Here is a 110165-nt window from a genome sequence, read left to right on the forward strand (position 1 = left end):
ACCGGCAGCGACATCGCGCGCGCTCGCGCTCGGCGCCACGGCCGTGCAGATCGGGCGGCCCACGCTCTACGCGGTCGCCTCGGGCGGCGAGCCGGCCGTTTCCAGGGCGCTGGCCCTGCTCAAGGAGGAATTCGAGGTCTGCCAGTGCCTGATGGGCGCCGGCAGCGTGGCGTCGATCGGCGCCCACATGGTGCGCGGGGCCGCGTCCGCGGCACCGCAAAAGGAGACGGCATGAACATCGAACGACTGCACACCGACGAACGCATGAGCCAGGCCGTGGTGCATGGCGGTATCGTCTACCTCGCCGGCCAGGTGGACCTGGTACAGCCCGCGGCAACCGTGGGCGAACAGATGGCGCGCATCCTGCGGCGCATCGACGCGCTCTTGGCGCAGGCAGGTTCGGGCAAGTCGAGGCTGCTGAGCGCGACCATCTGGCTCGCCGACACCGACGACTTCGCCGAGATGAACCGCGTGTGGACCGACTGGCTGCCGCCCGGATGCGCACCGGCGCGCGCGACCGTGGGTGCGCGGCTCGCGCTGCCCGCGCTGCTGGTCGAGGTGGCCGTGATCGCCGCCACCGGCACCGACTGACTTTCCTTCCCTCCCTCGACGCCCATGAGCACAAACCCCGCGCACACCGCCGTCAGCCGGCGCCAGACCATCGTCGCCACCACCATCGGCAACGGCCTCGAGATCTTCGACTTCACCGTCTACGGTTTCCTCGCACTGGTGATCGGCAAGCTGTTCTTTCCCACCTTCAGCGGCTACGGCCAGCTGCTGCTCACGGTCGCGACCTTCGGCGTCGGCTTCATCATGCGGCCGCTCGGCGGCATCGTGATCGGCGCCTATGCCGACCGCGCGGGCCGCAAGAAGGCGATGACGCTCACCATCTTCCTGATGGCACTCGGCTGCGCGGTGATCGCCTTCACGCCCACCTACGCGAGCATCGGCGTCGCGGCGCCGGTGCTGATCGTGCTGGCGCGGCTGATCCAGGGCTTCTCGGCCGGCGGCGAGGTCGGTGCTTCCACCACGCTGCTGGTGGAACATGCCACGCCGCAGAACCGCGGCTACATGGCGAGTTGGCAGTTCGCGAGCCAGGGCCTGGGCGTGATGCTCGGCGCGGTGGTGGTGGGCACGCTGACCTTCACGCTGTCGCCGCAGTCCATGGAAAGCTGGGGCTGGCGCGTGCCCTTCTTCATCGGCATGCTGATCGCGCCGGTGGGCATGTACATCCGCCGTCACCTTCACGAGTCGCTCGAGATCGCGCCCGACGCGAGCGCGAAGCCGCGCGAGAGCAGCCTCAAGATCGTCTGCACGCAGCATGGCGGCACGGTGCTCGCGGCCATCCTCACCATGGTGGGCGGCACCACCGCCGCCTACGTGATCACCTTCTACATGCCGACCTACGCGGTGCGCGAACTGGGGCTCGCGCCTTCGGTGGCGCTGTTCGGCGCGGCGATCACGGGCCTGATCCTGTTCGTGGTGTCGCCGCTGGTCGGTGCACTGTCGGACCGCGTGGGGCGCAAGCCGCTGATTCTCTGGAGCCGTGTCCTCCTCGTACTGCTGATCTACCCGGGCTTCCTCTGGCTCAACGCCTCGCCCACGCCCGCCGTGCTGTTCACCGTGCTCGGCGTGCTGAGCCTGGGCCTCGTGGGCCAGACCGCGCCGAGCATCACGATGCTGCCCGAGATGTTCCCGAAGGCGGTGCGTGCCAGCGGCATGTCGCTGGTCTATAGCGTGGGCGTGGCGCTGTTCGGCGGCTTCGCGCCCTTCATCAGCACCTGGCTGCTCAACGCCACCGGCAGCAAGCTCGCGCCGGCCTGGTACCTGGTCGCGATGACCGCCGTCTCCTTGCTGGGGCTGATCTGGCTGCGCGACCATACGGGCCGCGACATCGACGCGGCCGGTGCGCACGCCTGAAACGCTCGCCTCTTCGAAGCTTTCCATGACCATCTCCAATCACAGCAGCGCCGCCACGCGGCATTTCTCGGGCACCTATGTCGAGGCCCGCGCCAAGTTCCTCGAGGCCGCGCGCGCCCGCGGCGCGTCGATCGAATCCTTCGTCAATGAAGCCCACCGCGGCGCGCTCGGCGAGGAACTCGCGACCGACGTCGCGCTGCTCGGCGCCATCGATGCGAAGAAGCTGCTGCTCGTGACCTCGGGCACGCACGGCCCCGAAGGCTTCTGCGGCTCGGGCACGCAGGTCGCGACCCTGCACGACGACGACCTGCTCGCGCGGCTTGAGCAGGCCGGCGTCGCGCTGCTGCTGGTGCATGCCGTCAATCCGCACGGCTTCTCGCACCTGCACCGCACCAACGAGGACAACATCGACCTCAACCGCAACCACATCGACTTCGGCGCGCCGCTGCCGGTGAACGCCGAGTACACCGATGTCGAACCGCTGGTGCTGCCCGCGAGCTGGCCGCCCACGCCGGCCGATGAAGCGGCCGTGGCCGCCTACGTCGACAAGCACGGCATGCGCGCTTTCCGCGCCGCCGTCACCAAGGGCCAGTACGTCTCTCCCGACGGCCTGTTCTACGGCGGCACCGCGCCTTCGTGGAGCAACAAGACCATCCGGTCGATCCTGCGCAAGTACGCGGCCTCGGCCACGCACATCGGCTGGATCGACGTGCACACGGGCCTCGGCCCCTACGGCCATGGCGAGAAGGTCTACCCGGGCCGCAACGCGCCCGAGGACCTCGCGCTCGCACGCGCCTGGTGGGGTGCCGACGTCTTCGCGCTGTCCGGCGAGGACTCCGTGTCCGCGCATGTGTCGGGGCCGGTGGTTTGCGCGGCCTACGACGAATGCCCACGGGCGCGCATCGCACCCATGGGCCTCGAGTTCGGCACCATTCCCATCGACGACATGCTGCCGCGGCTGAGCGCCGACACCTGGCTGCGCGGCCACCCGGAAGCGCCCGAGTCGCAGCGGCGAGAGATCCGCCAGCAGCTGCGCGATGCCTTCTACTGCGACAACGACGAGTGGAAGGGCATGGTGCTGGGGCAGACGCGCGTGGTGCTGCTGCAGACGCTGCAGGGCTTGCGCGAGGCCTGATCGTTCAGGCCGTCTGCAGCCGCTCCAGGTCGGCGATCAACGCCGGCCCCGTCGGTTTCCATCCCAGGGTCTCGCGCGTCCACGCGCTCGACGCGGGTAGGTCCAGCCCCGCGAACATCGCGAGCCAGCCGAAGAAGCCCGGTGCTTCCTCGGGCGCGAGCGAGCGGACCGGCAGTTGCAGCCGACGCCCGAGCGCCTCGGCGATCTCGCGCATCGCCACGCCTTCCTCGGCCACCGCGTGGTACTTCGCGCCCGCGCAGCCTTCTCGAGAGCGAGCCTGTAGAGCCGTGCCACGTCGAGCACATGCGCCGCAGGCCAGCGGTTGAGGCCGTCGTCGACATAGGCGCAGGCGCCCTTGTCGCGGTACATCTCGATCAGCGGGCTGATCAGGCCCTGGCGCGCCGTATCGTGCACCTGCGGCAGCCGCACGATCGACACGTTCACGCCATGCGTCTCGGCGGCGGCGTTCGCCGCCTCTTCCGAGGCCGCGCGCGGATGCGTGTCGGCGCCCACGGTCGGATGGTCTTCCTTCGCCGGCTGGCCCGCCACCGTGTTGGCGATGCCGGTGCCGGAGGTGACGACCAGCGGGCGATCGGAGCCCGCGAGCGCCCCCGCCAGCGCATCGATGACCCGGCGGTCGTCCTCGCAGTTCTGCACGAAGCGCGAGAAGTCGTGGTTGAAGGCCAGGTGGATCACGCCATCGGCGCGCTCGACGCCGGCGCGCAGGCTGCAGGCGCCCTCCAGGGTACCGTGCAGCAAGCCCCGAGTTCGCCGCGATGTGCGCGACAACGACGTGGTCGGCGTGCACGGCGAAACGGTCAAGCACATCCGCCATCCAGTGCTCGGACCGCTGGCCTTCGAGTACTCGTCGTTCGCGGTCGATGGGCGGCCGGACCTCAGCCTGGTGGTCTACAACCCGACGACGCCGGGGGATGCGCAGAGGATCGGGGCGTTGGTCTGAAGGGGCGGCGCGGGCCGCCTTGCGTCAGCGGATCGCGTCCGGGCGCGAGAGCGGCGCATGGGCGTTCTTCAACGGCCAAGGAGCCGGCCCGCCAGTTCCTCTGCATCGGCTTTCGATGCGGCGACTTCCATCGGCACGCCGAATGCCTTGGCCGCCATCGCGGTCTGAGCCTTGAAGGTCTCACGCTGGACTGCGTCGGGCTCGATGATGACGACTGCCTTGCAGAAGGAAGCCAGCGCGGTCTTGTTGCGCTTGAGCCATAGTCCGCGTGCCTTGCGGTCATCATGCGACTCTTGCGGTTGGCCTTCTTCCATCAGGAGAACGAAGGGGCTGGCGTGTTCCAGCAAGGCATTCATCTCGCGCTCCCATTGCACGGCATAGCCGGGATGGATGGCGGTGGCGCGGGATCGCACGACTGGGAATTCGCTCACGTCGTGCACGGTGAAGTGGTCTGTAGATTCCATGACCCGAGCGTAGGGCGCCAGTTCGCGCATTCGGTAATGAGACGGGGACAGCGAGCAATGAGAACCGGCCAATTTCAGCCGAGGGAAGAATGCAGATGGCGCAATTGAGCGAGCGCGCCGATGGTCCGCTGCTGGTTGCCTTCCAGGGCAACGATGCACCCGGCAACGAGTTTCGACTCGGAACGCGCGAGTACGACTGGCACCGCCATGTGAGAGGACAACTCTTCTGCATCGAGCAGGGCCTGGTCCAGGTGCGGACTCCCCATGGTGCCTGGCTGATGCCGCCTCACCGCGCGGGATGGATTCCTCCTGGCGTGCAGCACAAGGTGAGCGTCAGCGGTGCGCTGAGCGGCTGGGGGCTCATGCTGAGGCCTGATGCTGCGGCGGTGCTTCCGTCGCAGCCGTGCGTGCTGGGCGTGAACGAGTTGCTGAGGGCGCTCGTTCGAAGGGCCGCAGGCTGGAGCCGGAAGGACGCACTGCAACACGAGCAGGAGCGCCTGTGCATGGTGCTGCTGGACGAAGTCCGACTCGCGCAACACGAGCCGCTCCATCTGCCGCTGCCGACCGAGCGACGCCTGCTGCAGATCGCGCATCGCCTGATCGATCATCCCGAGGATCCGCGAACCTTCGCGGAGCTTGCGTCATGGGCAGGCTTGTCCGCGCGAACGGCACGCCGGCATTTCGTCGTTCAGACCGGCATGAGCCTGGCACGGTGGCGGCAGCACGCCCGGCTTGCGAATGCGGTCGAACGGCTTGCGAACGGCCACACGGTGGCTGACGTCGCGGACGCCCTCGGCTATGCGACGCCGAGCAACTTCATCGCGATGTTTCGCAGGGAGTTCGGCCAATCGCCAGGAAAGTACTTCGCCGATCGGCACAGCTGACCGGTGCATGCCTGCGCGGTGCGGGCTTTGGGGCTCAGAGGGCTCGCTCCGCGAGCCTCGATGGGACCGACAGCCGGCTGCTCAGCTGCCGTGCGCCTTCAAGTGAACCCAGACCTTGCCGAGAATGGCTTGCAGGGTCTCGCATTCCTTGGCCGTCAGCGCAGAGGCAATCGTCTCGCAAGCGTGCCAGAAATGCGGTAGCGCCTCGTTGAGAAGCTTGCGCCCGCTTGGCGTGAGTTCAAGCAGCAGGCTGCGGCGATCTTCGGTGTGCGAACGCCGGGCCAGGAGCTTTCGGTCTTCCAGCCAATCGAGCAGGCCGGTCACGCTGGAGCGGGTCACGTCAAAGTATTCGGAGATATAGCTCGGTGTCAGCGCCTTGACCTCCAGGAGGCCTCGCTCGGCCAGTCCGAAGAGCATCAGGATGTCGAACTTCTTTTCCGTCACACCGAACGCCGCGAGCCGCGCGTTGACGGAAGCCGTGACGTCGTCGCTGAGCCAGAGCATCAGCAGACCGGCCGCGGCGAACTTGGGGTTGAGCTCCCTGGAACTCGTCTGCTTGAGCAATTCGAGGTGCGGCGCCGCGGCCTGCGCCGCGCTGCGCTCGATGGGGTCCGCCTTGGCGGCTCGGTTCTGCGCTTTCATGTGAATCCGATCCTAGCAGAGCACTCGGGAAATCCCTGAGGCAAACAAATAGTACGGCACACGTATCATTCGTCTACCGTACTAAATGGCCGAGGCATCCCGCCTCGACCGCTTCGGCTCTTCACAACCTCAAGGATCGCCATGCCCATCAAAGTTCTGGAACTGCACCACGTCGGATTCGGTGTCAGCAATGCTGTCGCCGACGAGATGCGCGACTTCTATCAAGACCTGCTTCAGTTGCCGCAGGACGAGACGCGTTGGAACATCCCCGGCATTCACGGGTACTGGATCAATCTGCCCAACGGCACCCAGGTCCACATCCTCGGCAGCGATGGTCCTTCTCCTTATGCCAAGGGTCCGGGGCAGGACCCCGTGAAGAACCACATCGCCGTCGGCGTGGAGGATGTGCTGGCGGCCGAAGAGGAGTTGATCCGTCGGGGTGTCGGCTACTTCACGCTCGACAACGTGGCTTCGCCGAGCCTCAAGCAGCTGTTCATCCACGACCCGGCGGGGAACATGGTGGAGATCCACCAGAAGAACGCCCGCCGTCCCGGCGTGCCGCAAGGCCAGGCTCAAGCCGATGCCGGCAGCAAGGCCTGAGCCCACGGTTCGAAGCGAGTCGGCATGTACTTCTCACTCCCGGAACTCAGCGCGGAGCAGCGCAACAAGCTGCTGCATTCGACGATCGTTCCGCGTCCGATCGCGTGGATCGTCACACGCAATCCGTCGGGCGCGGTGAACGTCGCACCCTTTTCCTTCTTCAACGTGCTGGCTGGCGATCCTCCGATCCTTTGCGTATGCATCGGTTCGCGCCAGGGCCGACTCAAGGACACGGCACTGAACATCGCCGCCACGGGGGAGTTCGTCGTCAACCTGGTGTCGGCGTCACAGGCGCGGCGCATGAACGTGACCGCGATCGAATTCCCCCAAGAGGTGGATGAAGCGGCCGAGGCAGGGCTGCAACTGGTCGATTGCCGCAGCGTCGGCGTGCCCCGCATCGAGGACAGTCCTGCGTCCTACGAATGCCGCACCCGGCAGAGCATCGACATCGACGGCCGCCGCAGCCTGGTCATCGCGGACATCGTGGGGGCCTACATCACCGACAAGGCCATCGTCGATCGGGAGGCCATGCACTTCGATCCGGTACCGATGGATCTCATTGCACGGCTTCACAACCCCGGCTGGTATTGCCAGGTCAAGGACCCGTTCCAACTGGTGACGCCGTCCGTCGATCGTTGGGAAGCGATCAAGCGGGCCGACCCTGCGCTGGCATCGCTGCGCGCGCCCGTGGGCGACGGCGATCGAGCCTGAGGAGACGCGCATGCTTTCAGCAGAACTGATCCGCAGCCTGGCGTTGGAGCTCCACGGCAGCGAGAAGTCCCGCGTGCAGGTCGAGCATTTCTCCAAGCGCTTCGCGGACATGGGCATCGAGGACGGGTATGCCATTGCACGCGAATGGATGAAGCTCAAGCGCGGCGAAGGACGCACGGTGAAGGGCCACAAGATCGGATTGACCTCGCGTGCCATGCAGCAGGCAAGCCAGATCACCGAGCCCGACTACGGCACCTTGCTCGACGACATGTTCTTCGAGCAGGGCGGCGACATTCCCTTCGAGCGCTTCATCGCGCCGCGCATCGAGGTCGAACTGGCCTTCGTGCTCGGCCGGAGGCTGCAGGGACCGGGAGTCACGCTCGTCGACGTGCTCGCCGCGACGGACTACGTCGTGCCGGCGATCGAGATCATCGATGCGCGCATCGAGCAGTTCGACCGCGATTCCCGGGCGATGCGCAAGGTGTTCGACACCATTGCCGACAACGCGGCGAACGCGGGCATCGTGCTCGGTGGCCGGCCGGTCAAACCCGATGCCGTTGATCTGCGCTGGGTCTGCGCGCTGCTGCACCGGAACGGCGTGATCGAGGAGTCGGGCGTGGCCGCGGCGGTGCTCAACCACCCGGCCACCGGCGTGGCCTGGCTGGCGAACAAGCTCGCGCAATGGGACGAGCACCTCGCGGCCGGCGAGGTGGTGCTTTCCGGCTCCTTCACCCGACCTGTCGCCGGCCTCAAGGGCGACAGCTTCCACGCGGACTATGGACCGCTCGGCTCGGTGAGCTTTCGGCTGGCTTAGGCACAGCGCCTCTTTTCAAGCTATTCGCGACCTGGAACTGCAGGAGCCCGCGCTCCTGCAGCGGGAGTGGTGCGTCCATCGAGGACGCGCCAGGCGATTTCGATTCGTGTGGCAGATAGTAAGTCACACGAAACATGTTGGGGACCGATGAACTTTCACAAGGAGAACGCAATGAACCGATCGATGAACGCAGAGGCCTTCCAGGGCAAGGACCTGTCCGGATTTCTCAAGGGCGAAGGCCACGAGGGGATCTACACGGGCGACGAGTACCTGCGCAGCCTGAACGACGGACGCGAAGTCTGGATCAATGGAGAGCGCGTCGCCGACGTGGTGAGTCACCCGGCGTTTCGCAATGCCGCCCGCATGACGGCGCGCCTGTACGACGCCATGCACGATCCGCAGCGCCGTGCGCTGATGACCGTGCCGATCGAGGGCAGGGAGGGCTATGTGACGCATCGCTTCTTCCAGGCGCCGCGCAGCGTGCAGGAGCAGGTGGCCAGCCGCGATGCCATTGCCGAATGGTCGCGCATGACCTTCGGCTGGATGGGCCGCACGCCCGACTACAAGGCAGCGTGGATCGGCACGCTGGGCGCCAACGAGGGCGCCTATGCCGAGTACCAGCCGAACGCCGACCGGTGGTACGACTTCTCGAGGCGCCGCGTGCCCTACATCAACCATGCCATCGTGAACCCGCCCGTCGATCGCTCGCTGCCGGTCGAGCAGTCCGACGTCTTCATCCGCGTGGAGCAGGAGACCGACGCCGGCCTGATCGTGAGCGGTGCCAAGGTCGTTGCCACGGGCGCGGCGCTCACGCAATGGACGTTCGTGGGCCACTACGGCGTGGTGCACAAGGACAAGCGGTTCTCGCCGATCTTCATCGTGCCCACGGGCGCGCCCGGCGTGAAGCTGATCTGCCGCAACTCCTACGAACAGGCCGCGGCCGTGATGGGCAGTCCGTACGACGCGCCGCTGTCGAGCCGGCTGGACGAGAACGACTCGATCCTGATCCTGGACAAGGTCTTCGTTCCGTGGGAGGACGTGCTGATGTACGGCGTGGACCTCTCGAACACCTTCATCAAGCAGTCAGGCTTCCTCGGGCGCACCCTGATGCACGGGTGCACCCGGCTGGCCGTGAAGCTCGACTTCATCGTCGGCCTGTTCCTCAAGGCGGTCGAGATCACGGGATCGAAGGAGTTCCGCGGCGTGCAGGCGGCCGTGGGCGAGGCCATCGGGCTGCGCAACGTGATGTGGGGCCTGTCCGATGCCATGGCGAATTCGGCGCAGCCCTGGGGCGACGGCTACTGCGCGCCGAACGTGCACACGGCGCTCGGCTACAGGACCATCCAGTCCGATGCCTATTCCCGCGTTCGCGACCTCATCCAGAAGACCGTCGCCAGCGGCCTGATCTATCTGCCGTCGCATGGCGCCGACTTCAAGAATCCCGCCATCCGCGGCTACCTGGACCGCTATGTGCGCGGTTCCAACGGGATCGACGCGCAAGAGCGGGTGAAGGTGCTGAAGCTGCTCTGGGACGCGGTCGGCTCCGAGTTTGCGTCGCGGCACGAACTCTACGAGATGAACTATTCCGGCAGCTACGAGCAGAGCCGGCTCGACCCGCTCACGGTCGCCGAACACAGCGGCTTGACGGACCGGATGAAGGGCTTTGTCGACCAATGCATGTCGGAATACGGGCTCGACGGCTGGCTGGCGCCGGACCTTCGCGCCGCCGGCGAGGCGGTGCGGGGAGGCCTCTGAGATGAGCAGCCAGATCGCTCCCGCCGACTTCCGGCGAGCCATGGCAAGCTTCGCGACCGGCATCACGGTGATCGCCGTGGACGGGAGCGACGGGGTGCACGCCATGACCGCGAGCGCCTTCATGTCGGGGTCGCTCGCCCCCGCCCTTGGTGGTGCTGTGCGTCGATCGCAAGAGCCGCATGCACGACCTCCTGCTCGGCGCGGATCGCTTCGGCGTGAGCGTGCTGAATGCCGCGCAGCAGGAGGTCAGCAGCCACTTCGCGAACCAGGCCAGGGCGCCCGAGGCACCGCGCTTCAGCCATCAATGGGGCGCACCCGTCCTGCAGCAGGCGCTCACGCGGATCGTGGCCGCGCACGAGTCGCATCATGACTGCGGGGACCACACGCTGTTCGTCGGACGCGTGGAGCAGGTCGGCCACGAAGGCGGGCCGCCGCTGCTGCACTTCGGGGGGCGGTATCACCGGTTGGCCGGCCTCGAGCCGGCGACGGCGTAGGCGCGCTGCCGTGGCGGCCAGGCGAAAGCGCCAGCCGTGGCATCGATCCGTGGTTCCGAGGTCCTCTGGCGAGATCACGCGGGCGTGAGCGGGATAGGCTGATCCTGCGCACGCCGCGGCGATCCATCGCGCTGTTCCAGAAGCCAGTCCCGAAACGCCATGATGGGCCGCAAGGAGAGCTTCTCCGGGGGAATGAACAAGTGGTATGCGGCGCCGGTCCTCAGGGGAAGGTCGAAGGCCGTCTCCAGCACGCCGTTTCGAAGCTCGTCCTCGACGAGGAAGGCCGGAAGCAGCCCCACGCCGATGCCCGAGGCCACCGCCTGGATCAGGTGCGAGGTCAGTTCGAACTGCGGACCCAGCCGCATCCGGTTGACGGGCAATCCCTGCGACACGAACCAGTCCTTCCAGACATAGGGGCGAGCAGCAACGAGCAGCAGCAGGTGCTGCGAGATGTCCGCGGGCGACTTCATGGGAAGTGCCTTGCGCAATGCGGGACTGATCACGGGGACGACGACTTCGTCGATCAGCGGATAGGACACCAGCCCGGGCCGGACGCCGTCGCCCACGCCGATGGCGGCATCCATGCCCGCGAGTGCCAGATCGAACTCTTTCACGCGCGAGTGCATGTGCACGAGGATGCCCGGGTGGGCGCCATAGAACGAGTTCATCCGCGGCATGAGCCACTTTGCCGCGAAGGTCGGTAGCGACGCCAGGTGCAGCGAGCCTCCGCCCGTGCGGTACGCGATGGCCTGCAGCGAGGCACTGCTGATGCGCTGCAGTGCGCCACTAACTTCTCGCTGGTACATCGCACCGGTGTCGGTCAAGGCGATCTTGCGGCCTTCACGACGGAAGAGGGGAACCTCCAGCAGCTCTTCGAGTGCCTGCACCTGCCTGCTCACGGCACTTTGCGTCAACGACAACTCGGCTGCCGCCCTCGTGAAGCTGAGGTGGCGCGCGGCGGCCTCGAAAGCCACCAGCAAGGACATGGACGGTGTCAGGCGTCGAGGATTCATTCATAAAGCTCATGCATTAACTGCAGAACATACGTTTTTCCTCGGCGGAGGTAAAGGGGAGACTTGGTGGCTGGTCGATACCGTAATTCCGGCTCATTCGAATAGCGAATGCAAAGCAAGAGATAGATCCATGAACCCCAACCCCTGCGAACCCATTTTTCTCGCCTCCAGCGATGCTGGCCTGGGCGCGTCTTGCGTGCGGCGCACCACGCCCGAAGCATGACGATGATCTCCTCGCCCCAGCAATGGGCCGCGCTCGAAAGGGAGCTTCGCGCCGCGCTCGGTGCCTCGGTACGTTTCGACGACGGCCATCGGGCGGTGTATGCCTCCGATGCATCCAACTACCGCCAGGTGCCCATCGGCGTGGTGGTGCCCCGATCCATCGACGAGTTCGCCGAGGGCGTCGGGATCTGCCATCGGCACCAGGCACCGGTTCTCCTGCGCGGTGGCGGCACTTCGATGGGAGGACAAACAGTCAACGTCGCGGTCGTGTTCGATCTGTCGGCCTTCTGCGACGACATCCTGGCACTCGACCCGGTCGCCGGGACTGCGCTGGTGGAGCCGGGTGTCGTCTGCGACAAGCTCATCGCCGCCGCGGAGATGCACGGCCTGACATTCGCACCCGACCCGTCGACCCACAGCCGCTGCACGCTGGGCGGGATGATCGCCAACAACTCATGTGGGCCGCATTCCGTGATGGCTGGCAAGACGCTCGAGAACGTCGAGGCGCTGGAGGTCATGACCTACGACGGGGCGCGCTTCTGGGTCGGTCCGACCTCGGAAGAAGAACTCTCGCGGATCATCGCGGCCGGTGGACGCCAGGGCGAGATCTACGCGAAGTTGCGCGACTTGCGTGATCGCTATGCAGCGCTGATACGCGGCAAGTTTCCGGACATCAAGCGCCGCGTCTCCGGCTACAACCTCGACCAGCTGTTGCCCGAGAACGGCTTCAACGTAGCGCGGGCACTCGTCGGCACCGAAGGAACCTGCGCGCTGACCTTGCGTGCCAGGGTGCGGCTGGTGAGGAGCCCACCCCGGCGCGTCGTGTTGGTTCTCGGATTCCCGGACATCTACGTCGCGGCCGATGCGGTGCCCGAATACCAGCGTTTCTCGCCCATCGCCATCGAAGGACTGGACCGCGCCATCATCCGCGGGCTGCAGGCGCGGAACCTGGCGCAGGCCGAGATCGACCTGCTGCCCGAAGGCGATGCCTGGGTCATGATCGAGTTCGGTGCCGATTCGCTCGAAGACGCGACGGCGCAAGCGCAACGAGCGGCCGCCTATTTCAGCGAGCGCCCGACGGGTCCTCGTCCCCTCCAGCTGGGTCGTATCCGATCCCGCCATGCAGCGGCGCATGTGGTCGATTCGCGAGAACGGCGCCTCGGCCACGCAGCTGTCTATCGACCCCTCCATCCCCGACCCGCAAGTCGGGTGGGAAGACGCGGCGGTCGACCCGCTTCGGCTGGGGGACTATCTGCGCGCCTTTCAGGCCCTGGTCGACCGCTACGGCTACCGCACATCCCTATTCGGTCACTTTGGCGATGGCTGCGTGCATGCGCGCATCACGTTCAACCTTCGCACGGTCGAAGGGGTGGCGCAGTTCCGCGCCTTCATCCGCGAAGCCGCGCAGCTCGTCGTCGATTGCGGCGGGTCGCTCACGGGCGAGCACGGCGACGGCCAGGCGAGGGCCGAGTTCCTGCCGATCATGTTCGGCGAGGAGCTCATGGATGCTCTGCGCGAATTCAAGCGCATCTGGGATCCGTCGAATCGTCTCAACCCTGGCAAGGTCGTCGATGCCTATCGTGTCGACGACAACCTTCGCATGGGGCCGCGCTACAAGGTCGTGAAGCTGCAGACGCGCATGGACTTCCGCGGTGCCGAAGGCGACGGGTTCCAGCGGGCCGTGGAGCATTGCGTGGGCATGGGGCGCTGCCGCAGCACGCAGGCCAACACGATGTGCCCGAGCTACCGGGCGACCAAGGAAGAGCGATTTTCCACACGGGGACGTTCGCGGCTGTTCTGGGAAATGCTACAAGGCGATCTCGTGAAGGAGGGCTGGAACAGCGAGCCGCTGAAGGAGGCGCTCGACACCTGCCTGGCCTGCAAGGGCTGCAGGAGCGACTGCCCGACACACACGGACATGGCGTCGTTCAAGGCGGAGTTCCTGTCCCATTACTACGAGCAGCACATGCGTCCGCGCCAGGCGATGACCATGGGGCGCATCGGCGACTGGGCGCCGCTGGCCGGCAAGTTGCCGTGGTTGGCGAACCTGCTGACCCAGACGCCGGGCCTGTCCTCCATCGCCAAGCGGATGGCTGGCGTGGCCGCGGATCGCGACATGCCCAGATTCGCCGCGAAGACGTTCCGCCGCCTGAGCAGGGCGAGGAAGCCCGCCGATTTGACGCGTCAGCGCAAGGTCATCCTGTGGGTGGATACCTTCTGCGAGCACTTCCATCCCGAAGTGGCGAGCGCCGCGGTCGAAGTGCTGGCGGATGCCGGCTTCGAGGCGACGCTTCCAGCGACACCGCTGTGCTGTGGCCGACCGCTCTACGACTTCGGCTATCTGGACCTGGCGCGCGAGAAGCTGCGCAAGACGCTCGCGGTGATCGACCGGCAGCTGAACGAAGCCGGCGACGGCCCGGTGGCCGTGGTCGGCCTCGAGCCGGGCTGCATGTCGGTCTTCAAGGACGAACTGCTCAAGATGTTTCCCGACGACGCGCGCGCCAGGCGCCTGGCCGACAGCGTCTGCCTGCTGGGCGACTTCCTTCACGACCATGGCTATCAGCCCGCGCGCATGGAGGTCGATGTGCTGGTGCACGCGCACTGCCATCAGAAATCCCTTTTCGGCACGAAGGGGGAGGTGGCGCTTCTGCAAGCCATGGGGGCGCGGGCGGTCCATCTGGACAGCGGATGCTGCGGCATGGCCGGCTCCTTCGGGTTCAACCCGGAGCACATCGAGATATCGAAGGCGGTCGGCGAACTCGTGCTGCTGCCTGCGGTGCGAGCGGTCGGCGCCGACACCGTGATCCTCACGAATGGCTTCAGCTGCCGCGAGCAGATCCGGCAGGGGACGGGCCGCGAAGTGCTGCACCTCGCCGAGTTCCTCCTCGCGGCGCTGCATCGCAGAGCCCAGAGCACGTCCACCGTTTGAAGCAAAGGCCGACACGACCATGACCGACAGAATCCGAGGCGTTCTCGCGCCGGTGCTGACGCCTTTCAACGCGAAGCTCGAACCCGATGTCCAGCGCTTCATCGCGCACTGCCGCTGGCTGCTCGGCCACAACGCCGGCCTTGCGGTCTTCGGCACCAATTCGGAGGCTGCGTCGATCACGGCCGCCGAGCGAATGGCGTTGACCGACGCGTTGCTCGAAGCGGGCCTGCCGGCCGGCCGAATGATGCCCGGCACGGGGGCGTGCGCGTTGCCCGAGGCGGTCGCGCTCTCGCGACATGCCAGCAAGGCCGGTGCCGCGGGGTTGCTGGTGCTGCCGCCGTTCTTCTTCAAGGGCGTCTCCGAAGATGGCGTGTTCGCCTATTACGCGGAGATCATCGAACGCGTGGGGAGCGGCTGTGCGCGGATCTACCTCTATCACATACCCCAGCTCACCTGCGTGCCCATCACGCTCACGTTGATCGAGCGGCTGCTCGGGCGCTACCCGGAGGTGATTGCCGGCGCGAAGGATTCATCGGGCGACTGGGCCAATACCAAGGCAATGATCGACAACTTCGCGGGCGCCGGCTTCGACGTGTTCCCGGCCAGCGAATCGTTTTTGTCGGCGGCCCTGCCCATCGGTGGCGCCGGCTGCATCAGCGCCACGGTCAACGTGAATCCTGCGGGTATTCATCGCGTGTTCGAAGGTTGGCGCGGCGCCGAAGCCCCGCGGCTTCAGTCGAGTGCCGATCGTGTTCGCAAGGTGTTCCAGGGCCCCCACATGATCCCGGCGATGAAGCAGGTCCTGGCCAGCTGGTCGGGGGATCCGCAATGGGCGACGGTGCGCCCCCCGCTCGTTGAACTCGACAAGGCAACCGGTGACAGGGTCATTGCCGAGTTGAACGCCATGGCCTTCGACATGCAGGGCTACCCGGGCGCTCGATAGCAAGGCACGGCTTGGCTACGGTCCCACCGCGAGCGCGCTGCCGCTGCTGAAAAAGTCCTTGGTGTAGGCACTGGGCGTTTTGCCCGTGAACGAGGTGAACGCGAGCGTGAACGCCGCCACGCTGTTGAAGCCGACCTCGAGCGCCGTCTGCGTCACGGACAACCGTCTGAGCGTCAGCAGCTCGATGGCGCGGGCCATTCTCAACTCCTTGAGAAAGCGTCGCCAGCTCATGCCGAGTTCGTCCTGGAAGTGGCGACGCAACGTGCGCACCGAAGTGCCGGCGGCCTCCGCCGCGAGCTCGATCGTTACCGACTCGAGCCGCGTCCGGCTGTAGGCAATGGCCCGTTTCAGTTCGACCGATTCGCCGAATGGAATCCACATCATGCGGGAGCACTGGAACCATTCCTTGCAAAGAAGGCTCAGCGCGTTGAAGTACGCGTTGGCGACCGGATCGTCCGCGGCGCGGTCGCGTCCCCAGCGCAGCGCATAGCCGAGCATTTCCTTGGCGAGGCTGTTCGTGGGTGCCGCCCAGCAGCCTTCGTGTTCCCACACGGTGTGCTGCGCGCTCAGGTGCACCACGCCGACCACCGCATCCGCGCTCGTGTAGATGCGATACGGCCTGCCGTGCGGCACGAAGATCATGTGCGCTGGCAGCAGCGTCCATTGGCCGTGCGGCCCTTCGATCTTCACGCTGCCCTGCTCGATGCACAGGATCTTGTTCTTGGGGTCGCCCAGCGAGCCGATGCGCAGCTTCCCGGGTTTGACCTTCTCCACGCACTCCGCGAATTCATCGGTGCACTTGAACGGATTGCCGGGGTCGTCCTGCGGCATTTCCCAGTCGGCGCGGGCGCAGTCGGTGCTCATTGCGGATGTCTCCAGGTGCGTCTGGGTCGCGCGATGTCTGGCCGTATTTCGATGATCGCGTGGCCGTTTTTAGATTGAAGCCTTTTGGGGCGTCACCGAATAATACTAAAAACAAAAATAGAACCGCTAAAGAACTGAATTCGGCCAAAAAGCCAGCCACGGAGCGAGACATGACAGCAACCCATCCCCGCGAGAAGGAGCCCACCCTCTCGCAACCTGCCCCGATCCTCGCGGTAAAGCACATCGGCAAGCGCTTCAACGGCGTGCCGGTCCTCAAGGACATCAGCTTCGACGTCCACCCGGGCGAGATCGTCGCGCTGCTCGGCGAGAACGGCGCGGGCAAGTCGACCTTGATCAAGATCCTCGCGGGCGTGCACGAGCCGTCTTCTGGGGGCCTGCTGTTCCGAGGCAAGCCGGTCGATGCGCGGGTCATGCACGGCCAGCTTGCCTTCGTGCATCAGGATCTCGGGCTCGTCGACTGGATGACGGTCGCGGAGAACATCGCGCTCGCGACCACGTACGCCAGCCGCCATGGACTGATCGCGTGGAAGCAGGTCCGCGAACGGGCACGCGAAGCGCTGGCGCTGGTGGGTGGCGACATCGACCCCGACCAGCGCGTGGCATCGTTGTCGCGTGCCGAGCGATCGCTGGTCGCCGTTGCGCGCGGCCTGTCCAGCCGCGCCGACCTGTTGGTGCTCGATGAGCCGACAGCCAGCCTGCCCGAGAGCGAGGTGCAGCAACTGCACCAGGTGCTGCGCAAGCTGCGTGCTCAGGGCGTCGCGATGATCTACGTGTCGCATCGGCTCGACGAAGTGTTCGCGCTGTCCGACCGGATCGTGGTGCTACGCGACGGCAGCCGGGTGGCGGATCAACCCACGCATGCGACGCAGCCCGCCGAGCTGATCCGCCACATCGTCGGCAGGGAACCCGACTCGGTCTTCGTGCGCCCGCCGGTGACCGCGGTCGCGCCCGTTGCCTTGTCGGTACGCCGGATGTGCACTGAAGATGCCGGTCCGCTGAGCTTCGATGTGCGGCGCGGCGAGATCCTGGGCCTCGTGGGCCTGCGTGGCGCGGGGCATGACAACGTGGGCAAGGCGTTGTTCGGCGCCGAGCCGATTTGTCGGGCACGGTGCTGCTCGACGGGCAACAGGCCGACCTGTCGACGCCGAGCGCCGCATTGCGCAGTGGTCTGTGCCTCGTGGCGGGAGACCGCTACGGCGAGTCGATCGCGCCGGGGCTCAATATTCGCGAGAACCTGTTCCTCAATCCGAAGGCCACGGGGCGTACGCCGTTCGCGCTGCGCTCGGCGGCGAGCGAAGCCGACGAGGCGCTGGAGCTCGGGCGGCGCGTGGCGCTCAGGCCCAACGATCCCAACGCGCTGATCGAAACCCTGTCGGGCGGCAACCAGCAGAAGGTGGTGATTGCGCGCTGGCTGCGCATCGGCGCGCAGGTGCTCGTTCTCGAGGACCCGACGGCCGGCGTCGACATCGGAGCGAAGGCCGAGATCTACCGGCTCCTGGGCGACGCGGTGCGAACCGGCATGGCCGTGATCCTGATCTCATCGGACTTCGAGGAAACCGCACAGATCTGCCATCGCGCACTGGTCTTTCGCAACGGCGCCATCGCGCGCGAACTGCCGCTCGAGCAACTGAGCGTTTCCGAGCTGCTGCATTGCGCATCGCTCGACTACGGCGTCGCGCCGTCCTGCCCCCTTCATTGAACGCCCGAGGTCTTCACCATGCAATCACTCAAGTCCAATGCGCTCGAACCCACACAGCGCGAACTGGCTGCCCTGCCGCCGCTGTCTCGTTTCACGCGGCTGCTGCCCGTCTTCGGGCTGCCGATCCTTACCTTCCTGCTGGTCGCGCTTTTCACTGTCACGCTGCCGGACACCTTTCCCACGCTGCTCAATGCGCGATCCATCACCGGAGACAAATCGATCATCGCGATCCTTGCGCTCGCAGCCATGATCCCGATGGCCACCGGACGCATCGATCTGACCGTGGGCTACGGCATCGTGATGTGGCACATCCTGGCCATCAGCCTGCAGACGGTGTACGGCTTCGACTGGCCGGTGGCGGTGCTGGTCGTGCTCGCGCTCGGTGCACTGCTGGGGCTCGTGAACGGCATGCTCGTGGAGATCGCGCAGATCGACTCGTTCATCGCGACGCTCGGGACCGGCACGGTGCTGTATGCCCTGGCCATGTGGCACACGGGCGGCAGGCAGGTGATCGGTACGCTGCCCGTTGCGTTCACTTCGATCTTCTCGACCTCGCTGTTCGGACTGCCCATCGCGACCACCTATGTGATCGTGCTCGCCATCGTGTTGTGGATCGCGGCGGACTACCTGCCGATCGGCCGTTACTTCTACGCCATCGGTGCCAACCCGCGTGCCGCCGCGCTCAATGGCATACCGACGCGACGCTACGTGATGCTGGCGTTCGTGGGTTCGGGCGTGCTGACCGCGTTCGCCGGCGTGGTGCTCGCAGCCAAGCTGCGCATCGGCCAGGCCAGTGTCGGTCTCGACTACCTGTTGCCTGCGCTGGTCGGTGCCTTCCTGGGGTCGACCACCATCAAGCCGGGCCGCGTGAATGTCTGGGGCACGGTGTTCGGCGTGGCGATCCTCGCTGTGGGCATCGCGGGCATTCAGCAGATGGGCGGTGATTTCTATGTCGAGCCGCTCTTCAACGGCGCCACGCTGCTGGTCGCCATCGGCATTGCGGGCTACGCCCAGCGCCGCCGCCGGAGCCCGCGCCGCGGCCCCGCCGGCAACACGCCCGTCGCGGCGCAGGCAGCAGAGGGCGGTGGATCCCGCCGCCGCTGAAGCACATCGAGCCCCCCAACCACCGCGCCATTCCCCAACCAAGAGCCAAACCGGAGACATCATGAAACGAGCACGCATTCTTTCTGCCACGGCGATCCTGCTGGCCAGCCTGTCGGCCCATCTTCATGCCGCGGACGACATCGTCGCGCAGGCAAAGGCGTACACCGCGGAGGCGACGAAGTCCAGCCTGCCGTGGTCAGGCCCGACCACCGGACCGGTGGCCCAAAGAACAAGACGATCGTGTTCGTCTCGGCAGACCAGCGCGACAGTGGTCCGCGCGGCGTTGCGCAGGCCGTGCAGCAGGCGGCAAAGGCGATCGGATGGACCTATCGGGTCATTGATGGCCAAGGCTCCATCTCCGGTCGCTCCGCGGCGCTGAACCAGGCCATCGCGCTCAAGCCCGACGGCCTCGTGCTGGGCAGTGTCGATGCCAAGGAGCAATCGGCGCTGATCCAGCAGGCCGCCTCCAGCGGGATCAAGATCGTGGGCTGGCATTCGTCGGCGAAGCCCGGTCCCGCCCCTCAACAGGGAATCTTCACCAACCTGACCACCGATCCCCTGGACGTCGCGAAGGCCGCCGTGATGTACGTGATCGCGCAGTCCAACGGCAAGGCCGGCGTCGTCATCATGACCGACTCGACCTATGAGGTCGCCACCGCCAAGGCGGATGCAATGGCCGCCTTGGTGAAGCAGTGTTCGGGGTGCCAGCTTCTGAAGATCGAGGACACGCCGCTGTCGGATACGGCGGCCCGGATTCCGCAGCTCTCCGCGACGCTGCTTCAGCGCTATGGCGCGAAATGGACCTGGGCCCTGACCATCAATGACATGCCGTTCGATTTCATGTCGCCGACGTTGCAGCAAGCCGGTTACAAGGGAACGGGTCCGCTGCTCGGTGTGTCCGCGGGCAACGGCAGCGAGTCCGCGTTCCAGCGCATCCGCAACAACGACTACCAGGCGGCCACCGTTGCCGAACCGGTTTCGCAGCAGGGCTGGCAGGCCGTCGACGAGTTGAATCGCGCATTCGCCGGTGCTCCCGCGACCGGCTACACCTCACCGGTGCACCTCGTCACGCACGCCAACATCGGGCTCGAAGGCGGCAAGGACAACGTCTACGACCCCGACAACCGTTACCGCGACATCTATCGCCAGATCTGGAAGACGAAGTAGGCGTTCCTTCCCGAGCATCGCCGCGAATCGCGTTGGCTTTCGTTGGCCTTCGTCGGCTCTCGGCGGTGCGTCGCAAACAACCCGCACCCATATTCAGCAGATGACAAAGACATCCACCATGACTCCAGACTTCGCGCGCAATCTTCGCCTGGTCGGGCACAGCGACCAAGGCGGCCGGGCAGACGGCGTGCAACTGATGGTTCATCGCGGCTACGCGTACATCGGGCACATGTTTTCCAAGGGCTTCAGCGTGGTCGACGTGCGCGACCCTCGAAACCCTCGGAACGTTGCCTACCAGCCGGCACCACCGAACACCTGGAACATCCATCTGCAGACCCATGATGATCTCCTGCTGGTGATCAATGCGAAGGACATGTTCGCGGCCGACGAGTTTCAGGACGAGCGCGAATACTATCAAGGCGAATTGGGTCGCAAGGTGGGCACCGCACAGCCCAGCCGCAACGCGAGAAACTGGCGCGCCGGTCTTGCCGTCTACGACATTTCAAAGGGAGACAGCCCTCGCGAGATCGGGTTCATGCCCATCGAGGGTGGGGGTGTGCATCGCGTCTGGTACACGGGGGGACGCTGGGCCTACGCGTCGGCGCTGATCGACGGCTTTTCCGATTACATGTTCATCACGATCGACATGTCGGATCCGACGCAGCCTCGAGAAGCGGGTCGATTCTGGCTTCCGGGGATGAACATCGCGAGCGGCGAAGCGCCTTCATGGGATGCGTCTCGACGCTGCGGATTGCATCATCCCATCGTGCACGGTGACACCGCGTACTGTGCATGGCGCGATGCGGGCCTTGTCGTGCTCGACGTGAGCGATCGATCGAAGCCGAGCTTGCTCGCACATCGAAACTGGTCGCCCCCGTTCGGAGGCGGAACGCACAACTGCCTGCCGTTGCCGGACCGCGATCTGCTGGTCGTGCTGGATGAAGCGGTGCTCGACCACCAGGAGGATGGCGAGAAGCCGATCTGGATCTTCGATGTGCGCGAACCGTCGAATCCCGTCAGCATCTCCACCTTTCCCAGCCCTCGCGAGGCCGACTACAAGCGCAAGCCGGGCCATTTCGGCCCGCACAACCTGCACGAGAACCGGCCCGGAAGCTTCGTGAGCTCGGAGCTGATTTTTGCGACATACCAGAACGCCGGGGTTCGGGTGTTCGATATTCGCGACCCCTTTCAACCGCTCGAGGTCGGCGCCTTCGTTCCGCCGCAACCGGAGCAACTGATGGATCGTCGACCGAACAGGGCGAAGGTGATTCAGTCCTGCGATGTGTTCGTCGATGCTGGCGGGCTGGTCTATTCGACGGATTACAACGGCGGGCTCTACATCCTGGAGTTCGACGGGCTTCGCTAGGAAGATCGGCGCCGCCCGTGACCGTTGGCTCACGCCGCTTATGTCTGCACGTACCCCACGCCCTTCGCGCTCGGCGCCGGCAGCGTCTCGCCCATCATCTCGCGCACGCTCGCCTCGATGGTGTCCGACATCGCATCGAGCGCGAGGTCGTTGGGCTCCATGCCGAAGGGCTCCTCGATCTCCGCGCCGAGCGCCTCGAGCGCGAAGAAGGTGTAGGCGATGAAGGCCACCACCACCGGCGTCATCGCGCCGATCGCATCGACCAGCCCGAAGGGCAGCAGCACGCAATAGAGGTAGATGGTGCGGTGGATGATGACCGCATAGGTGAACGGGATCGGCGTGCCCGCGATGCGCTCGCAGCCACCCAGGGCCTCGGTGAGCCGGCCCAGCGGCAGCTCGATGGCCGGCGCGAGCTCGGGCGCGAGCCGGCCCTGCAGGCGCTGCGCCTGCAGCCATTCGCCGACCATCAGCAGCAGCACGGCGGGCTTGAAGCGCACGGACCGCAGCCGCGCGCAGTCTGCTTCCGGCAGCAGGCGCGCGAGGTCGGCCGCGGCATCGGTGCCGCGCAGTTGATGCCGCAGCGCATGCACAAAGGCGATGAGCCGCGCGACCGGCAGTTCGGTGCCTTCGCGCGAGGGCAGCAGCGTGATCAGCTGGCGCACCAGCGTGCGCGTTTCGTTGAGCAGCGTGCCCCAGAGCGTGCGCGCCTCCCAGTAGCGCGCGTAGCTCGTGCTGTTGCGAAAGCCCAGGAAGATCGCGAGCGTGAGCCCGATCAGCGAGAAGGGCACGAAGTTCAGCGGCACCTTCCAGTGGAACAGCCGGCCGTGCAGCACGGTCACGAGGATCGCGAAACCGGTGGTCCACAACAGCTGCGGCACGATCGACGACAGCACCGAGCCATGCCAGACGAACAGCATGCGCAGCCAGTGGGGACGGGGGCGGACGATCATGGGGCGGCCATTATCGCCACCGCCGCGGCCGGTGCGTCGTCGGCCTACAGGCGGCCCGCGCGGTGTTTGCAAGAATGCATCCGGCGATCTGTTCGTCGACCGATGAATGAACCAGGAGGAAGATTCGCATGCCACACCGTCTCTCATGGCCGGTTTCCGGCCTCGCCCTGCTCGGCGCCCTCGTCGCCTTCCAGGCGCGCGCACAGAGCGATGCCCAGGTCTACGACAACGCGATCGAGCAGGCGGCGCGCGTGTGCCCGGGCCACTCCGCCGAGCACACGCGGCCCGGCATCCGCGCCGTGGGCGTCGGTGCCCTGCGCGTGCTCGCGCAGCGCCGCATCACCATGTGCCCCGATCGCCGCCTCGACGCCGCCACGCCGGTGGTCTGGTATGGCCGCGCGGACGTCTTCGCGTGGAACCCCGAGGTCAAGGAGGCCGTGGCGCTGGTCGCGTCCAGGGTCGATGCGATGACCCGCAAGGACGAGTTCCCGGCCGACACGCTGGTATGGAGGGCCGACGGCAGCGAGGCCAGGGGCGTGACGGTGCCGATGTTCGAGCGCAGGGCGCGGCCCGCTGGCGGCTGAGGCACGCGGCCAGAGGCCGCGACCGCGCTCAGCGCATCAGACCGTTGCGCTTCATCCAGTCCTGGATCAACGCGGCGATCTGGTCGGAGTTGGTGTCCATCATCGTCATGTGGCTGTTGCCGCGGATGCCGATCTTCGGCAGGTCGATCCATTCGACCTTGCCGCCGCGCGCGTTGAGGTCGTCCGCGAAGGCACGCGAGGCCGGCTGCTGGCGGATCCAGATCTCCTGCTTGTCGACGTTGTCGCCCCAGATGATGAGCATCGGGATGTTCTTGAGGCTGTCGAGCGCGGGGCCGGGTGGCGGCGCGCCCGCGGGCTCGATGGCGATCACGGCGCGCAGCTTGTCCGGCGCGGCGAGCGCGGCCTGGAAGCCGAAGTTGCCGGCCTGGCTGTGCACCATGACCACCGCGGGTCCGACCTTCTGGATCTCGGCGTTGTAGGCCGCCAGCGTGGGACCGTCGTTCACGGTCCAGCGCGGCACGAACTGCTTGGCGAACTGGTCGAGGTAGGCGCCGGGGAACTTGCCCTCGGGATAGGCGGTGCGCTTGGCGGGATCGAGGCTGTACGAGCCCTCGGGTCCCATGCGGAAGGTCTCCCAGGCTTCCTTCTTGGTGCGGAAGAAGGGCGGGCCCTTGAAGATTTCGGGATAGCGCGCCCACGAGGCGCGGCCGCGCTCGACCGCGTCCGACACGTACACCGGATGGCCCTGGCGGAAGAAGTACTGCATCCAGCCGGGCTGCCCGTCGGGCTTGGTGTCCCAGGTCACGCCGGTGAGGCCGCCGCCGTGCCACATCAGCAGCGGGTACTTCGCGCGCGTGGGTTCGGGCACGAGGTACTGCACGTACATCTGCTCGACCTCGAAGTCGCCGTTGGGATCGACGCGCGTGGGCTTCGCGCCCTGCGTGAACACGCTCTCGGTGACGGGGTAGCCGTCGAGCGTGACCTGCCGGCCGCCGACGTGGAAGCTGCCGAACTCCTTGAGCACTTGCGCCTGTGCCGGCAGCGCCGCCGCGATGCACACGGCCGCGGCGGTGGCCGCGACTTTCCTGATTCGCTTCATGGTGTCTCCGTTGTCTGTGTCGGAAAAACGGGCGCGGTGAACGCCCGGTGCCGGTCACGCCGAGGCGGGACCGTTCACTTCGTGCGGCGGCGGTCGAGGAAGGCCTGCCGCCAGGGCATGACGCGCACCGAGGCGAACAGGCCGCCTTGCGCGAAGGGGTCGTCGCCGATGAAGCGTTCCGCGTCCGCGCGGTCGTCGGCGTCCACGATGATCAGCGCGCCGATCGCGCGGCCGTGCTCGTCGAGCACCGCGCCGCCGGCCAGCATGCGTTCCTGCCGCTCGCTCAGGTAGTCGAGGTGCGCCGGCTTGAGCGTTTCGCGCAACGCCTGTGCGTCGGGCTGGTCGAGCGCGAGGATGACGTAGGGCATGCGGCGCTCCGGCTCAGCTCGGCGTGATGCCGGCCTTGGCGATGATCTCGCCCCAGGTCTTCATCTCGCGCGCGATGAAGGCCTGGAACTCCACGGGCGTGCTGCCCACCGGCTCGGCACCGTTCACCGTCAGCGCCTCGCGCGTGGCGCGCGTCTGCAGGGCCTTGCGCACCTCGGTGCTCAGGCGCTCCACGATGGCCGCGTCGGTGCCCGCGGGCGCGAGCACGCCGGTCCAGGCGCTGACGTCGAAGGGCTTGCCCGTGGCCTCGGCGACGGTGCGCACCTCGGGCAGCGAGGGCGAGCGCCGCGCGGTCGATGCGGCCAGCGCGCGCAGCTTGCCCGACTTCACGAGCGGCGCCGCCGCGACCACGTTCGCGAACATCAGGTCGACGTGGCCGCCCATCAGGTCGGCCAGCGCGGGACCGGTGCCCTTGTAGGGCACGTGCGTCATCGTCACGCCCGACTGCAGCGCCAGCAGTTCCATCGAGAGGTGGTCGGCCGTGCCGCTGCCGGTGGAGGCGAAGGACAAACGCTTGGAACGCGCCGCCGCGAGCGCATCGTCGAAGGACTGGATCGACGAGGTGGACGAGGCCACCATGATGAATGGCGACTGCACCGCGAGGCCGATCGGCGCGAAGGCCTTCGCGGTGTCGAAGGGCATGCTCTTCATCATCCACGGGTTGGTGGCATGCGGCACGCTCGCGACCAGCAGCGTGTAGCCGTCGGGTGCCGCCTTGGCCACCAGCTCCGAGCCGATCAAGGTGCTGGCACCGGGCTTGTTGTCGACGAAGAAGGACTGGCCCATCGACTCCGACAGGCCCATCGCGATCGCGCGCGCCACCACGTCGGTGCCGCCACCCGCGGTGAAGGGCACGACCACGCGCACCTGCCGGCTCGGATAGGGTGTCGCGGCGCGCGCCGGCGGCAGGGCGGCGGCGGCGCAGGCGCCGGCCAGGGTGACGATGAATTCGCGGCGGATCATGGGAGTCTCCAGGGATGTTCTGGTGCGCGTGCCTCGGGGCTACGCGTTGAAATGCAGCCGCAGGCCCGGCGCGGGCCAGGGCAGCGAGGCGAGCTGTCCGGTGCCCGACAGCGTGACGTAGGCGGTCTGCATGTCGGGCCCGCCGAAGCAGAGGTTGGTGACGTAGCTGTCGGGGAAGATCACCTGCCGCAGCAGCGCGCCGTCGGGCGCGATGACCGAGACCGCGCCGGTGATCAGCGTGGCGACGCAGATGTTGCCGCCGGCCTCGAGCGCGAGGCTGTCGAAGCGCTGGAAGCCCGGCAAGCCGCAGACGATGCGCCCGCCATGCGGCGAGGGAAAGGGATGCTTGCGCACCACGCCGGGCTCGACGATGTCGAAGGCCCACAGCCGCGCCGTCTCGGTCTCGGCCACGTAGAGCTCGCGCGCATCGGGCGAGAGGCCGATGCCGTTCGGCGACAGCAGCGGATAGGCCACCTCGACGATGCGCGAGCCGTCGGGCAGCGCGTAGTAGACGCCGCCGGAGTCGCGCAGCCGCGCATGCTTCTTGCCGAAGTCGGTGAAGTAGAAGCCGCCGTGCGCATCGAACACGAGGTCGTTGGGCGACGACAGCCGATGGCCATCGCAGTGCGTGTAGAGCAGCGTGTGCTCGCCCGTGCGCAGGTCGAAGCGGCGGATGCTGCCGCCTTCGTAGTCGGCCGCGGGCCCGGTCGAGGTGAAGCGGCCCGGCGCATAGGCGCTGCCGCCGTTGTCGCAGACGTAGAGCGCGCCGTCGGGCCCGATCGCCGCGCCGTTCGGACCGCCGCCGCAGTCGGCGACGACGTGGCGCTCGCCATCGGGCGAGATCCGCACGACGTGGCCCGCGCGCATCTCGACCAGCAGCACCGAGCCGTCGACCAGCGCCACCGGCCCTTCAGGAAATTGCAGACCCTCGGCCAGAATTCTCATGCGTTCCTTCGTGCCGCCTTCGATGCCATGCGGCTCGAAAAGGGCTTGTCTCTCAATGATTCGAGCGCTGAAGATACGTGAGGGGCCGTGGCGGCTCAATCACAATTAACTCATGCGAGAAATGATCAAAAGTCATTGCTCGCGGACGCGAGCCGGGGCGATCGGACGGCGCGTTCAGACGGCGCGGATCCAGCGACCCGACGCGGGGTCCGGCGTCGCCGCTTCGCCGTTCACCAGCACCTGCTCTTGCGTCAGCCGCGATGCGGTCGAGGGATCGACGTCGAAGCGGATCCCCATCGCGCGGACCAGCGCCTCGTCCTCGATCGGCAGCTCCCAGGTCAGGAACACCTGCAGGGTGTCGCGCTCCGCGCCGAAGTCCGCGGCATCGAATCCCTTGCCATCGCGCCGGATCACGGCATGCGGCTGGCAGGTGTCGAACAGCATGACCGTGCCGCGCGCGAGCGGAAGGCGCACGCCGGCCGAGGGGAAGTGCACGTCGAGGCCGAGGTCCTCGCCGAGGAAGAGGTTGCAGAAGAGCGCGCCACCGTACTGCGCGCCGTCGTGGTGATAGCGCGCGCCGCGGCAGGCCATCAGTGCCACGTCGGCGTCGCCCGGCAGGCCGGGCAGTCCTCGTGATCGGGCCCAGTCGGCCACCGCCTGCACGCAGCGGCCGTAGTCGGGCCAGCGCGTTCTCGCGCGCGCCAGCGACAGGGGCTCGACGTCGCCGGGCTCGAGCATCAGCTGCGTGCTCGCGTCGCGCCGCCAGTCGGCGAGCAGGCGTGCCGGCGGCTCGGGAATCTCCAGCCGCGACGCGAGCACGACCTCGCTCACGCTGCGGCTGCGCAAGGCATCGCCGTGCCAGAAGCAGGAGGTCAGGCGCTCAGGCATGGCGAGGTGGGAAGGGGACGGGAACCATCGGCCGGCAGTGTAGGGCGCGATGGATTGCGGGGCCGTCCCTTCAGGTTCGCTCGGCGCGCCACCACGCCAGCACGGCGCCGAGCAGCACCCCCACGGCCAGCACCGCGGGCACGGACGCGATCGCACCGCGAAAGGCCTCGGCCGCCGCCGCGCCGCCCGAGGCCAGCGCGCCGAACTGCCCGGCCGCCACGGCGTTGAGCATCTCGCGCGTCACGGGCTCGTCGATGGCGGCCGCGAGCCGCGGCGCCAGCGCCTGCACCAGCACCGCGCCCGGCACGATGGCGCCGAGCGCATCGCCGAGCAGCCGCAGCACGTTGAAGGCGGCCGAGCCGGTGCCGGCCAGCGCGTTCGGCAGGCTGGCCATCGCGAGATAGTCGAGCAGGCCGTAGAGGCAGCCGGCGCCGCTGCCGCAGAGAGCCAGCGCCAGCCATTCGAGCGCGGCGGGACGCGAGAGATCGGTCCACGCCAGATACAACAAGCCCAGGCCGATCGCCATCGCAAGGCAACCGCCGACCAGCACGGGACGCGTGCCGATGCGCACGGCCAGGCGCGAGGCGAGGGCCGGCATCACCATCGCGGGCATCAGCAGCGCGAGCAGGGTGCGGCCCGCATGGTCCGCGTCGTGGCCGCGCGCGGCCTGCTGGTGCAGCGGCACGTAGATGAACATCGCGACCCACACCGTGGTGAACAGCAACGTGAGTAGGCAGGCGAACACGAAGCCGCGGTTGCGCAGCAGGGCGGGTGGCAGCAGCGGCGCCGGATGCCGGCGTTGCGAGCGCGCGAACAGCGACCCCGCGACCAGCGCGAGCGCCAGGCAGGCGAGCACGGCGCTCGCGCCCCACCCACGCTCGGCACCGAGGATGCCGAAGGCCATCGCGGCCGCGATGGTCGTGAAGCCCAGGACCGCGCCCACGAGATCGAAGCGCGTGTGCACCACCCGGCCCGCATGGCCGCGGAAATTCCACAGCGCCAGCACAAGCGCGGCCAGCACCAGCGGCAGATGGATCGCGAGCGCGGCGCGCCAGCCGCCCTGCGCGGTCGCGGCGCCCGACAGCAATGCGCCGAGCGTGAGCCCGACGCCACCACAGCTGCCGAGCCAGCCGAAGGCGCGCTTGCGTTCGGCCTCGCCATGGAACACGGCCGTGAGCGCGGCCGGTCCGCTGGCCGCGAGCAGCGCGCCACCGGCACCCTGGAGGAAGCGCGCGGCCAGCAGCCATTCGGTGCGCGTGGCCAGCACGGCCATCAGCGTGAAGGCGCCGAAGATCGCGCCGCCAGCGATGAAGCTGCGGCGTTGGCCGATGCGGTCGGCGAGCGCGCCGGCCGGCAGCAGGAAGGCGGCGAAGCTCAGCACGAAGAGGTTGAGCACCCATTGCAGCGCGCCGAAGCCGATGCCGAAGGCCGCGCCGATCGGCACCAGCGCCACGCCCGCGGCCGTGATCGACATCGCGATCGCGGCCATCGAGAGGCAGGCGGCGGCCAGGGTGGCGCCACGCGTGGCGGCATCGGCCGGGGCCGGCGTCGGGGTGGTGAGAATGGAGGTCGGCATCGGCGGGCGCATCGTCAAACCGCGCAGGCTACGCATTCGCGGCGGCGGCCGCGATACCGGCGCTGGCACGCCGCGTTGCAGCCGTGGAACGCCGCTCTGCGCCACGCTCGAGGCAAACGCAAGAAAGGCATCGACAGCATGTTGGAAGACCTCAACGACCTGCTCCTGTTCGCCCGCGTGGTCGAGGCGGGCGGCTTCTCGGCGGCCGAGCGCGAGACCGGCACGCCCAAGTCGCGCCTGAGCCGGCGCGTGGGCGCGCTCGAGAAGCAACTCGGCGTGCGGCTGATCCAGCGTTCGGCGCACCGCTTCCAGGTCACCGACGTGGGCGAGCGCGTCTACCGCCACGCGCGCAGCATGGCCGACGAGGCGCAGGCGGTGCGCGCCACCGTCGACGAGACGCTGGGCGAGCCAGCGGGGCCGGTGCGCATCAGCGCCTCGCCGGTGTCGGGCGAGCTGCTGCTCGGCGGCTGGCTCGGCGAGTTCAGCCTGCGGCATCCGAAGGTGCGCATCACGCTCGACCTGTCGAACCGCTTCGTCGACCTGCTGGGCGAGCGCATCGACCTCGCGATCCGCTATGCGAGCCAGCCGCTGGCCTCGGCCGACATCGTCGCCCGGCCGATCGGCGTGGGGCGCATGGAGCTGGTGGGCGCGCCCTCGCTGCTGGCGGCGCATGGCGAGCCCACCGAGCCGGCCGACCTGCATCGCTTTCCCGCGCTGGGCCAGGGCGGCGGGCCCGACAGCGTGCGGCCCTGGGCGCTGGTCGATGCCGACGGCCGGACGCTGCTGCACCATCCGCAGCCGCTCCTGATCAGCGACGACTACCAGGCCCTGCGCGAGGCCGCGCTGCGCGGCGCGGGCCTGGTGCAGCTGCCGATCGAGGCCTGCCGCGATGCGCTGGCCGACGGCCGGCTGCGCCGCGTGCTGCCCGGCCTGGCCTTCGCTGGCCACGCAGGCCTACGTGCTGTACCCGACCGCAAGGGCATGAGTTCCGCGGTGCGCGCCGTGCTGGCCTTGCTCGAGACCAAGTACCGCGAACTCGAGCCGCCCAGCGCGGGTTGACGAGAGCGCGCGCCGCGGCTGCTGGCGTTGCAGCGGCGGCAACGCCCCGTTGCGCCCGCATGGCTCGTGCAACGCGCCGCGCGGCCCTACCTTCGAAGCTTCCTTGTCATCCCTCTCCGCGGAGAAAGAAGCTTCCTCATGAACACACAGAACCAGAAGATCGCCGTCGTCTCCGGCGGCTGCGCGCCGGCTAGTCGGCACCGCCGTGGCGCGCCGCCTCGCGCGCGACGGCATCACCGTCGCGCTGCTGCACCGGAGCAATGCCGCCGCGGCCGAGGCCGTGGTGCGTGGCATCGTCGCCGAGGGCGGCCGCGCATCCGCGTTCCAGGCCGACGTCGCCGACGAGGCCGCGGCGAACGCCGCCGTGGCCGCCATCGCCGAGGCCTACGGCCACATCGACATCCTCGTGCATGCGGCCGGCACCTTCGTCGCGGCGCCGGTGGGGCGAGCTCACGCGCGCCATGTTCGTCGAGCAGATGGACACCCATGCGTGAGCACCATCGTGCTGACGCAGGCCGTGCTGCCGCACATCCCGAAGGCGGGCGGCGCCATCGTCAACGTGTCGACCGACCTGGTCCACATCCCCCGGCGGCGGCACCGCGCTGTATTCGGCTGCCAAGGGCGCGGTCGAGGTGCTGACCAAGGGCTTCGCGATGGAGCTCGGCGCGCGCAACATCCGCGTCAACGCGGTGGCGCCCGCCATCACGCGCACCGACATGACCTCGGGCATCCCCGCCGATCACCTGCGCGAGGAGACCGCGCTCACGCCGCTGGGCCGGCTGGCCGAGCCCGAGGACATCGCCGACGTGGTGGCGTTCCTCGCGTCGAACGATGCGCGCTGGGTGACGGGGCGCACGGTGCTGACGGACGGCGGGCGGATCTAGGTCAGCCCGGGGAGGTTGCGAGCGTCAGCGCCGATACCGCGCGCTACCTGCGCCGGTCAAAGCGATTCGCCGTTGACGCTGTGCGCTTCGATCACCCACCCGCTGTCCGTGGCGAGCGGAGAGGCCGCGCCTTGCGCTTGCACCTGATCGCCGGGCTTCAGCTGCAAGCGCTCCATTCCTTGCGGACGGAGGTGAACGAAATCGCCGCTGTCCAGGACGACGCCATTGGCGGCGCCATGCCTGGCGAAGTTCAGGCGCACGACCTTGCCGCGCACCTGCGTCGGTCGTGCCGCCGCTTCGGTCGCGCGACCGTCGACGGCCGCCAGTCGCTCGAAGTGGTAGACCACGTGTTCGCCGTCGCCCTTCGGCGATGGTTTGATCGCGGCCTTCGACGACCAGCGCCTGGTCGCGACGAAGGCCCAGCAACAGGGCGACGCTGGCGCAGTCGTGGGGATCGACCACGAACTGCGTGGCGATGCCTTCGGTGTCGATCAACAGCCCTTCGATGCCGCCTTCGGGGCTGTAAAGCAGGTGCTGGAAGCGGCCCTCCACGGACCAGATGTCGTCGTGCTCGGCGGGATGATGGTGTGGCATTTGGAGGTTCTCGGAAGCTTTGCGGTGGTGGGAAGTTGCGGCATGCGCTGCCGCCTTTTCGTCGTAGCGCGCAACATGCCAGCACCGGAATCCTTTGAAATCAACGACTTGCGATCGCCGCCGCGGCGACGTCCGGATGATTCGGGGACAGCGGGCGTCTGCTTCCCGGACACCTCGTCGTTCGAGACTGTGGATTGGCCACCGCGTGACGCCACCGGACACATCAGCTGACGGCGAAACTCGTTTTCAATCTAAGTTGGTGCAGATTCGAACCTTATCCCTACAAGTTTCATTACTTTGGTGCATAACCTTGAGCCATTCGTGCATGACAATGCACGATTTTGGTCAGAACGCACCTTTTTGGAGATAGAGGAATGAAGCACGCCAGCGCCCAAGACTTCCTGGCCCATGTGGCTCAGCGCAATCCCGGGCAGCCCGAATACCTGCAGGCCGTGACCGAGGTCATCCAGAGCCTGTGGCCCTTCATCGCACAGCATCCGCGCTACCAGGCGCAGGCGCTGCTGGAACGGCTGGTGGAGCCCGAGCGCGTGATCACCTTCCGTGTCTGCTGGACCGACGACCACGGCGACGTGCAGGTCAACCGCGGTTATCGCATCCAGCACAGTCTGGCCATCGGCCCGTACAAGGGCGGCCTGCGTTTCCATCCGTCGGTGAACCTGTCGATCCTGAAGTTCCTGGCCTTCGAGCAGACCTTCAAGAACGCGCTGACCACGCTGCCGATGGGCGGCGGCAAGGGCGGCTCCGACTTCGACCCCAAGGGCCGCAGCCAGGGCGAGGTCATGCGCTTCTGCCAGGCCTTCGCCACCGAGCTGTTCCGCCACGTGGGCGCCTACACCGACGTGCCCGCGGGCGACATCGGCGTGGGCGGCCGCGAGGTGGGCTACCTCACCGGCATGGTCAAGAAGCTCACCAACCGCGCCGACTGCGTGTTCACCGGCAAGGGCCTCTCGTTCGGCGGCTCGCTGATCCGACCCGAGGCCACGGGCTACGGCAACGTCTATTTCGCGCAGGAGATGCTGCAGACGCGCGGGCGCAGCTTCGAGGGCCTGCGCGTGTCGGTCTCGGGCGCGGGCAACGTCGCCCAGTACACGATCGAGAAGGCCACGGCGCTCGGGGCGAAGGTGGTTACGGTGTCCGACTCCAGCGGCACGGTGGTCGACGAGTCGGGCTTCACCGCCGAGAAGCTCGCGGTGCTGATGGACGTGAAGAACCATCACTACGGCCGCGTGAGCGACTACGCCGAGCGCGTCGGCGCGAAGTTCGTCGCCGATGCCACGCCGTGGCACGTGCCGGTGGATGTGGCGCTGCCCAGTGCGACCCAGAACGAGCTCGACGTCGAGGATGCGAAGACGCTGGTGAAGAACGGCGTGGTCTGCGTGGCCGAGGGCGCGAACATGCCGTCCACCATCGAGGCGGTCAAGGTGTTCGAGGCGGCCGACGTGCTGTATGCGCCGGGCAAGGCCAGCAATGCCGGCGGCGTCGCCACCTCGGGCCTGGAGATGAGCCAGAACGCCGCGCGCCTGTCATGGCCGCGCGAGGAGGTCGACGCGCGCCTGCTGCAGATCATGCGCAGCATCCACGAGGCCTGCCTGGCCCACGGGCGTCGCGAGGCTGGCCGCGTGAGCTATGTCGACGGGGCGAACGTGGCGGCTTCGTCAAGGTGGCGGATGCGATGCTGGCGCAGGGTGTGGTTTGAGTTGAAGGGTTGAGGGACTTCATCCAGTTCAGAATCGATCCTTCATGTTCACGGAAGGACCACTCCGATGAAGTTCTCGACCCGAGTCAAACCCATCAGCTATCTCAAGGACCACGCGACGGATCTCGTCAAGGAGATCTTGGAGAGCCGCGAAGCGCTGCTGATCACTCAAGACGGAGAAGGGAAGCTCGTGGTGATGGATGTCCGCAGCCATGAGGAACGCGAAAAGACGATCGCGTTGCTGAAGCTCCTGGCATTGGGACATCGCGAGATCGAGCAAGGGCGGTTTCGCGATGCCGACGAAGTGTTCGCTGATCTGGCTGGAGACAACCAAGGACAAGGCCTCCTTTCGTGAGCCCTCGAAGTTTGGCCGTGCTTGTCGATCGGAACGCCGCGCCGTTGGACTATCAAGTCTTCAAAGCACCAGCGAACCTGTAGCTGCCGAGCACCAGCCCCGACGGCGTCGTCTTGCTGCCCACCAGCTCGAAGGCGCGCGCCGGCAAACCCTGCGCGAAAAGGCGCTTGCCGGTGCCCAGCAGCACCGGATAGACGATCAGCATCATCTAGTCGACCAGCCCGTGCTCGAGCAGCGCCGATGTCAGCGTCGAGCTGCCCCAGAGCACGAGGTCCGGGCCGGCGCTCGACTTGAGGCGGCCGACGCTCTCGGCGATGTCCGGCCCGAGGCCTTCGGACGGGCCCCAGGCCAGGCTGTCGGGGCGATGCGTCACGACGTACTGGTCGCCGCATTCAGGCCGTCCGCCATCGGCCCGCCCGGTGCCTTGGGCCAGTAGTCCGACCACAGGTCGTAGGTGCGGCGGCCCAGCAGCAGGTCGAAGCGTTCGCCGTGCGCGGCGAGGACCTCGTCGCGGCCTTCGGGCGTGCGGTAAGGCGCGGTCCAGTCGCCGTGCGGGAAGCCGTCCTCGCTGGAGGACTGGATCACGCCGTCGAGCGATACGTGTTCCATGATCTTGAGCTTTCTCATGCGGGTCTCCGTTCTGTGTGTTGGAGGTTCGGATCTGCCGTGTCGCCTTGGATTCGCGCGTGTTGTGGATGGTAGGTCACTCCGGCGGGCTGGTACCGATGCCTCCCGTGGCGCCGCGAGCGCGCATCGTTGGGGGCTGTACCTGCGAGACGAAAACAGGGGAAGTCGTCCTCACCATGGCGAGTGCGAGGGAGCTCGGCGGCCAAATCGATCCGGTATCGACGCCGTCGCATCCGTCACTGCGAGGCAGTGACGCCGGTGTCCTTGACGATCTGCTCGTACTTCTTCATCTCGGTGTCGATGAATGAACGAAACGCGCCGCCCTGCATGGGTGTCGGGGTCAGCCCCTGGTCTTCGAGGCCTTTCACCATGGCCGGGTCCGCCAACTCCTGCATCACATCCGCTGCGATGGAGTTCGCGATTGCGGAGGGCATCGCCTTCGGGCCGAACACGCCGAACCAGTTGGTGAGCTGAAGATTCGGCATGCCCAGTTCGGTGGTGGTCGGTACATCCGGCAGCAGCTTTCTCTTGCCGGCCCCGCGACCGCCAAGGGCTTGAGCCTGCCTGCACGGATTTGCTGCAGCAACGGTGGCGTCGTCGCCCAGAACAGATCGATCTGCCCGCCGATCAGGTCGGCGACGGCAAGCCCCGTTCCTCGATAGGGCACGTGGGTGAGCTGCATGCCGGTCTGGCGTGCAAGCAGTTCGCCGGCGATGTGCTGTTGGCCACCGGTCCCCGGCGATCCGTACGAGATCGACTGGCCGCTCCCCTTGCGCGCAATCAGTTCCTTCATGCTGCCGATCGGCGATTTGGGGCCGGCGGCGAGCACGAGGGGAGCCGAGGCGATCAGCGCGATGGGCGTAAGGTCCGTGATGGGGTCGTAGCGCATGTTCTTGAACACGAGCTTGTTCATTGAGACCTCGGGCGTGTAGCCCAGCAGCAAGGTGTAGCCATCGGGCTTCGCGCGCGAGACGGCCTCCGCGCCGATCATGCCGCTCGCACCGGTCCTGTTTTCCACCACCACCTGCTGACCCCATCTGGCGCTCAGCCGGGCGCCCAGCAGCCGCGCGATGATGTCTGTCGAACCCCCTGGCGCGTAGGCCACAACCAACTTGACAGGGTTGTCGGGGAATGCAGCCGTGGAAGCCGCAGAAAGCGTTGCGACGAACACGCCGCAGACAAGAGACTTGATGGACATGGCAGCGCTCCGGGCAGGATGGACGAACTAGGACAGGCGGATCAGGAGGACTTGCGTTTCCTTCGGCAGGTCGCGGTCCGATAGGCGGGCGCGCAACGCGGCGACGGGTTCCTGGCCGGTAAAGGTGGTGCCTTCGACCAGGTCGTATGCCACCTTCGGCGCATGGGCATCGAGGTACTCTGCCGCGGCCCGCGCGTCTTCGCACAGCAGGACGTAGCGGTCAGGGCCGGCGCTGAACTGCAGCGAGCCCGGGCGGGCTGTTGCCGCATCCGTCAGCGCGAAGGATTCGAAATCCGAGAACAATGCCGCGAGCATCGCGAAGGCCTGCGCGGCAGGGCGCGGATTGAAGCGCCTGTCGATGAACGCGTGGCGCGGAAAGTAGCCTCGGTCCACGTCCATGAAGGTGTCGAAGACATAGCGGATGGACGGCGAAAGCTTCGAGAGAATCATCGATTGCGCCACCTTTGCCACATTGCCACGGTCGTCGGTGCGCGCGATCGCCAAGCTCGTTCCAGACAGCTTGAGCGATACCAGCACCTGACATCGCGTGCGCTCGACGAACCGGTTCAAGGCACGGACGTTCGCGGCAAGATCCTGCTCGGCCTCGAGCCGCACGGTGATGCCGTCGAACTCCCCGGCCGAGCGACCCGCTGCCAGCCGCTCGGCATGCGCGTCGAGTTCGTCGAGCGAAAAGCCGGCGTGGACGAAATGACTGAAGTGCTTGCCGTCGTAGTGCGAGCCGTCGTAGGTCAGGATCTTGGACAGATAGAGCTTTCGTCCGGTGGCCTCGCGAAATGCGCGCCACTCGTCCTTGCGGCGCGAGAAGTTGTCGAGCGTGATGTTGACTTCGAATGCGTCGACGCCGCAGCCTTCGACGTCGGCTTCGGCCAGCGCATCGGTTTTCGGGAGCTTCAACGTGGAAACGATGTAGCGGTGGCCCAGCTTCGCCATGAGCCGCATGCGTTCCCGCGATTCCGGCTCCGCCAGGTCGAGATCCGGCACCTTTGCCAGGCGTGCGCCCATCTCCCAAAGCGCGAGCAGGGGATAGTCATTGCGCGCCCATTTGCGGCCGAACTCCTGCACCCCGCCGGTGGCCGTGATCTGCATCGACTCGGCCCATGGATGTCGCAGCTCGACGCCCACGCCATCGAAGGTCGAAGTCTTTGGATGTGCCAGGTAGCGCATGGGCATCCGTGCGGCGGGTGCGCCGAGGGCCGACTGCCGGCCCATGGTGCGGACCGAGTAAGCCACGTGGCCCGTCTCGAAGACATCGACGACAAAGTAGCCGAACTTTTCCACATCGCCCCGGCCGAACTCGTAACCCGGCGACACCTTGTAGAACTCGGTGAAATCGTGCCGCAGGAATGCGGTCGAGGGCAGCATGTAGAACTCGGCGTTACCGGTCCTGTCGTACCAGAAGTTGTGGACGTGCCCGGCGAACACGCCTTCGACATGCGGCCGCTTCATCTGCGCCAACAGCCAGCTCCGGGCCGGTTCGTCCACGTTGTCGTAGTTGCCGCGTTCGTCCTCCTTGTAGATGAACGGGGGGTAGTGCATGAACAGGAACACCCGCTTGTCGTCCGCACCATCCATCTGCGCCTCGAACCACTGCTTCTGCGCCTGCTCCTGAGGCAGGCCCGAATTGAGCAACAGCGAGTTCAAGAAGACGAAGCGAAGGTTCTCGCGGTCGAAGGCGTGGTAGTCGGCTCCGAAGGCGCCACGGTAGATGTCGAGGTAGTCGCCGCACACCTGGTCAGCGGGCATCCAGTCGACGCGCTTGTCGCCAACGTCGTGATTGCCCGGTACCAGATGCAAGGGCACCTTGAGGGGGGAGGCGATGGCCTTGAATTGCGCGACCGCATCGCCGAACGTCGGCAGCGAGGGCACGGGATGGACGATGTCGCCCAAGTGAACGACGAAGGCTGGTGCCGGCGACATGGCAGCGATGTCCTGAAACACGTGGCGCGCGCGCTCGTTGGCCAGCTGATTCGTGTGATACGGAGAGCTGGAAGCGTCGTCGCGTTCGTTCACATGGGTATCCGCAACGACGGCGAAGGAGAACAGCAGCGAGCCGTGGTCCTTGAGCGCTGGCCGTGTGATCATTTTTCCTGCCTTTCGTTTGAATTCCACATAGTTGAACGATATGTGTTATAAGACCATTTAATGGAACGAAATTATGAAAACGTGTCGATAAAATGTCAACATGGCATCTCAACAACCCGCCAAGCGGGATCTCCCTGGTCCGGAATTCCTCGGCGACGAAGCGTCGGCCAACCATCCGCAGTTCGCGTCTACGCTGGCTTCGGGGTTGGCGGTGCTTGGCTGCTTTGCGGGTGGGGCGCTGACCCTCGGCAACAAGGACATCGCTGACAAGTTGGGACTGACGCGCCCCACCGTCTCGCGGCTCGCCTTCACGCTCATGGGGTTGGGGTATCTGCGAAAGGACTTGCAGACAGGCAAGTACTCGCTCGGGCCTGCGGTGCTGTCGCTGGGCTATCCGCTGCTGTCGCAGTTGATGATCCGGCGGGTGGCCGCGCCCGAGATGCTGGAGCTCGCGCGCTATGTGCGGGGTCCTGTGTCTGTGGGGACACGGGATCGACTACAGGTCGTCTACGTCGAAACGGTTCAAGGGTTGGACACCAACTCGACCCGTCCCGATATCGGCTCCACGCGTCCGATCTTGCGCACGGCGATGGGCAGGGCGCTGCTCTTCGCGCTTGATCCGCAAGAACGCGCCTTGGTTCTGAAGCGGCTCGAGGAATCGCAGCCTGAAGACTGGACTGCGTTCTCGCAAGCAGCGGCGCAGGCCCAGGAGCAAATCGCCGCGCGAGACTTCTGCGTGGTGTCGGGCGACTGGCAACCCACGCTCGCTGCGGTGGGAGTCCCGATGCGCATGCCCGTCAATGGAATGGCACTGGCCTTCAACCTGACCGTGCCGTCCTACTCCACGGATATCGACCAGCTCGAAAGGAGCTTGGGCCCCCGCCTGGTGGATCTGGTCCGCAGCGTCGAGTTCAAGCTCGGATCGCTCGAGGCGCGGTAGCCCGCTTGTCCGGTTGCGAGCCGTCAGAAACGCTACGAACTCCGAAGAGGAATTCCCGGAGCCATGCTCCCATGGCGATGGGTCCGGTGAATGTCAGGGTCGAGCGTGGCGATGCGCCGCCTTCCAGAACGCCTCGACCGCCTTGCCCATCAGCTCGCGCCCGCGGTACAGCCGCACCTGCAGCGGCACGACCCATTCCTCGCCACCGGCCGGCACCAGCGTGCCCGCCGCGATGTCCTCGTCGACCAAGGTCCTCGGCAGCCACGCAATCCCCCGCCCATCGAGCGCCATGGTCCGCAGCACCGAGGCCAGGTGCGCGGTGAACACCACCTTCGGTGCCAGCGCATCGAGCCTGCGACCCAGCACGGCCTGCGCGATCCGTCCCAGTCCCGATTCCTGGCTGTAGGCGAGCAGCGGCACGGGCGTGGCGGGGCTCTTGCCCAGCACGTGCCGCGCGCGGCCCCTGGCACCGGGCGCGCTGACCGGCACCAGCGCATCGGCACCGACCTGCGTCGACAGCGCTCCCGAGTGATCGAGCGAGTTCGCGGCCTCGGGATGCGCATGGCTCAACACGAACTGCACCTTGCCTTGCGACAGCAGCAGCTCGCAGCGCGGCAGCAGGTCCGACATGAGCTGCACCGGGCCCAGCGCCACGCGCGACTCGAGCGTGCGCAGCCAGCGCGGCAGGAAGGTGAACGAGAGCGCATGCGTGGCGGCGAGCCGCAGGGTCGCGGCATCGGCTTCGTTGACGGCGCGCGCATCGGCCGGAATGCGGTCGACGCGCGCGCGCAGTTCGCGCGCGACCGTGCCGAACCATTCGCCCGCGGGCGTGAGCGTGGCGGGCTGGCCGCTGCGGTCGAACAGCTCGGTGCCCAGCCATTCCTCGAGCGCGCGCACGCGGCGGCTGAAGGCCGGCTGGGTCAGGTGGCGCTCCTCGGCCGCGCGCGAGAAGTTGCCCGTTTCGGCCAGCACCAGGAAGTCGTCGAGCCAGAGGAAATTCATGGCGGTGCTTTCAAGGCATCGAAGTCTAGAAAAAGGGCATTGGCCGGATCGGCGCCGCGCGGCCACCATCGGGTCTTCCTCAGCTCCTGGAGACCTCCCGTGAAGATCGTCGAGATCCGCGAACAGACCCTTCCGATCAGTTCGCCCATCCGCAATGCGTACATCGACTTTAGCAAGATGACCCTGAGCCTCGTGGCGGTGATCACCGACGTGGTCCGCGACGGCAAGCCGGTGGTCGGCTACGGCTTCAATTCGAACGGCCGCTACGGCCAGGGCACGCTGATGCGCGAGCGCTTCATTCCGCGCATCCTCGAAGCCGAGCCCGACACGCTGCTCGACGCGAGCGGCCGCAACCTCGATCCGCACAAGGTGTGGGACACGATGTTCAAGAACGAGAAGCCCGGCGGCCACGGCGAGCGTTCGGTGGCCATCGGCACCATCGACATGGCGGTGTGGGACGCGGTGGCGAAGATCGAGGGCAAGCCCCTGTTCCAGCTGCTGGCCGAGCGCTACGGCAACGGCACGCCGAAGCCGAAGGTCTTCGTCTACGCGGCCGGCGGCTACTACTACCCGGGCCAGGACCACGGCAAGCTCAAGGACGAGATGCGCAGCTACATCGACCGCGGCTACACGGTGGTCAAGAAGAAGATCGGCGGCGACTCGCTCGACGAGGACCTGCGCCGCATCGACTCGATCTTGAGCGTGCTGCAGGACGGCCAGAAGCTCTGCGTGGATGCGAACGGCCGCTTCGACCTCGACACGGCGATCGCCTATGCCAAGGCGCTGTCGCAGTACGACCTCTTCTGGTACGAGGAAGCCGGCGATCCGCTCGACTTCGAACTGCAGGCCACGCTGCGCAACTACTACGCCAACCCGATGGCCACGGGCGAGAACCTGTTCTCGATGCAGGACGCGCGCAACCTGATCCGTCATGGCGGCATGCGGCCCGACCGCGACTGGCTGCAGTTCGACTGCGCGCTCAGCTACGGCCTGGTCGAGTACCTGCGCACGCTCGACATGCTCGAGCAGCACGGCTGGTCGGCGAGCCGCTGCATCCCGCATGGCGGCCACCAGATGTCGCTCAACATCGCGGCCGGTCTGGGGCTCGGCGGCAACGAGTCCTGCCCCCGACCTGTTCCAGCCCTTCGGCGGCTTCCCCGATGGCGTGAAGGTGGAGAACGGCCATGTCACGCTGCCGCCGCTGCCGGGCATCGGCTTCGAGGGCAAGGCCGACCTGTACGCGCGGATGCGGGCGCTGTCCGATTGAGTGTCGGACCGAGGGGGCGATCGAGCGCGCGGCCCGTGCGTCCGCTATATTCCGCCGGCCCCATCGCGGCCGGCGGGAGCGCAAGCCGTTGCGTCTCGCAACCCCTCAGGAGATCGAAGTGCATCCAAAGTTTTGCGGCCTCGTGGCCATCGTCGTGGCGTTGTCGGGCTGCAGCCTGTGGCCGAAGTCCGGTTCGTCCAAGGATGCGCCGAAGGCCGCGGCACCGAGCGAGACCTACCACTCGGACCGGCCCAAGTCCTTCACCAACACCGCGGGCGTGTCGGTGCCCGAGAACCTGATGCTGCTGTGCCAGTACCGCGTGGGCAAGACGCTGGCCGAACAGGACGAGAAGAACCGGCAGTCGACCACGCCGCAGCGGCTCGAGTACGGCACGGGCGCGAGCGCGCCTCTGAAAGCTTGTTTGTCGGCCTACGGTTATTTGGAGCGCTGAGCGCGGGTCTCATCCCGCGCCAGGGCGCAGTTCGGCCGGTGTATCCGGCAGCTCGCCGACCAGGAAGTCCCTGAAGCTTTCGGCCGCCGGCGACAGTGCGCGGGCACGCGCGCAGAACAGCGACAGGTGGCGGTCCACCGTTGGTGAAGTCAGCGGCCGCGACACCAGGCCGAAGGATTCGAGCATCGGCAGCACGCGGCTGGGCTGGGCCGTGATGCCGAAGCCGCCGCGCACCATGCCGAGCGCGGTGGTGATGAACGACACCTCGTGCGCCGGATGCAGCGCCAGCGCATCCGAGTGCTTGAACAGATCGGCCTGCAGCCGGTTCGTGAAGTCGGGCGTGAGGCTCACGAACGGATGCTGCAGCGCTTGCGCCCAGCTCACTCGGGTGCGCGCGGCCAGCGGATGGTCGCCCGGGCACACCAGCCGGATGCGATCGCGCATCAGGCTCTGCTGCAGCAGTTCGGGCGGCGTCGGGCGCTGCGGCGCAATGCCCAAGTCGGCCTCGCCACTCACGACTCGCGCGGTGGCCTGCTGGTTCAGCGAATCGAGCACGTAGACCGCGATCGCCGGATACCGGCGGCGGTAGCGATGGATCATCTCGGGCAGCGTCGTCGCCGCAAAGAGCGGCGTGCAGGCGATACGCACCGTGCCGCGCTTCTTCTGCTCCAGGTCCTGCGTGCTCTCGAGCGCGCGCGAGAGATCGTCGAGCACCTGCCGCGCGAGCGGATAGAACTCGCTGCCCGCCAGCGCGAGGGCGGTCGACCGCGTCGTGCGGTCGAACAGTCGCACCCCCACGTTGCGTTCGAGATCGCGGATCAGCAGGCTCAGCGCCGAGGGCGTGAGATGGAGCCGGCGCGCCGCCGCGGCAAAGCTGCCGGCGTCGGCGATGGCGACGAAGGCGCGCAACTGGCGCAGGGACACGTTTCCGATATTCATAAGACAAGCTCAACAGGGCCTAAAAAAGTCTAGCTTGTCTTAGCAATACCCGCTACCTACGATGCCCTTCATCCGAGACAAACACGAAGCGATTCCACGATGCTGCGATTCGATCCCAACCTGCGGTGGCTGTTCACCGAATACCCGATGCTCGAGCGCTACGAGGCGGCCGCCAGGGCCGGCTTCCGCGGCGTCGAGGTGGCCTTTCCCTACGAACACCCGGCACGCGAGATCGCGGCCCGGCTCGAGGCCAACGGGCTTGCACTAGTGCAGATCCTCTCGCCCTTCGACTGGGACGCCGGCGAGCGCGGCTATGCGGCGCTGCCGGGACTCGAGGCGCGCTTCCGGCAGAGCATCCACACCGCGATCGACTATGCGACGCAGGTGGGCGGTCCGATGATCCACGTGATGCCCGGCAACATCGGGCCGGACATGGACCGCGCCCGCTGCATGGACCTGTTCCAGGAGAACATCGCCTGGGCCGCCGACCAGGCTCGCGCCAGCGGGCTCACGCTGATCCTCGAGCCCTGCTGCCGCGCGCGCTTTCCCGACTTTCTGTACCACCGCATCGAGGAGGGCATGGCGGTGGTCGAGGCGCTGGGCCGTGGCAACGTGAAGCTGTGCTTCGACACCTTCCACATCCAGACGGAGCAAGGTGCCATCGCCGAACGCCTGAAGGCCGCATGGCCTCACATCGGGCACATCCAGGTCGGCAGCGTGCCGGGCCGCAACGAACCGGGCACCGGCGAGATCCGTTTCCCCTACCTGTTCGAACTGATCGAGCAGATGGGGTGGGAGGGATGGATCGGCTGCGAGTACGCGCCTTCGGGCCACACGCTCGACACGCTGCAATGGGCCGCCGATCACGGCATCCGCGATCCGCGCACGGCAGCGGCCGCGCACTGAACAACACCACCCACGAGGAGACGACCGCGATGCTCAGCGCCGCCGACAACGACATGCTCACCCGCACCGGGGCCCAGACACCGATGGGCCAGCTTCTTCCGCCGCTTCTGGCAGCCCGTGGCGCTGTCGCGCGAACTGCCGGAGCGCGACGGCGCGCCGATGCGCGTGAACATCATGGGCGAGAGGCTGGTGGCCTTTCGCAACAGCGAGGGCGTGGTCGGACTGGTCGACGCGCGCTGCCCGCACCGCGGCGCGGACCTGTACTTCGGACGCAACGAGAACTGCGCGATCCGCTGCGTGTTCCATGGCTGGCAGTTCGACCTGCAGGGGCGCCCGGTGGAGTTGCCCAACGTGCCGCCCGGCGCCGAGCTACCACCAGACGCTGCGGCTCAAGGCCTACCCGACGCGCGAGCACGGCGGTGTGGTCTGGGCCTACATGGGACCCGACCCCTGGGAGCGCGAATTGCCCGAGCTGCCGCAGCTCGAGTTCGCGGCGTTGCCGGAGTCGCACCGCTACGTCACCAAGAAGCTGCAGGAATGCAATTGGGCGCAATCGATCGAGGGCGCGCTCGACACCTCGCACTTCTCGTTCCTGCACATGCCGGCACCGGGCGTGCCCTCGAACGCGAACCCCGATGCGCCGGCCGACGAGAAGCGCCTGCGCTGGATCCGCGAGGACCCGCTGCCGCTGTTCTCGATCCTCGAGCACGAGGTCGGCTTCGTCGTGGGCGGCGCGCGGCGCGCCGACGATGGCGTGCGCTACTGGCGCAGCGCGCAGTTCGCGCTGCCCTCGCACAGCACCACCCCCTCCACGCTGCCCGGCGAGACCCACTTCGGCTACACCTGGGTGCCGATCGACGACGAGAACTGCTGGATCTACACCTATGCGTGGAACCCGGATCGTCCGCTCGGCGAGGAGGAGGTCGCGAAGTTCAAGGAAGGCCACGGCGTGATCGCGGAGGTGGATGCGGACTTCATCCCGATCCGCAACCGCTCCAACGAATACCTGATCGATCGCGTCCACCAGAAGCACATCAGCTTCACCGGCGTGCGCGGCGTGGCCGAGCAGGACGCGATGATCCAGGACAGTCAGGGCCGCATCGCGGATCGCACGCAGGAACATCTGTCGGCCTCCGATGCCGCCGTGGTGCGCTTTCGCCGCACCGTGCTCACGGGCGCGAAGGCACTGGCGCGCGGAATCGAGCCCGAGGCTCCGCTGCGGCACGAGGCCTACCGACTGCGCTCGGGAAGCTGGTTCGCTTCCGAGGGCGTGTCCTTCGAGCAGGTGATGCTCGAGCGCTTCGGCGACACCGTCGGCCGCATCGCGGCGACGCCGGGCGCACCGAGCGCCGAAGAGGCCACCAGCGCTCGCTAGCTTTTTCCGCTTCCCCGTTCCCGACAAGAAATCCTGGAGACAAGACACGATGAACCCGATGAAGAAGTTCCGCTGGCCCGCCGCGCTGGCGCTCGCGTCCTGTGCGCTGGTCGGTGCCGCCACCGTCCATGCGAGCACCTACCCGTCCAAACCCATCAAGCTGATCATTCCCTACGCAGTCGGCGGCTCGACCGACCAGACGGGGCGGCTCATGGCCAAGTCGCTGTCCGAACGGCTCGGGCAGGCCGTGGTGGTCGAGAACCGCGCGGGCGCCGGCGGCACCCTGGGCCAGGACTTCGTGGCGAAGGCATCGGCCGACGGCTACACGCTGCTGTTCAGCGCCGCGGGTCCGCTCACGGTGACGCCGCACACCTATGCGAAGCTGAGCTACGACCCGGTCAAGTCCTTCGAGCCGATCGCGCTGGTGGCCACGCAACCGCTGCTGCTGGCCGTGAAGCCGGGCCTCAAGGCCGACAGCGTGGCCGAGTTGATCGCGCAGGCCAAGGTCAACCCCGGCAAGCTGTCGTACGGATCCTTCGGCAACGGCAGTGCCGCGCACCTGGCCGGGGAGTACTTCAAGACGCTGACCGGCGTGGACATGGTGCACGTTCCCTACAAGGGCAGCGGGCCCGCGCTGGTCGACCTGGTGGCGGGCAGATCGACCTGATGTTCGACGTCTTCAGCACCTCGGCGCCGCTGGTCAAGGCCGGCAAGCTGCGCGCGCTCGCGATCACCTCCACCGAGCGCTCGCCGCAGTTCCCGCAGGTGCCGACCATGCAGCAGGCCGGCGTCGCGGGCTTCGAGGCCGGCACCTGGTTCGGGCTGCTGGCGCCGGCCGGCACGCCGCGGCCCGTCATCGACAAGCTCTCGGCCGCGGTCAACGCGGCGCTCGGCGAGAAGGAGCTGCAGGAGACGCTGGCCTCGCAGGGCGCGAGCGTGCGCGGCGGCACGCCCGAGCAGTTCAGGAGCTACTTCCTTGCCGAGTACGACAAGTGGGGGCGCATCGTGAAGTCGGCCGGCGTCACGGCCGACTGAGCGCGACCCTTCTTCCGTTTTTCTTCCACCCGCCCCTCGTCGGGGCCGCTTTCCGTCATGAAACTTCTGAGCTATTCCCACCAGGGACGGGCGCGCTGGGGCGCGCTCGTCGATGAACGCATCGTCGACCTGCAGGCCGCGTCGCAGGGGCGCTGCCCCACGCTGCGCAGCGCGCTTGCCCAACTGGACCTGCCCGCGATCGAGGCCTTGGCCCGGAGTGCCGTCCCGGGCGTCGCGCTCGGCGAGGTGACGCTGCTGCCGGTCGTGCCCGACGCGCCGCGCATCTTCTGCATCGGCCTCAACTACGAGGAGCACCGCGTCGAGGCGCGACGCGAGAAGACCGGCCAGCCGACCGTGTTCCTGCGCGTGGCGTCCTCCCAGGTCGGCCACGGCCAGCCGATCGTGCTGCCGCGCGAATCCACCTGTCTCGACTACGAGGGCGAGATCGCGATCGTCATCGGCCGCGGCGGCCGGCGCATCCGCGAGCAGGATGCCTGGGCGCACGTGGCCGGCTATGCGCCCTACAACGATGCCTCGGTGCGCGACTGGCAGGCTCACACCACGCAGTGGACGCCGGGGCAAGAACTTTCCCGCCACGGGCGGCTTCGGGCCCTGGATGGTCACGCGCGGCGAGATCGCCGATGGCCAGGAACTGGGTCTGGCCACGCGGCTCAACGGCGAGGTGGTGCAGCAGGCGACGACCGCGCAGCTGATCTTCCCGATGCCCACCCTGATCGCCTACATCTCGACCTTCACCGCGCTCGAGCCGGGCGACGTGATCGTGACCGGCACGCCCGGCGGCGTGGGCTTCAAGCGCCAGCCGCCGCTGTACCTGCGCGCGGGCGACGTGGTGGAGATCGAAGTGGAGGGCGTGGGCATCCTGTCGAACGCCGTGCAAGCCGAATGACCGACACGAGGCCGATCGAGGCGCGCATCGCCGTGCGCGCGAGCGTGGCGCCCGACATCTGCGCCCTCGAGATCGAGGCGCGCGACGGCACGCCGCTGCCGGCTTTCGATGCCGGGCACACATCGACGTGCATGTCGATGGCTTCGTGCGGCAGTACTCGCTGCTCGGCGCACCGTGCGCAGCGCCCGCGCGCTATCGCATCGCGGTGCTGAAGACCGCCGCCTCGCGCGGCGGCTCCGAAGCGGTGCACGCCCGGCTGCACGCGGGCAGCGCGCTGCGAATCTCGGTACCGAGGAACCTGTTCCCGCTGCAACCGCAAAGCCCATGGTCGCTGCTGGTCGCGGGCGGCATCGGCATCACGCCGCTGCTGAGCATGGCGGCGGCGCTGCATGCGGCCGGCTCGCCATTCGAACTGCACTACTGCGCGCGCTCGCGCGGCGCCATGGCCTTCGTCGACGAGCTGCTGCGCTCGCCGTTCGCGCACGCAGTGCACTTGCATCCGGACGACGAGGCGGCTTTCGATGCCGGCGCGGGTACTGGTCGGCCGGCCCGGCGACGCGCGGCTCTATGTCTGCGGCCCGCAGGGCTTCATGGACCATGTGCTGTGCAACGCGAAGGCCGCAGGCTGGGACGAGCGCAGGTTGCACCACGAGTCCTTCCAACCGGTGACGGCGGCGCAAGGCGATCGCGGCTTCGAGCTGGTCGCGGCGCGCAGCGGCAGGCGCATCGCCGTCGCGGCCGGCGAGACGGCGCTGCAGGCGCTGCGGCGCGAAGGCATTGAGATCGCATCGTCCTGCGAGCAAGGGGTCTGCGGAAGCTGCCTCACACCGGTGCTCGAGGGCCGGGTCGAGCACCGCGATGCCTTTCTCACGGCGCAGGAACAGGCGCTGCACGACCAGTTCCTGCCGTGCTGTTCGCGCGCGTTCGGCGAGGCGTTGACGCTCGATCTCTGAGGCCGTTGCGGGGGCCGGCTTCAGGGGCGGCGCGTCGGCACGCCATCCTAGAATCGCCGCATGGCATCTCCAGCGGCTTCTTCATGATCGGTTCCGGCGGCAAGCCCACCAGCAGGGACGTCGCGCGGCTCGCGGGGGTGTCGCAGGCGACGGTGTCGCGCGTGCTGCAGAACTCGCCGCTGGTGCAGCCGGCCACGCGCCAGGCGGTGCTCGATGCGATCGCGCAATCGGGCTATGCGCCCAACGCGGCCGCGCGCTGGATGCGCACCAAGCGCACCGGCATCATCGCGCTGGTGGTCGCCAACCTCGCGGTCAATCCGCTCTATCCGGCGATGCTGCAGCTGCTCTCGGCCGCGCTGCGCAAGCGCGGCCTCTCGGCCTCGGTCTACGAGGAAGAGGACTTCAGCGACGCGACCATGCGCGTGATGGTCGAGAGCGGCGTGGACGGCGTCATCACCACCACGGCCACCGAGGCCTCGCTGCCGCTCCTGGAACGCATCGCGCAGAAGGTGCCGCTGGTGCTGCTGCACCGCACCGTGGGCTCCGATGCCTTCGACCAGTTCTCGAGCGACAACCGCGCGAGCGGTGCCTCGACCGCGGGCTTCTTCGTGGACCACGGGCGCACGCGGATCGGCCTGATCTCGGGCCACGACCTGCCGAGCACCTTGCGCGAGCGCGAGCAGGGCTTCGTCGAGGAGCTCGCGCGGCGCGGCGTGGCGCTGAGCCCGGGCGCGGTCGCGCGGGTGCCGAAGTTCTCCTATGCCGCGGGGCAGGAGGCTGCGCGCGCGATCCTGCAGGCGGGCCGCGTCGATGCGATCTTCGGCGTCAACGACATCGTGGCGATCGGCGCGCTCGACGGCGTGCGCTCGCAGGGGCTCGCAGTGCCGCGCGATGTCTGGGTGGTGGGCCACGACGACGTGCCGATGGCCGCCTGGGACAGCATCGCGCTCACGACGGTCTCGCAATCGCGCGAGGCGATGGTGGAAGCCGCCGTCGCGCGGCTGTGCGCGCGGCTCGACAACCAGCAGATGGAGCCGGCGCGCGTGGTGCTGCCGCACGCGTTCATCGTGCGGGGCACGGCCGGCTGATCGACGCCTCGCGGCTCAGTCCAACGTGATGTTGTTTCTCGTGGGCCACCTTGCCCCACTTCGCGACCTCGTTCTTCAGGTAGCTCGCGAACTCCTCGGGCGTCGAGCCGACGATGTCGGCACCCATCGAGGTGAGCTTGGCGGCCGTCTCCGGCTGCTTGAGGATCTTCACGATCTCGGTGTTGAGCCGCGCGACGATCTCGGGCGGCAGGTTGGCCGGACCCATCACGCCGCCCCACGAGTTGGCCTCGAAGTTCGGGATGCCGCCTTCGGCCACCGTGGGGACGGAGCCCAGCGCCGACGAGCGCTTGGCACCGGTCACCGCGATCGGCTTGAGCAGGCCGCTCTTGATCTGCGACATGCCGCCGATCACGGTCGGGAAGATCACGCTCACGTTGCCGGCGATGGTGTCCTGCAGGCCGGGCGCATCGCCCTTGTAGGGCACGTGGACCATCTTGAAGCCCGCCATCGACTTCATCATCTCGCCCGCGAGATGGTTGGCCGAACCGTTGCCGGCCGAGGCATAGGTCAGCTTGTCGGGATGGGCCTTGGCATAGGCGATCAGCTCCTTCATCGAGTTCACCGGCATCGACGGCTGCACCAGCACCACCAGCGGCACCACCGAGGTCAGCGTGATCGGCGTGAAGTCCTTGATCGCGTCGTAGGGCAGCTTGCGGTAGACGGCCGGGTTGATCGCGTTGGGTCCGAGGTTGGCCATCAGGATGGTGTAGCCGTCGGGCGCCGACTTGGCGACGTACTCGAGCGCGATCAGGCCGTTGGCGCCGGGCCGGTTCTCGACCACGAAGGCCTGGCCCAGCGCCTCGGTGAGCTTCACGCTGAGCAGGCGCGCGGTCACGTCGGAGGCGCCGCCGGGCGGGTAGGGCACGACGAAGCGCACGGGCTGCTTGGCCGGCCAGGCCTGGGCCAGCGCGGCGGCCGAGAACGCGAGCGAGGCCACGCACAGGCCCGCGGCGCGCAATAGCGAACGCGCCTTCATGCGGCCACCGTCGCGGTCGAGGTCGAGGTAGCGGGCAGCGGGAGGTCCAGCGTCGTGGTGCGCCGCAGCTCGCGCCGGTACTTCTTGTCGTCGAAGGGCCGCGCGCGGTGCATGGTGGTGCGGTTGTCCCAGATCACGAAGTCGTGCACCCGCCATTCGTGGCGGTAGATGAATTGCTGTTGCGTCGCGTGCTCGCTGAGGTCGCGCAGGATCAGCCGGCCCTCGGGCACGGCCATGTCGACGATGTGCGAGGCATGCGAGGCGAGGTAGAGCGAGCGCCGCCCGGTGCGCGGCAGGGTGCGCGCCAGCGGATGCACCGCGCCCTTGAGCCGCTGCTTCTCTTCCTCGGAGAACTCGAAGCCCATGATCTGGCGCGAGTAGGCGATCGAATGGAAGACCTGCAGCCCTTCGATGGCGGCCTTCGTCGCGTCGTCGAGCGCGTCGTAGGCGGCGCGCATGTCGGCGAACTCGGTGTCGGCCCGCACCGGCGGCACCACGCGCGCCGACAGCATCGAGTAGCGGCCGGGCGGGTTCTCGAACGAGGCGTCGGTGTGCCACAGCCGGTTGCTGATGGTGCTCATGCGCAGCCGGTGGTCGGCCGGCAGGATCTGGCCGTCGGCGCCGACGTTGGAGATGTCGGTCAGGGCCTCGTTGCCGAAGCGGTTCTTCGCGAGCACCGCGACCGAGGTCTTGCTGTGCAAGGTGCCGTCGAAGCGCTCGGCGAAGGCGAGCTGCTCCTCGTTCTCGAGCGGCTGGTCGCGAAAGACCAGCACCGCGTGCTCGTCCATGCCGGCGCGCAGCTGCGCGAGCGTGTCGGGGTCGGTCAGGGTGCGCAGGCTGATGCCAGTCACCTCGGCGCCCAGCATCGAAGGGAGTTTCTGGATGTTCAGTGTCATGGTGGAGTCGTCTTTGGGTACGTATTCATGAATACGTAGTCATTTTTGGCCGCATGGCCGCCGCGGCGCATCGGGGAAAGCCCGCGCCCCGGTCGGAACCCTTGTTTCAGCCTTCGGCGGCCGCCACTTCCTCGGCCATCCAGTGCTCAAAGTCGCGCACCCGCTGCGGTACCGGCCGGTCGGCGCGCCAGGCCATGAAGTAGCCGCCCTCGGTCGGCAGCCGCAGCGCGAGCGGCGCCACCAGCCGGCCGCTCGCGAGGTCGTCGCGCACGAAGGCCAGCAGGCCCATCATCACGCCCAGCCCCTCGGCCGCCGCCTGGTAGGCCATGGCGGCGTTCTCGAACTTGAGGCCGCGGTGCGTATCGACGCCGCTCAGGCCCGCGGCCTCGAGCCAGGCCGGCCAGTCCTGCGGCCGGTTCAGCGAACTCAGCAGCGCGTGCTGCGCGAGGTCGGCCGGCTGCGCCAGCGGCGGCTCGCGCTGCAGCAGCGCCGGCGCGCACACCGGCAGCAGCGTCTCGCGGAACAGCAGCCGGTAGCCCGGGCCCTCGGGTGGGCTGGGCTCGGAGTGGATGCTCACGTCCACGTCGTCGCGCTCGAAGTCGGTGGGCTTGTGCGAGGTGGTGATCTGCACGTCGATGCGCGGATGCCTGGCGTGGAAGCGCGCCAGCCGCGGAATCAGCCAGCGGATCGCGAAGGTGGGCGGCAGCTTGATGCGCAGCAGCCACTCGTCGGGGCTCTGCTGCAGCTGCCGCGTGCCGAGCTCGATCTGGTCGAAGGCCACCCGCATGCTCGCGTGATAGCTCTGGCCCGCGGGCGTGAGCCGGATGCCGTGGCGCCCGCGCTCGAACAGCTGCACCTTGAGCCAGTCCTCAAGCGTGGCGATGTGGCGGCTCACCGCGCCCTGGGTCACGCAGAGCTCGTGCGCGGCGCGCGTGAAGTTGCCGCAGCGCGCGGCGGCCTCGAAGGCGCGCAAGGCGTTGAGCGGTGGCAGGCGGCGTGTCATGGGGTCTGACTTTAGCTCATGCCTGCATGCGTTAATTGTGATTGCGGCGCCTTCCTCTGCGCGCCTAGGATGCGGGCACTACAAGACAGGAGACGCGCAATGATGAAGAAACTGCATGCCTGCACGATGGCCGCGGTGCTGTTCGCGGGCTTCGGCCCCGCGCTCGCGTCGGCCCAGGACGCGGCCGCCAACTACCCGAGCCAGCCGATCAAGCTCATGGTGCCCTGGCCCGCGGGCGGCGGCGTCGACACCACGGCGCGCATCGTGTCCGACATGCTCGGCCACCGGCTCGGCCATCCCTTCGTGATCGACAACCGCGCGGGCGCCGGCGGCAACATCGGCACCGAGCTCGCGGCGCGGCAGAAGCCCGATGGCTACAACCTGCTGATGTCCTCGATCAGCCCGAACGCGGTCAATGCCAGCCTCTACAGCAAGCTCGGCTTCGATCCGGTCAAGGACTTCGAGCCGGTGATCTACGTGTCGGCGGTGCCGAACATCCTGGTGGTGCCCGGCGACTCGCCGTTCAAGACCGCCAAGGACGTGATCGACGCCGCGCGCGCCAACCCCGGCAAGCTCAACTACGCCTCGGGCGGCATCGGCTCCTCGCAGCACCTGGCGGCGGTGCAGTTCGCCAGCGCGGCCAAGATCGACATCGTGCACGTGCCCTACAAGGGCACGGCGCCGGCCGAGGCCGACCTCGCGGCGGGCCATGTCTCGCTGATGCTCGACACGACCACCTGCCTGCCCTTCGTCGCCAGCGGCAAGATGCGCGCGCTCGCGGTGGCCTCGAAGAAGCGCAACCCCGCGCTGCCCGACGTGCCCACCTTCGACGAGGTGGGGCTGTCCGGCGTCTATGCCTCCTCGTGGTATGGCCTGTCGGCGCCGGCCGGCACGCCCAAGGCCATCATCGCCAAGCTCAATGCCGAGGCCAACGCGGTGCTCAAGTCGCCCGAGTTCCAGAAGCGCATGCTGGCCTTCGGCGCCGAGGTCGGTGGCGGCACGCCCGAGGAGTACGGCCGCTTCATGGCCAGCGAGACCAAGCGCTATGCCGAGATCGTGCGCATCTCGGGCGTGAAGCTCGATTGAACGCCGACCCAGTCCTTTCTTCTTCCCACGTTCCCGACGATTCCATGTCCGCTTCCCCCGCTCCCCGCACCCTGTTCGACAAGATCTGGGAGCCGCATGTCGTGATGCAGCGCGACGACGGCCAGAGCCTGCTGTACGTCGACCGCCACCTGGTGCAGGACGGCTCCGCGCCGGCCTTCGAGATGCTGCGCCAGCGGCAACTGCCGGTGCGCCGGCCCGAGCGCGCCTTCGCCACGCCCGACCACTACGTGCCCACCGGCTCGCGCGTGCTGGCCGACATCGCCGATGCCGAGAAGCGCGCGATGGCGCAGGCGCTGCATGACGACAGCGCGTCCGCGGGCATCCGCTTCTTCGGCCTCGACGACATCCGCCAGGGCATCGTGCATGTGGTCGGTCCCGAGCAGGGCCTGAGCCTGCCGGGCAGCGTGATCGTCTGCGGCGACAGCCACACGGCCACGCATGGCGCGCTCGGCGCGCTGGCCTTCGGCATCGGCGCCTCGGAAGTGGCGCACGTGCTGGCCACGCAGACGCTGTGGCAGCGCAGGCCGCGCACGCTGCGCGTGACCATCGACGGCCGGCTCGGCGCGGGCGTGTCGGCCAAGGACATCATCCTGGCCGTGATCGCGCGCATCGGCGCCGCCGGCGGCACCGGCCACGTGATCGAGTACGCGGGCGAGGCGATCCGCGCGCTCGCGATGGCGGGCCGCATGACGGTGTGCAACATGTCGATCGAGGCCGGCGCGCGCGCGGGCATGGTCGCGCCCGACGACACCACCTTCGAATGGCTGGCCGGCCGGCCCGAGGCGCCGCGCGGTGCGGCCTGGGACGCGGCCTTGGCCGGCTGGCGCCGGCTGCCGAGCGACGAGGGCGCGGCCTTCGACAGCGAGGTTCACCTGTCGGCGGCCGACATCGCCCCCATGGTCACCTGGGGCAACAGCCCCGAGGACGCGCTCCCGATCACCGGCCGCGTGCCCGATCCCGCGCAGGCGCCGAATGCCGAGCGCCGCGAGGCGATGCGGCGCACCCTGGACTACATGGGCCTGGCACCGGGCCAGGCGCTGACCGATCTCGCGGTCGACCGCGTCTTCATCGGCTCGTGCACCAACGGCCGCATCGAGGACATGCGCAGCGCCGCCGAGGTGGTGCGCGGCCGGCGCGTGGCCGAAGGCGTCGAAGCCTGGGTCGTGCCCGGCTCGGGGCTCGTGAAGCAGCAGGCCGAGGCCGAGGGTCTCGATGCGGTGTTCCGCAACGCCGGCCTGCAATGGCGCCATGCCGGTTGCTCGATGTGCCTGGGCACCAATGGCGACCAGGTGGCCGCGGGCCAGCGCTGCGCCTCGACCTCGAACCGCAACTTCGTCGGCCGCCAGGGGCCGGGTTCGCGCACCCACCTGATGAGCCCGGCGATGGCCGCGGCCGCCGCCATCACCGGCCGGCTGACCGACGTGCGCGCCATCCCGCCGGCGCGCTGAAGCGCCGCTGCCACGAACCCACGCCCGATCCCATGGAAGCCTTCACCTCCCTCGACGCGGTCGCCGCGCCGCTCGCGCGCATCAATGTCGACACCGACCAGATCGTGCCCGCGCTCTACCTGCAGAAGCCGCGCTCGGACGACTTCGGCAACTACCTGTTCCACGACGTGCGCCACGATGCCGCGGGCGCGCGCCGCGTCGACTTCGTGCTCAACGACCCCGTGTACGCGCAGGCGCGCATCCTCGTGGCGGGCCGCAACTTCGGCTGCGGCTCCTCGCGCGAGCATGCGGTGTGGGCGCTGCACGATGGCGGCTTTCGCACCGTGATCGCGCCGAGCTTCGGCGACATCTTCTTCTCGAACGCGCTCAAGAACGGCCTGTTGCCCGTGCGCCTGCCCGAGGACACGGTGCAGTCGATGCTGGCCGAACTCGCCGCCGACCCCGGCGCGCGCCTGCGCGTGGACCTGCGCGCGCAGACCGTCACGCGGCCCGGCGGCGAGGTCGAGTCCTTCGCCATCGATCCCTTCGCGCGGCATTGCCTGCTCGAAGGCCTCGACGAGATCGACTACACGCTGACCCAGCGCGCGCGCATCGAGGACTTCGAGCGGCGCCGCGCCGCCGATGCCGCGCTGTCCCATTCCTCTCTCTGAACAGCTAGAAAAGGTTCCCAGACATGAAGATCGCAGTGATGCCGGGCGACGGCATTGGCCCCGAGGTGACTGCCCAGGCATTGAAGGTGCTGAAGGCCGTGGTGGGCGCGGCCCAGCCGCTGGAACTCGCGCATGCCGCGATCGGCCAGGCCGGCATCGACAGCGCGGGCGACCCGCTGCCCGCGGCCACCAGCGAGATCGCGCGCCAGGCCGACGCGATCCTGTTCGGCTCGGCCGGCATGCCCGGCGACGAAGCCATCCCGTTCATGATGCGGCCCGGCGCGAGCCTGCTGCGCCTGCGCAAGGAGCTGGGCCTGTTCGCGAACTTCAGGCCGGCCTTCCTGTTCCCCGAGCTGATCGGCGCCTCCACGCTCAAGCCCGAGGTGGTCGAGGGACTCGACCTCCTGATCCTGCGCGAACTCACGGGCGATGTCTATTTCGGCGAGCCGCGCGGCAGCGGTGTCAATGCCGCGGGCGAGCGCGAGGCCTTCAACACCATGCGCTACTCCGAGCCCGAGGTCGAGCGCATCGCGCACGTGGCCTTCCGCACGGCGCGCGCGCGCAAGGGCCGGCTGTGCTCGGTCGACAAGGCCAACGTGCTCGAGGTGATGCAGCTGTGGCGCGAGGTGGTCACGCGCGTGGGGGCCGAGTATCCCGACGTGGAGCTCACGCACCTGTTCGTCGATGCGGCGGCCATGCAGCTGATGCGCGCGCCCAAGCAGTTCGACGTGATCGTCACCGGCAACATCTTCGGCGACATCCTGTCCGACGCGGCCGCGATGCTCACCGGTTCCATCGGCATGCTGCCCTCGGCCTCGATGGCGGCCGGCAGCTTCGGCCTGTACGAGCCGGTGCACGGCACCGCGCCCGACATCGCCGGGCGCAACCTCGCGAACCCGCTGGCCGCGATCCTGTCGATGGCGATGATGCTGCGCTTCTCGTTCGGCCAGGCGGCGAACGCCGATCGCGTGGAGCAGGCGGTGCGCCGCGTGCTGGCCGATGGCCTGCGCACCGGCGACATCTACCAGGCCGGCAGCACGCGCGTGGGCACCGAGGAAATGGGCGACGCGGTGGTCGCGGCTCTGGGCAAGAACTGAAGGAGCCGGACGGAGGGCAGAGCGCGCGCCCTGCCTACCAGAGCTTCCACCAGCGTGGTGGCGGCTTGCGGAGTTCGAGCGGGCGGGTGTCGAGCTCCAGGCCCGCCACCGGCATCGAGGGCAGCTGACGGCGCAGCTTGCGCTCGAGTTCATGCGCCATGCCGCGTGCGCGCGCGTCGCCGCGCAGGGCGCGACGGCGCCATTCCGCGGCCTCTGCGGCCAGTGCATCCATGTCCATGTTGCTGATCTCCACCATGGCGCGATTGTCCCGCGCCAACGCACAGCGCATGTAGGCGCAAGCAGTACATCGGCGTACGAATCGATACGCAGCGAGGCCTGAATCCCACAGTCGGGCAACAAGAAACGCGCGCTATGTCAAAAGACATTGCGCGCCGGTGCGAAACCAGGCCCAGTCGAAGGCCGCCTCGCCCATCCCATTTGTGGGACAGGGCCTACGCGAGGTCGCGGCATCGCTTGACCAATGCAGCTTCGTCGGTGCGCTCTGCCAACGGCTACGATCCCCGATGCGAACCAAATACTCAAAATGGGGACGGGAGCCGCCGCGCGCATGATCGAATGCACGGGCGGTCGGTGGTGGGACCGCGAACCGTGCAAATACCGAGAGGAAATCCATGAAGAACGACCATGAAGCGTTGCGCGCGACGCTGCGCGAGGAAGAAAACGACGTCCTCGAGGGCTGGCTGGACGAAGCCCGCGTGAGCGAACCGGGCGCGCGTCGCGCGGCCAAGGCCGAGGGCGGCGAGCTGCTGCGCCAGCTCGACGGCGTGCTGGCCGCGGGCGGCGACGCCGCGCGCTTCGAGGCGGCCGAATCGGGCACCGCTGCGCGACACGCTGGCCAACCTCTCGCGCACGCGCGCGGCCAAGGGCGAATCGGCCGGCGACACCAGCCTGTTCGTGCTGGCGCTCAAGAAGCCGCTGTTCGATGCGCTGCAGCGCCGGCTGGCGAAGGATCCCGCCGCGCTGGCCGGCGCGCTGTGGACCCTGTCGGCCTCGGTCGACAAGCTCGCGCAGCACACGGTCACCACCTTCCAGCAGGCGCGCGAGGACATCATCCGCCGCCAGCAGGAAGAGTTGCTCGAACTCTCGACCCCGGTCGTGAAGCTGTGGGAGGGCGTGCTGGCCGTGCCGATGATCGGCGTGCTCGACAGCGGCCGCACGCAGATGGTGATGGAGGCGCTGCTGCAGCGCATCGTCGAGACCGGCTCCGGCATCGCGATCATCGACATCACGGGCGTGCCCACGGTCGACACCCTGGTGGCCCAGCATCTGCTCAAGACCGTGACCGCGATCCGCCTGATGGGCGCCGACTGCATCATCAGCGGCATCCGGCCGCAGATCGCCCAGACCATCGTGCACCTGGGCATCGACCTGCAGGGCGTGCAGACCAAGGCCACGCTGGCCGACGCGCTCGCGCTGGCCCTGAAGCAGGCGGGCTGGTGCATCGAGCGCACGGCCTGAGCGGAGCCGCCATGGACCGCATTCCCATCCTGCGCATGGGCGACATCCTGCTGGTGACGATCCAGGTCGACATGCAGGACCAGACCGCGCTGCAGCTGCAGGACGACCTGGCCGGCCAGATCTCCAGGACCGGTGCCTCGGGCGTGATGATCGACATCTCGGCGCTCGAGATCGTCGACTCCTTCGTCGGCCGCATGCTGACCAGCATCTCGGGCATCGCCCGCATCCTGTCGGCCACCACGGTGGTGGTCGGCATGCAGCCGGCGGTGGCGATCACCCTGGTCGAACTCGGGCTGTCGCTCGAGGGCGTGAGAACGGCGCTCAATGTCGAGCGCGGCATGGAGATGCTGCGCCGCGCGCGCCTGGAGAACGCTCTTGGCCGCTGACCCCACGGGCACGTTGCCGCTGCTGTCCGAGCACAACATCGTGGCCAGCCGCCAGATGGTGCGCGCGCTGTGCCAGGAACTCAAGCTGTCGCTGGTCGACCAGACCAAGATGATCACGGCCGCCAGCGAGCTGTCGCGCAACGCGCTGATCCACGGCGGAGGCGGGCGCATGCGCTGGGAGTTCGTCGAACGCAACGGCCGGCGCGGCCTGAAGCTGCACTTCGAGGACGAGGGCCGCGGCATCGAGGACATCGCGCTGGCGCTGACCGATGGCTGGACCAGCGGCAACGGCATGGGCCTGGGGCTGCCGGGCAGCAAGCGGCTGGTCAACGACTTCGAGATCCAGTCGGCGCCCGGCGCAGGCACTCGCGTGAGCATCACCAAGTGGAAGTGATCGCGGGCTGGACCCACAAGGCGGTTCCGATCGACGATGCGAGCCGGGTCGGCGAGGCGCGACGGCATGCGGCGCAGGCCGCGGCCGAGATGGCCTGGAACGAGGTCGACGCCGGCAGGGTCGCGCTGGTCGTCACCGAGCTCGGTACCAACCTGCTGCGGCATGCGCGCAAGGGCCGGCTGCTGATCGCTTCGCGGCCGCAGATGCACGAGATCGAGGTCGTCTCGATCGACGAGGGGCCGGGCATCGAGAACCTCGCGCTGTCGATGCAGGACGGCCACTCCTCGGGCAGCACGCCCGGCACCGGCCTGGGCGCGGTGCGGCGGCTGGCCGACGAGTTCGACATCCATTCGTCGGTGCCCGAGGGCACGGTCTGCGTGGCGCGCGTGCGCGAGGCGCGCGGCCGCGGCGCGGCCGAGGTACCGGGCGCGCAGCGGGTGCAGATCGGTGCGCTGTGCCTGCCGGCGCCCTACGAATCCGTCAGCGGCGACGCGTGGGCGGCTTCGGTGTCGCCCGAGGGTGACAACTTCAACCTGCTGCTGGTCGACGGGCTGGGCCACGGGCCCGAGGCGGCCAAGGCCGCGCAGGCCGCGACCGAGGCCTTCGCGGAAGCACCTGGGCGCGAGGTCCGCGATGCGCTGCAGCAGCTGCACCAGCGGCTGCAGTCCACGCGCGGCGCGGCCGTGTGCGTGCTGAAGCTCGATACCGAGGGCGAGTCCATCGCCTGGTCGGGCGCCGGCAACATCGTCGGGCGCGTGCTCTCGGGCATCTTCGACAAGGGCATCCTGACCCAGCACGGCACCGCCGGCATGCAGATCCGCAAGCCCGAGGCCGCCACCATGGAACTTCCGCCGCACGCGCTGGTGGTGCTGCACAGCGACGGCATCGAGACGCGCTGGCAGGCCGACCGCATCCGGCCATTGCTGCAAAAGGACCCTACGCTGGTGGCCGCGGTGCTTTTGCGCGACCATACGCGTCACCGCGACGATGCGACGGTCGTGGTTCTGCGGCGAAAGGAATGGCGATGAGCAGCAGCGAACCCGACACCGCGCACGACACCGAGGCCTCGGCGCTCGCGCGCCAGCTGGCCGAGAGCCGCCAGGAGAGCGACGAGCTGCGCGCCGAACTCGAGGAAACCAACCGCGGCGTGGTGGCGCTCTATGCCGAGCTCGACGCGCAGGCCGAGCAGCTCAAGACAGCCACCGAGCTCAAGAGCCGCTTCCTGGCCTACATGAGCCACGAGTTCCGCACGCCGATCAATGCGATCCGCAGCATCACGCGCATCCTCAACGACCGCATGGACGGCCCGCTCACGCCCGAGCAGGAGAAGCAGGTCGGCTTCGTCGAGACCATGGCCTCGGAACTGGCCGAGATGGTCGACGACCTGCTCGACCTGGCCAAGATCGAGGCCGGCCGCGTGGAGATCTCGCCGGCCTGGTTCGAGATGGTCGACCTGTTCTCGGCGCTGCGCGGCATGTTCCGCCCGGTACTGGGCAACCCGGCCACCGCGCTGATCTTCGAGGAGCCCGAGGGGCTGCCCAAGCTCTATACCGACGACCGCAAGCTGTCGCAGATCCTGCGCAACTTCATCTCGAACGCGCTCAAGTTCACGCCCGAGGGCGAGGTGCGCGTGACCGCGATGCGCGTGGGCGACGATCGCGTGCGCTTCTCGGTGGCCGACACCGGCATCGGCATCGCACCCGAGCACCATGCGGCCGTGTTCGACGACTATTCGCAGGTCGATTCGCCGGTGCAGAAGCGGCTGCGCGGCACCGGCCTGGGCCTCTCGCTGAGCAAGCAACTTGCCACGCTGCTCGGCGGCCATGTCGAGCTCGAGAGCGAACTCGGCAAGGGCTCGACCTTCTCGGTCACGCTGCCGGTGCAGCTGCGGCGCCAGTCCGGCGCCGAGGCGCAGAACGGCGAGGACGGATGGGGCTGGAACGGAGCCGGCGGCACCGCGAACGAACAGCACGCGGGGCAGGCATGAACATCGACCCCGTCATCAACATCACCATCGACCGCTCGCAGCACACGGTGCTGGTGGTCGACGACAACCCCACCACCCGCTACGCCACCGCGCGCGTGGTGCGCGCGGCCGGCTTCCATACGCAGGAGGCAGGCACCGGTGGCGAGGCCGTGCGGCTGGCGCCGAAGAACATCTCGGCGGTGGTGCTCGACGTGCACCTGCCGGACTTCAGCGGCTTCGAGGTCTGCCAGCAGCTGCGCCAGCGGCCCGAGACCTCGACCTTGCCGGTGGTGCACCTGTCGGCGACCTTCGTGCGCAACGAGCACAAGGTGGCGGGCCTCAACGCCGGTGCCGATGCCTACTTGGTGCATCCGGTCGAGCCGCCGGTGCTGATCGCCACCCTGCAGGCGCTGATCCGCGCGCGGCTGGCCGAGGAGCGGCAGCGCGCGAGCGAGGCGCGCTTTCGGGCCATCTACGACCAGGCGCCGCTGGGCATCGCGCTGATCGATGCACTGGGGCGCTTCGCCGACGTCAATCCCGCGATGCTCGGCATGCTAGGGCGCTCGCGCGAGACACTGATCGGACAGGCGGTCAGCGCCTTCGCGCCGCCGGACTGGACCGACTTCGTGCGCACCCACACCGTCGAGAGCACCGACCCGCTGCAGCCCGCGGCGCGCTGGACCGGCGAGTTTCCGCTGCTGCGCCAGGATGGCAGCTGGACCCGCCTCGAGTGGACCATGTCCACGCCGATCGAACCCGGCCTGCGCGTGGGCATCGCGCTCGATGTGTCCGAGCGCTTCGAACTCGAATCGCGCCGGCGCGAGGTGCTCGAGCGCGAGCAGGCGGCGCGTGCCTCGGCCGAGCGCCTGAGCCGCACCAAGGACGACTTCGTGGCCGTGCTCTCGCACGAGCTGCGCAATCCGCTCAACGCCATCGGCGGCTGGGTGCACCTGCTGAAGGTCGGCAACCGCGCGCCCGAGCAGATGGAGAAGGGCCTCAACGCCATCGACCGCAGCGTGAAGGCGCAGGCGCGGCTGATCTCCGACATCCTCGATGTCTCGCGCATCAGCTCGGGCAAGCTGCGGCTGCACCGCGAATGGGTGGACCCGGCGGCGCTGGTGAGCGCCTCGATCGAGGCCTCGAACGCGGCCGTGGCCGCGAAGAAGCTGTCCATCCACTTCAACCAGGAAGGCGCCGAGCAGGCCGCCTGGCTCGACGGCACGCGCTTCCAGCAGATCGTTTGGAACCTGCTGTCGAACGCCATCAAGTTCTCCAACGAGGGCGGTCGCATCGTGGTCGACCTGGTGCGCAGCGGCGACCGGCTCCATCTGTCGGTGCAGGATTTCGGCCGCGGCATCGCGAGCGATTTCGTGCCGCACCTGTTCGACCGTTTCTCGCAGAGCGACTCGCCCGACAACCGCTTCCATGGCGGGCTCGGCCTCGGGCTGTCGATTGTGAAGAACCTCGCCGAGCTGCATGGCGGTCAGGTCTCGGCCCACAGCGAAGGCGAGGGCAAGGGCGCCACCCTGCGCGTGTCGCTCGGCGTGGTGCCCGATGGCGACGGCGGGATCATCCTGCTCGACGCGCGCCAGGCCGCGGGCGATCCGCCCTCCGACCACCTGCTCGCGGGGCTCGAGGTGCTGGTGGTCGAGGACAACGTCGACGCCAGCGAGATCCTCGCGGTGGTGCTGTCCGACGCGGGCGCGCTGGTGCGCATCGCGCCCGACTACGACAGCGCGCTGCAGCTGCTCGACCAGAAATGGCCCGACGTGCTGGTGAGCGACATCGGCCTGCCGGGACGCGACGGCTACGACCTGATCCGCGAGCTGCGTCAGCTCGAGGTCCGCGCGCGGCGAGCCGCGGATCTACGCGATCGCCCACACCGCCTTCACCCGGCCGCAGGACCACACCAAGGCGACCGAGGCCGGCTTCGATGCGCACCTGGGCAAGCCGCTGCAGCCGCATGCGCTGATTGCGCTGATCAACCAGCGCCACGGCTGAGCGCGGTTCTAGGCCGCCGGACCCTCCACGAACACGTCGGAATGGAAGTCGGCGGCATCGAGGCCGCAGCGCGCGAGCGCGGCCTCGCGCACCGCCGCCACCATCGCGGGCGAACCGCAGCAGTACAGCGCATGCCCGCGCAGGTCGGGGCAGGCCTGCACCAGCGCCTCGTCGGCCCGGCCGCGAACCTGTTCGGCGCGCAGGCTCTCGTCGAGCGTCGCGTCCTCGTCGCTCAAGGCCGCGACGAAGCGCAGCGACGGCCATTGCCGCTGCCAGCGCGCGACCGCCGCGGGCAGGTAGATGTCCTGTGCGCGGCGCGCGCCCCACAGCAGCGTGATCGACCGGTCGACGCGGCGCTTCATCAGGTCGTCGAGGATGGACTTGACCGGCGCGAAACCGGTGCCGCCGACCACGAAGACCAGCGGGCCGGTGTCCTCGCTGCCACCGGCCAGCGAGAACGCGCCGAACGGCAGCTCCACCTCGAGCAGCTCGCCGCTTTCGAGCCGCGGCACGCGCGCGCTGAAGGCACCGCCGGGCACATGGCGCACATGCAGCGTCAGCGTGTCGCTCTCGTGCGGCGGATTGGCCATCGAGTAGCAGCGCGTGCTGCCGTCGTCGAGCTTCAGCTGCAGGTACTGGCCGGCTTGGAAGCGCGCACGCTGGCCCGCGGGCAGCCGCAGCTGGAGCAGCGAGACGTCGGGCGCCGCGAGCTGGTGGCGAAACACCTTGGCCACAAAGCGCTTGCGCGCCGCGGGATCGACGCGCCGCCACGACACCGGCCGGATCTCGAGCGCGGGGCTCGCGGCCGTGCACATGCAGAACAGCACCTGGCCCGGCCCGCAGGTCTCGTTGACCATCGCGCCGCGGCCCGTGGGCGCGACCTCGCCGTGCGCGACCGTGCCCGCGCAGTTGCCGCACACGCCCTTGCGGCAGGAATGGGGCAGCTCGATGCCGGCGCGCAAGGCGGCGTCGAGCACGGTCTCGCCCTCGTTGCCGTCGAAGGCCAGGTCGCTGTCGGCGATGGCGATGCGCTGGCTCATGGCACGACCTCGCCAGTGGCTCGCGGCGCGCCCGACAGCAGTGCGATGGTGCGCAGCACGGCCTCGGGGCTCGCGATGCCGCGGCCCGCGATGTCCATCGCGCTGCCATGGCCCACGCTCGACAGCAACGCATCGGCGCCGATGCTCAAAGCGCTCGCGGCGCGCGGCGCCAGCAGCTTGACGGGAATGTGGCCCTGGTCGTGGAACATCGCCACGTAGAGATCGTGTGCGCGGTCCGCGAGCAGCAGGTCGGCGCCCGCGGGGCCGGCCACGCGCAGGCCCTCGGCGCGCGCGGCCTCGACCGCCGGGGCGACGATCGCCGCGTCCTCGGGCCCGAACAGCCCGCCCTCGGAGGCATGCGGGTTGATGCCGAACACGCCGATCGAAGGCCGGGCCACGCCCAGCAGCGCGCAGGCCCGCGCGCCGGCACGGATCGCCTCGGCCACCAGCGCGGGCGTCATACGTTCGAGCGCGGTGCGCACGCTCTCGTGCAGCGTCGCATGCACGATGCGCAACCCGCCGCCCACGAGCAGCAGGAACACGCGGTCCTCGGCCATGCCGCAGACGTGCGCCACCAGCGAGGGATAGCCGCTGAAGGCGATGCCGGCGCGATGGATCGCGGTCTCGTGGTGCGGGCAGGCGACCACCGCATCGACCTCGCCGCGCCGGCAGGCCTGCAGCGCGGCCGTGGCCGATGCGATTGCGGAAGCGCCCGCTGCGGCGTCGATCTGTCCGGGTCGCGCTTCGAGGTCGCCGGTCGTGACCAGCGCCGTATCGCGCAGCAACGCGTCGAGGCCGAGCTGCGCCGCCGTGCGTTCGAACACATTGGCCGGTCCGTACAGCGCGATGCGTTCGCGGTCTTCGCGCGGCAGCGCGTCCAGGGCCTTCAGCGCGATCTCGGGCCCGATGCCGTTGGGGTCGCCCGCCGTGAGCGCGAGCCGACGTGGCGTTCGATGAGAAAGACTCGATGGTCACAGCGGCAGCGCGAGCAGGGTATCGGTCACGGTGCTGTCGCACACGGCCACGCGCGACTGCAGCAGCAGGCGGCCGTCGCGCCGCACGAAGCGGTCCTCGTAGCTGCCGGTGGCGAACATCTCGGTCTGTCCCGTGGCCATGATGCGCGCCACCATGAAGGGCGTGCGCGCGCGCGCCGTGTCGCCCTCGGCCTCGAGCAGCAGCGGCATGCCCAGCAGATGGCGGTAGCGCTGCCGCTCGTAGATGTTGGCCTCGCGCAGCGCGGCGATGCGGTCCTCGAGCATCGCGCGCGAGTCGGCGTAGACGATGCCCGCGGGCAGTCCCTCGCGCTCGTTCTCGACGTGGGTGATGCGGTAGTGGCAGTCGTCGGCGAAGAAGTCGGGCCAGCGCTCGAGCGCATCGCTGTCGATGGCATCGGCATAGGCCGCGTTGAAGGCGCACAGCGCCAGCAGGTCGATCATGGGTGTTCTTTCCTCGTCGGGTGCTCAAGCGCCCATGTGCTGGCGATAGGCCTTCCAGAAGCCGCGCACCGAGGCCTCGGTGGCGCGGCCTTCGCTCGAGACGGCGCCGTCGCCGCCCATCTCGACGATGGCCTCCTGGTCGGCCGCGCCCGCGATGCCGCGCTGCACGAAGCCGCCGACCGCGCCGTCCTCCATCGAGATGAAGCCCGCGGGCCCGACCAGGTTCGACTGCTTGAGCCGCACGCGGCGCTGTTCGGGCGTGTCGTCGACATAGCCGATGTAGGTCCAGTTGAGTTCCGTGCGCGCTGTGCCCTTGGGCAGCACCTGGCGCACCGCGAGGCAGTTCTGGATCTGCTGCAGCACGAAGCCCGGGAATACCGAGAGGATCTGCAAGGTCACGCCGTCGTCGTATTCCTTGAAGCCCGCGAGCACGCTCGGGTCCTTCAGGCGATAGCGGTCGTTGTCGGAGCGCAGCGCCTGTTCCTTGTACGACGCATCCTTTTCCGCGGCCGCGTCGATCATCGAATAGCTCACGTGGTGGCCACCGCTCTCGTCGACGATCACGCCGCCCTTCTGCGACAGGCGGTTGAGCTCGAAGGTGGTGAAGAACAGGTGCAGTAGGCTCGCGTGGTAGCTGTCCTTCACGTTCTCGACGTAGAGCTTCCAGTTGTTGGGCAGCGCCTGCGTGAAGCGGCCGATCACCTCCACCGGCTTGTGCAGCACGCGCTCGATGCGCGCGCAGATCTCGTCGCCGAGGTATTCCTCGATCGAGGGCACGTCCTCCGAGAAGCTGCCGAACACCAGGCCGCAGAAGCGCGCGATGCGCAGCTTGCGCGGCCCGTGTGCTTCCTTGCAGAAGCTCGCGGGCATGCCGCCCTGGCCCTTCACCCCCTTCTCGAAGGCCACGCCCGTGAGGTCGCCCTGGCGGTTGTAGCTCCAGGCGTGGTAGACGCACTGGAAGTTCTCGCTGCGGCCCGACTTCTCGAGCGCGATCAGCGCGCCGCGGTGCGCGCAGCGGTTCTCGAAGGCATAGATCTCGTCGTCGTCGTCGCGCACCACCACCACCGGCGTTTCGCCCGCGAAGGTGGTGCGGTAGCTGCCGCCCTCGGGCAGCTCGGCCTCGAGGCACAGGTAGTTCCAGGTCTCGCCGCGGAAGATGCGCGCCTGCTCGTCGGCGGCCAGTTGCGCGTCGCTGTAGACGCCGAAGGGGATGCGCGTGAGGCCGGGCCCCGACCAGTGGATCGGTTGCGCGGACGCGGTGGATGAAGCGATGGACATGGCGGGCTTACTCGAGGGTGACGTTGGCGCTCTGGATGACCTTGTGCCACTTGGCGGACTCGGCCTGGATGAACTGGCCGGTGCGGGCGCTGTCCCAGCCGCGCGGCTCGGCGCCCTGTTCGGCGAACTTCTGCTTCACGTCGGGCAGCGCGAGCGCGGTGGCGATGGCCTTCTGCGTCGAGGCCACGACCGGTGCCGGCGTGCCTGGCGGCGCGACCACCGCGAACCAGGTCACGGCATTCATCGCGGGGAGCTTCTGCTCGGCGAAGGTCGGCGCCTCGGGCAGCGCGGGGCTGCGGTGCTCGTCGGCCACCGCGAGGATGCGGACCTTGCCGGTGCGCGCGAACTGCAGCGAGGAGGAGATGTTGTCGAAGAACACGTCGACCTGTCCGCCGATCAGGTCGACCAGCGCGGGCGCCGTGCCCTTGTACGGCACGTGCGTCATCTCGGTGCCCGTGAGCTGCATGAACAGGCTGGCCGTGAGGTGCGAGGTGGTGCCGTTGCCCTGCGAGGCGAAGCTCACCTTGCCCGGGTTGGCCTTGAGGTAGGCGATGAACTCGGCCACGTTGTGCACCGGCAGCTTCGGGTTCACCACCAACACGTTGGGCACCGTCGCGAGCACCGTCACCGGCACCCAGCGCGTGGGATCGAAGCCCAGCTTCTTGTAGAGGTGCTGGTTGATCGCGATCGGCGCTGGCGGCGAGGCCAGCAGCGTCTTGCCGTCGGGCTCGGCGCGGTAGACCACGTCGGCGCCGATGTTGCCGCCGGCGCCCGTGCGGTTCTCGATGACGAGGCCGCCGGGGAACTGGTCGCGCAGCTTGTCGGCCACCACGCGCGGCAGGATGTCGGCGGTGCCGCCGGCGGGGAAGGGCACGATCATGCGCGCGACCTTCTCGTTGGCGGTCTGCGCCTGCGCGGCGGGCGGCAGCGCGGGCAGCATCAGCGCGGCCAGGGCCGCCAGGCCGAGCGTGCGCGCGGCGAGTCTGTGGAACATCGTGTGTCTCCGTCTTGGTCGTGCATCGAGGGGTTTTCAGTGTCCTTGCGAGCAGGTGGCCGGACAAGCTAGATTTGCGCTATGCGCAAAAACGGAACCGAAGCACCGAATGAGGAAGAGCCCGCTCCCGACAAGAACTTCGTCGCCTCGCTCGAGAAGGGACTGGCCGTGCTGACCTGCTTCGGCCGCCAGCACAGCCGCCTCAACGTGTCGGAGGTCGCGCGACTCACGCTGAGCACGCCGGCCTCGGCGCGGCGCTCGCTGCTGACCTTGCGCGCGCTCGGCTATATCGACAGCGACGGCAAGCGCTTCTGGCTGCTGCCGAAGGCGCTGCTGGTGGCGCATGCCTATCTCGCGTCGCGGCCCGAGCCTTCGGTGGCGCAGCCGCTGCTCGACGCGCTGTCGGAGCGCACGCGCGAGTCGGCCTCGCTCGCGCTGCTGCAGGACGACGACGCGATCATCATCGCGCGCTCCACCGCGCGGCGCAGTCTCAGCACCGGCCTGGGCATCGGCTCGCGCCTGCCGGCCTACTGCGCGGCGCTGGGCCGCGTGCTGCTCGCGAGCCTGCCGCCCGAGGAGGCCGAGCGCCGCATCCGCGCCATGCCGCGCCCGCGGCTCTCGCCGCGCACCGTTACCGACGCGGCCGAGGTGCTGGCCATCGTCGCGCGCTGCCGGCGCGAGGGCTACGCCAGCAACGACGGCGAGCTCGAGCTCGGCGTGCGCTCGATGGCCGTACCGGTGCGAGACCGCGCGCAGCAGGTGGTGGCGGCGATGAGCATCGCGGTGCGCACCGAGCGCATGACGCTGGTCGAGTTTCGCGAGGCTTTTCTGCCGGCGCTGCAGAAGGCCAGTGCGAGCCTGACTGCGCGCCTGTATCCGGGATGATGCGAGGCGGCAGCCTCGGTACTGCGATGCAGAATGCCGTCGACAGAGACCACAATCACGACAACAGCCTCATGAACATCCGTCCCTCTCTCGCGCGAATGCTGCTTGCGGGCCTCGTCCTTTCGCTGCTGGCCGCCTGCGCCGCGAGCCCGCCCGCCGACCCCGGCGAATGGAAGCCCAACCCGCCCAATCCCAATGCGCCGTACCCCGCCGAGTCGCGCACGAATGGCGAGCAGGGCATGGTGATGCTGCGCGTGCGCACCACGCCGGCGGGCAAGCCGGCCGCGATCGAGGTGCAGAAATCGAGCGGCTATCCGCGCCTGGACCGCTCGGCGGTCGAGACGGTCTGGAAGTGGCAGTTCAAGCCCACGCCCGACGACGGCACCGTGGTCTGGCGCGAGGTGCCGATCCGCTTCTTCATCACCTCGCTGCCGCAGCAGCAAAGGCTCGACTGACAACGCCACCGCTCAGGCGGTGGCCGGCGCGTCGTCCGTGAGCTGGTGCAGCGCCTCGCGCAGCTTGCCGAGGTCGGCCGGCTTCGAGAAGTGCGCGTCGAAGCCGGCCTCCAGCGCCTGGCGCCGGTCCGATTCCTGGCCGTAGCCGGTCAGCGCGAGCAGCGCGATCCGTCGCGTGCCCGATTCGCGCTCACGATCGCGCACGCGGCGCGCGAGTTCATGCCCGCTCATGCCGGGCAGGCCGATGTCGAAGATGCCCGCGTCCACGGGCCCGGCCTCGAGCAGTTGCAGCGCTTCCTCGGCGCTGCCGGCCTTGCGCACCTCGTGGCCTTCGAGCGCGAACCACTCGGCCAGCACGTCGAGCGCGTCGATGTTGTCGTCGACCAGCAGCAGGCGCAGCGCGGGCGCGCCGACGGCGGCCGCATCGGCGGGCGCTTCGGGTTCGGGGGCCGCAGCGCCGGCCAGCGGCAGGCGCACGATGAAGCGGCTGCCCCGTCCCTCGCCGGCGCTCTGCGCTTCGATCAGCCCGCCATGCAGCTTCGCGAGGCTCTGCGCGATGGCCAGGCCCAGGCCCAGGCCGCCGGCCGCGCGCTGCAGCTGCTGCGCGCCCTGCACGAAGCGGTCGAACACATGGGGCAACAGATCGGGCGCGATGCCGATGCCCTCGTCGCTGATCGACAGCTCGGCCTGGCCGCCAGCCATGCGCAGGTCGAGCGCGATGTCGTCGGTGGGCTGGGTGAACTTGGCGGCGTTGTTCAGCAGGTTGCACACGATCTGCACCAGCCGCAGCGGATCGCCGAGCACCGGCACCGGCTGGTCGGGCAGGCTCAGGCGCGGCATGCGCGCGCGCGGCTGCAGCGCGGGCTGCGTGAGCTCGATCGCCTTGGCGGCCACGTCGCGCAGATCGACCGGCTCGGGGCGCAGCACGATCTTGCCCGACACGATGCGCGAGATGTCGAGCAGGTCGTCGACCAGCCGCGACAGGTGGCGCACCTGGCGCTCGATGATCTGGCGCTCGCGCGGAAAGGCCTTCTCGTCCTTGCGTTCGATCAGCGTGAGCGCGAGCGAGATCGGCGCCAGCGGGTTGCGCAGCTCATGGCCCAGCATGGCGAGGAACTCGTCCTTGGCCTGGCTCGCCACCTCGGCCTGGGTCTGCGCCTTGCGGGCGCGCGCGAGCAGGCGCACGTTGTCCAGGGCCAGCGCGGCGCGCTGCGCGAGTTCGCCGATCAGGGCACCGTCGGCCGGCGAGAAGCGCCGCTTCGAGCGGTCCTGCAGGATCGCCATCGCGCCGATGGTGCGGCCGCGCGCCACCAGCGGCACCACGCAGCCGGCCGTGATGCCCAGCATCTGCACGAAGGCGCGCAGCTGCGGGTCGAGCAGCTCGAAGTCGCCGGGGTTGTCGAGGTTGCCGATGAAGGTCTGGCCGCTGGCGACGGCCCAGGGGAACGAGCCGGGGCCCGTGGTCGGGGCCGCGCTGTTGTCCACGAAGGTCGCGATCTCGGCGCTGCGCGCGGGATCGGCATGGTGGGTGAGCTTGCGCTCGAGCACGTCGTGCTCGTCGAGCAGGTCGATGCGGCACAGGTCGGCCACGTGCGGCACGATGATGCCGGCGATGGCCTGCAGGGTCGATTCCTCCTCGAGCGAGCGCGACAGCACCGCGCTCGCGCTCACGAGACGCTCGAGTTGGGTCTGCGCGGCCTGCGCCACGGTGCGTGCCTCGCGCTCGGCGTTCAGCAGGCTGTCGCGCTCGGCCTCGTGTTCGGTGCGCTGGGTGACGGCATCGGCCAGCGCATGCGCCACGGCGTCGATCTCGGCGATGCCCGAGGCATGGGTCGAGACCGGCAGGCCATGCCCGAGCGCATCGGCGCTGCGGCGCAGGCGCGCCATCGGCCGCGTGATCGAGCGCGACATCCACCAGGCCGCGAGCGCGCCGAGCAGCAGCGACACCAGCAGGCCGCCGCCATAGGCGACCAGGGTGCGGCGCAGCGCGTCGTCGGCCACGGCGGTGGGCGCGCCGAGCGCGACGATCCAGGGCGCGACGTCGATGCGCGCCACCGCCGTCTGCACCTCGGTGCCGTCGACGTTGTGCGTGGTGCCCACGTATTCGCGCCGGTCCTTCATCGTCTGCAGCATCGCGCGCAGGCTGTCGCTGGGCGGCCGGCCACGGAAGCGATCGTCCTCGCGCGAGCGCGCCACGCGCGTCAGCGCCGAATCGAAGACCGAGACTGCCCAGCCCTCGGGCACGCGTTGGCGCGCCAGCACGGCGCCGATGGCCTCGGGCCGCACGATGGCGGTGAGCACGTAGCGCACCGCGTCGTCGCGCACCACCGGCACCCGCACCGCGAAGGCCAGGTTGCCGCGCGGCCCCGGCGTCAGCGCGCCGATGCCGGGCTGGCGCGTGCGGATCACCTCGGCCAGGCTGGCAGCCTCGACCACCTCGCCGTCGGGTCCGGCCACCGAGCCCTCGCTGCTGAAGACCACCTTGCCCGAGGGCGCGATCAGCAGCACGCCGCGCCATTCGGGGTGCGTGGCCCGCAACGCCTTGGCGAGCACCAGTGCGTCGATCAGCCCGCTGTCCTCGCTGGCGCCCAGCGGCTCGGCCAGCGCCAGCGCCTGCAGCGCCGAGATCGTGAGCCGCAGCTCGCTGTCGACCGAGGTGGCGAGCGCGCGCGCCACGCCCATGGTGGAGGTCTGGGTCTGCGCGCGCTGGGCCTGCAGCAGCCCGTTGAGCGCGAAGCCGCAGACGACGGCCAGCGGCAGCAGGGCTGCCGAGGCCACCAGCAGGAGCCGGACCGAGAGAGAGGGAGCGCGCATTCGCCTGACGTGATCTACCGCAAAGCGGTGATTGTTGCTCAGCCGGCGGGGGCGGCCATCCCGGGTTTTCGGTAGCCGCTCGCTGGCCGGGCGCGGCGCCGAGTTCAGTGGCTTCAAGTGGCGGTGCGGCCGCGCGTTGCCGAGGTCACGCGTGTGGTCACGGGTAGACATGGCTGACCCAGGCCACACACCAGTTCGAGCGCTTGGCCGAGGGCTTTTTCATGGGCCACGACCCCGCGCGCCAGAGGCGCCGCGACCGCGATCCACCGGGTTTGCACTACATCAAACATGATATATCATGTGTCAAACTTCGAAAAAGCAGCCAAGGATCCCGCATGCCGTCCGTGTCTCCCGCCGCCTCGTCCCCCTTGTCGAACCGTCACGATCTCCAGCTCCGGCAGCGTGCCGCCAAGGTCGTGCCCGGCGGCATGACGGGGCATCTGAACGCGGCCTCGCTGCCCGCGGGCTATCCGCAGTTCTTCGAGCGCGGCCAGGGCTGCCGCGTCTGGGACGTTGACGGCAACGAATACATCGACTTCATGTGCAGCTGGGGCCCGAACCTGCTGGGTCATCACCATCCGGTGGTCGATGAGGCGGCGCGCAGGCAACAGGCGCTGGGCGACTGCCTCGACGGTCCCACGGCGCGCTTCGTCGAACTGGCCGAACGCTTCGTCGCGCGCAGCGCCCATGCCGACTGGGTGCTGTTCCAGAAGAACGGCACCGATGCCACCACCGTCTGCCTCATGGTGGCGCGCGCGGCCACGGGCAAGCGCAAGGTGCTGGTCGCGACCAAGGCCTACCACGGTGCAGATCCCTGGTGCACGCCGATCCCGCAGGGCATCACGCCCGAGGACCGCGCGCACCTGATCCACTACACCTACAACGACATCGCGAGCCTCGAGGCTGCCGTTGCTCAGGCAGGCACGGACCTCGCCGCCATCGTCTGCGCGGCCTTCAAGCACGACCTGGGCATCGACCAGGAGTTGCCCACGCCCGAGTTCGCGCGCCGTGCCCGCGAGCTGTGCGACCAGGCCGGTGCCGCGCTGATCCTCGACGAGGTGCGCGCGGGCTTTCGCGTGCATGCGGGCGGCAGCTGGGAGACCGTGGGCGTGCGGCCTGACCTCAGCGCCTGGAGCAAGTCGATCGCCAATGGGTATGCGCTTGCGGCCGTGACCGGCGTCGATGCGCTGCGCGAAGCGGCCACGCGCATCTACACCACGGGCTCGTTCTGGTCGGGCGGCGTGGCGATGGCCGCGGGCCTGGCGACGATCGAAGTGGCCGATGCGCAGGACGTGGTGGGCCATGTGCAGGCCATGGGCCAGCGTTTCCGCGACGGCATCGCCGCGCAGTCCGCGAGCCATGGCGTGCCGGTGCGACAGACGGGGCCGGCGGCGCTGCCGCTGATCCTGTTCGACGAGGACCCAGGCTACGACAAGGGCGCGGTGTTCACCGTCGAGGCGCTGCGCCGCGGCGTCTACCTGCATCCCAAGCACAACATGTTCCTGTCGCTGGCACACACCGTGCAAGACATCGATCGGGCCCTGCAGGCCACCGACGCCGGCCTTTGCCGCCGTCGCCCAACGCTTCGGCCACCGCTGAGCCGCTCCCACGTGCGAGTCCCTGAAACGCGAACGCCACAATAGCCGCGCGATTCACGCACCCGCACTCAAGGAGAGAGAAGCCATGGCAACCCCCGTCATCAACGTGGTCGAACGCACCAACCTCGCGAGCCAGATCTACGAGCATCTGCGCGAGCAGCTGATGTCGGCCACTTTCCAGCCGGGCCAGCGCCTGAAGATCCGCGACCTGGCCAAGACCATGGGCACCAGCGAGACGCCGGTGCGCGAAGCCCTGATCCAGCTGGTGCGCGACCGCGCGCTCGAGATGAAGGAGGGCTACTTCATCCGCGTGCGCCAGCTCTCGCTGGCCGAGTACCTCGAGTTGCGCGACATCCGCTTCGCGCTCGAGCCGCTGGCGGCCGAGCGTGCCGTGCCCCTGCTCGACAACGCCACGATCAAGCAGCTGACGGAAAGCCATCGCCTGCTGGTGCGCGCGGAGAAGACCAAGGACTACCGCGCCGCGCTGCAGCACAACTTCGACTTCCACTTCGGCATCTACCGCCACTCGGGCATGCCGCAGCTCACCGAGCTGCTGGACCGCATCTGGGTGCAGGTCGGACCGATGCTGAACTTCCTCTACCCGCACGGCCATCCGACCTACGACGCCGAGCACCAGCACGTGAACGTGCTGCGCGGGCTGCAGCAGCGCGACACCGCGCTGGTGCGCCACGCCATCGAGCAGGACCTGATCGAGGGCGGCCGCGACTTCGTGCGCGTGCTCGGGGAGATCGACGCCGATCCCGCGCGCGCCGAAGAACTGCTCGCGCTGCGCAACCAGCCACCCCCCTCCAGCAGAAAGAAAAGCCCGACATGACGGACCCCGGCAGCGCCCTGCACCCCACGGCATTCCCTCCCGACTGGCAACGCCGCGACCGCCTCGCGCTGCCCGTGCCGGAACTCCGGCGCGTGGCGCACACCTTGCGCCGCCAGGTCATCGAGCTCGTGCGCCGCCATGGCCAGGGCTACGTTCAGCAGGGCCTGGGCGCCGCCGAGATCTTCGCCAGCCTCTACTTCCACGAGGCGCGCATCGACCCCGCCGACGCACGCTGGGAGGAGCGCGACCGCTGCATCCTCTCGACCGCGCACAACTCCGCGCTGTTCCATGCGGCGCTCGCGCTGCGCGGCATGATCCCCTCGGCGTCGCTCGACGACTACGTGAAGGACGGCTCGGCGCTCGAGATCAACGTCTCCGAGCGGCTCGGCCCCGTGGTCGAAGGCACCTTCGGCTCGCTGGGCCAGGGCATGTCGGTGGCCGCCGGCATGGCGCTGGCCTCGCGCATCCGCGGCATCGACTACCGCGTGAACGTGGTGCTCGGCGACGGCGAGCTCGAGGAGGGCCAGGTCTGGGAGGCCGCGATGCTCGCGGGCTCCGAGGGCCTGCACAACCTCTGCGTGGTGCTCGACCTCAACTGGATGCAGGTCGAGGGCCACACCGACAGCGTGCTGCGCCTCTCGCCCATCGCCGACAAGTTTCGTGCCTTCAACTGGCAGGTGATCGAGCTCGACGGCCACGATCTCGAGGCGCTGCTCGCGGCCTTCGCGGCCGCGCGCGGGCAGACCGCGCGGCCGACCATGATTGTCGCCACCACGGTGCCCGGCAAGGGCGTGAGCCTGCTCGAGGGCGTGATCAGCCACAACGCGAAGCTGCCGGCCGAGGTGGCCGACGCGGCGCTGCGCGAACTGGGAGAGATGGCATGAACGCGAACATCAAGGCGCCGGCGCGCGCGCGCTCGAGGTCGAGGACTTCACGCAGGGCGGTGCCCACACCGCGATGTCGGCCGCGCAGTCGGCGGGTGCATCTTCGGTGCCGCGCTACTACGGCGAGGCGCTGCTCGCACTCGCGCGTGAACGCCGGAACATCGTCGCGCTGTCGGCCGACCTCACCTCGTCGACCGAGACCGACATCTTCCGCGACACCTTCCCCGAGCGCTTCCTGAACCCCGGCATCGCCGAGGCCAACATGGTGGGCGTGGCCGGCGGCCTCGCGCGCAGCGGGCTGCAGGCCTGGGTCCATACCTTCTGCGTGTTCGCCACGCGCCGGCCCTTCGACCAGATCGCGATGCAGGTCGCCTATCCGCGCACCGACGTCAAGATCGTCGGCTTCCTGCCGGGCCTGTCGACCATCCTCGGCGTGAGCCACCAGGCGATCGACGACATCGCGCTGATGCGTGCGCTGCCGAACATGACGGTGATCGAGCCCTCGGGCCCGGCGCAGGTGCCGGCCGCGGTGCGTGCCGCGGCCGACCACAAGGGTCCGGTGTACCTGCGGCTGCTGCGTGCGTCCGCGGCCTTGCCCGAGGGCACGCCCTGGGAGCCGCTCGAGCTCGGCCGCATCCAGCCGCTGGACGACGGCGATGGCGAGGCGCTGATCGTCGCGAGCGGCCTGATGGTCGAGCCCGCGAAGGCGGCGGCGCGCGCGCTGCGCGCCCAGGGCATCGCGGTCGCCGTGGCCAACGCGCACACGCTCAAGCCTTTCGACGAGGCCTTCATCCAGCGGCAGCTTGCGCGCCGGCGCCTGATCGTGACGGTGGAGAACCACTCGATCGTCGGCGGCCTGGGCTCTGCGGTGGCCGAGGTGCTGGCCGAGGCCGGTGCCGGCACGCGGCTGGTGCGCCTGGGCGTGCGCGACCGTTTCGCGCAGGGCGCGTCGATGCCCTGGCTGTTCGAGCGCCACGGCCTCACGGCGCAGGGCATCGCCGATGCGGTGCGCGCGGCATTGGCGTCGGGCGAGACGACGCGATGACCGACGCCGTGCTGGTGCCCGAGCTCTGCCGGCTGCCCGCGCGCGAGCTGGCCGCGCTGATCCGGCGCCGCGCGCTGTCGTCGCGCGAAGTGCTGAGCGCCTTCCTGCAGCAAGTCGATGCGCTCAACCCGCGCTTCAACGCGATCGTCTCGCGCGTCGAGCGCGAGCAGGTGCTGGCCGAGGCCGACGCGGCCGATGCCGCGGTGGCGCGCGGCGACGCACTCGGCGCGCTGCACGGCCTGCCGCAGGCGATCAAGGACACGGCGCCGGTGCGCGGCATGCGCTCCACCTTCGGCTCGCCGCTGTTCGCCGACCACCTGCCGGCGGCCGATGCGATCATGGTCGAGCGCATGCGCGCGGCCGGCGCGATCTTCATCGGCAAGACCAACGTGCCCGAGTTCGGCCTGGGCTCGCACACCTACAACCCGGTGTTCGGCGCCACCGGCAATGCCTGGGACCCGCGCTTCAGCGCCGGCGGCTCCAGCGGCGGCACCGCGGTGGCGCTCGCGCTGCGCATGCTGCCGGTGGCCGACGGCGCCGACATGGGCGGCTCGCTGCGCAACCCGGCGGCCTTCAACAACGTGCTGGGGCTGCGGCCCTCGCAGGGGCGGGTGCCGTTCTGGCCGCGCGGCGATGCCTTCGCCGGGCAGCTGACCACCGAAGGCCCGATGGGCCGCAGCGCCGACGACCTGGCGCTGCTGCTGTCGGTACAGTCGGGTTACGACGCGCGCGCGCCGCTGTCGCTCGACGGTGCGGTGCCCGACTGGCACGACCGCCTCGAACGAGATTTCGCGGGTGCGCGCATCGGCTGGCTCGGCGACCTCGGCGGCCACCTGCCGTTCGAGCCCGGCATCCTCGCGCTGTGCGAAGCGGCGCTCGCGCGCTTCGGCGATGCGGGCCTGCGGGTCGAGCCGGTGCGTACCGACTTCGACTGGAAGCGCGTCTGGCAGGCCTTCACCGTGCTGCGCCAGTTCATCATCGGCGGCAAGCATGGCGCGCACTACGACGTGCCGGCCTCGCGCGCGCTGCAGAAGCCCGAGCTGCAATGGGAGATCGAGCAGTACCGCAAGCTCTCGGCCGACGACCTCTATCGCGCCGCACTCGACCGCACCGCCTGGTACGACTGCCTGCTGGGCCTGTTCGAACGGCACGACTTCCTCGCGCTGCCGACCGCGCAGGTCTTCCCCTTCGCGATCGAGGCGCACTGGCCGCGCGAGATCGCGGGCCGTGCCATGAGCAGCTACCACCGCTGGATGGAAGTGGTCACGCCCGGCACGCTGTCGGGCTGCCCGGTCATCAGCCTGCCCGTGGGCTTCGATGCGCGCGGCCTGCCGATGGGCATGCAGATCATCGGTCGCCCGCGCGACGACCTCTCGGTGCTGCAGCTCACCCACCTCTACGAAAGCCTCAGTCCCTTCCTGCGGATGGCGCCGCCCGCGCTGCGCATGGATTGAGGGGCGGGCTCCCGCACACACGCCAAAGAACGAACGAGACAAGGAGCACCACCCGATGAACACGACCCACCCGCTGAAGGGACTGCACGCCCCGGTGGACCTGTGGCGCGATGCCTGGGGCATTCCGCATCTGCGCGCCGCCAACGCCGACGACGCCTTCTTCGCGCTCGGCCACGTGCATGCGAGCGACCGCCTGTGGCAGATGGACGCGCTGCGCCGCCGCGCGATCGGCCGCTATGCCGAATGGATCGGCCCGGCCGCTGTGCCGATGGACATGCTGGTGCGCCGGCTCGGCCTGGCCGAGTGCAGCCGCCGCGACCTGGCCGCGCTCGGCGCGCCAGCGCGCGCCATGCTCACGGCCTACACCGCGGGCGTCAACGCCTTCATCGCGAAGGGCGAGCTGTCGCACGAGTACGCGCTGCTCGGCGAGACGCCCGAGCCCTGGGAGGAATGGCACAGCATCGCGGTGCTGCGCCAGACCGGACTGCTGCTGAACTCGGTCTATCCGAAGCTGTGGCGCGCCATCGCGCTGCCGGTGATCGGCGCCGAGGCGATCGATCGCCTGCGCATGGACGACGGCGGCGAGGAACTGGTCTGCCTGCCGCCGGGTTCGCTGGCCGGGCGCCTGTCGCCCGACATGGCCGAGCTGGCCGATGCCATCTCGGCCTTCATCGGCGAGGCCGACACCGAGGCGGCCGGCGGCGGCAGCAACAACTGGGCGGTGCACGGCAGCCGCACGCGCAGCGGCCGGCCGCTGGTGGCCGGCGATCCGCACCGCGTGCTCGACATGCCCAACATGTACCTGCAGTGCCACCTGGCCTGCGATGCCTTCGACGTGATCGGCCTGACCTCGCCGGGCGTGCCGGGCTTTCCGCACTTCGCGCACAACCCCGACGTGGCGTGGTGCGTGACGGTGGCCTTCGTCGACACGGCCGACGTCTACCTCGAGCGCTTCGCGGACGAGGGCCGGCGCTACCTGCGCAGCGACGCGCCCGGCGGCGGCGAGGCGCAATGGGCCGAGGTCGAGCGCCGCGTGGAGCGCATCCGCGTGCGCGGCCAGGCCGACGTGGACTGCGAGATCCTCGTGACCGCGCGCGGGCCGGTGGTGGCCGGCGATGCGAAGAGCGGCAGCGCGCTGGTGCTGCGCCACTCGGCCGACGTGGAGGCCGACCGCTCGCTCGACTGCATGCGCCCGATGATGGAGGCGCGCAGCGTCGATGCGCTGTTCGAGTCGGTGCGCGGCTGGGGCCTGGTCGACCACAACCTGGTGGCCGGCGACACCCAGGGCCACATCGGCCACCACGTGCGCGCCAAGGTGCCGCGGCGCGCGGCCGCCAACGGCTGGCTGCCGGTGCCGGGCTGGCTCGACCGCCATGCCTGGAAAGGCTGGATCGACTGGGAACGCATGCCGCGCCAGATCGATCCCGAAGCGGGCCTCATCGTCACCGCCAACAACCGCGTGGTCGAGCGCCACGACGACTATCTCTGCACCGACTGCCATCCGCCGCATCGCGCGCAGCGCATCTGGCAGCTGCTCGCGGCGATGGAGTCGGCCGACGTCGCCGGCATGGAGGCCGTGCACCGCGACACGCTGAGCCTGCCGGCGCGCGAAATCTGTGCGCGGCTCGCACCGTTGACGCTGGCCGATGCCCCGTCGCGTGCATTGCGCGACCGCCTCGTGGCCTGGGACGCACGCCTCGAGGCCGATTCGCAGGAGGCCGATGCCTATGTTTCGCTGCGCATGGCGCTGGCGCGCGCGGTGGCGCGGCGCAGCGGGCTCGCCGCGCTCGACGTGAGCCGGCAGCGCACCGTGCCGCCCGGCTTGGCGATCGACTACCAGCTCGGCTGGTGCGTGCCGCAGCTGCTGCGTGCCGACGATCGCGCGCTGCTCGGCGGCGCGGGCTGGGACGAGGTGCTGACCGAGGCCCTGGCCGAGGTCGCGCGCCTGCCGGTGGCGGCATGGGGCGAGCGGCACCGGCTCGAGCTGCGCCATCCGCTGGCGCCGGTGTTCCCCGCCGAGCCCTTGGTGGCGCCGCGCGACATGGGCGCGATCGGCGGCGACAACGAAACCGTCTTCACCACCGGCTACCTGCCGCACCTGGGCCTGCACGCGCACTACGCCTCGCTGGCGCGCTACGTGTTCGACGTGGGGCAGTGGGACGCCTGCCGCTGGATCGTGTTCCACGGCGCGGCCGGCGATCCGCGCGATGCGCACTACGCCGACCAGAGCGACACCTGGCGGCGCGCGGAAACGGTGCCGATGCACTACGACTGGCGCACCGTCGCGGCCGAGGCCGCTTCGCACGCGCGGCTCACGCCGGCCTGAGGCCGCGGCGCGCGAGCGCCGCCGGCATCGCGAGCACAGCGCCTGCCGCAAGGTCGGCGCAGAAAGAGAAAGCGCGCACAGCTCTTGCATGGGAGATGCCCGGATTGTCTTCGTTTGACACATGATATATCGTGTATCAAATTTCATATCGAGAGATTTCCAGCGTTTTTCCACGAACCCTCGAAACCCTGAAAGGAACCCGGCTCATGAAGAATTCCCCTCCCCTGTACGCACGGCTCGCCGGCTGGGCGGTGGCATGCGCGGTGGGCGCGGCCGCGACCGCCGTGTGCGCGCAGAACGCACACGCGCCGGCCGCCAAGACCCTGCGCATGGCGATCAACAACGACCTCAAGGTGGTCGACCCGCTGTTCAGCAACACCTACGTGACGCGCGACTACGGCTACATGGCCTTCGACACGCTGTTCTCGCGCGACAGCAAGGGCGAGCCCAAGCCGCAGATGCTCGAGCGCTTCACGCAGTCGCCCGACAACAAGGCCTGGACCTTCACCCTGCGCCCTAGCCTGAAGTTCTCCGATGGCAGCGCCGTGACATCGGCCGACGTGGTGGCCACGCTGCAGCGCTGGGCCAAGCGCGCGACCATGGGCCTGCTGCTGGCCGACTCGGGCGCGGAGTGGAAGGTGGTCGACGACAAGACCTTCTCGCTGCAGCTCAAGGAAGGCATGGGCCAGGTGCCGCTGATCCTCGCGGCCAAGACGCTGTTCATCGTGCCCGAGAAGCAGGCCAAGGCCTTCCCCGATGCGCCGATCCCCGAACCCATCGGCTCGGGCCCGTTCATGTTCAAGCGCGACGAATGGATCCCGGGCAACCGCATGGTGTTCGTGCGCAATCCCAACTACGTGCCGCGCAGCGAGCCGGCCGATGGCCTGGCCGGCGGCAAGCGCGTGAAGCTCGACCGCGTCGAATGGCGCTACATGCCCGATGCCAACACCTCCACCTCGGCGCTGAAGAACGGCGAGGTCGACATCGTCAACGTGGTGCCGCCCGACTACCAGGCCGCGCTGCGCACCGACGCCAACGTGCGGCTGGCGCAGACCGGCATCTGGCAGCCGTTCATGGTGGCCAACACGCTGGCGCCGCCGTTCAACAATCCGAAGGCGCGCGCGGCGCTGCTGCACCTGGTGAACCAGGAGGAGATCCTCGCGGGCATGGGCTTCACGCCCGAGCCCGGCAAGTCCTTCTACTGCCCGGCCGTGTTCATGTGCGGCGCGCCCAACGAGACCGCCGCGGGCGCGGAAGCGTTCAGGAAGCAGGACTTCGAGAAGGCCAAGGCGCTGCTCAAGGAGGCCGGCTACAAGGGCGAGAAGATCGTGTTCCTGCAGCCCACCGACGGCACGCAGTCGATGGCCGCGCTGATCTGGATCCAGTACCTCAAGAAGGCCGGCCTGAACCTCGACGTGCAGGTGATGGACCAGTCCTCGGTGCTGGCGCGCGTCTACAAGAAGGAAGGCCCGGCGCAAGGCGGCTGGAGCCTCTACCTCACGGCCTCGAAGAACGCCGACGTCGACACGCCGCTGACCAACGGCTGGGTGCTCTCGTCGTGCAAGGGCAGCGTGGTGCCGGGCTGGCCCTGCGACGCGAAGATCGACGAACTGCGTGACGCCTGGATCCGCGAGGGCGACGCCGCCAAGCGCAAGCAGCTGGTCGACAACCTGCAGCGCCGCTTCTATGAGGCGCCGCCCTACATCCCCTACGGCCAGTACCCGGCCACCTTCGCGGCACGCAAGGACGTGAAGGGCACCGAGCTGTTCGGCATGGGCATCCCGATCATGTGGAACGTCGAGAAGTAAGGGGACCGCGGCATGGAATATGTGATCCGGCGCGTGCTCGCCACGGTGCCGGTGATGCTGGTGGTGTCGGTGATCGTGTTCCTGCTGATCCACCTCGCTCCCGGCGACCCGGTGCTGCTGATCGTCGGCGACTTCGCCACGCCCGAGCAGATCGCGCAGACGCGCGCCGCCCTGGGGCTGGACCAGCCGCTGTGGCACCAGTTCGTGGTCTGGGTCGGCAACGTGATGCGCGGCGACTTCGGCGTCTCGCTGTTCAACCAGATGCCGGTGTCGCAGCTGCTGGGCCAGCGCATCGGCGCCACGCTGTCGATCGCCTTCTTCACCATCCTGGTGGCGGTGATGCTGTCGATCCCGCTGGGCGTGCTCGCGGCCTACCGCGCCGGCAGCTGGATCGACCGGCTGGTGATGGTGTTCGCGGTGTGCGCGTTCTCGATGCCGGTGTTCCTCACCGGCTACCTGCTGGTCTACACCTTCGCGCTCAAGCTGCAGTGGCTGCCGGTGCAGGGCTACCGCGGCATCGCCGAGGGCGTGCTGCCCTGGCTCAAGCACCTGGTGCTGCCGTGCCTGAACCTCGGGCTGCTCTACACCGCGCTGCTCACGCGCATGACGCGTGCGTCGATGCTCGAGGTGCTGCACGAGGACTACATCCGCACCGCGCGCGCCAAGGGCCTGGGCGTGCTGCCGGTGCTGGGCCATGCGCTGCGCAACGCGGCGGTCCCGATCGTCACCACCATCGGGGTGGGCATCGCGCTGCTGCTGGGCGGCGTGGTGGTCACCGAGACCGTGTTCTCGATCCCCGGACTCGGCAGCCTGGTGGTCGACGCGGTGCAGCACCACGACTACCCGGTGATCCAGAGCCTGCTGCTGTTGTCGGCGGCGGCCTATGTGCTGATCAACCTGCTGGTCGACCTGAGCTACAGCCTGTTCGACCCGCGCATCCGCTATTGAGGCCCGCGAATGACCGAAGCCATCCTGAACCCCGGCGCCGCGCGGCGTCCTCCCTCGCCGGCGCTGCGGCTGCTGCGCAAGCACTACACGCTGATCCTCGGCGTGCTGATCCTGCTGGTGGTGGTCACGGCCGCGCTGGGCGCGCCGTGGATCGCGACCCACGATCCCCAGGCCATCAACCCGATCGCGCGCATGAAGGCGCCCTCGGCCGAGCACTACTTCGGCACCGACGCGCTCGGGCGCGACACCTTCAGCCGCGCCGTCTGGGGCGCGCGCGTCTCGCTCGTGACCGGCGCCTCGGTGGCGTTGCTGGCCACGCTGCTGGGCGTGCTGCTCGGCCTGCTGGCGGGCTTCGTGCGCTGGACCGACGGGCCGATCATGCGCGTGATGGACGGCCTGATGGCGATCCCCGGCATCCTGCTGGCGATCGCGCTGATGGCGCTCACCAAGGCCAGCCTGACGACCGTGATCGTCGCCATCACCGTGCCCGAGGTGCCGCGCATGGTGCGGCTGGTGCGCGCGCTCTCGCTGTCGCTGCGCGAGCGGCTCTACGTCGAGGCCGCGCATGCGCTGGGCACGCGGCTGCGCACCATCCTGTGGCGGCACGTGCTGCCCAACATCCTGGCGCCGTTGCTGGTGCAGGCCACCTTCATCGCCGCGTCGGCCGTGCTGGCCGAGGCCGCGCTGTCCTTCCTCGGCGTCGGCGTGCCGCCGCAGGTGCCGAGCTGGGGCAACATGATCTCGGAAGGCCGTAACCTGATCGCGATCGTGTTCTATCCCATCGTGTTCCCGGGCCTGCTGCTCGGGCTCACGGTGCTGGCGATCAACCTGCTGGGCGACGGCCTGCGCGATGCGCTCGACCCGCACGTGGCGCGCCAGCTCTGAGGACATGTCCATGAACGACACCCCCCTGGCCGCCAAGGGCGCGGCGCACCGCGCGGGCGATGCGCCGCTGCTCGAGATCGACGGCCTGCACACCTACTTCGACACCCTGGCCGGCGAGGTGCGCTCGGTCTACGGCGTCTCCTACCGCGTCGAGGCTGGCCAGACGGTCGGCGTGGTCGGCGAGTCGGGCTGCGGCAAGAGCGTGACGGCGCTGTCCGTGATGCGGCTGATCCAGACCCCGCCCGGGCGTTTCGCCGGCGGTGCCATCCGCTACCGCGGCGCCGACCTGCTGAAGCTCAGCGAGGCCGAGATGCGCCGCATCCGCGGCAACCGCATCTCGATGATCTTCCAGGAGCCGATGACCTCGCTGAACCCGGTGCTGACCGTGGGCCGGCAGATCGCCGAGACCGTGATGCTGCACCAGCAGGTGGGCCGTCGCGAGGCGCTGGCGCGCGCCACCGAGATGCTGCGGCTGGTGCAGATCCCCGAGCCGCAGCGGCGCGTGAACGAGTACCCGCACCAGCTCTCGGGCGGCATGCGCCAGCGCGTGATGATCGCGCTGGCCCTGGCCTGCCATCCCGAGCTGCTGATCGCCGACGAGCCGACCACCGCGCTCGACGTGACGATCCAGGCCCAGATCCTCGAGCTGCTGCGCGGCCTGCAGCGCGAGCTCGGCATGGGCATCGTGATGATCACGCACGACCTCGGCGTGGTGGCCGAATGCTGCGACCGCGTGGTCGTGATGTATGCCGGGCGCAAGGTGGAGGAGGCCGACGTGCTCGACCTGTTCGAACGGCCGCTGCATCCCTACACGCGCGCGCTGATGGCCTCGATGCCCTCGATGAACACCCACAGCGCCCGGCTGACCGAGATCCCCGGCATCGTGCCCTCGCCGCACGAGGCGGTGCGCGGCTGCGCCTTCGCGCCGCGCTGCGGTTTCGCGAGCGAACGCTGCCGCAACGAGGTGCCGCCGCTCGAGGAACACGGCGCGGGCGCGTCGCACCTGTCGGCCTGTTTCCATGTCGAGGAGCTGGTGCGCAAGACCGAAGTACCGACGGCCCAGGCCGTCCTGATGCAGGAGGCCGGCGCATGAGCACGAACGCAACGACCGAGGCGGGCACGCCCCTGCTCGAGGTGCGCGACCTGCGCAAGCACTACCAGTCGCCGGGCTCGTGGATCTCGCGGCGCAAGGCCTCGAAGGTCTATGCGGTCGATGGCGTGTCGTTCTCGGTGGCCGCGGGCGAGACGCTGGCGCTGGTCGGCGAGTCGGGCTGCGGCAAGACCACCACCGGCAAGTCGATCCTGCGGCTGATCGAGCCGACCTCGGGCACGGTGCGGCTCAACGGCCGCGACCTGCTCTCGCTCGACGCCGGCGCGATGCGCGAGCAGCGGCGCGAGATGCAGATCATCTTCCAGGACCCCTACGCCTCGCTCAATCCGCGCATGACCGCCGGCGAGCTGGTGGCGGAGCCGCTGCGCAACTTCGGCGAGTCCAACGGCGCGCAGCGCAACGAGCGCGTGGCGTGGCTGTTCTCGAAGGTCGGCCTGCGGCCCGAGGCCATGAAGAAGCTGCCGCACGAGTTCTCGGGCGGCCAGCGCCAGCGCCTGGGCATCGCGCGCGCCCTGGCGCTGAACCCGAAGCTGATCGTCTGCGACGAGCCGGTGTCGGCGCTCGACGTGTCGGTGCAGGCGCAGGTCATCAACCTGCTGACCGACCTGCAGGCCGAGTTCGGCATCGCCTACCTGTTCGTCGCGCACGACCTCGCGGTGGTGCGCCACATCAGCCACCGCGTGGCCGTGATGTACCTCGGCAAGATCGTCGAGATCGCCGGGCGCGACACGCTGTTTCGCGCGCCGCTGCATCCCTACACCGAGATCCTGCTGTCGGCGGTGCCGGTGCCCGACCCGCGCGTGCGCACGCAGCGCCGGCTGCTCAAGGGCGATCCACCCAACCCGGCCGGGCCGCCCTCGGGCTGCCGCTTCCACACGCGCTGCCCGATGGCGCAGGCGCGTTGCGCCGAGGAAGAGCCGGTGCTCGAACAAAAGACGGCGGGCCAATGGGTGGCCTGCCATTTCCGCTGACTGCACATCCACTCACACAAGGAAAGCGATACCGATGATTGCCGAATACGACAAGCTCGATGCCGTGGCCATGGCCGACCTGGTCCGCCGCCGCGAGCTCAAGGCCGAGGAACTGCTCGACGAGGCCATTGCCCGCACCGAGGCGCGCGACACCGTGCTCAACGCCGTCACCACGCGCTTCTTCGACCTCGCGCGCGACCGCATCGCGCAGGGCCTGCCCGACGGCCCGCTGCGTGGCGTGCCCTTCCTGCTCAAGGACCTGGGCGTGTTCTATGCCGGAACCAAGACCACCAGCGCCTCGCGCCTGTTCGCCGACTTCAGCTCGCCGATCGACAGCACCCTGGCCGAGCGCTACGTGCGCGCCGGCCTCGTGATCTTCGGCAAGTCGAGTCTCTCGGAGTTCGGCATCAGCGCCACCAACGAGCCCGAGATGTTCGGCCCTTGCCGCAACCCGTGGAGCCTGGAGCACACCACGGGCGGTTCGAGCGGCGGCGCCGCCGCGGCGGTGGCTGGCGGCATCATCCCGAGCGCGCACGCGGCGGATGGCGGTGGCTCGATCCGCATCCCCGCTTCGCACTGCGGCCTGTTCGGTCTCAAGCCCACGCGCGCGCGCGTGCCGCTCGGCCCGCACATCAGCGAGAGCTGGGCCGGCATGACCATCCACCACGTGGTGACGCGCTCGGTGCGCGACAGCGCGGTGCTGCTCGACGTCTCGCAGGGCGCCGCGCCCGGCGATCCGTACTGGGCACCGCCGCCCGCGGCCTCGTACCTCGAGCTGACGAAGCGCGATCCGCAGCGCCTGCGCATCGCCGTCTCGCTCAAGTCCTTCGAGGCCGTGGCGCTCGATCCGCAGGTGCGCGCCGGCGTCGAGAACGCGGCCAAGCTGTGCGAATCGCTGGGCCACCAGGTCGAGTGGGTCGATCCCGCGCTGGACGACGTGATTCCCGACGAGGAGTACCTTCAGTGCCGGGCCGACATCATCCACGCCAGCATGTACACCTCGCTGCTGCGCCGCAACCGGCAGCTCGGCCGCGACTTCAGCGGCCGCGACCTGCAGCGCGTGACCGCGCTGTTCGCCGAGGCCGGCCGCGAGGTCAGCGCGCAGACCTATCTCAACGCCATCCAGACCCTGCAGCGCGCGAGCCGCGCGCTGGGCCAGCAGTTCGAGAAGTGGGACGTGCTGCTCGGACCCGTCTGCGCGACGCCGCCGCACAAGCTCGGCGAGGTCGACATGGAGAGCACCGACCTCGCGACCTACAAGGCCATCGCGCGCAGCCACACGGGCTACACCTCGATCTGGAACGTGGCGGGCAATCCCGCGATGTCGGTGCCGCTGCACTGGTCGACCGAAGGCCTGCCGATCGGCGTGCAGTTCACGGGGCGCTTCGGTGCGGAAGACACGCTGTACCAGCTCGCGGGCCAGATCGAGCGTGCGGCGCCGTGGGCGGACCGCAGGCCGGCGGCGTTTCCGGCCACGTCCTGAAGTTGTCCCGCGCCCCTAGCGCCGCGCGGTGAGCCACTGCGACGGCGTCAAGGCCGCCGCGACCACGCGCACCTCGCCGATGTTGCCGAAGAAGCCGTCGGCGCGGGCGCCGTCCCACGAGCCGCCGCCCACCACCCAGGGCGAGCTCGCCGACAGCGTGGCCAGGCCGGGGATCGCGGCGGCGTTGCGCAGCACCGGTGCGCCCTCGACGTACATGGTGGTGTCGTGCGAGGCCGGGTCGTTCACGATGGCGATGTGCACCCAGCGGTCGGCGATCACCTCGCCCGACCAGTTGGCCTTGGGCTCGCGCCGGCCCGCGGGGCTCGGCACCACCTCCCACTGCACCTCGCGCAGGCTCGAGATCGCGAACAGCATCGGCGGCGATTCGCCGTCGCCGCCCGCATAGCCCGCGAGGTCGCCGCGGCGGCCGTCGCGCGTCATGATGTTCATCCACGCCTGGTTGCCGCTGGTCCAGCTCTTGTCGATCTTGACGAAGGCCTCGACCGTGTAGCCGTTCTCCAGCGTCTGCGCATTGATCGGCGCGCTGGCGTCGGTAAGGAAGTAGCTCAGGCGCGGCGTGTTCTTGTTGGTGTTGAGGAAGCGCACCGAGCCCGGCGCCGCCGACAGGTGATGGCGGTCGTCGGTCCACACCACGTCGCCATTGGCCGCGCCCTTCACGCCGCCCTGGTCGAGCGCATCGCGGTGCAGCGGGTTGTTGCCCGTGACGTCGGCCACCACCGTGCCCGGCAGCACCGGCTGGTTGAGCGCGCCGCCGAAGAAGCGCCAGTGCGCCAGCGTGTTCGCGACCTTCGGATAGTCCTCCGCGTCGGCGGCGGGGCGCTGCGCGACGGTCTCGGGGTCCTTGTAGTTGGCGAGGATCATCGTGCGCGCCTTGTCGACCAGCGAACCCTCGATGACCGCGCTGCCGCTGCCGAAAGCCTTGTTGAAGCCGGCGAAGCGCTGCGCGAAATCCATCTCGATCTCGAAGGCCTCGTTGGGCGTGGTCAGCACCGCCTGGTCGAAGGCGTTGAGCGTGGCGGCCGGCTTCTGCGGCACCCATGGCGAGAACGACAGCACCTTGATCTTCTTGTTCGTCAGGTCGAACTCGTAGAGGCGCATCAGGCCGTTGCCGCCCTGGTAGGCCATCTGGTAGTCCACCACCATCTCCTCGACCTTGTGGCCGAAGTCGTTGGTCTTCGTGAGGTGCGCGGCGCCGTGGTGGTGGCCGTTGAGCGTCATGAAGATCTGGTCGTTGTCGCGGATCAGCTTCTCCCACAGCATCTTGCCGTAGTCGGTCTCGAGCGGACTGGTACCGTCGGCATCGATGTTGAGCAGCTGGTGGTTCGACAGGATCACCGGCAGGGTCGGGTTCTTCGCGATCACCTGGCGCGCCCAGGCAATGCCCGCGGCGGAGATGCGCCACGACAGCGACAGCACCATGAACTTCTGGCCCTGCGCCTCGAACACGTGGTACTCGTGGAAACCGCTCGGGTCGCGCCCGCCGAAGGTGGCCTGCTTCTTCGCGCGCTCGGTGCCGAACCACTGGAGGTAGGGCTCCTTGCTCGGATCGCGGTCGGCGTCGGTGCCGCCGACCGGGTCGACGCCGTAGTCGATGTCGCGCAGCACGTCGTGGTTGCCGGCCAGCACGCTGTAAGGCAGCTTCGCGTCCTCGAGCAGCTTCATCGCCGCATCGGCCACCTTCCACTGGTCGGGCTTGCCGACCTGGTCGACCACGTCGCCGAGGTGGATGGTGAAGGGGATGTTGAGCGCCTTGGCGTTGTCGGCGATCCACTTCGTCTGGGCGGCGAAGGGCGCGCTGCCGAAGCGCTTGTCGTACTGGTCGCTCTCGGCCGCGGTGGCGTAACGCGCGTAGAACTGGGTGTCGGGCATCACCGCGAGCGCGAAGCTCGAGATCTTCGCGGCGACCGCTGGCGCGGGTGCCGGCGCGGGGGCCGCCGGCGCGGGTGCGGGCAGGGCGCCCAGCACCGGCGAGCCGCCACCGCCGCCACCGCAGGCGGCGAGCAGCGCACCGCTGCCGCCGAGGGTCAGCAGCGAGGCGCCGAGCTTGAGCAGGTCGCGGCGCGGCGGCGTGATGGATTCGGGAGCGGGGGCCGGATGCGGCGTGGAAGGCGAGGCGTCGCGCGGCGAGGTCGTGCCGCGCGGATCGTCGGAGAAATTCATTGCAAGCTGAACGAAAGGATGAAGGCGCGCAGCGTAGGAAGACGGGGTGACGTGGGCGTGTCAGCGGCGTGACGCTTGCGGCTGTCATGAAGATCGCGTCAGGCCGGCGACGCGGGTCCTACTGGGCCTTGATGTAGCGCGCCGGCGGCACGCCGAAGTGCCTGCGGAACATCGCGATGAAGCTGCTGGGCGTGGCATAGCCGAGCGCATCGGCGACGCTGCCCACGCTCGCGCCCTGGGTCAGTTGCTCCATCGCGGTCATCAGCACCGCCTGCTCGCGCCAGTGGGCGAAGCTGATCCGCACCTCCTCCTGGAACAGCCTGCTCAGCGTTCGCGCGGACAGGCCCGCCCATGCGGCCCACTGCTCGCGCGTGCGCGGATCGGCCGGGTCGTCGAGGATCGCCGCCGCAATCCGCTGCAGCCGGCGGTCGCGCGGCATCGGCAGCTGCATGCGGTCGTGCGGCGCCGCGGCCAGTTCATCGATCAGCACGGCCATCAGCCGGCCCTGCGCGGCGGACAGGGCCGGTTGCGAGGTCCATTCGACGGCGCGCGCCACGATGCTTTCGACGAGGTCGTTGACCTCGATGACGCAGGGCCTGTCGGGCAGGACCTTGCTCGCCGCGGGCGACAGGTAGAGGTTCCAGGTGTGGGTCACGCCGTTGCTGTTGACGGCATGCCGCTCGCCGGGCGGCACCCAGGCCGCGCGCCGCGGTGGCACGGCCCAGGCACCGCGTTCGGTGCGCACCTGGAGCAGGCCGTCGGCAATGCACATCAGCTGGCCGCGATGGTGCTGGTGCCAGCGCCCCTCGTGCTTCGCGTTGCGGCCCGAGAACGAAGGCATGTTGGCAGCCGAGATGGCGAGCACGCGATGGCCGCCGCGGCGGTCGCCGAGTTCGTTGAGCGCCTGCCTGTAGGCGAACAGGGTCGAAAACGACAGAGGCGCACCATTCATGGCCCGATCTCGCTATTTGTTTGCAGGCCCACGCTACCGTGGAATGCGCTGCCGGTGAGAGAGTTCATCTGTCCTGCGGGAACGCAGGCAGATGTTCCACCCGTTATAGCGAATTCGAGCCATGAAACCCATCCCCCTCGCGCCAGCACCGAACACCACGGCCGTCTTCATCGTCGGGGGCGGACCGAGCGGCCTGGCCATGGCGCTGCTGATGGACCGCTTCGAGATCCCCTTCGTGCTCGTGGAGCGCAATGCCGGCCTGACCGATCATCCGCGCGCCCGCGGCGCCTGGGTGCGCACGATGGAGCTGTTTCGCCAATGGGGCATCGAGCGCGCGGTCAAGGCCCGGGGCCTGCCCGACGACGCGAACGGCTTCGCCTTCGTGACGTCGATCGCCGGCCACGAGTACGGGCGCGTTCCGCGCGAGATCGACCTCGGCCAGACGCCCGCCTGGAAATGCACGGTGTCCCAGGACGTGGTGGAGGAAGAGCTGTTCCAGGTGGTGCGCCGCTCGCGCTGGGGGCGCGTCTGCCACGGCACCGAGTTCCTGCGGCACGAGGAGGTCGCGGAGGGCATCCAGGCCTTCACGCGCGACACGGCCACCGGCGAGGAGACGCGCTGGTCGGCGCGCTATCTGGTCGCGGCCGATGGCGCGGGCAGCGGCCTGCGCCGCCAGCTGGACATCGCCATGACGGGGCCCGCGAGCCTGGCGATCATGAACAACGACTACTGGCAGGGCGATCTGTCGCACCTGCCCAGCGTGCGGCAGATCGGCGTGTTCCGGATCATGCCGGACGCGCCGGACGTCGTGCCCGCCAGCGTGCTCAACACCAATGGCGCGGACCGCTGGCTGACGGTGACGAGGGTGGGCGAGGGGCACGACCAGACCCCGCCGCAGCGCAGCGACGACGAGGTCGTGCGCCTCGCGCGCGCCCACTCGGGCATCCCCAACCTCGACGTCAAGATCATCAACCGGTCGGTCTGGCGCGTGAGCAAGCAGGTCGCCGCCAGTTATGCGCGCGGGCGCGCCTTTCTGATCGGCGACGCGGCGCACCGCTTTCCTCCCACCGGTGGCTATGGCATGAACACCGGCATCCAGGATGCGCACAACCTCGCCTGGAAGCTCGCGCTGGTGCTGCGCGAGCAGGCGGGCGAGCGCCTGCTCGACAGCTACGACGCCGAGCGGCGCCCGATCGGCCAGGCCAACGCCAACTTCAGCCATGGCAACACCGTGCGCTTCATGAAGATGGAGGAGGCCTTCCAGGCGCGCAATCTCCAGGCCATCAACTTCTGGATCAAGGACGTGGTGCACCACAGCCACAGCATCGGGCTGGGCCTGGGATTCGCCTACGAGGACGGCGCGCTGGTGCCCGATGGGACGGCTTCTCGCGGTCTCACGCTGGGCCGCTACGACCCGTCGGACCGGCCCGGTGGCCGCTTCCCGCACCTGTGGCTGGACCTCGCGCGGCAGCGCTCGACACTGGACCTGTTCGATCGCGACTTCGTGATCGTGCACGGTCCCCGGTCCGCCGACTGGGCCGCGGCCGCCCTGGACGTGGGCCGGCGCCTGGGTGTCACGGTGCGCGCCTTCCAGCTCGATGCCGTCGACCCGCGCGATGGACTGGACATGAGCCTCCATGGCGCGGTGCTGGTGCGGCCCGACGGCCATGTGGCCTGGCGCATGCCGTGGGTGCCGCAGGACCCCGCGGCCAGCCTGGCGCAGGCGTTGGCGCGCATCCTCGCCCTCGGCGATGCCACCGCGCTGCGGAGGGTCGCATGAACGCGCTCGTGCATGGGCTGCACCACTTCACCTTGCGCTGCGATGCCGAGGATCTGGACGGGCTGCGCGAGTTCTACGTCCGCGCGCTGGGCCTCGTGCCGGGCGCGCGTCCGGACCTGAGGTTCGCGGGCTGCTGGCTATACGCCGCGGGCCAGCCCGTTGTGCATCTCTACGCCTCGGGCCGGGCCGCCAGTCCCGAGGCGGTTGCACTGGACCACATCGCGTTTCGCGCCAGCGGGCTCGCCGCGACCCGGCGCCGGCTGGATGCCGAAGGCATCGGCTACACGGAGGCCCCGGTGCCGGGGTGGACCCTGCATCAGCTGTTCATCCGCGATCCGCTCGGCCTCAAGCTCGAACTGACCTTCGACCTGGCCGACGAAGCGGGGGATGCGCCATGACGCGGTTCGCGGATCTGCGAGCCTCGCGCACCGCCTACGAGATCCAGGGCAGCGGCAGCGCAATCCTGCTGGTCCATGGTGCCGAGGCCAACCGCGAAAGCCTCTCGGCGCTGTCGCTGGCACTGTCGTCGCAAACAGCGGTGCCGCTGTGCGTGGTCAGCTACGACCAGCGCGAGTGCGGCGATACCGAGAGCGATGGTGGCCCGCACGGCATTCCGGACCTGGCGAGCGATGGCGTGGAACTGATGGCCCGCCTGGGTTTCGAGCGCTTCGCCGTGATGGGCACCTCGCTCGGGGGTCGGATCGCACAGGCATTGGCCATCGCCTTCCCGGAACGTGTCGAGGCGCTGTGCCTGGTCAATACCTGGCCGCTCGACCGAACGCTGGCGCAACTGAACCCCGCGGGGGTGGATCGCCTGCGCAGGCTTCGCGAGGGGCTGCCCGCCACGGCACTGGAGCTTGCCGCGATGTTCTATACGCCGGCGCATGCGGCCCGGCATCCCGCCCTGGCCCGGCGCTTCGCGCAGCCGAAGAGCGGATCGCGCCGCGGCGCGCTCGCGCTCGAGGTTCACGCGCTCGCGCCCGCGAGGATCGGGGCTCCGACACTGTGCATCGCCGGGGAAGAAGACCAGGTGGTGCCGATCGCCGTGATGCGGGCGTTGGCCGATCGCATCGAGCACGCGGCATTCGAGGCCGTGCCGGGCGTCGGGCATTCGATGGCGGTGCAGGCGCCGGATGCGCTCGCCGCGCTGATCGCGCACTTCCTCTCGCGGCAGCATGCGGGAGCCCGTCCGCCCGATGCAACCGATTCGTCCCGCAACTCCTGAAAGGTCCAGCCCATGTCCACGTTCGCATCGAGTCGCCGCAGTCTCGTCAACGCACTCGCCTGCCTGGCGCTCGCGGCACCGTTCGCCGAGGCGACGGCCCAGCAGACGGTGCGCGTCGTCGTGCCCTTCGCGGCGGGCAGTTCGACCGACCAGCTGGCGCGGCAACTGACCGAGGCCTTGCGCGAGGTCAACGGCAACCGCTACCTCGTCGAGAACAAGCCGGGCGCGAGCGGCATCATCGGCTCGTCCGACGTCCACAAGGCGGTGCCGGACGGCACCACGCTGCTCATGACCACCGGTGGCCACGCCACCAATGCCGTGCTGTACGAGAAGCTGCCCTACGACTCGCTCAAGGGCTTCACGCCGATCTCGCAGCTCACGGTGACCGCCGGTTTCCTGCTGATGGTGCCGGCCGCCTCGCCGTACCGAACGCTCGAGGAACTGGTGGCCGCCGCCAAGGCCGGTCCGGGAACGATCAGCTATGGCTCCGCGGGGAACGGCAACACGACCCATCTGGTGGGCGCCCTGTTCGAGAAGGCGGCGGGCATCAAGCTGATCCACGTCCCCTACAAGAGCACGCCGATGAACGACCTCATCGCGGGGCACATCGACCTGCTGTTCTGGGGCTCGGGCTTCGCGACGCCGATCATCCAGCAGGGCAAGGCGCGCGCGCTCGCGCTGGCCGGGGACAGGCGCTTGGACGAACTGCCCGAGGTGCCGACGCTCGGCGAGAAGGGCTTGCGCGGTGTCGACGTTCCGGCCTGGGCCGGGTTGTTCGGTCCTCCGGGCATGTCGGCGGAAACGGCCGACAGGATCCAGCGCGAGGTGGCGAAGGCGATGCGCAGCCCGACCTTCGTGAAAGCCTTCAACACGCCCGGCACCTTCAAGCTGGCATCGACGCCCGCCCAGTTCGGCGACTCGCTGGGCAAGGAGATCGTGCGGCTGCGCCGCGACATCGCGCCGCTGGGCATCCGGATGGACTAGCCATGCACGACGTGGAAGCCGAACTCGCGCGGCTTCGCGGCGAGATCGATGCCATCGATGAACAGGTGGGCGCCTTGCTCGCGCATCGGTTCGCCAGGACCGATGCGCTCGGTGCCTTCAAGGCGCTGGCTGGTGAGGCGGCCATCGATCCGCGACGCCAGTTGCAGCGCAAGCAGCTGCTCCACGAGATGGCCGCTCGGCATCGGTTGCCGCTGGATCTCGTCGTCGGCCTCTTCGACAGCATCAAGGAGGAAGTGGTGCGCCGCCATCGGGCGGCCGGATGCGGCGATCGCGCGCCGGACGCCCGAACGGCGCGCCCGGCGCGCGTCGAAGCGCCGCTCAATGCGCGCTGGCCGTGGGCCGAATGACGATCTCGCTCGTGTCCACGTCCTCGGGCTGCGAGATCGCGAAGTCGATGGCGCGCGCGATCGCCGATGCGCTGATCGCCACTTTCCTGAACTCCTTCATCTCGTCGCGGCCCTTCTGGTCCGAGATGGTGTCGGCGAGCTCCGATTCGGTCACGCCCGGGCTGATCGTCGTGACGCGGATGTCCTGGTGCTCCTGGCGCAGGCCCTCGGAGAGGGCCCAGACCGCGTACTTGGTCGCGCAATAGACGGCAGCCGTGGGCGAGACGGCGTGCGCCCCGATCGACGCGACGTTCACGACGTGGCCCGCGCCCTGCTTCTGCATCGTGGGCAGCACGGCGGCAATGCCGTGCAGCACGCCGCGGATGTTGACGTCGATCATCCGGTCCCACTCGTCGAGCTTGAGCGAGGCGAGCGGCGACAGCGGCATGACGCCGGCGTTGTTGACGATGACGTCGATGCGGCCGAAGCGCGCGATGGCGTGGTCCGCGAAGGCCTGCACGTCCTCGCGCCGCGTCACGTCGAGTGCGCGGGCCTCGGCGATGCCGCCGGCGGCGACGATGTCCGCGACGATCCGATCCAGCCGCTCGGTGCGCCGCGCGCCGAGCAGCACCGTGGCGCCGTTCTTCGCGAGCAGGCGCGCGGTGGCTTCGCCGATGCCGCTGCTGGCGCCGGTGATGAGGATAACCTTGGAAGTCTTTGCGTTCATGGTGGGTTCTTTCTATGGATGGAAACGAGGGTTCGGGTCATCGGGTGCCGGTGGGCGCGACGCGCCGGAGCACCATCCCGCCGTGGTGCAGCACGCCGTCGATGAAGTCGCCGTCGGCCGTGAAGCCCGTGTCGTCGACGTACTCGATGTGGTTGCCTTCGATGACGTAGCGGCCGCGGTAGGCGCTCTCGCGGCTGCCGCGCGCCTCGTCGTAGCGGCCGTTGGGCAGCAGCTGATGGCGCACGTGGCCGTCGCCGGTCACCCACATGCCGAGATAGGGATGCGTTGTCATGTCCGATTCCTTGGAAGATCGAGCCTGGGCTCGGTGGGGGGCGGCGAGGGCCGTGCCAAGGGCCAGGAGCCCGAGGCTCAGCAGACCGCGCCGCGTGGGTTTCCGGCGCTTGCAGGCCGCTGGAGAAGGGGTGGTTTGTGAAGTCATGGGCTCACTTTAGGAAGGCGCGGCGGTTAAGAGAACTCCCCGATCGCTGACTGCGCCGGTTAGCATTGCTAACCAATGAATGCCGACTTCAACCTGCTGCGCTTCTTCCTCGCGGTCGCGAAGGAGCAGAACTTCCCGCGCCGCCGCGGACCATCTGGGCGTGACGCGTTCGGCCGTCAGCCAGGGCATCCGCCGGCTCGAGGACAGCCTGGGCATCGCGCTGGTCCAGCGCTCGACGCGCCACGTGCGCCTGACCGAGGCGGGCGAAGCGCTGCACCGGCAGATCGCCGAGCCGCTGTCGACGGTGGGCGCGGCGCTGGAAGAGGCCGCGGTCGAGGGCCCCTCGCGCGGCGTGTTGCGGGTCGCGGTGACCTCGATCGCCGAGCGCTTTCTCTCGGGCCCGCTGATCAGCAGTTTCGCGGCGGCCCATCCCGGCGTCACGCTCGACGTGACCGTGACCGACGACGAGTCGGACATCGTCGCCGCGGGCTTCGATGCCGGCGTGCGGCTGGGCGAGGTCATCGAGCAGGACATGGTGGCCGTTCCGCTCACCGGCCCGCAGCGCCAGATGGTCGTGGCGAGCCCGGCCTACCTGGCCGCGCACGGCGTGCCGACGCATCCGCGCGAGCTGCTCGCGCACTGCTGCATCGGATGGCGGCGCTCGCCCAAGGAAGCGCCGTACCGCTGGGAGTTCCGCGAGGCCGGGCGCGACTTCGCGCTGACGGTGGAACCGAGGATCACCACCAACGACATGCTGCTGATGATCCGCACCGCGCTGGCGGACACCGGCATCACGATCGGCATGGAGGAGACCTTCCGGCCCTACATCGATCGTGGCGAACTGGTCTCGGTGCTCGACGATTTCCTGCCGAGCTTCGCGGGCTTCTTCCTGTACTTTCCGAGCCGAAGGAACCAGCCGCGCAAGCTGCGCGCGCTGGTCGATCACGTGAAGTCGTTCGCGCAGCGCTGAGCGCGGCGGGCATCGGCCGGTTTTGTACCGATTCGAACGGAAGTCGACTGCTTCGGTCGGACGCTGCGCTAGACTGCCGCGATGCTCAGGCCCACCAAGTCCCAGATGAACGCCCGGATCGTCGATTGCGCCGCCGGACTGTTCGCCAAGCATGGCTTCGAGAACACCTCGCTGCAGCAGATCGCCGATGCGATCGGCTATTCGAAGACCGGACTGCTCTACCGCTATCCGAGCAAGAAGGCGATCTACGAGGCGGGCTTCCAGGCCGGTCGCGACCATGTGACGGCGCTGCTGGCCAGCGTCGAAGGCATGCGCCCCGGCATCCGGCGCGACCGCACCGTCGTCGCCTCCTATGTCGACTTCACTTTCGAATGGCCGGGCGTGTCGGCTTTCGCCAACCGGCTCTCGGGTAGCGAGGAGAGCACCGAGCCGCAGCTGATGGAGATCGCGCTGCTCATCTACCAGGCGCTCGGCACCGATCCGTTCAAGGCCAAGGCGCAGCGCATCGTGCGCATCACGCTCGCGTTCTCGGGACTCGGCATCGCGGCGATCTCGGCCGTTCGGCTGGGTCGGCAGAAGGAATGGCGCGACGACATCATCGCGTCGGCGATGAACGCGCTGGGCCACTGAGCACGGTCGCTAGAGCGTCGGCAATGTCGCTCGCAGGTGATCGGCGAATGCCGCCGCCATGGCCGTCGCGGGCTCGAGGCTGAATTCCACCGCCAGCCCGATCGTGGGAAGCACGGGCAGCAAGTCGCCGGTCTCCAGGATCTGCAGGTCCGGCGGCACGGCGGATCGGGTGAGCACCGCGATCGCCTGGCCCGAGCGCACGATGGCCAGCAGGCCCGAGATGCTGGCGCTGGCATAGGCCAGCCGATAGCTGCGCCGGGCGGCATCGAGCTGCTCGCAGGCGACGCGATGGTCCAGCGTGTCGGGGTCGGACAGCGCGAGCTGCAGCGGCTCGCGGGCCGCCGCGACGTCCTGCTGCAGGCCGACCCACACCAGCGGCTCATGGCGGATCACCGACAGCCTGCCGCCCATGCCGAGCGTGGAGACCAGCGCGAGGTCGAGCGCGTGCTTCCTGAGCTGGTCGTCGAGCCGGGCGGTCGGCGCGCAGAACACCTCGACACGCACCTCGGGATGCCGGTCCGCGAAGCCGCGCAGGATCTGCGGCAGAAAGGCGACCGCGTAGTCCTCGGGGCAACCGAAGCGCAACGTGCCCGACAGCGTCGCGCCCGAGATCTCGGCCAGTGCCGCATCGTGATGCTGGAGGATGGTGCGCGCATGGCCCAGCAGGCGTTCGCCGTGCAGCGTGGGCACGACGCCCCGCCCGGTGCGATGCAGCAGCGGCTGGTTCAGCGTCTCCTCGAGCTTCTTGACCTGCATGCTCACCGCGGCCTGCGTGCGGCCGATACGGGCCGCGGCCTGGCCCAGCGTGCGGGCCTGCGCGATCGCCACGAAGGTGCGCAGCAGGTCGATGTCGAGATGGCGGTTCAAGGCATGGCGATTTCTGGGGTGCGCGATTTTCGTACCGATTCGGTCTGATTGCAACCACGTTGGTCTGATCGGCCACGGACGCAACCGGCGCTGATAGCTGAAATAAGAAATATTGGCTTGGCGCGGGCTCCCCGCGTTCCTAGACTTCGCGGCCTCGAACAAAGGGAGCTCTCCATGTCTTGCGGCGTCGATTCCGCCTTCTGGGCCGATACCCGCCAGCACCTGATCCGGTACGGCCGCGCCGGCGTGATGCTCGGCATCGAGGGCGACGCGCCCGACATCCTCTCGCTGTCGAAAGCGCTCAGCGTCGAGCTGCCGCTGGCGGCATTGCTGACACCGCGGCGCTGCGCGACCGACCGTCATGCCGGTGGCTTCTTCTTCCTGCCTCGCGCGGATGGCGAGATGGCCGCGGTAGCGCCGCGACAGCTCGAACTGGCCGGTTGCGCCGATGCCTGGCCCGACGGCGGCCTGCACGCCTTGCGGCAATCGTTCGAGCGCGACGATGCCGGTGACGCACCGGCGCGCGGGTTGCTGCTGGGCATAGAGATCGTGCGGGAACGCGAACGCGCGATGCTGGGCCTGCGCATGGATGTCGTCGTGCTGCGTGGCCCGCAGGGCGTGCCGGCGAGCGAGGCGGAGGCCGAGTTCGGCACCAGGCTGTTGAAGCAGGCCACCGAGCACGGCGCGTAGCCGCGAGACCGCTCGTTTCATTCGCCATGGGCATGCAGAACTACCTCCATCTCTGGGACGATCGCTTCCTCTACATCACGCCGGCCATTCGCTCGGGCCTGACGGCGCGGCCCTCGGCCACGCTGCTGGTGTCGGCCAGCGGGCGGCCCTTCGCGCTCGAGGGGATGGACGGGACGCGGGTGCGCTGCACCGCGGCACTGGTGGCGCCGCATGTGCCGCGCCGGCTCGATGTCGACGGCAGCGGCCTGCTCTCGCTGAACATGGAGCCCTCGTCCAGCGTGGCGCGCATGCTCGACGGCGTGCAGGGCGATCGCGGCATCCAGGTCATCGATGCGCAATGCTTCGGCCGCCTGCGCGAGCGCTTCGAGGCCGCATTGCAGGGCGAACTGCGCGACAGCCAGTTGCGCGAACTCAGCACGCGCATGGTCGAGGCCGTGGCCGGCCGTCCGCTGGGCAACCTGCCGCTCGATCCGCGCATCGAGCGCGTGCTGGAGCGCGCGCGCACCCATGTCGGCCCGCTGCCGCTGCGCGAGCTGGCGGCCGAGGCCTGCCTCTCGCCCGACCGGCTGACGCATCTCTTTCGCGAGCAACTGGGGCTGTCGATCAAGCGCTACCTGCTGTGGACCAAGGTGCGGCGCACGGTGCAGCAGCTCGCGAGTCGCCGCAGCCCGCTGGCGGAGATCGCGCACCAGGGCGGCTTCACGGACATGGCCCACATGAGCCGCACCTACCAGCGCTGCTTCGGCCTGGTGCCTTCCTTTCTCGCCAACGGCGCGCAGGTGCAGGTGCGCGCCGACGTCGGCGCGTTGCACACCTGGGGTCCACCCTGAGCAAGACGGCCGGTGCGTACAACGGGCACGCGCCTGCCGTCCTTAACCTCCTCGGCACTCCCCAGCGGAGTGATTCACAGGAGACACGATGAGACAACGACAACCCTGGCGCGCCACGCGGCCGCTCGGCCTGCTGGCCATCGCGGCCGCGCTCGCCGCATGCGGCGGCGGTGGGGGCAACAACGGCTTTTCCTTCGCCGGCACCGCACCGTCCGTACCCGGCAACCCGGCGCCTCCGAGCGCCGGCGCTCCCGCCTTCAAGGCCGAGATCCGCCGCACGGCGATGGGCGTGCCGCACATCAAGGCGGCCGACTGGGGCGGCGTGGGCTACGGCTATGGCTATGCGCAGGCGCAGGACAACCTCTGCACCATGGCCGATGCCTTCCTCACCTACCGCGGCGAGCGGTCGAAGAACTTCGGCGCCGATGCGCTGCTCGTGTACCCGGGAACGATCGGCCGGCCGAAGAACATCGAATCCGATTTCTTCCACAAGCACGTGTTCTCGGGCGAGGCGGTCGACGCCTTCGCGCAGGCGCAGCCCGACAAGCTGAAGAAGCTGGTCGAAGGCTTCGCGGCGGGCTACAGCCGCTACGTGCGCGACCTGAAGGCCGGCGGCGAAGCGGGCGCGCATGCGGCCTGCCGCGGCGAGGCCTGGGTGGCTCCGATCACGTCGGGCGATATCTGGCGCCGTCTCTACGCGGCCAACCTCACGGCCGGCTACGGCAATTTCGTGACGCAGATCGCCAGTGCGCTCGCGCCCGCATCGACGGCCGGACAGGCGCAGGCATCGGCGCGCGCATTGCGCCGCACGCCGGGCACGCAACTCGCCGCGCTGCGCGCGCAGCCCCCGAAGGCGCCCGCCCTGGAGGTCGGCGGCAAGCATGGCGTGGGCAGCAACATGTACGCCTTCGGTACCGCGGGAACGGGCGACGACAGCGCGCTGCAGTTCGGCAACCCGCACTGGTACTGGCGCGGCCCCGACCGCTTCTACCAGGCCCAGCTCACCATCCCCGGCGAGCTCGATGTGAGCGGAGCGTCCTTTCTGGGCGTGCCGCTGATCCTGATCGGCTTCAACCAGAACGTCGCCTGGAGCCACACCGTCTCGGCCGCGCGGCGCTTCGGCTTCTACGAGCTCACGCTGGCCGAGGGCGACCCGACCAGCTATCTGCGCGACGGCAAGGCGGTGAAGATGAAGCCCAGCACCCTCACGGTCGAGGTCAAGGGCGGCCCCGCGCAAACCCGCACGCTCTACAAGAGCGAGTACGGCCCGCTCGTCAACCTCGCGGGCATGAGCCCCGCGCTGGCCTGGAGCCCGCGCACGGCCTTCGCGATCCGCGACATCAACGCCGACAACTTCCGCGCCTTCCGGACCTGGCTGCGCTGGGACCAGGCGAAGTCGCTCGACGAGTTCATCGCCATCCAGCGCGAGGAGGCGGCGATCCCGTGGGTCAACACCACCGCCGTGGGCCGTGGCAGCGCCAAGGCCTGGTATGCCGACATCACGGCCGCACCGAACGTCTCGCCGCAGCAGTCCGAGCGCTGCACCACGGCCGTGGGCAAGTTGCTGGCCACCGCGCTGGAGCGCGTGCCGGTCTTCGACGGATCGCGCAGCGAGTGCGACTGGCAGACCGACCCCGACTCGGTGCAGAAGGGTGCCGTCGGACCTTCGCGCATGCCCAGCCTGCTGCGCGACGACTACGTGGCCAACATGAACGCCAGCGCCTGGCTCACCAACCCGAACGAGCGGCTCACCGGCTATCCGGCCATTTTCGGGGGCGTCGAGACCGGGTTCACCCACCGCTCTCGCCTCGGCCACCTGATGGCGCAGGCACGCCTGAGCGGCACCGATGGCTATGCGGGCAAGACGGCCACCGCCGCGACGGTGCGGCAGATGGTGCTCGACAGCCGCGTCTACACCGCGGAGCGCTTCAAGGCGCAGGTGCTGGCGCTGGTGTGCGCGGTGCCGCGCATCGACGTGGCGGCCGCCAACGACCCCTATCTGGGCGACACGCCCGCGGGCACCGTCCGGACCGCCGAGGCCTGTGCCGCGCTGCGTGCCTGGGACGACACCGACAACATCGATGCGCGCGGCGCGCACGTCTGGGACGAGTTCTGGGGCCGCGTGGAGAACGCGATTCCCAAGACCGATCTCTATGCCGTGCCCTTCTCCACCGAGGACCCGCTCAACACGCCGCGCGAGATCCGGGCCAGCGCGGCCGATGCCTTGCGCCAGGTTTTCGGCGCCGCGCTGATGCGCATCGAGGCCAGCCCCTACCCGGTGAACGCGCCGCGCGGCGACTACCTGTTCGTCACGCGCAACGGCCGCAGGATTCCGCTGTTCGGCGGCATGAGCGACCTCACGGGCGTCTTCACCACGACCGCCACCTTCAACCGGCTCGATCGCGGCGGTTACAACCTGGACGGCGACTCGGTCATCGCCAACAGCTACATGCAGATCGTTCGCTTTCCGGCCGGCAAGGTGGAGGCCGACACCTTCCTGACCTATTCGCTCTCGGACGACCCGGCTTCGGCGCACCACGCCGACTACACGAGGGCCTACAGCGCCAAGCAATGGCTGCGCGTGCCCTACACGGAGGCGGAGATCGCGGCCGACCCGGCGTACAAGGCCGTGGCCGTGAGCGAGTAGGCGGGCGAGCGGGGGCCGCTACCGGTGCGCAGAGGTGTCGATGACCCGACCTTTCCTGCAACCGGATGGCCATTTCGCCTACTTCGCCCGGCGGCGGCACGGCCGGATAAGAACCGTGCCGGCCACCGCCGTCGGGTGATCGGACTCCACGGGCGGTACGCATCAGCTCACAGGGTCGGCGTTTCGAAGAGAGGATGTCCCCATGAGCTATCGCCACCTGTCATTGAAGCTGGACGAGGCCGTTCCCGGCCATTTCCGCTGGATCATCGCCTCGGACGGCAACCCGAAGTCGGTCGCCGTCAGCGACGAGGACTTCGACCAATGGATCGACGCGCTGGAGGACGGCATGCGCGCGATGTGCGACCGGACGCCGGACGACGAGCCCGACGTCGACGCGCACCGCTAGCCACCTGTCCCTCACCGGCGCGGTCAGCGCACGCAACTGAAGCTGCTGGCGCGATCGACGTCACCGGTCCCGTCGTAGCGCGGCCAGGCCGGGTACTCGCACAGCGGGCGGGTGCGGCCGTTGTTGCCGGCGTTGGCATCCGTCACCGTGAGCCCGGAAGGCGCCACGCCCTGCTCGACCCAGCGTTCGAGCGCATCGACCGAGTCGAAGCGCACGTCGTAGGCGCCGCTGCCATGCCCGTAGCCGGGCACCTCGTAGTACTTGAGGAAGGCACCGACCCGCTCGCTGCCCATCGCCGCGACGGCGCGCCGATAAAACTCCTCGGACGAGCCCGCTGGAATCAGCGGATCGGCCATGCCGTGCACGATCAGCACCTTGCCGCCCTTGTTCGCGAACGCGCTGAGGTCGGGATCGATGTCCAGCCGCGACGAGATGTAGCGCAGCCGCTGCTGGACGTAGCCGTTGGCATCGACGGCGAACAGGAAGGGGTCGTAGCTGGCATCGCGGTAGACCATGTACTTCACGAAGGACTCGCCGATGTAGGTGGCGAACGCCATGTCGAAGCGCGAGGGCGTGGCCGGTGCGCTGCTGCCCATCGCGGGAATGAGGCCGCCGTTGAAGATGTTGAGCGCGGCGTAGCCGTCGGTGCCGTTGGCCAGCAGGTAGGGCAGCTTCAGCGGCGTGGCATAGGCACGGAAGCCGCCGATCTGCGCCATCGACAGGCAGCCGTCGCCGGTGTCGGCGCCGCCTGGGCAGGCGAGGGTCGCGGGATCGAAGGCGCAGGCCGAGACCTTGGAGATCACGCCATCGGTCGCGCCATCGAGCGCGTCGCAGGCCGCGACCACCGAGCGGGTCAGCAGCTGCTGCTTGGCCGGGTTCGACCAGGCGCCGGGCGCGGCGAGCGCCTTCGAGGTGATCGCGTAGTTGGTCAGCATGCCCGTCAGCGACCAGGCGGGGAAATAGGCGATGACACCGTCGTAGAGCGCGGGCCAGCGGTCCGCGACGTAGAGCGCCTCGCGGCCGCCGCCGGAGCCGCCGGCGGCATAGGTGCGCACGGGCGCCGCGCCGTAGCGCCGCGCGATCAGCTTCAGCGCGACGTCGCGCGTCTTGCGCAGCTGGTCGCCGAAGTAGTTCTCGAGCGCCTCGTCGTTGAGCGCGAAGCTGGCCTCGGCGGCGTTGCCGCTGTGGCCCGAATCGCTGCCGAAGGCGGCATAGCCGCGCGCCAGCGGCGTGGCGAGGCCCGAGGCGCCGGGCGCATTGCCGTTGCCCGCGATCACGCTGCCGTCGTAGCCGCCGCCGGTGAGCTGCATGGCCTTGCGGTTCCAGGCGGTCGGCAGGGCCAGGTCGAACTGGATCGGGGGTGCGCTGGCGTCGACCGGTGCGATCGATCCGGTGACGCGGCAGTACTCGCCGACCGCGGTCGATCCGCTGCCCGCCGGCGCGATGAGCGTGGTGCTGGAGACCACGGCGCCCGAAGTCGGCAACGCGATGTCGGCGGCGGGGATGCCGAGTCCGTTCAGGGCGGCGCAGGCTTCGGCCGCGCTCGGCGCGGGTGCGGGAGGCGGTGCGGGCGTATTGGAGGCCGGCGCGGGCGCGGGTGCGAGGCCCGAAGCCACCGGGGCGAATCCGCTGCCTCCGCCGCCGCCACCGCATCCGGCCTGCACCGCGAGCGCGATGACCGAGGCCGCGAGCGAGATCCTTCGCTTCGAAACCTTCGTCGTGGGGGTGTAGCTCTCGTTCATCTCGTCGTCTCCTGCATCTGCGTTGGAAATCTCTGTCGGCCTCATCGCCCGCGATAGACGGGCGGGCGCTTCTCCATGAAGGCACGCGGCCCTTCGCGCGCGTCCTCGCTGGCGAACACCATGGCCTTGGCCCGGTTCTCGAGCGCGAAGCCTTCGGCGAGCGACAGCCCGCTCGCGGCGCGCGCGGTGCGCTTGATCGCCTGCAGCGCGAGCGGCCCGTTGCGCGCGATGCGTTCGGCCAGCGCGCGTGCCTCGGCCATCAGCGCCGGGCCGGGCACCACGCGGTTGACCAGGCCGATCTCGCGCGCTCGCGCCGCGTCGATGGGCTCGCCGGTGAACATCAGTTCCATGGCCAGCGGCCACGGCAGCTGCCGCGGCAGCCGCACCATCGAGCCCGCGAAGGGAATCAGCGCGCGCGTGGCCTCGGGCAGGCCGAACCGGGCGTGCTCGGCCGCGATGCGCAGGTCCGTGCCGAGCATCAGCTCGAAGCCCGCGGCCAGGCACACGCCGTTGATGGCGGCGATCACGGGCTTGTCGAGTTCGAAGTCGCGCAACCCCGAGGCCGCGAGCACCTTCGGGTCGGACAGCAGGCGCCGGTCCCACTCGTCCTCTGGCGCGCGGGCCCCGCTCATCAGCGGCAGCGTGAGCGACAGGTCGCCGCCCGCGCAGAAGGCGCGCTCGCCGGTCGCCGTGACGATGGCCACGCGCAAGGCGTCGTCGGCCGCGAAGCGCATCACCGCATCCGCGAGCAGGCACAGCATGCGCGGCGTCAGCGCGTGGTGCGTGGCGGGCGCGTCGAGCGTGATGGTGGCGATCGCGCCGTCGATGTCGAGGCGCACCGGCGGGCTCATGCGCCGCCTCCGGCGCGCTCGTCGATCTCGTACGGGATCGCGAAGGCGCGCATGAGCGCGTGCAGGCGTTCGGCGTCGGGCATCGCATCGTCCGTGCCGCGCCGGCGGAAGCGCGCCTGCAGTCCGCGCGCGCTGTCCTCCACCGCGACGGCCACGCCATCGAGCAGGCCGGCGTCGCGCAGGCGCTGCGTCAAGGCGTGCTCGCAGGCCAGGGCCCGCAGCCGCGGCTTGTAGACCTTGCCGACGGCGGTCAACGGGATCGCCGCGAGGATCTCGATGCGCTTGGGGAACGCGGGCCGCTCCGGAATGCGCGCGTTGGCGAAGGCCGAGAGCGCCTCGGCATCGACCCGCGAACCGGGCCGCAGCGACACGTAGGCCACCGGCAGTTCGCCCGCGTACTCGTCGGGCTCGCCCACGGCAGCGGCCAGTTCGACCTCGGGATGCTGGAGCAGCGCCGCCTCGATCACCTGCGGATCGATGTTGTGGCTGCTGCGGATGATCAGGTCCTTGGCGCGTCCGGTCACGAACACGCGGCGCTGCGCATCGACATGGCCGATGTCGCCGGTGATCAGCCAGCCGTCCTCGAAGGTGCCGGCGTTGCGGTGCGCTTCGGTGTAGCCGGGGCCCACGTTGGGGCCACGCAGGCGCAGCACGCCGCTTTCGCCCGGCGCGCAGTCGCGGCCGTCGTGCGCCACGGCCTTGACCTCGGTGAACGGCAGCGGAATGCCGCAGGAGCCGTGGACGCGCGGCGCGAGGAAGGGTTCGATGCTGACCACGCCCGCGCACTCGGTCATGCCGAGGATGTTGCGCACCGGAATGCCGAACTTCCGCTCGAAGGCGCTGGCCAGTTCGTTGGGCAGCGGCGAGCCGCCGGTGAGCAGGGCGCGGACGCGGGCGTGGTCCGCGGGTTCGGCCTCGAGGCCGAGCAGCGTCGCGATCACGGTCGGCACCGTGGCCAGCAGGCTGACGTCGTGCTGCCGCACGACGCTCCAGTAGCGCCTCATCAATGCCGTGTTGCGCAATCCGAGCAGGGTCGGCAGCACGATGCGCGCGCCGCTCAGCAGCGCCGAGAAGCCGTAGACGAAGGAGCCGGCGACATGGAACAGCGGGAAGCCGTTGAGGATCACGTCGTCCTCGCGCATTGCATACAACTGGGCCGCGCTCCAGGCGGCGTGCAGCTGGTTGCGATGCGTGTGCTGCGCGAGCTTGGGCGCGCCGGTCGTGCCTCCGGTGTGGAAGAGGGCGGCCAGTCCGTTGGCGGATCGCGTGGAGGGCGCGGGTGGCGCATCCGCCGGCATCCGCGACAGGGCCGTGTCGAAGTCGATCGCGCCCGGCGCCCCGCCGACGGCGAGCACCTGGCGCAGCGCGGGGCAGGCGTCGGCCAGCGTTGCGGCACGCGACCAGATGTCGAGCTCGGGATGCGGGCCCAGCGCCACCAGGATGTTCGCGCGCGAGGCCCGCACGAGTTCGGCCAGGTGCGCGGCGTCGAGCAGGTAGTTGATCGGGCAGACGATGCCCGCGGTCTCGGCGCCCAGCAGCGTCAGCCAGGCCTGCGGAATGGCCGGCAGCAGCATCGCGACGCGCGGCGTCTCGCCGGGTACGAGGCTGGCGAAGAGATGCGCCGCGCGGCGGATGTCGGCGAGCAGTTCTGCGTACTGCCAGTGCCGCGGCGGCGTCGCGGGATCGGCGTCGAGCAGGTAGCTCAGCGCGATGCGCGCGGGATGCAGGGCGGCGACCTCGCACAGCGCGTCGTACACATGGCCGTGGGCCATGAAGGAGGCGTAGGGCCGCGCTTCGATGCGCGCGAGGTCCTCCGCATCGCGGATCCGGTGGTGTTGCATGGGTCGATGGGGCGCGGTCGGCGCCCGTTCCTTGTTCTCAGTCGCCGCGGAACCCGGAGGCCTTCACGACCGCGGCCCAGCGTGCCGCTTCCTCGCGCAGCATGCGGTCGGTGTCGGCGCGGCCCGCGCCGACGATGCTGAAGCCCGCTTCCACGAGCTTGGTGCGCGCGTCCTCGGGCTGGACGGCCTTCACGGACTCCACGCCGAGCAGGTCGAGGATCGCCGGCGGCGTGCCCTGGGGCGCCATGAGTGCGAACCAGGAGGAGATGTCGATCTTCGGATAGCCCGACTCCGCCATGGTCGGCACCTCGGGCAGCAGCGGCGAGCGCCGCGGCGCGGTGGTGGCGAGCGCGCGCATCTTGCCGCCCTTGATCTGGGCGTTGCCGAGCGCCGTGGAAACGAAGGCGGCCGAGACGTCGCCCGAGAGGATGGCCGTGACCGCGTCGCCCGTGCTCCGGTAGTGCACCGGCTCGACCTGGAAGCCGGCCGCTTCATCGAACAATTCGGCGCCGAAGTGGCCCGAGGTGCCGGCGCCGAAGGTGCCGAAGTTGAGCCGGCCGGTCTGCGCGCGCGCCGCCTTGACGAAGTCCGCCACCGTCCTGTGCGGCGAGTTCGCGGGCACGGCCAGCAGGAAGTCGACCCGCGCGACTTCGCTGATGCCGGTGAGCTCGCGGCTCGGCGCGTAGCCCAGCTTGCCGAAGGCGGCCGGCGCGATCGAGATCGAGCCGACCTCGCCGAGCAGCAGCGTGTAGCCGTCGGGCACGGCCTTGGCGACCGTCAGCGCCGCGATCTGCCCGCCGGCGCCGGGCTTGTTGTCGACCACCACCTGTTGCTTGAGCAGCTCGGACAGCCGGATCGCGAACAGCCGCGCCAGCACGTCGGGCGCCGTGCCGGGCGCATAGCCCACGGCCAGGCGGATCGGGCGGTCGGGATAGGCCTGCGCGCGGGCGGCGAGCGGCCATTGCGCGAGGGTGGGCACCAGGGAGGCGGCGAGCAGGGCGCGGCGTGAGAGCGTCATGGGGGATTCCTTTGGCCGCCAGTGTCGCGATGGGGGACTTTTCGTCTGTCCCCTGCGATGTAGACAGGGCGCGCCCTGACGGGGAAAACCCGATGCGGCCGGAAGGCGGCACGCCGATAGGCTCCGTGCATCCCACCGGCCGTGTCCATGCAGCTCATCCCCCTCTCGCCCGCCATGCCCGCGCTCGCCACCAGCGCGGACGGACGCGCCGTCGATGCCATGGCGGGACTGATCGCCTGCATCGGCGCCCACGGCTTCGCCAACGACGCGCTGGCGCAGCTCAACCGCTGGCTGCCGGTCTCATGGCTGTCGGTGTTCCGGCTGTCCGACCATGCGCCGCCGCGCATGCCGGCGTCGGGCAGCTACCGCGCGCCCGACGGCACTGCGGAATCGTGGGAGGTGTACCGGTCGTCGCTCTACCGGCAGGACCAGACCTTCCTCGCGGCGCGCGAGCAGATCGGCCAGGCCCGCTGCACGCTCGTGCACTGGCATGCGAAGGAGATTCCCGCGGCGCACCGCGAGCGCATCTACACGCGGCACGGCCTGCGCGAGCGGCTTTCGGTGGTCTGCAAGGACAAGGACGACGGCCTGCTGGCGATCAACCTCTACCGGCACGAGAGCCTGCCGCTCTTCACGGGCGAGGAGATCGAGTGGGTCGGCATGGGCGCGCCGATCCTGACCTCGTGCGTGCAGCGCCACCTCGATCTCGCCGGCGCGCGCGAGCAATCCTTCGATGCCCGGCTGTCGGCGCTCACGCGCCGGGAGCGCGAGGTCTGCGAGCGCATGCTCAAGGGCTGGACCTACGAAGGCATCGCCAACGACCTCGGCATTTCCGCCGGAACGGTCAAGACGTTCAGGGACCGGGCCTTCGATCGCCTGGGCATCCACCACCGCAACGAACTGTTCGCGCTGGTGCTGGTGAACACGCCCTAGATGTGCAGCGCGGCCAGCGCGCCGATCGCGATGCCGGCGAGCGCCACGCCATACATGGCGCGCTCGAGCCACTTCCTGCGCGTCAGCAGCGCGATCGCCGCGAGCGCGATCGACACCTGCAGCACCGTGGTGGCCTGCGCCCAGCGGTGGTGCTGGTGCATCTGTTCCTCGGAGGAGGCATCCCAGCGGACGGACTCTTCCTCGAGCTTCTTCGCCGCGGCCTGGATCTCGCCCTTCTCCTGCTCGTAGCGCGCGACCTTGACCTGCCAGCCCTGGCGGCGGACGTCATCGGTGGCGGTGTCGCGCGCGAACTCGGCCAGCGCCTGCTTGGTGCTCTTCGACTGGAAGTAATTCCACTGGTTCGAGGCCTCGGTCTTCTTGATGGCCGCGTTGTTCTTGTAGAGCCCGGCGTTGGCCTGCGTGGCACCGCCCATGTACGCGAAGATCGCGCCGATGGTGGCGATGGCCGCTGTGCACACGGCGATCTTGCCCGTGACGCTCATGCCGGCGCCTTCGGCCGCATCGCCGTGGCCATGGCCGTGGCCGCCGGTGGCGGCGTGTTCGAGTTCGTGGTCGTGCGGGCCGTGCACGTGAAATCCGTGTCCTGACATGGGGTCCTTTGTTTTCAGAAAGATCTGGACGGCGCGGGAGTATGCACGGGCGAGGCGCGGTTGCGGGCTTGGGGAAAGTCCTGTCGGCTGGGGCTTTCGGTGTTGCGCCGGCGTTGCGCCGGTCGCCGGGTATGCAGGGCGGCCGTGCCTTCAGCAGTCCAGGCGCAGCCACTGCGCCGCACCCAATGTCTTGCGGATGTCCTGGCGTGCGCGCGCAAGGAGCTCGGCCAGCAGCGCGGTTCGCTCGGTGCTCATGCGTGCGTTGGCCGCCGCCAGCGTGACGGCGCCCACCACCTGGCCGAGGCTGTCGAGAAACGCCATGCCCAGCGCGGTCACGCCCGGGTTGACGCGGTTGCGAATCACGGCCACGCCCGTGCGCACGGCATCGGCCACCGATGCTTCCACCTGCGCGCCTGGAAAGCCCCATTGGCGTTCGATCCGCGGCGTCACCCGGCCGAGGATGGGCCGCCGCTCGTCCTCCTCGAGGGCGGACAGGATGGCGAGTCCGCCGGCGCCCCAGCCCAGGGGCCTGCGGCTGCCGATCTGGAGCGTGACGACGCGCAGGGCCGTCGGGCCCTCCGCGAGGTCGAGGCAGACGGCTTCGTCGCCGCTGCGCAGGATCAGGTAGGAGGTCTCCTCGGCATCCCGGGCCAGGCGCTCGAGCGCCGGACGCAGCTGCGCGCGGATGTCGAACTGCTGCGCCGCGGCCAGCCCGAGTTCGTAGGCGAGCGGCCCGATGACGTAGTGGCGCGTCTCCTCGATCCGCATCGCCAGCCGTTCGTCGAGCAACTGGGACAGCAGCCGGTGGATGCTGCTGTTGGGCAGGCCGGTGGCCTTGGCCAGGTCGGTCAGGGCCATGCCGCGCCGGCCCGCCGTGGCCAGCAGCCGCAGCACCGCGGCGGCGCGCTGCAGCGAACCCTCGCGGCCCGCCTTGGCATCGGATGGGGCGGCCCGCTGCGCCATCGTTCAGTCGGCCTTGATGCCCCGCGCCGGTATCAGCTGCGCCCAGAAACCGATCTGCTCGCGCACGTAGCGATCCATCTCCGCGGCATCGCTGCCGATGGCTTCCATGCCGAGGTCCGCGAGCTTCTGGCGCACGGCGGGCTGCTCGATGGCCTTGCGCATCTGGCTCGACAGCGCGGCCACCACGGACGCCGGCGTGCCCTTGGGAGCGACCAGCCCCTGCCAGGCGTAGACGCCCGACGCCGCGTAGCCCAGCTCCTTGAGCGTGGGGACATCGGGCAACTGGGGCATGCGCTGGTCAGACGTGACGGCCAGGGGCGTCAGGCGACCTTCCTTGACGAAGGGCAGCGTGAGCGACGGCGACACCACGGCGATCGGAATCTGGCCGCCGGCCAC

At 69.1% G+C, this 110165-nt stretch carries 101 protein-coding genes and 13 pseudogenes (2 of these 114 running past the window's edge); 72 read left to right on the top strand and 42 right to left on the bottom strand.

The window, feature by feature from the left end; genetic code table 11:
- The 4 genes and pseudogenes from ACHMXE_RS08590 to ACHMXE_RS08605 form a co-directional block, all read left to right on the top strand.
- A pseudogene (locus tag ACHMXE_RS08590) lies at window positions 1-235 on the top strand (alpha-hydroxy acid oxidase); it begins 852 nt to the left of the window's first position.
- A 29-nt stretch (window positions 236-264) separates the two neighbouring features.
- Complete coding sequence (locus ACHMXE_RS08595) at window positions 265-591, top strand: RidA family protein (protein ID WP_395347333.1); 327 nt, start codon at window positions 265-267, stop codon at window positions 589-591.
- 24 nt (window positions 592-615) lie between these two features.
- The gene (locus tag ACHMXE_RS08600; protein WP_209545711.1) at window positions 616-1920 is read left to right on the top strand and encodes an MFS transporter; all 1305 of its coding nucleotides are present in this window, start codon (window positions 616-618) and stop codon (window positions 1918-1920) included.
- A 25-nt stretch (window positions 1921-1945) separates the two neighbouring features.
- Window positions 1946-3055, top strand: coding sequence for a M14 family metallopeptidase (locus ACHMXE_RS08605; protein ID WP_395345624.1), 1110 nt, complete (start codon window positions 1946-1948; stop codon window positions 3053-3055).
- Window positions 3056-3059: 4 nt separating this feature from the next.
- On the opposite strand, the pseudogene ACHMXE_RS08610 reads toward ACHMXE_RS08605, so the two are convergent.
- Window positions 3060-3805, bottom strand: a pseudogene (locus ACHMXE_RS08610) (NAD-dependent epimerase/dehydratase family protein); the annotation flags it as partial.
- A 28-nt stretch (window positions 3806-3833) separates the two neighbouring features.
- Between ACHMXE_RS08610 and ACHMXE_RS08615 the strand changes: the two are divergent.
- Entirely contained in the window at window positions 3834-4016 is a 183-nt protein-coding gene (locus ACHMXE_RS08615; RefSeq protein ID WP_057589784.1) for a hypothetical protein, read from the top strand.
- A 68-nt stretch (window positions 4017-4084) separates the two neighbouring features.
- Here ACHMXE_RS08615 and ACHMXE_RS08620 read toward each other — a convergent pair whose 3' ends face one another.
- Window positions 4085-4480, bottom strand: a complete 396-nt coding sequence (locus ACHMXE_RS08620) for a hypothetical protein (protein WP_057589876.1) — start codon at window positions 4478-4480, stop codon at window positions 4085-4087.
- A gap of 89 nt (window positions 4481-4569) precedes the next feature.
- On the opposite strand from ACHMXE_RS08620, the gene ACHMXE_RS08625 reads away from it, so the two are divergent.
- Window positions 4570-5364, top strand: coding sequence for an AraC family transcriptional regulator (locus tag ACHMXE_RS08625; RefSeq protein ID WP_395345629.1), 795 nt, complete (start codon window positions 4570-4572; stop codon window positions 5362-5364).
- A gap of 81 nt (window positions 5365-5445) precedes the next feature.
- On the opposite strand, the gene ACHMXE_RS08630 is transcribed toward ACHMXE_RS08625, so the two are convergent.
- Entirely contained in the window at window positions 5446-6006 is a 561-nt protein-coding gene (locus ACHMXE_RS08630; protein ID WP_057589786.1) for a MarR family winged helix-turn-helix transcriptional regulator, read from the bottom strand.
- A gap of 141 nt (window positions 6007-6147) precedes the next feature.
- On the opposite strand from ACHMXE_RS08630, the gene ACHMXE_RS08635 reads away from it, so the two are divergent.
- From ACHMXE_RS08635 to ACHMXE_RS08655, 5 genes are all read left to right on the top strand, one after another.
- Window positions 6148-6606, top strand: a complete 459-nt coding sequence (locus ACHMXE_RS08635) for a VOC family protein (protein WP_057589787.1) — start codon at window positions 6148-6150, stop codon at window positions 6604-6606.
- Window positions 6607-6630: 24 nt separating this feature from the next.
- On the top strand, window positions 6631-7317 hold the full coding sequence (locus ACHMXE_RS08640) for a flavin reductase family protein (RefSeq protein ID WP_057589788.1): 687 nt from the start codon (window positions 6631-6633) through the stop codon (window positions 7315-7317).
- Between the two features lie 10 nt (window positions 7318-7327).
- Window positions 7328-8131: a 2-oxo-hept-4-ene-1,7-dioate hydratase gene (hpaH, locus tag ACHMXE_RS08645; RefSeq protein WP_395345634.1), complete on the top strand. Its 804-nt coding sequence runs from the start codon at window positions 7328-7330 to the stop codon at window positions 8129-8131.
- Between the two features lie 171 nt (window positions 8132-8302).
- A complete protein-coding gene (locus ACHMXE_RS08650) occupies window positions 8303-9886 on the top strand; it encodes a 4-hydroxyphenylacetate 3-hydroxylase family protein (RefSeq protein WP_395345637.1) in 1584 nt (527 codons plus the stop codon).
- A 179-nt stretch (window positions 9887-10065) separates the two neighbouring features.
- Window positions 10066-10380 (top strand): flavin reductase family protein, encoded by a 315-nt coding sequence (locus ACHMXE_RS08655; RefSeq protein ID WP_395345639.1) that lies wholly within the window; start codon window positions 10066-10068, stop codon window positions 10378-10380.
- A gap of 74 nt (window positions 10381-10454) precedes the next feature.
- Here the strand turns inward: ACHMXE_RS08655 and ACHMXE_RS08660 are convergent, their stop codons facing one another.
- A complete protein-coding gene (locus ACHMXE_RS08660) occupies window positions 10455-11393 on the bottom strand; it encodes a LysR substrate-binding domain-containing protein (RefSeq protein WP_395345642.1) in 939 nt (312 codons plus the stop codon).
- 219 nt (window positions 11394-11612) lie between these two features.
- Between ACHMXE_RS08660 and ACHMXE_RS08665 the strand changes: the two are divergent.
- Window positions 11613-14544: pseudogene (locus ACHMXE_RS08665) on the top strand (FAD-binding and (Fe-S)-binding domain-containing protein).
- 19 nt (window positions 14545-14563) lie between these two features.
- Window positions 14564-15487: a dihydrodipicolinate synthase family protein gene (locus tag ACHMXE_RS08670; protein WP_395345645.1), complete on the top strand. Its 924-nt coding sequence runs from the start codon at window positions 14564-14566 to the stop codon at window positions 15485-15487.
- Window positions 15488-15502: 15 nt separating this feature from the next.
- Here the strand turns inward: ACHMXE_RS08670 and ACHMXE_RS08675 are convergent, their stop codons facing one another.
- Complete coding sequence (locus ACHMXE_RS08675) at window positions 15503-16351, bottom strand: helix-turn-helix domain-containing protein (RefSeq protein ID WP_395345648.1); 849 nt, start codon at window positions 16349-16351, stop codon at window positions 15503-15505.
- Window positions 16352-16521: 170 nt separating this feature from the next.
- On the opposite strand from ACHMXE_RS08675, the pseudogene ACHMXE_RS08680 reads away from it, so the two are divergent.
- The 5 genes and pseudogenes from ACHMXE_RS08680 to ACHMXE_RS08700 all read left to right on the top strand — a co-directional run.
- Window positions 16522-17004 (top strand): annotated as a pseudogene (locus ACHMXE_RS08680) (ATP-binding cassette domain-containing protein); the annotation flags it as partial.
- Window positions 17005-17480: 476 nt separating this feature from the next.
- Window positions 17481-18071 (top strand): ATP-binding cassette domain-containing protein, encoded by a 591-nt coding sequence (locus tag ACHMXE_RS08685; RefSeq protein WP_395345651.1) that lies wholly within the window; start codon window positions 17481-17483, stop codon window positions 18069-18071.
- Between the two features lie 18 nt (window positions 18072-18089).
- Window positions 18090-19175 carry an ABC transporter permease gene (locus ACHMXE_RS08690; protein ID WP_395345654.1) on the top strand — a complete coding sequence of 362 codons (1086 nt, stop codon included), beginning with the start codon at window positions 18090-18092 and terminating at the stop codon, window positions 19173-19175.
- A 192-nt stretch (window positions 19176-19367) separates the two neighbouring features.
- Window positions 19368-20342 (top strand): substrate-binding domain-containing protein, encoded by a 975-nt coding sequence (locus ACHMXE_RS08695; protein ID WP_395345657.1) that lies wholly within the window; start codon window positions 19368-19370, stop codon window positions 20340-20342.
- A 118-nt stretch (window positions 20343-20460) separates the two neighbouring features.
- Window positions 20461-21708, top strand: coding sequence for an LVIVD repeat-containing protein (locus ACHMXE_RS08700; protein WP_395345660.1), 1248 nt, complete (start codon window positions 20461-20463; stop codon window positions 21706-21708).
- A 38-nt stretch (window positions 21709-21746) separates the two neighbouring features.
- Here the strand turns inward: ACHMXE_RS08700 and ACHMXE_RS08705 are convergent, their stop codons facing one another.
- On the bottom strand, window positions 21747-22658 hold the full coding sequence (locus ACHMXE_RS08705; RefSeq protein WP_395345663.1) for a bestrophin family protein: 912 nt from the start codon (window positions 22656-22658) through the stop codon (window positions 21747-21749).
- A 128-nt stretch (window positions 22659-22786) separates the two neighbouring features.
- Between ACHMXE_RS08705 and ACHMXE_RS08710 the strand changes: the two genes are divergently transcribed.
- Window positions 22787-23242 carry a hypothetical protein gene (locus tag ACHMXE_RS08710; RefSeq protein WP_395345666.1) on the top strand — a complete coding sequence of 152 codons (456 nt, stop codon included), beginning with the start codon at window positions 22787-22789 and terminating at the stop codon, window positions 23240-23242.
- 28 nt (window positions 23243-23270) lie between these two features.
- Here ACHMXE_RS08710 and ACHMXE_RS08715 read toward each other — a convergent pair whose 3' ends face one another.
- From ACHMXE_RS08715 to ACHMXE_RS08740, 6 genes are all read right to left on the bottom strand, one after another.
- Window positions 23271-24302 (bottom strand): esterase, encoded by a 1032-nt coding sequence (locus ACHMXE_RS08715; protein WP_395345669.1) that lies wholly within the window; start codon window positions 24300-24302, stop codon window positions 23271-23273.
- Between the two features lie 74 nt (window positions 24303-24376).
- Complete coding sequence (locus tag ACHMXE_RS08720) at window positions 24377-24670, bottom strand: YciI family protein (RefSeq protein ID WP_395345672.1); 294 nt, start codon at window positions 24668-24670, stop codon at window positions 24377-24379.
- A 13-nt stretch (window positions 24671-24683) separates the two neighbouring features.
- Window positions 24684-25652, bottom strand: a complete 969-nt coding sequence (locus tag ACHMXE_RS08725; RefSeq protein WP_395345675.1) for a tripartite tricarboxylate transporter substrate binding protein — start codon at window positions 25650-25652, stop codon at window positions 24684-24686.
- A gap of 39 nt (window positions 25653-25691) precedes the next feature.
- On the bottom strand, window positions 25692-26597 hold the full coding sequence (locus tag ACHMXE_RS08730) for an SMP-30/gluconolactonase/LRE family protein (RefSeq protein WP_395345678.1): 906 nt from the start codon (window positions 26595-26597) through the stop codon (window positions 25692-25694).
- A gap of 174 nt (window positions 26598-26771) precedes the next feature.
- The gene (locus ACHMXE_RS08735; protein ID WP_395345681.1) at window positions 26772-27485 is read right to left on the bottom strand and encodes a hypothetical protein; all 714 of its coding nucleotides are present in this window, start codon (window positions 27483-27485) and stop codon (window positions 26772-26774) included.
- Between the two features lie 70 nt (window positions 27486-27555).
- Window positions 27556-29061 (bottom strand): MFS transporter, encoded by a 1506-nt coding sequence (locus ACHMXE_RS08740; protein ID WP_395345684.1) that lies wholly within the window; start codon window positions 29059-29061, stop codon window positions 27556-27558.
- A 138-nt stretch (window positions 29062-29199) separates the two neighbouring features.
- Between ACHMXE_RS08740 and ACHMXE_RS08745 the strand changes: the two genes are divergently transcribed.
- The 3 genes and pseudogenes from ACHMXE_RS08745 to ACHMXE_RS08755 all read left to right on the top strand — a co-directional run bounded on the left by ACHMXE_RS08745 (window position 29200) and on the right by ACHMXE_RS08755 (window position 31004).
- On the top strand, window positions 29200-30120 hold the full coding sequence (locus ACHMXE_RS08745; RefSeq protein ID WP_395345687.1) for a LysR substrate-binding domain-containing protein: 921 nt from the start codon (window positions 29200-29202) through the stop codon (window positions 30118-30120).
- Between the two features lie 205 nt (window positions 30121-30325).
- A pseudogene (locus ACHMXE_RS08750) lies at window positions 30326-30631 on the top strand (SDR family NAD(P)-dependent oxidoreductase); the annotation flags it as partial.
- 121 nt (window positions 30632-30752) lie between these two features.
- The gene (locus ACHMXE_RS08755) at window positions 30753-31004 is read left to right on the top strand and encodes an SDR family NAD(P)-dependent oxidoreductase (RefSeq protein WP_395345690.1); all 252 of its coding nucleotides are present in this window, start codon (window positions 30753-30755) and stop codon (window positions 31002-31004) included.
- A gap of 56 nt (window positions 31005-31060) precedes the next feature.
- Here ACHMXE_RS08755 and ACHMXE_RS08760 read toward each other — a convergent pair whose 3' ends face one another.
- The gene (locus tag ACHMXE_RS08760; protein ID WP_395345693.1) at window positions 31061-31351 is read right to left on the bottom strand and encodes a hypothetical protein; all 291 of its coding nucleotides are present in this window, start codon (window positions 31349-31351) and stop codon (window positions 31061-31063) included.
- Between the two features lie 28 nt (window positions 31352-31379).
- On the opposite strand from ACHMXE_RS08760, the gene ACHMXE_RS08765 reads away from it, so the two are divergent.
- The 3 genes and pseudogenes from ACHMXE_RS08765 (at window position 31380) to ACHMXE_RS08775 (ending at window position 33670) form a co-directional block, all read left to right on the top strand.
- Window positions 31380-31829: a hypothetical protein gene (locus ACHMXE_RS08765; RefSeq protein ID WP_395345696.1), complete on the top strand. Its 450-nt coding sequence runs from the start codon at window positions 31380-31382 to the stop codon at window positions 31827-31829.
- 143 nt (window positions 31830-31972) lie between these two features.
- A pseudogene (gene gdhA, locus ACHMXE_RS08770) lies at window positions 31973-33315 on the top strand (NADP-specific glutamate dehydrogenase).
- Window positions 33316-33382: 67 nt separating this feature from the next.
- Window positions 33383-33670 (top strand): type II toxin-antitoxin system Phd/YefM family antitoxin, encoded by a 288-nt coding sequence (locus ACHMXE_RS08775; RefSeq protein WP_395345699.1) that lies wholly within the window; start codon window positions 33383-33385, stop codon window positions 33668-33670.
- A gap of 52 nt (window positions 33671-33722) precedes the next feature.
- On the opposite strand, the gene ACHMXE_RS08780 is transcribed toward ACHMXE_RS08775, so the two are convergent.
- The 5 genes and pseudogenes from ACHMXE_RS08780 to ACHMXE_RS08800 all read right to left on the bottom strand — a co-directional run bounded on the left by ACHMXE_RS08780 (window position 33723) and on the right by ACHMXE_RS08800 (window position 37598).
- The gene (locus tag ACHMXE_RS08780) at window positions 33723-33878 is read right to left on the bottom strand and encodes a hypothetical protein (RefSeq protein ID WP_395345702.1); all 156 of its coding nucleotides are present in this window, start codon (window positions 33876-33878) and stop codon (window positions 33723-33725) included.
- Window positions 33879-34043, bottom strand: coding sequence for a hypothetical protein (locus ACHMXE_RS08785; RefSeq protein ID WP_395345704.1), 165 nt, complete (start codon window positions 34041-34043; stop codon window positions 33879-33881).
- Window positions 34040-34297, bottom strand: a complete 258-nt coding sequence (locus tag ACHMXE_RS08790; protein ID WP_395345706.1) for a hypothetical protein — start codon at window positions 34295-34297, stop codon at window positions 34040-34042. Before ACHMXE_RS08790 ends, ACHMXE_RS08785 begins: the two co-directional genes overlap by 4 nt.
- A 236-nt stretch (window positions 34298-34533) precedes the next feature.
- Window positions 34534-35495, bottom strand: a pseudogene (locus ACHMXE_RS08795) (Bug family tripartite tricarboxylate transporter substrate binding protein).
- A gap of 27 nt (window positions 35496-35522) precedes the next feature.
- Complete coding sequence (locus tag ACHMXE_RS08800) at window positions 35523-37598, bottom strand: metallophosphoesterase (protein WP_209545664.1); 2076 nt, start codon at window positions 37596-37598, stop codon at window positions 35523-35525.
- Window positions 37599-37698: 100 nt separating this feature from the next.
- On the opposite strand from ACHMXE_RS08800, the gene ACHMXE_RS08805 reads away from it, so the two are divergent.
- Window positions 37699-38538 (top strand): IclR family transcriptional regulator, encoded by an 840-nt coding sequence (locus ACHMXE_RS08805; RefSeq protein WP_395345708.1) that lies wholly within the window; start codon window positions 37699-37701, stop codon window positions 38536-38538.
- A 93-nt stretch (window positions 38539-38631) separates the two neighbouring features.
- Here ACHMXE_RS08805 and ACHMXE_RS08810 read toward each other — a convergent pair whose 3' ends face one another.
- The gene (locus ACHMXE_RS08810; RefSeq protein ID WP_209545660.1) at window positions 38632-39540 is read right to left on the bottom strand and encodes a LysR family transcriptional regulator; all 909 of its coding nucleotides are present in this window, start codon (window positions 39538-39540) and stop codon (window positions 38632-38634) included.
- 99 nt (window positions 39541-39639) lie between these two features.
- Between ACHMXE_RS08810 and ACHMXE_RS08815 the strand changes: the two are divergent.
- Window positions 39640-40807: pseudogene (locus ACHMXE_RS08815) on the top strand (mandelate racemase/muconate lactonizing enzyme family protein).
- A gap of 118 nt (window positions 40808-40925) precedes the next feature.
- A complete protein-coding gene (locus ACHMXE_RS08820) occupies window positions 40926-41258 on the top strand; it encodes a hypothetical protein (protein ID WP_203207837.1) in 333 nt (110 codons plus the stop codon).
- 9 nt (window positions 41259-41267) lie between these two features.
- Here ACHMXE_RS08820 and ACHMXE_RS08825 read toward each other — a convergent pair whose 3' ends face one another.
- Complete coding sequence (locus ACHMXE_RS08825; protein ID WP_395345710.1) at window positions 41268-42182, bottom strand: LysR substrate-binding domain-containing protein; 915 nt, start codon at window positions 42180-42182, stop codon at window positions 41268-41270.
- 114 nt (window positions 42183-42296) lie between these two features.
- On the opposite strand from ACHMXE_RS08825, the gene ACHMXE_RS08830 reads away from it, so the two are divergent.
- The 8 genes and pseudogenes from ACHMXE_RS08830 to ACHMXE_RS08865 all read left to right on the top strand — a co-directional run bounded on the left by ACHMXE_RS08830 (window position 42297) and on the right by ACHMXE_RS08865 (window position 48461).
- Window positions 42297-43103 (top strand): hydroxypyruvate isomerase family protein, encoded by an 807-nt coding sequence (locus ACHMXE_RS08830; RefSeq protein WP_395345712.1) that lies wholly within the window; start codon window positions 42297-42299, stop codon window positions 43101-43103.
- 159 nt (window positions 43104-43262) lie between these two features.
- A pseudogene (locus tag ACHMXE_RS08835) lies at window positions 43263-43403 on the top strand (Rieske 2Fe-2S domain-containing protein); the annotation flags it as partial.
- Window positions 43404-43407: 4 nt separating this feature from the next.
- Entirely contained in the window at window positions 43408-44478 is a 1071-nt protein-coding gene (locus ACHMXE_RS08840) for a ring-hydroxylating oxygenase subunit alpha (RefSeq protein ID WP_395345714.1), read from the top strand.
- A gap of 211 nt (window positions 44479-44689) precedes the next feature.
- Window positions 44690-45513 (top strand): annotated as a pseudogene (locus ACHMXE_RS08845) (tripartite tricarboxylate transporter substrate binding protein).
- A 57-nt stretch (window positions 45514-45570) separates the two neighbouring features.
- A pseudogene (locus ACHMXE_RS08850) lies at window positions 45571-46420 on the top strand (fumarylacetoacetate hydrolase family protein).
- On the top strand, window positions 46417-46632 hold the full coding sequence (locus ACHMXE_RS08855; protein WP_395345716.1) for a hypothetical protein: 216 nt from the start codon (window positions 46417-46419) through the stop codon (window positions 46630-46632). Before ACHMXE_RS08850 ends, ACHMXE_RS08855 begins: the two are co-directional and overlap by 4 nt.
- Window positions 46633-47010: 378 nt before the next feature.
- Complete coding sequence (locus ACHMXE_RS08860; protein ID WP_395345718.1) at window positions 47011-47373, top strand: 2Fe-2S iron-sulfur cluster-binding protein; 363 nt, start codon at window positions 47011-47013, stop codon at window positions 47371-47373.
- An 83-nt stretch (window positions 47374-47456) separates the two neighbouring features.
- Window positions 47457-48461 carry a LacI family DNA-binding transcriptional regulator gene (locus ACHMXE_RS08865; protein WP_203207831.1) on the top strand — a complete coding sequence of 335 codons (1005 nt, stop codon included), beginning with the start codon at window positions 47457-47459 and terminating at the stop codon, window positions 48459-48461.
- Here the strand turns inward: ACHMXE_RS08865 and ACHMXE_RS08870 are convergent.
- The 3 genes from ACHMXE_RS08870 to gcvA form a co-directional block, all read right to left on the bottom strand.
- The gene (locus ACHMXE_RS08870) at window positions 48436-49458 is read right to left on the bottom strand and encodes a tripartite tricarboxylate transporter substrate binding protein (protein WP_395345720.1); all 1023 of its coding nucleotides are present in this window, start codon (window positions 49456-49458) and stop codon (window positions 48436-48438) included. The two genes, ACHMXE_RS08865 and ACHMXE_RS08870, sit on opposite strands and share 26 nt — an antisense overlap.
- Complete coding sequence (locus ACHMXE_RS08875; RefSeq protein WP_395345722.1) at window positions 49455-50354, bottom strand: TauD/TfdA dioxygenase family protein; 900 nt, start codon at window positions 50352-50354, stop codon at window positions 49455-49457. Before ACHMXE_RS08875 ends, ACHMXE_RS08870 begins: the two co-directional genes overlap by 4 nt.
- Window positions 50355-50460: 106 nt before the next feature.
- On the bottom strand, window positions 50461-51357 hold the full coding sequence (gene gcvA, locus ACHMXE_RS08880; protein WP_209545652.1) for a transcriptional regulator GcvA: 897 nt from the start codon (window positions 51355-51357) through the stop codon (window positions 50461-50463).
- 99 nt (window positions 51358-51456) lie between these two features.
- On the opposite strand from gcvA, the gene ACHMXE_RS08885 reads away from it, so the two are divergent.
- From ACHMXE_RS08885 to leuB, 4 genes are read left to right on the top strand one after another with little or no spacing between them, the layout of a single operon-like run.
- Window positions 51457-52443, top strand: coding sequence for a Bug family tripartite tricarboxylate transporter substrate binding protein (locus ACHMXE_RS08885; RefSeq protein ID WP_395345725.1), 987 nt, complete (start codon window positions 51457-51459; stop codon window positions 52441-52443).
- Window positions 52444-52487: 44 nt separating this feature from the next.
- Window positions 52488-53912, top strand: a complete 1425-nt coding sequence (leuC, locus tag ACHMXE_RS08890; protein WP_395345727.1) for a 3-isopropylmalate dehydratase large subunit — start codon at window positions 52488-52490, stop codon at window positions 53910-53912.
- 32 nt (window positions 53913-53944) lie between these two features.
- Window positions 53945-54562 carry a 3-isopropylmalate dehydratase small subunit gene (leuD, locus tag ACHMXE_RS08895; RefSeq protein ID WP_395345729.1) on the top strand — a complete coding sequence of 206 codons (618 nt, stop codon included), beginning with the start codon at window positions 53945-53947 and terminating at the stop codon, window positions 54560-54562.
- Between the two features lie 23 nt (window positions 54563-54585).
- Window positions 54586-55659: a 3-isopropylmalate dehydrogenase gene (leuB, locus tag ACHMXE_RS08900; RefSeq protein ID WP_395345731.1), complete on the top strand. Its 1074-nt coding sequence runs from the start codon at window positions 54586-54588 to the stop codon at window positions 55657-55659.
- A gap of 34 nt (window positions 55660-55693) precedes the next feature.
- Here leuB and ACHMXE_RS08905 read toward each other — a convergent pair whose 3' ends face one another.
- Window positions 55694-55915 (bottom strand): hypothetical protein, encoded by a 222-nt coding sequence (locus ACHMXE_RS08905; RefSeq protein ID WP_203207823.1) that lies wholly within the window; start codon window positions 55913-55915, stop codon window positions 55694-55696.
- 376 nt (window positions 55916-56291) lie between these two features.
- Between ACHMXE_RS08905 and ACHMXE_RS08910 the strand changes: the two are divergent.
- The 6 genes and pseudogenes from ACHMXE_RS08910 to ACHMXE_RS08935 all read left to right on the top strand — a co-directional run.
- Window positions 56292-57138: pseudogene (locus ACHMXE_RS08910) on the top strand (STAS domain-containing protein).
- 11 nt (window positions 57139-57149) lie between these two features.
- Window positions 57150-57524 (top strand): STAS domain-containing protein, encoded by a 375-nt coding sequence (locus ACHMXE_RS08915; RefSeq protein WP_203207821.1) that lies wholly within the window; start codon window positions 57150-57152, stop codon window positions 57522-57524.
- Window positions 57514-57918 (top strand): anti-sigma regulatory factor, encoded by a 405-nt coding sequence (locus tag ACHMXE_RS08920; RefSeq protein ID WP_395345733.1) that lies wholly within the window; start codon window positions 57514-57516, stop codon window positions 57916-57918. The genes ACHMXE_RS08915 and ACHMXE_RS08920 overlap by 11 nt, the downstream gene beginning before the upstream one ends.
- Complete coding sequence (locus tag ACHMXE_RS08925) at window positions 57909-58946, top strand: ATP-binding protein (protein WP_395345735.1); 1038 nt, start codon at window positions 57909-57911, stop codon at window positions 58944-58946. The genes ACHMXE_RS08920 and ACHMXE_RS08925 overlap by 10 nt, the downstream gene beginning before the upstream one ends.
- Window positions 58943-59905, top strand: coding sequence for a sensor histidine kinase (locus ACHMXE_RS08930; protein WP_395345737.1), 963 nt, complete (start codon window positions 58943-58945; stop codon window positions 59903-59905). Before ACHMXE_RS08925 ends, ACHMXE_RS08930 begins: the two co-directional genes overlap by 4 nt.
- Window positions 59902-61665, top strand: a pseudogene (locus tag ACHMXE_RS08935) (ATP-binding protein); the annotation flags it as partial. The gene ACHMXE_RS08930 and the pseudogene ACHMXE_RS08935, both read left to right, overlap by 4 nt.
- Before the next feature lie 228 nt (window positions 61666-61893).
- Here the strand turns inward: ACHMXE_RS08935 and ACHMXE_RS08940 are convergent.
- The 5 genes from ACHMXE_RS08940 to ACHMXE_RS08960 form a co-directional block, all read right to left on the bottom strand.
- Window positions 61894-62925: a 2Fe-2S iron-sulfur cluster-binding protein gene (locus ACHMXE_RS08940; RefSeq protein WP_203207816.1), complete on the bottom strand. Its 1032-nt coding sequence runs from the start codon at window positions 62923-62925 to the stop codon at window positions 61894-61896.
- Window positions 62922-63833: a PdxA family protein gene (locus ACHMXE_RS08945; RefSeq protein ID WP_395347334.1), complete on the bottom strand. Its 912-nt coding sequence runs from the start codon at window positions 63831-63833 to the stop codon at window positions 62922-62924. Before ACHMXE_RS08945 ends, ACHMXE_RS08940 begins: the two co-directional genes overlap by 4 nt.
- A 63-nt stretch (window positions 63834-63896) precedes the next feature.
- Window positions 63897-64361 (bottom strand): aromatic-ring-hydroxylating dioxygenase subunit beta, encoded by a 465-nt coding sequence (locus ACHMXE_RS08950; protein ID WP_395345739.1) that lies wholly within the window; start codon window positions 64359-64361, stop codon window positions 63897-63899.
- A gap of 24 nt (window positions 64362-64385) precedes the next feature.
- Entirely contained in the window at window positions 64386-65639 is a 1254-nt protein-coding gene (locus ACHMXE_RS08955) for an aromatic ring-hydroxylating dioxygenase subunit alpha (RefSeq protein WP_395345741.1), read from the bottom strand.
- Between the two features lie 7 nt (window positions 65640-65646).
- On the bottom strand, window positions 65647-66633 hold the full coding sequence (locus ACHMXE_RS08960) for a tripartite tricarboxylate transporter substrate binding protein (protein WP_057593900.1): 987 nt from the start codon (window positions 66631-66633) through the stop codon (window positions 65647-65649).
- 81 nt (window positions 66634-66714) lie between these two features.
- Between ACHMXE_RS08960 and ACHMXE_RS08965 the strand changes: the two genes are divergently transcribed.
- Window positions 66715-67518 carry an IclR family transcriptional regulator C-terminal domain-containing protein gene (locus ACHMXE_RS08965; protein ID WP_395345743.1) on the top strand — a complete coding sequence of 268 codons (804 nt, stop codon included), beginning with the start codon at window positions 66715-66717 and terminating at the stop codon, window positions 67516-67518.
- A gap of 71 nt (window positions 67519-67589) precedes the next feature.
- Complete coding sequence (locus tag ACHMXE_RS08970) at window positions 67590-67973, top strand: energy transducer TonB (protein WP_395345745.1); 384 nt, start codon at window positions 67590-67592, stop codon at window positions 67971-67973.
- A gap of 12 nt (window positions 67974-67985) precedes the next feature.
- On the opposite strand, the gene ACHMXE_RS08975 is transcribed toward ACHMXE_RS08970, so the two are convergent.
- Entirely contained in the window at window positions 67986-70787 is a 2802-nt protein-coding gene (locus ACHMXE_RS08975) for an ATP-binding protein (RefSeq protein WP_395345747.1), read from the bottom strand.
- Window positions 70788-71155: 368 nt separating this feature from the next.
- On the opposite strand from ACHMXE_RS08975, the gene ACHMXE_RS08980 reads away from it, so the two are divergent.
- The 12 genes from ACHMXE_RS08980 (at window position 71156) to ACHMXE_RS09035 (ending at window position 86135) form a co-directional block, all read left to right on the top strand.
- A complete protein-coding gene (locus ACHMXE_RS08980) occupies window positions 71156-72430 on the top strand; it encodes an aminotransferase class III-fold pyridoxal phosphate-dependent enzyme (protein ID WP_395345749.1) in 1275 nt (424 codons plus the stop codon).
- A gap of 40 nt (window positions 72431-72470) precedes the next feature.
- On the top strand, window positions 72471-73220 hold the full coding sequence (locus ACHMXE_RS08985) for a GntR family transcriptional regulator (RefSeq protein WP_395345751.1): 750 nt from the start codon (window positions 72471-72473) through the stop codon (window positions 73218-73220).
- On the top strand, window positions 73217-74104 hold the full coding sequence (locus tag ACHMXE_RS08990; protein ID WP_209545615.1) for a transketolase: 888 nt from the start codon (window positions 73217-73219) through the stop codon (window positions 74102-74104). Before ACHMXE_RS08985 ends, ACHMXE_RS08990 begins: the two co-directional genes overlap by 4 nt.
- Window positions 74105-74177: 73 nt before the next feature.
- The gene (locus ACHMXE_RS08995) at window positions 74178-75149 is read left to right on the top strand and encodes a transketolase family protein (protein ID WP_395345753.1); all 972 of its coding nucleotides are present in this window, start codon (window positions 74178-74180) and stop codon (window positions 75147-75149) included.
- Window positions 75146-76603 carry an amidase gene (locus ACHMXE_RS09000; RefSeq protein WP_395345755.1) on the top strand — a complete coding sequence of 486 codons (1458 nt, stop codon included), beginning with the start codon at window positions 75146-75148 and terminating at the stop codon, window positions 76601-76603. The genes ACHMXE_RS08995 and ACHMXE_RS09000 overlap by 4 nt, the downstream gene beginning before the upstream one ends.
- Window positions 76604-76658: 55 nt before the next feature.
- Window positions 76659-78929 (top strand): penicillin acylase family protein, encoded by a 2271-nt coding sequence (locus tag ACHMXE_RS09005; protein WP_395345757.1) that lies wholly within the window; start codon window positions 76659-76661, stop codon window positions 78927-78929.
- A gap of 206 nt (window positions 78930-79135) precedes the next feature.
- Window positions 79136-80737 carry an ABC transporter substrate-binding protein gene (locus tag ACHMXE_RS09010; protein ID WP_395345759.1) on the top strand — a complete coding sequence of 534 codons (1602 nt, stop codon included), beginning with the start codon at window positions 79136-79138 and terminating at the stop codon, window positions 80735-80737.
- A gap of 12 nt (window positions 80738-80749) precedes the next feature.
- Entirely contained in the window at window positions 80750-81685 is a 936-nt protein-coding gene (locus ACHMXE_RS09015) for an ABC transporter permease (RefSeq protein ID WP_395345761.1), read from the top strand.
- A gap of 9 nt (window positions 81686-81694) precedes the next feature.
- On the top strand, window positions 81695-82570 hold the full coding sequence (locus ACHMXE_RS09020) for an ABC transporter permease (RefSeq protein ID WP_057597733.1): 876 nt from the start codon (window positions 81695-81697) through the stop codon (window positions 82568-82570).
- A 10-nt stretch (window positions 82571-82580) separates the two neighbouring features.
- Window positions 82581-83663 (top strand): ABC transporter ATP-binding protein, encoded by a 1083-nt coding sequence (locus ACHMXE_RS09025; RefSeq protein WP_395345763.1) that lies wholly within the window; start codon window positions 82581-82583, stop codon window positions 83661-83663.
- A complete protein-coding gene (locus ACHMXE_RS09030) occupies window positions 83660-84652 on the top strand; it encodes an ABC transporter ATP-binding protein (protein WP_395345765.1) in 993 nt (330 codons plus the stop codon). Before ACHMXE_RS09025 ends, ACHMXE_RS09030 begins: the two co-directional genes overlap by 4 nt.
- A 34-nt stretch (window positions 84653-84686) precedes the next feature.
- A complete protein-coding gene (locus ACHMXE_RS09035; RefSeq protein ID WP_395345767.1) occupies window positions 84687-86135 on the top strand; it encodes an amidase in 1449 nt (482 codons plus the stop codon).
- A gap of 15 nt (window positions 86136-86150) precedes the next feature.
- On the opposite strand, the gene ACHMXE_RS09040 is transcribed toward ACHMXE_RS09035, so the two are convergent.
- Both ACHMXE_RS09040 and ACHMXE_RS09045 read right to left on the bottom strand, forming a co-directional pair.
- The gene (locus ACHMXE_RS09040; RefSeq protein WP_395345769.1) at window positions 86151-88316 is read right to left on the bottom strand and encodes a LamG-like jellyroll fold domain-containing protein; all 2166 of its coding nucleotides are present in this window, start codon (window positions 88314-88316) and stop codon (window positions 86151-86153) included.
- Between the two features lie 118 nt (window positions 88317-88434).
- Window positions 88435-89268: an AraC family transcriptional regulator gene (locus ACHMXE_RS09045; protein ID WP_395345770.1), complete on the bottom strand. Its 834-nt coding sequence runs from the start codon at window positions 89266-89268 to the stop codon at window positions 88435-88437.
- A 121-nt stretch (window positions 89269-89389) separates the two neighbouring features.
- Between ACHMXE_RS09045 and ACHMXE_RS09050 the strand changes: the two genes are divergently transcribed.
- Genes ACHMXE_RS09050 through ACHMXE_RS09070 form a run of 5 tightly spaced genes read left to right on the top strand, consistent with a single transcriptional unit; the run spans window position 89390 to window position 93625 of the window.
- Window positions 89390-91048, top strand: a complete 1659-nt coding sequence (locus ACHMXE_RS09050) for an FAD-dependent monooxygenase (RefSeq protein WP_395345771.1) — start codon at window positions 89390-89392, stop codon at window positions 91046-91048.
- Entirely contained in the window at window positions 91045-91446 is a 402-nt protein-coding gene (locus ACHMXE_RS09055) for a VOC family protein (RefSeq protein ID WP_395345772.1), read from the top strand. Before ACHMXE_RS09050 ends, ACHMXE_RS09055 begins: the two co-directional genes overlap by 4 nt.
- Complete coding sequence (locus ACHMXE_RS09060) at window positions 91443-92273, top strand: alpha/beta fold hydrolase (protein WP_395345773.1); 831 nt, start codon at window positions 91443-91445, stop codon at window positions 92271-92273. Before ACHMXE_RS09055 ends, ACHMXE_RS09060 begins: the two co-directional genes overlap by 4 nt.
- 12 nt (window positions 92274-92285) lie before the next feature.
- Window positions 92286-93257: a Bug family tripartite tricarboxylate transporter substrate binding protein gene (locus tag ACHMXE_RS09065; protein WP_395345774.1), complete on the top strand. Its 972-nt coding sequence runs from the start codon at window positions 92286-92288 to the stop codon at window positions 93255-93257.
- A 2-nt stretch (window positions 93258-93259) separates the two neighbouring features.
- The gene (locus tag ACHMXE_RS09070) at window positions 93260-93625 is read left to right on the top strand and encodes a chorismate mutase (RefSeq protein WP_395345775.1); all 366 of its coding nucleotides are present in this window, start codon (window positions 93260-93262) and stop codon (window positions 93623-93625) included.
- On the opposite strand, the gene ACHMXE_RS09075 is transcribed toward ACHMXE_RS09070, so the two are convergent.
- Both ACHMXE_RS09075 and ACHMXE_RS09080 read right to left on the bottom strand, forming a co-directional pair.
- On the bottom strand, window positions 93597-94331 hold the full coding sequence (locus ACHMXE_RS09075; RefSeq protein ID WP_395345776.1) for an SDR family oxidoreductase: 735 nt from the start codon (window positions 94329-94331) through the stop codon (window positions 93597-93599). The two genes, ACHMXE_RS09070 and ACHMXE_RS09075, sit on opposite strands and share 29 nt — an antisense overlap.
- Window positions 94332-94368: 37 nt before the next feature.
- Window positions 94369-94623: an Atu4866 domain-containing protein gene (locus ACHMXE_RS09080; protein WP_209545598.1), complete on the bottom strand. Its 255-nt coding sequence runs from the start codon at window positions 94621-94623 to the stop codon at window positions 94369-94371.
- 307 nt (window positions 94624-94930) lie between these two features.
- Here ACHMXE_RS09080 and ACHMXE_RS09085 point away from each other — a divergent pair, with 307 nt between their 5' ends.
- Window positions 94931-95740, top strand: coding sequence for a LysR family transcriptional regulator (locus ACHMXE_RS09085; protein ID WP_395345777.1), 810 nt, complete (start codon window positions 94931-94933; stop codon window positions 95738-95740).
- An 81-nt stretch (window positions 95741-95821) separates the two neighbouring features.
- Complete coding sequence (locus ACHMXE_RS09090) at window positions 95822-96370, top strand: TetR family transcriptional regulator (RefSeq protein WP_209545597.1); 549 nt, start codon at window positions 95822-95824, stop codon at window positions 96368-96370.
- A 9-nt stretch (window positions 96371-96379) separates the two neighbouring features.
- Here ACHMXE_RS09090 and ACHMXE_RS09095 read toward each other — a convergent pair whose 3' ends face one another.
- Window positions 96380-97237 (bottom strand): LysR family transcriptional regulator, encoded by an 858-nt coding sequence (locus tag ACHMXE_RS09095; protein WP_395345778.1) that lies wholly within the window; start codon window positions 97235-97237, stop codon window positions 96380-96382.
- A 117-nt stretch (window positions 97238-97354) separates the two neighbouring features.
- Here ACHMXE_RS09095 and ACHMXE_RS09100 point away from each other — a divergent pair, with 117 nt between their 5' ends.
- The 4 genes from ACHMXE_RS09100 to ACHMXE_RS09115 all read left to right on the top strand — a co-directional run bounded on the left by ACHMXE_RS09100 (window position 97355) and on the right by ACHMXE_RS09115 (window position 101810).
- Window positions 97355-97927, top strand: a complete 573-nt coding sequence (locus ACHMXE_RS09100; RefSeq protein WP_395345779.1) for a hypothetical protein — start codon at window positions 97355-97357, stop codon at window positions 97925-97927.
- A 32-nt stretch (window positions 97928-97959) separates the two neighbouring features.
- A complete protein-coding gene (locus ACHMXE_RS09105) occupies window positions 97960-98757 on the top strand; it encodes a helix-turn-helix domain-containing protein (protein ID WP_395345780.1) in 798 nt (265 codons plus the stop codon).
- A gap of 88 nt (window positions 98758-98845) precedes the next feature.
- Window positions 98846-101404 carry a penicillin acylase family protein gene (locus ACHMXE_RS09110; RefSeq protein WP_395345781.1) on the top strand — a complete coding sequence of 853 codons (2559 nt, stop codon included), beginning with the start codon at window positions 98846-98848 and terminating at the stop codon, window positions 101402-101404.
- A 202-nt stretch (window positions 101405-101606) separates the two neighbouring features.
- Window positions 101607-101810: a type II toxin-antitoxin system Phd/YefM family antitoxin gene (locus ACHMXE_RS09115; RefSeq protein ID WP_203207785.1), complete on the top strand. Its 204-nt coding sequence runs from the start codon at window positions 101607-101609 to the stop codon at window positions 101808-101810.
- A 23-nt stretch (window positions 101811-101833) separates the two neighbouring features.
- Here the strand turns inward: ACHMXE_RS09115 and ACHMXE_RS09120 are convergent, their stop codons facing one another.
- From ACHMXE_RS09120 to ACHMXE_RS09135, 4 genes are read right to left on the bottom strand one after another with little or no spacing between them, the layout of a single operon-like run.
- Window positions 101834-103552, bottom strand: coding sequence for a tannase/feruloyl esterase family alpha/beta hydrolase (locus tag ACHMXE_RS09120; RefSeq protein WP_395345782.1), 1719 nt, complete (start codon window positions 103550-103552; stop codon window positions 101834-101836).
- A gap of 41 nt (window positions 103553-103593) precedes the next feature.
- Window positions 103594-104403 carry an enoyl-CoA hydratase/isomerase family protein gene (locus ACHMXE_RS09125; RefSeq protein ID WP_395345783.1) on the bottom strand — a complete coding sequence of 270 codons (810 nt, stop codon included), beginning with the start codon at window positions 104401-104403 and terminating at the stop codon, window positions 103594-103596.
- Window positions 104400-106244, bottom strand: a complete 1845-nt coding sequence (locus ACHMXE_RS09130; protein WP_395345784.1) for an AMP-binding protein — start codon at window positions 106242-106244, stop codon at window positions 104400-104402. The genes ACHMXE_RS09125 and ACHMXE_RS09130 overlap by 4 nt, the downstream gene beginning before the upstream one ends.
- 37 nt (window positions 106245-106281) lie before the next feature.
- The gene (locus ACHMXE_RS09135) at window positions 106282-107262 is read right to left on the bottom strand and encodes a Bug family tripartite tricarboxylate transporter substrate binding protein (protein ID WP_395345785.1); all 981 of its coding nucleotides are present in this window, start codon (window positions 107260-107262) and stop codon (window positions 106282-106284) included.
- A 147-nt stretch (window positions 107263-107409) separates the two neighbouring features.
- Between ACHMXE_RS09135 and ACHMXE_RS09140 the strand changes: the two genes are divergently transcribed.
- Complete coding sequence (locus tag ACHMXE_RS09140; RefSeq protein WP_395345786.1) at window positions 107410-108195, top strand: LuxR C-terminal-related transcriptional regulator; 786 nt, start codon at window positions 107410-107412, stop codon at window positions 108193-108195.
- Here ACHMXE_RS09140 and ACHMXE_RS09145 read toward each other — a convergent pair.
- The 3 genes from ACHMXE_RS09145 to ACHMXE_RS09155 all read right to left on the bottom strand — a co-directional run.
- Window positions 108192-108806 carry a DUF4337 domain-containing protein gene (locus ACHMXE_RS09145; RefSeq protein ID WP_395345787.1) on the bottom strand — a complete coding sequence of 205 codons (615 nt, stop codon included), beginning with the start codon at window positions 108804-108806 and terminating at the stop codon, window positions 108192-108194. The genes ACHMXE_RS09140 and ACHMXE_RS09145 overlap by 4 nt on opposite strands.
- A gap of 150 nt (window positions 108807-108956) precedes the next feature.
- Window positions 108957-109769 (bottom strand): IclR family transcriptional regulator, encoded by an 813-nt coding sequence (locus ACHMXE_RS09150; protein WP_395345788.1) that lies wholly within the window; start codon window positions 109767-109769, stop codon window positions 108957-108959.
- Window positions 109770-109772: 3 nt separating this feature from the next.
- Window positions 109773-110165 carry the 3' portion of a Bug family tripartite tricarboxylate transporter substrate binding protein gene (locus tag ACHMXE_RS09155; RefSeq protein WP_395345789.1) on the bottom strand. Its footprint extends 588 nt past the window's final position, so the window shows 393 of its 981 coding nt (coding positions 589-981); its start codon lies beyond the right edge, outside the window; its stop codon occupies window positions 109773-109775.

The sequence above is a fragment of the Variovorax sp. UC122_21 genome (genome assembly GCF_044056785.1).
Lineage (GTDB): Bacteria > Pseudomonadota > Gammaproteobacteria > Burkholderiales > Burkholderiaceae_C > Variovorax.

What these genes read in the sequence shown, in the direction of transcription:
- ACHMXE_RS08595 (WP_395347333.1), top strand. Translation starts at nt 265, where the DNA reads ATGAGCCAGGCCGTGGTGCATGGCGGTATCGTCTACCTCGCCGGCCAG.
- ACHMXE_RS08600 (WP_209545711.1), top strand. Translation starts at nt 616, where the DNA reads ATGAGCACAAACCCCGCGCACACCGCCGTCAGCCGGCGCCAGACCATC.
- ACHMXE_RS08605 (WP_395345624.1), top strand. Translation starts at nt 1,946, where the DNA reads ATGACCATCTCCAATCACAGCAGCGCCGCCACGCGGCATTTCTCGGGC.
- ACHMXE_RS08620 (WP_057589876.1), bottom strand. Translation starts at nt 4,480, where the DNA reads ATGGAATCTACAGACCACTTCACCGTGCACGACGTGAGCGAATTCCCA.
- ACHMXE_RS08625 (WP_395345629.1), top strand. Translation starts at nt 4,570, where the DNA reads ATGCAGATGGCGCAATTGAGCGAGCGCGCCGATGGTCCGCTGCTGGTT.
- ACHMXE_RS08630 (WP_057589786.1), bottom strand. Translation starts at nt 6,006, where the DNA reads ATGAAAGCGCAGAACCGAGCCGCCAAGGCGGACCCCATCGAGCGCAGC.
- ACHMXE_RS08635 (WP_057589787.1), top strand. Translation starts at nt 6,148, where the DNA reads ATGCCCATCAAAGTTCTGGAACTGCACCACGTCGGATTCGGTGTCAGC.
- ACHMXE_RS08640 (WP_057589788.1), top strand. Translation starts at nt 6,631, where the DNA reads ATGTACTTCTCACTCCCGGAACTCAGCGCGGAGCAGCGCAACAAGCTG.
- hpaH (WP_395345634.1), top strand. Translation starts at nt 7,328, where the DNA reads ATGCTTTCAGCAGAACTGATCCGCAGCCTGGCGTTGGAGCTCCACGGC.
- ACHMXE_RS08650 (WP_395345637.1), top strand. Translation starts at nt 8,303, where the DNA reads ATGAACCGATCGATGAACGCAGAGGCCTTCCAGGGCAAGGACCTGTCC.
- ACHMXE_RS08655 (WP_395345639.1), top strand. Translation starts at nt 10,066, where the DNA reads ATGCACGACCTCCTGCTCGGCGCGGATCGCTTCGGCGTGAGCGTGCTG.
- ACHMXE_RS08660 (WP_395345642.1), bottom strand. Translation starts at nt 11,393, where the DNA reads ATGAATCCTCGACGCCTGACACCGTCCATGTCCTTGCTGGTGGCTTTC.
- ACHMXE_RS08670 (WP_395345645.1), top strand. Translation starts at nt 14,564, where the DNA reads ATGACCGACAGAATCCGAGGCGTTCTCGCGCCGGTGCTGACGCCTTTC.
- ACHMXE_RS08675 (WP_395345648.1), bottom strand. Translation starts at nt 16,351, where the DNA reads ATGAGCACCGACTGCGCCCGCGCCGACTGGGAAATGCCGCAGGACGAC.
- ACHMXE_RS08690 (WP_395345654.1), top strand. Translation starts at nt 18,090, where the DNA reads ATGCAATCACTCAAGTCCAATGCGCTCGAACCCACACAGCGCGAACTG.
- ACHMXE_RS08700 (WP_395345660.1), top strand. Translation starts at nt 20,461, where the DNA reads ATGACTCCAGACTTCGCGCGCAATCTTCGCCTGGTCGGGCACAGCGAC.
- ACHMXE_RS08705 (WP_395345663.1), bottom strand. Translation starts at nt 22,658, where the DNA reads ATGATCGTCCGCCCCCGTCCCCACTGGCTGCGCATGCTGTTCGTCTGG.
- ACHMXE_RS08710 (WP_395345666.1), top strand. Translation starts at nt 22,787, where the DNA reads ATGCCACACCGTCTCTCATGGCCGGTTTCCGGCCTCGCCCTGCTCGGC.
- ACHMXE_RS08715 (WP_395345669.1), bottom strand. Translation starts at nt 24,302, where the DNA reads ATGAAGCGAATCAGGAAAGTCGCGGCCACCGCCGCGGCCGTGTGCATC.
- ACHMXE_RS08720 (WP_395345672.1), bottom strand. Translation starts at nt 24,670, where the DNA reads ATGCCCTACGTCATCCTCGCGCTCGACCAGCCCGACGCACAGGCGTTG.
- ACHMXE_RS08725 (WP_395345675.1), bottom strand. Translation starts at nt 25,652, where the DNA reads ATGATCCGCCGCGAATTCATCGTCACCCTGGCCGGCGCCTGCGCCGCC.
- ACHMXE_RS08730 (WP_395345678.1), bottom strand. Translation starts at nt 26,597, where the DNA reads ATGAGAATTCTGGCCGAGGGTCTGCAATTTCCTGAAGGGCCGGTGGCG.
- ACHMXE_RS08735 (WP_395345681.1), bottom strand. Translation starts at nt 27,485, where the DNA reads ATGCCTGAGCGCCTGACCTCCTGCTTCTGGCACGGCGATGCCTTGCGC.
- ACHMXE_RS08740 (WP_395345684.1), bottom strand. Translation starts at nt 29,061, where the DNA reads ATGCCGACCTCCATTCTCACCACCCCGACGCCGGCCCCGGCCGATGCC.
- ACHMXE_RS08745 (WP_395345687.1), top strand. Translation starts at nt 29,200, where the DNA reads ATGTTGGAAGACCTCAACGACCTGCTCCTGTTCGCCCGCGTGGTCGAG.
- ACHMXE_RS08775 (WP_395345699.1), top strand. Translation starts at nt 33,383, where the DNA reads ATGAAGTTCTCGACCCGAGTCAAACCCATCAGCTATCTCAAGGACCAC.
- ACHMXE_RS08780 (WP_395345702.1), bottom strand. Translation starts at nt 33,878, where the DNA reads ATGATGCTGATCGTCTATCCGGTGCTGCTGGGCACCGGCAAGCGCCTT.
- ACHMXE_RS08790 (WP_395345706.1), bottom strand. Translation starts at nt 34,297, where the DNA reads ATGAGAAAGCTCAAGATCATGGAACACGTATCGCTCGACGGCGTGATC.
- ACHMXE_RS08800 (WP_209545664.1), bottom strand. Translation starts at nt 37,598, where the DNA reads ATGATCACACGGCCAGCGCTCAAGGACCACGGCTCGCTGCTGTTCTCC.
- ACHMXE_RS08805 (WP_395345708.1), top strand. Translation starts at nt 37,699, where the DNA reads ATGGCATCTCAACAACCCGCCAAGCGGGATCTCCCTGGTCCGGAATTC.
- ACHMXE_RS08810 (WP_209545660.1), bottom strand. Translation starts at nt 39,540, where the DNA reads ATGAATTTCCTCTGGCTCGACGACTTCCTGGTGCTGGCCGAAACGGGC.
- ACHMXE_RS08830 (WP_395345712.1), top strand. Translation starts at nt 42,297, where the DNA reads ATGCTGCGATTCGATCCCAACCTGCGGTGGCTGTTCACCGAATACCCG.
- ACHMXE_RS08840 (WP_395345714.1), top strand. Translation starts at nt 43,408, where the DNA reads ATGGCTGGCAGTTCGACCTGCAGGGGCGCCCGGTGGAGTTGCCCAACG.
- ACHMXE_RS08855 (WP_395345716.1), top strand. Translation starts at nt 46,417, where the DNA reads ATGACCGACACGAGGCCGATCGAGGCGCGCATCGCCGTGCGCGCGAGC.
- ACHMXE_RS08860 (WP_395345718.1), top strand. Translation starts at nt 47,011, where the DNA reads ATGGACCATGTGCTGTGCAACGCGAAGGCCGCAGGCTGGGACGAGCGC.
- ACHMXE_RS08865 (WP_203207831.1), top strand. Translation starts at nt 47,457, where the DNA reads ATGATCGGTTCCGGCGGCAAGCCCACCAGCAGGGACGTCGCGCGGCTC.
- ACHMXE_RS08870 (WP_395345720.1), bottom strand. Translation starts at nt 49,458, where the DNA reads ATGAAGGCGCGTTCGCTATTGCGCGCCGCGGGCCTGTGCGTGGCCTCG.
- ACHMXE_RS08875 (WP_395345722.1), bottom strand. Translation starts at nt 50,354, where the DNA reads ATGACACTGAACATCCAGAAACTCCCTTCGATGCTGGGCGCCGAGGTG.
- gcvA (WP_209545652.1), bottom strand. Translation starts at nt 51,357, where the DNA reads ATGACACGCCGCCTGCCACCGCTCAACGCCTTGCGCGCCTTCGAGGCC.
- ACHMXE_RS08885 (WP_395345725.1), top strand. Translation starts at nt 51,457, where the DNA reads ATGATGAAGAAACTGCATGCCTGCACGATGGCCGCGGTGCTGTTCGCG.
- leuC (WP_395345727.1), top strand. Translation starts at nt 52,488, where the DNA reads ATGTCCGCTTCCCCCGCTCCCCGCACCCTGTTCGACAAGATCTGGGAG.
- leuD (WP_395345729.1), top strand. Translation starts at nt 53,945, where the DNA reads ATGGAAGCCTTCACCTCCCTCGACGCGGTCGCCGCGCCGCTCGCGCGC.
- leuB (WP_395345731.1), top strand. Translation starts at nt 54,586, where the DNA reads ATGAAGATCGCAGTGATGCCGGGCGACGGCATTGGCCCCGAGGTGACT.
- ACHMXE_RS08905 (WP_203207823.1), bottom strand. Translation starts at nt 55,915, where the DNA reads ATGGTGGAGATCAGCAACATGGACATGGATGCACTGGCCGCAGAGGCC.
- ACHMXE_RS08915 (WP_203207821.1), top strand. Translation starts at nt 57,150, where the DNA reads ATGGACCGCATTCCCATCCTGCGCATGGGCGACATCCTGCTGGTGACG.
- ACHMXE_RS08930 (WP_395345737.1), top strand. Translation starts at nt 58,943, where the DNA reads ATGAGCAGCAGCGAACCCGACACCGCGCACGACACCGAGGCCTCGGCG.
- ACHMXE_RS08940 (WP_203207816.1), bottom strand. Translation starts at nt 62,925, where the DNA reads ATGAGCCAGCGCATCGCCATCGCCGACAGCGACCTGGCCTTCGACGGC.
- ACHMXE_RS08950 (WP_395345739.1), bottom strand. Translation starts at nt 64,361, where the DNA reads ATGATCGACCTGCTGGCGCTGTGCGCCTTCAACGCGGCCTATGCCGAT.
- ACHMXE_RS08955 (WP_395345741.1), bottom strand. Translation starts at nt 65,639, where the DNA reads ATGTCCATCGCTTCATCCACCGCGTCCGCGCAACCGATCCACTGGTCG.
- ACHMXE_RS08960 (WP_057593900.1), bottom strand. Translation starts at nt 66,633, where the DNA reads ATGTTCCACAGACTCGCCGCGCGCACGCTCGGCCTGGCGGCCCTGGCC.
- ACHMXE_RS08965 (WP_395345743.1), top strand. Translation starts at nt 66,715, where the DNA reads ATGCGCAAAAACGGAACCGAAGCACCGAATGAGGAAGAGCCCGCTCCC.
- ACHMXE_RS08970 (WP_395345745.1), top strand. Translation starts at nt 67,590, where the DNA reads ATGAACATCCGTCCCTCTCTCGCGCGAATGCTGCTTGCGGGCCTCGTC.
- ACHMXE_RS08975 (WP_395345747.1), bottom strand. Translation starts at nt 70,787, where the DNA reads ATGCGCGCTCCCTCTCTCTCGGTCCGGCTCCTGCTGGTGGCCTCGGCA.
- ACHMXE_RS08985 (WP_395345751.1), top strand. Translation starts at nt 72,471, where the DNA reads ATGGCAACCCCCGTCATCAACGTGGTCGAACGCACCAACCTCGCGAGC.
- ACHMXE_RS08990 (WP_209545615.1), top strand. Translation starts at nt 73,217, where the DNA reads ATGACGGACCCCGGCAGCGCCCTGCACCCCACGGCATTCCCTCCCGAC.
- ACHMXE_RS08995 (WP_395345753.1), top strand. Translation starts at nt 74,178, where the DNA reads ATGTCGGCCGCGCAGTCGGCGGGTGCATCTTCGGTGCCGCGCTACTAC.
- ACHMXE_RS09000 (WP_395345755.1), top strand. Translation starts at nt 75,146, where the DNA reads ATGACCGACGCCGTGCTGGTGCCCGAGCTCTGCCGGCTGCCCGCGCGC.
- ACHMXE_RS09005 (WP_395345757.1), top strand. Translation starts at nt 76,659, where the DNA reads ATGAACACGACCCACCCGCTGAAGGGACTGCACGCCCCGGTGGACCTG.
- ACHMXE_RS09010 (WP_395345759.1), top strand. Translation starts at nt 79,136, where the DNA reads ATGAAGAATTCCCCTCCCCTGTACGCACGGCTCGCCGGCTGGGCGGTG.
- ACHMXE_RS09015 (WP_395345761.1), top strand. Translation starts at nt 80,750, where the DNA reads ATGGAATATGTGATCCGGCGCGTGCTCGCCACGGTGCCGGTGATGCTG.
- ACHMXE_RS09020 (WP_057597733.1), top strand. Translation starts at nt 81,695, where the DNA reads ATGACCGAAGCCATCCTGAACCCCGGCGCCGCGCGGCGTCCTCCCTCG.
- ACHMXE_RS09025 (WP_395345763.1), top strand. Translation starts at nt 82,581, where the DNA reads ATGAACGACACCCCCCTGGCCGCCAAGGGCGCGGCGCACCGCGCGGGC.
- ACHMXE_RS09030 (WP_395345765.1), top strand. Translation starts at nt 83,660, where the DNA reads ATGAGCACGAACGCAACGACCGAGGCGGGCACGCCCCTGCTCGAGGTG.
- ACHMXE_RS09035 (WP_395345767.1), top strand. Translation starts at nt 84,687, where the DNA reads ATGATTGCCGAATACGACAAGCTCGATGCCGTGGCCATGGCCGACCTG.
- ACHMXE_RS09040 (WP_395345769.1), bottom strand. Translation starts at nt 88,316, where the DNA reads ATGAATTTCTCCGACGATCCGCGCGGCACGACCTCGCCGCGCGACGCC.
- ACHMXE_RS09045 (WP_395345770.1), bottom strand. Translation starts at nt 89,268, where the DNA reads ATGAATGGTGCGCCTCTGTCGTTTTCGACCCTGTTCGCCTACAGGCAG.
- ACHMXE_RS09050 (WP_395345771.1), top strand. Translation starts at nt 89,390, where the DNA reads ATGAAACCCATCCCCCTCGCGCCAGCACCGAACACCACGGCCGTCTTC.
- ACHMXE_RS09055 (WP_395345772.1), top strand. Translation starts at nt 91,045, where the DNA reads ATGAACGCGCTCGTGCATGGGCTGCACCACTTCACCTTGCGCTGCGAT.
- ACHMXE_RS09060 (WP_395345773.1), top strand. Translation starts at nt 91,443, where the DNA reads ATGACGCGGTTCGCGGATCTGCGAGCCTCGCGCACCGCCTACGAGATC.
- ACHMXE_RS09065 (WP_395345774.1), top strand. Translation starts at nt 92,286, where the DNA reads ATGTCCACGTTCGCATCGAGTCGCCGCAGTCTCGTCAACGCACTCGCC.
- ACHMXE_RS09070 (WP_395345775.1), top strand. Translation starts at nt 93,260, where the DNA reads ATGCACGACGTGGAAGCCGAACTCGCGCGGCTTCGCGGCGAGATCGAT.
- ACHMXE_RS09075 (WP_395345776.1), bottom strand. Translation starts at nt 94,331, where the DNA reads ATGAACGCAAAGACTTCCAAGGTTATCCTCATCACCGGCGCCAGCAGC.
- ACHMXE_RS09080 (WP_209545598.1), bottom strand. Translation starts at nt 94,623, where the DNA reads ATGACAACGCATCCCTATCTCGGCATGTGGGTGACCGGCGACGGCCAC.
- ACHMXE_RS09090 (WP_209545597.1), top strand. Translation starts at nt 95,822, where the DNA reads ATGCTCAGGCCCACCAAGTCCCAGATGAACGCCCGGATCGTCGATTGC.
- ACHMXE_RS09105 (WP_395345780.1), top strand. Translation starts at nt 97,960, where the DNA reads ATGCAGAACTACCTCCATCTCTGGGACGATCGCTTCCTCTACATCACG.
- ACHMXE_RS09110 (WP_395345781.1), top strand. Translation starts at nt 98,846, where the DNA reads ATGAGACAACGACAACCCTGGCGCGCCACGCGGCCGCTCGGCCTGCTG.
- ACHMXE_RS09115 (WP_203207785.1), top strand. Translation starts at nt 101,607, where the DNA reads ATGAGCTATCGCCACCTGTCATTGAAGCTGGACGAGGCCGTTCCCGGC.
- ACHMXE_RS09120 (WP_395345782.1), bottom strand. Translation starts at nt 103,552, where the DNA reads ATGAACGAGAGCTACACCCCCACGACGAAGGTTTCGAAGCGAAGGATC.
- ACHMXE_RS09125 (WP_395345783.1), bottom strand. Translation starts at nt 104,403, where the DNA reads ATGAGCCCGCCGGTGCGCCTCGACATCGACGGCGCGATCGCCACCATC.
- ACHMXE_RS09130 (WP_395345784.1), bottom strand. Translation starts at nt 106,244, where the DNA reads ATGCAACACCACCGGATCCGCGATGCGGAGGACCTCGCGCGCATCGAA.
- ACHMXE_RS09135 (WP_395345785.1), bottom strand. Translation starts at nt 107,262, where the DNA reads ATGACGCTCTCACGCCGCGCCCTGCTCGCCGCCTCCCTGGTGCCCACC.
- ACHMXE_RS09140 (WP_395345786.1), top strand. Translation starts at nt 107,410, where the DNA reads ATGCAGCTCATCCCCCTCTCGCCCGCCATGCCCGCGCTCGCCACCAGC.
- ACHMXE_RS09145 (WP_395345787.1), bottom strand. Translation starts at nt 108,806, where the DNA reads ATGTCAGGACACGGATTTCACGTGCACGGCCCGCACGACCACGAACTC.
- ACHMXE_RS09150 (WP_395345788.1), bottom strand. Translation starts at nt 109,769, where the DNA reads ATGGCGCAGCGGGCCGCCCCATCCGATGCCAAGGCGGGCCGCGAGGGT.